Source organism: Microbacterium sp. CGR1, from assembly GCF_051062835.1.
GTDB lineage: Bacteria > Actinomycetota > Actinomycetes > Actinomycetales > Microbacteriaceae > Microbacterium.
This window is the reverse complement of record NZ_JAOTPG010000001.1, coordinates 2,713,734-2,826,041: the sequence shown is the minus strand read 5'-3', so window position 1 is coordinate 2,826,041 and position 112,308 is coordinate 2,713,734. Positions and strand designations below refer to the sequence as shown.

Below are 112,308 nucleotides of genomic sequence, written 5' to 3'. Positions count from 1 at the left end.
CGATCGGGATGCGTTGTTGACCCCGCGCCGGATCGAAGCCCGATGCGGGGTCAGTCACGCACCCGGGGTCAGGAAGGGCGCTCGGCGAGGCCGGAAGGGTCGGCTCCCGAGCGGTCGGCACCCGCACCCGCCCCCGCACCGGCACCCGATTCGGCGTCCGAGGCCTCTATCGCCCCGGCATCCGGGATGATGTCGATCGCCTCGGTCGCGGTCGCGTAGACCTCGGCGAGGCTGTCGTCGACGTCGGCTTCGTCGATCCAGGCGAGGTCGTCTTCGGAGTGGTCGTACTCGACGGGCACGAGGGCGAAGTCGTCGCCGTACTCCTCGAGCCCCGCCATGACGCTGTGGCGCACGGCCATGCGGGCATACCGGTCACGCAGGATCAGCGGATCGCGCCGGAGGTCCTTCATGAACGCGACCATCATGAACGTCATGATCACCGCGAACGGCAGGGCGGCGATGATGGTGACGTTCTGCAGCGACTTGAGTCCGCTGCCCTCTTCGCCGGTGACGAGCAGCACGGCGGCGATGACTCCGACCAGCACACCCCAGACGACCGCGACCCAGCGCGACGGCTCTGGACGCCCCTGCTGCGACAGCGTGCCCATGACGAGCGATGCGGAATCGGCCCCGGTGATGAAGAAGATCGCGATCAGCAGGATCAGCACGATGCTGGTGATCAGCGGGAACGGCAGGTTCTCGAGCACGCCGAAGAGCACTTCCTCGGGCGGATCGACAGTGAGGTTCGCGCCGTCCATCTGCTGCTGGATGGCCGTCGTGCCGAAGATCGCGAACCAGATGAGCGAGATGACGGCGGGCACGACGATGACGACCGACACGAACTGGCGGAGCGTGCGGCCGCGCGAGATCTTGGCGATGAACATGCCGACGAACGGCGACCACGAGATCCACCACGCCCAGTAGAAGATCGTCCAGCTCGACAGGAACATCTGCGCCTCGTCGCCCTGCGAGGCCGAGCGGGCGACCATCTCGGGCAGGTCGCCGAGGAACTGCACGGCGACCGAGGGGATGACGTTGAGGATCAGCAGCGTCGGACCGACGAAGAACACGAAGAACGCGAGCAGCAGGGCCACGACCGCGTTGATGTTCGACAGCGCGCGGATGCCCTTCGAGACACCCGACACGGCGGATGCGATGAAGCACGCGGTGAGCACGGCGATCGCGGCGATGAGCACGCCGTTGCCGAGCTCGCCGATGCCGCTGACGATCTCGACGCCGTGGCCGATCTGCAGCGCGCCGAGGCCGAGCGAGGCCGCCGTGCCGAAGAGCGTGACGATGATCGAGAAGATGTCGATCGTGCGGCCGAGGGGTCCGGTCGTGCGGCCCTCTCCGAGCAGCGGGGCGAAGATCGACGAGATCAGCGGGGTGCGTCCGCGGCGGAATGCGCCGTACGCGATCGCACCACCGACGAGCGCGTAGAACGCCCACGCCTGCGGCCCCCAGTGGTAGAGCACCTGCGCCTGAGCGGTGTGCATCGCGTCGAGCGTGTTGGCCTCGACGGTGCCCGGAGGCGGGTTCTCGAAGAAGGTGAGCGGCTCGGCGGCGCCCCAGAAGACGAGGCCGATGCCCATGCCGGCGGCGAACAGCATCGAGATCCACGAGAACATCGAGAACTCGGGCTCTTCGTCGTCTCGGCCCAGCGGGATGCGTCCGTAGCGGCTGAAGCCGATGAACAGCATGAAGACCAGGATGACGGTGGCGATCGTCGTGAAGAAGAAGCCGAAGTACTCCACGACCCAGGCGAGCACCGTGGAGGTGGTGCCCGAGAGGTTGTCGCCCGCGAACACGCCCCACGCGATGAACGCGACGGTCAGTGCGACGGCGAGGCCGAACACCAGAGGGTCGGTGCGGTAGGTGCGGCCCGTCTCTTCGACCGCGACACCGGGAACGAGCGCCGGATGCACGCCGCGCGGCGGCACGGCGGCGATGTCACGGACGATCTTCTGAGCGGTCTCGGTGGCCTTCGCGGCCTGCCGGACTGCGGCGGTGGTGGTCTTCGGAGCGTCGTTCCTCGGGGGCGTCTTATCGTCCGGAGTGTCCATGAGAACCCATTCTCCCATGCCGGCATACTGCGGCCGGGGTGGGAGGCCCCTCAGCGCTGGCGACGCCCGCCGAAGACCGAGTGCAGCAGGGGCAGCGCCGAGACGCAGAGGAGGGTGATGCCGAGCGGCGGGATCGAGGGCACAAGCAGCGCCCCTCCGACGAGCATCGCGGCGAACAGCACGCCGGATCCGATGCGGCGGGCGATGCCCTCGAGCCGGTCGAGGCGACGCTCGAGGCGGGATGTGTCGAACGTGACGTTGCCGTCGTCGACGCGGGTGATGATCGCGTCGATCCGCTTGGGAAGGCGATAGGTGACGGCGGCGGTCTCCATGGCTTGCTGGGCCATCTCCTGCATGAGGTTGCCGGACTCGTCGCGCAGCAGACGCCCGGCGTAGGGCTCCGCGGCATCCCACACGTTGAAGGTCGGGTCGAGGCTCGAGCACATGCCCGAGGTCAGCGAGACCGCGCGGATCAGCAGCAGCATGTTCTCGGGCAGCTGCAGCGGGAGCGAGCGCACCATGTCGCCGAACTCGTCGGCGAAGTCCGCGAACTCCCGCGGGTCGACCTTGCTGAGCTCGGCGAAGCCCATGCCGCCGAAGCGCGCGAACAGCGCCCGCAGTGCGCGTTCGAGCTCGGCGGTGTCTGCCGAGGGCAGCAGCACGCCGATCTCCTGAGCGGCTGCCACGAGTCCCTTGCTGTCACGACCGGCGACCGCGATGAGCAGCATGCGCAGACCGTCGCGAAGGCTGGCAGGCACCTCGGCCATCATGCCGAAGTCGATGAAGGTGAGCCGGAAGTTGCGACCGGTGGTGGATGCCGCCTCCGGCGTCACGAAGATGTTGCCGGGGTGAGGGTCGGCGTGCACGAAGCTGTGCGTGAACACCTGGTCGAACATGACCTCGGCGAACACGTCGGCGACCTCCGACGGATCGATGCCCGCTGCGCGCAGAGCATCCGTGTCGTTGATCTTGATGGCCGTGACGTCCGACAGCGTGAGCACGCGGCGGGTCGACCGCTCCCAGACGATCTCGGGAGCGTCGACGCGGGCGTCTCCCGCGAAGTTCTCGCGGAACCGCTCGGCGCTGGCCGCCTCATGCAGGTAGTCGATCTCTTCGAGGCTCGTCTGCGCGAACTCCTCGACGAGCCCGGGCGCGTCGACGCGGTCGGCGACGAGGCGCACGCGCGTCAGCCAGCGGGCGACACGGCGGAGCGCGGCGAGGTCGACCGCGACGATCTCGTCGATGCCGGGTCGCTGCACCTTGACGACCACGTTGCCGAGGCCGGTGTCGACGGCATCCTGCGCTGCGAGACGGGCGCGATGCGCCTGACCCAGGGATGCCGCGGCCACCGGCGTCTCGTCGAACCAGGCGTAGGCCTGCTCGAGCGGCATCCCGAGCTCGGCCTCGGCGGCCGCGCGGATGCCGGCGAAGGGCACCGCGGGAACCTCGTCCTGCAGGCCCTCGAGCTCCTTGGTGATCTCGGGCGGCAGCACGTCGAGGCGCGACGACATGAACTGACCGACCTTGATCATGAGGCCGCCGAGCTCGACCGCGAGCACATGGAAGCGCTTCGCGAAGCGCTGCATGCGCGGCGCCCGGGTGCGCTCCGCGACGGAGCTCAGGCCGAACTTGGGCAGGACGAGCTCGAACCACCAGATCTTGAGGAATTCACGCGCCGCGAAGGAGAGGATGCGGCGGTACCGGGCACGATGGGCGCCCTGCGCCGCAGCATCCGTCATGTGTCGTCCCTGGGTCGTGTGCGATCAGTCCTGAGCGAGGATCGAGTACAGCCTACGGCGGGCGTCGTCGAGGATCTCGATCGCCGCCTGCACCTGCTCAGGCGATCCGCTGCGGCCCACCTGCGCGGCTGCCGCTGCGAGGTCGACGCCCGCCTTGGGCAGAGCCGTGAAGCGGGGATCGTTGCGGTGACCGTCCTTCGTCGAGCTCGACTCCCAGGGTGCCGGCGCCTCGGTGGTCTCGGTCGCGACCGCACGGCCGGCCTCGGTGAGCGAGTAGGTCTTGCGACCGTTCTGCTCTTCGGCCTCGATCAGGCCCTCGTCGGCGAGCAGCTGCAGCGTCGGGTAGACCGAGCCTGCGCTCGGCTTCCACGAGCCGCCACTGCGCTCGGCGATCTCATTGATGATCTGGTAGCCGTGCATCGGCTTCTCGGCGAGGAGCGAGAGCACCGCGGCGCGGACGTCGCCCTTGGCCATGCGGGTGCCGCCGGACGGACGCTGCTCGAACGACTTGCGCAGCTGGTCGAGTGCGTCGAAGAGGGTGCCGGCCGGGCCGTTGGATCCGCCGAAGCCGCCGGATCCGAAGATGCCGCCCAGCGGGTTGTCGGTGTTGCCTGCGCCGTTGCCTGCGCCGGTGCCGAAGGGGAATGCGTTGTTCATGATGACCTCCCGGAAGTGGTGAGCGATAGTCAACGATATATCGTTAAGGCTGAGTGGCGGGTGGGAGTTTCGGTTCTGAAGAAACTTCGGCGGATGTGTCGATCGACCTGATGCTCGATCTTCATCCCTCTGTACGCTGACCGTCGAACAGTGAGGAAGAGACCATGCGCTACACACTGCTGTTGCACTACGAAGAGCTCGACGCCGAGACTCTGGGCGCCGACGCGCTCGCAGAAGGACGGGCCGCATTCGCGAGCTACGCCGCCACCCTGCAGTCGGCGGGGGTGCTGATCTCCGCCGAGGTCCTGCAGCCGTCAGCCGTGAGCACCACGGTGCGGGTGCGCGAGGGAGAACTGCAGGTGCAGGACGGCCCGTTCGCCGACACCAAGGAGCAGCTCGGCGGGACGGTCGTGATCGACGTCGCCGATCTCGACGCGGCGATCGGGCTCGCCCGACAGGCGCCTCCCGCATTCTGGGGCACGGTCGAGGTCCGGCCCGGCGCCGTCTTCACCGTCGACGGCGTCTGGATGCCGAACCGATGATCCCCGAGGAGGTCCGAGCCGCCGCCGAGAGCGCGGCGCGGACCTCCTATGGCCGGCTCGTCGCGCTGCTCGCTGCCCGCTCGGGTGACCTCGCACTCGCGGAGGACTCCCTGTCGGGAGCGTTCGAAGAGGCATTACGACGCTGGCCGGATGCCGGTGTGCCCGACAACCCGGAAGGGTGGCTGTTGACCGTGGCCAGGAACAGACTGCGCGACGTGTGGAAGTCGGCTGCGGCGAAAGCATCCGCTCCTCTCGACGAGGAGAGTGCACGCGACGATCCGTTCGCCGAGCACGATCCGCTGGCGATCGGCGACAAGCGGCTCGAGCTGCTGTTCGTATGCGCGCATCCGGCGATCGATCCGGCGGTGCGCGCTCCGCTGATGCTGCAGGCTGTGCTCGGCTTCGAGTCGGCTGACATCGCCCGGGCGTTCGCGGTGCCACCGGCCGCGATGGCGCAGCGGCTGGTGCGGGCGAAGAGGCGCATCAAAGACGCCCGCATCCCGTTCGCGGTTCCCGATCGGCGAGCGATGCCCGAGCGGCTGCCCGCGGTGCTCGAAGCCGTGTACGGGTGCGCCGCGCTGGCGTGGAGAGGAGACAGCGATTCGCTCGCGGGCGAGGCGCAGTATCTCGCCGCGACCCTCGCCGGGCTGCTCGAGGACGAGCCTGAGGCGTGGGGTCTCGCGGCTCTCACGACGCTGACGCTGGCGCGGCGATCGCGGGAGTTCGTGCCGCTGGACGAGCAGGATCCCGGGTCGTGGGATGCCGCACTGATCGCCGAGGGCGAGACGTATCTGCGGCGAGCGCAGCCTGCGGACGCGCCGGGGAGGTTCCAGCTGGAGGCGGCGATCCAGGCGGTGCACTGCGACCGTCGCCGAACGGGCCGCACCGACTGGGAGGCGCTGCGGATGCTGTACTCCGCGCTGCTCGCGGTCGCGCCGACTCTCGGGGCCCGGGTGGCGGCCGCCGTGGTGACGGCGCGCATCGAGGGGCCCGAGTCGGGACTCGACGCGCTTCCGCCCGATGCCGAGGGGTTCCAGCCCTACTGGGCGGCGAAGGCCGAGCTGCTCGCAGAGGCAGGCGCGGATGCGAGGGATGCGTACGCGAGGGCGATCGCACTCGCCGACGATCAGGATGTCGCGGCGTTCCTGCGTTCTCGCGCGGAGGCGCACGAACGCGGCCGCTGACTTCTCCCTGCATGCATTCGCGCCTGAGCGCAAGCCCCGTGCACCGCATAGCTCTCAGTGTTTGACTGCCGTCGATGTCGAATTCGTCTGCCGTTCCGCCCGCGTCCACTTCGATCCGAGTGAGCGTGGTCGTCCCCGTGTTCAAGCCGGGTGCGGCGTTCGACGAACTCATCGCCTCGTTCGACGCCCAGACGCTCGATCGTTCGCGGTTCGAGGTGCTGCTGTGCGACGACGGATCGGGCAAGGAGACCGCGGCGCGATTGGTCGAGGTCGCCCGCGATCGGGACTACCTGCGCGTGGCGTTCCTGCCGCATTCCGGATGGCCGGGCACGCCTCGCAACCACGGCATCGATGAAGCGCGAGGGACCTACATCCAGTTCGTCGACCAGGATGACTGGCTGTACCCCGGTGCGCTCGAGGCGCTGTGCGACTACGCCGACCAGCACGGCTCCGACGTCATCGTGGGCAAGGAGGTCGGGATCGGGCGTCCGCTGCCGACCCGGATCTTCCGTCACGATGTGCCCCAGGCGAAGCTCGGCGAGGATCCGCTGCTCGAGATGCTCACGCCGCACAAGATGTTCCGCACGGCATTCCTGCGCGAGCACCGCATCCGCTTCCCCGAGGGCAAGGTGCGGCTCGAGGATCACCTGTTCGTGATGCGGGCCTACTTCGAGGCGTCGACCATCTCGATCCTCGCGAGCCAGCCCTGTTACGCGTGGGTCAAGCACGCAGGCAGCGCGAGCTCGTCGCGGATCGATCCGGAGTCGTACTTCCCGCACCTCGAGGCCGTGCTCGACCTGGTCGAGCGGTACACCGAGCCCGGGCGACTGCGCGATCGACTGCTGCGGCACTGGTTCCGCGGCAAGATCCTGAAGCGTCTGACGGGCAAGAAGTTCCTCGCGTACCCCGACGAATACCGCGAGCGGCTGCTCGACGTCGTCGGCCCGCTCGCGCAGCGTCGGTTCGGACCGGGGGTCGACGGGGGACTGTCATTCCCGAATCGCATCAGGGCCGCGCTGCTGCGGGCCGACCGCCGTGCGGATCTGGTGACCTTCGCTCGGTTCGAGGTCGAGACGACCTGCCGGGCCGTCGTGACCTCGGCACGATGGTCGCGGGGTGGCGGGCTGTATCTGACGGTTGCCGTGTCGATCACCCGCGAGGGGCAGGATGCTCTCGTCGTCGAACCGGGCACCGGTGTGCTGACCTCGCTCCCCGTGGCGATGGACGGCCTGCCCACCGGCCTGCTCGAAGCGGGGCGCGAGCTGCAGAACGACCGGGTCGAGCTCGTGCTGCGCGACAAGGCCGCGGGAGTCGAGCGCCGCGTGGCACGCGTGAAGCCCCGGAACCTCGGAGCCATCCCGCTCGCGATCGACCCGCTGAAGGTCTTCGGACCCGATGACGAGTCGCGCGGCGCGAGGCTGTTCGTGACCGTCCGGAGGGCCGGATGGACCTTCGACGTTCCCCTCACGGCGGATGCGGCGACGCTCGCCGCCGCCGGACACTCCCCGCTGCTCGCCGGGCGCACCTGCACTCCGGTCGCGGGCCGCGGCGGCGCTGTCGAGTTGCGACGCCAGTGGCCCGGCGGACGGTTGAAGGATCTGGCCGGGCGCGCGGTGCGTCGAGTTCGGGGTGGTTCGCGGAGCGCTTCGCGCACGAAGTGAGCGTGCGGTTCTCGGCGGGCGCGGGCGTGTGTCGACTCTGCTTCAGCGCGGGAGCGTGAGGATTTCCGCCCCGTCTTGTGTGATCGCGATCGTGTGCTCGGTGTGGGCGGTGCGGCAGCCGGTCGCGCTGCGCAGGGTCCAGCCGTCATCGTCGGTGATCAGCTCGTCGGTGTCGGCCATGACCCACGGTTCGAGGGCGAGCAGCAGACCGGGGCGCAGCGTGTAGCCACGACCGGGGCGCCCGTCGTTCGCGATGTGTGGATCCTGGTGCATGCTCGATCCGATGCCGTGGCCGCCGAACTCGAGGTTGATCGGGTACCCCGCGTTGCTGAGCACCGTGCCGATCGCATGCGAGAGGTCGCCGATGCGGGCTCCCGGACGGGCGACGGCGATGGCCGCGGCGAGCGCACGCTCGGTCACGTCGATCATCGCGAGATCCTCCGGCGCCCTGGCGGTTCCGACCACGAAGCTGATCGCGGCATCGGCCGAGATCCCGCGCAGCGTGACCGCGAGGTCGAGCGTGAGCAGGTCGCCGTCGGCGAGGGCATAGTCGTGCGGCATCCCGTGCAGCACCGCGTCGTTGACCGCAGTGCAGACATAGTGGCCGAAAGGTCCGCGGCCGAACGACGGGGCGTAGTCGACGTAGCAGGACTCGGCGCCGGCATCCTCGATCATCTGCTGGGTCCAGCGGTCGAGATCGAGGAGGTTCACGCCGACCCTCGTACGCTCTTTCAGAGACTGCAGGATGCTGCCGACGAGCGCCCCGGCATCCCTCGCCCTGGCCAGTTCGTCGCTGGTGAGGATCTCGATCATGGTGCTCTCCGCATCCGGGTCGCTGTGGTTCCAATAACTATCCCGGTAATACTATCCCGGTATTAGAATCGGCACATGATGGTTCGGATGCCGCTCACCCCCGCCGAGGTCGAACGAGGCGAGCGTCTCGGCGCCCTGCTGCGGCGAGCGCGCGGCGAGCGATCGATGCTGAGCGTCGCTCTCGACGCCGGGGTCTCACCCGAGACGCTGCGCAAGATCGAGTCCGGTCGCGTGGCCACTCCCGCGTTCTCGACGATCGCGGCCATCGCCGGCGTGCTGCACCTCTCGCTGGACTCGGTGTGGGCGGAGATCGAGCCGCCGGCGCGCACGATCGGACGAGTGCAGGTCGCATCCTGAGATGGCGCACGCACTGATCACGGGCAGTTCGCGCGGCATCGGTCGCGCTGTCGCCCAGGCATTCGCGCGCAGAGGCGATCGGGTCGTCGTGCACTACGGCCGGGATCGCGCCGCGGCAGAGGAGACACTCGCCTCGCTCGAGGGCTCGGGACATGCTCTCGCGGGCGGCGACATCGGCGACCCGGTCGAGGCGCAGCGAGTGGTCGACGAGGCTATCGCCGCCCTGGGCTCTCTCGACATCCTGGTGAACAATGCGGCCGTCGCGCCGAGCGCCGCGAACGAGCACCGCGTCGATTCGACGTCGTTCGCCGAATGGCAGGCCGCGTGGTCTTCGATGGTCTCGGTGAACCTGCTCGGTGCGTCGAACGTGACGATGCTGGTGGCGCAGCACATGATCGAGCGCGGCGCCGGTGGAGCGATCGTCAACGTCGGGTCGCGCGGCGCATTCCGCGGCGAGGCCGATCACCCCGCGTACGCCGCGACGAAGGCGGGACTGCAGGCGTTCGGACAATCGATGGCGCTGGTGCTCGCGCCTCATGGCATCTCGGTCACGTCGATCGCGCCGGGAATGGTCGCGACCGAGCGTCAGTCGGCGAAGCTCGAGGGCGAGCAGGGCGACAGCATCCGCGGGCAGAGTCCGTTCGGTCGCGTGGGCACTCCCGAAGAGGTGGCGGATGCCGTCGCCTACCTCACCTCGCCCACTGCCGTATGGGCGTCGGGGACCGTGCTCGACCTCAACGGGGCGTCGTACTTCCGCTGAGCTTCGGCGATTCCTCCTAGCGAGAACTGTCGCGGACGCGTCGAATCGCCGTCTTTGTCGCCGCCGACCCGTGAACCTGGGTGGTCACCTCGAGAGCGAGACGTTTCTGAGCGGCTCGGTCGGGTGCATCCGTCGCGACCGCATCCTCGAACTCCTCGATCTCGGAACGACTGAGGAATGTGAAGATCTTGAGACGCTCGATCACGTCGGAGTCATCCGTGTCGAGCCAGAACCGATAGAACGAATGCGGGCTGCACATGTCAGCGTCCAACCAGATCGCATTGCCCTCGCTCTTGCCGAACTTCGTGCCATCGCTGTTCGTGATCAGCGGTGTGCCGAAAGCGTGCACCGACTTCCCCTCGACCCGACGTATGAGAGCCGTACCGCTCATGAGGTTGCCCCATTGGTCCGCACCACCGGTCTGCAGGACGCACCCGAGCTGCCGATGGAGCTCGAGGAAGTCCAGACCCTGCAGGATCTGATAGCTGAACTCCGTGTAGCTGATCCCCTCGGCGGACGCGAGGCGAGAACTCACTGCGTCCTTCTTCAACATCGTCCCCACGCGATAGTGCGTGCCGATCTCACGAAGGTAGTCGAGCGCCGACAGCGGGGCTGTCCAGGCGAGGTTGTCGACGATGCGGGCGGAGTTGTCGCCTTCGAAACTCAGGTAGCGCTCAAGCTGCGACTTCAGCTTCTCCACCCACTCCGCCACCGTCGCCCGAGAGTGCAAGGTGCGCTCAGCCGTCGGACGAGGATCTCCGATGAGCCCCGTGGAGCCGCCGACCAGTCCCACAGGTCGGTGTCCCGCGAGCTGTAGGCGCCTCATCGTGAGCAGCTGCACGAGGTGCCCGAGATGCAGGCTCGGCGCCGTCGGATCGAACCCGCAGTAGTACACGACCGGCGGCTCCGAGAGCAGAGCCCGTAGTTCCTCCCGATCGGTGGACACATGGATCAGGCCTCGCCAGACGAGCTCATCCCAGACGTTTTCGGGCTCACGCCCCTCACCCGCCATCGACTCAGCACTGCCTCTTGTTCACGCCTCGGTCGCCCCGAGCGATGAAGTTCCGACACGACCTCGACTCGCCCGTCCCGCATCAGACGCAGAAACGACCCCCGGGGGGAGCTCATCACCGACGAGAAAGACGGTGGGCGGCTGCTGCAGGAGTTGCTCGAGCGCCTCGAGCACACTGGCCCGGGTTACCTTCATCAACGACTCACCGACGGTCCATGGATCTTCCCAGGCGCCGTCGGTACAGGCGCGGCGAAGCAGAAACAAGAGCATCCCCCGTGGATCACTCACCCCGAGCAGCAATCGTCCTCGGGAATAGCTCGCTGCGCGTCTGACCTCGTCGTCATGGAGCTCACGCGCAGTGTCCGCGAGTTCTTCTGTGATCACCTCGATGGTCTCGTGCACCCGTTCCGGCTGGACTGCAGCGCGCACATTCAGCGCGCCCGCGTCTCGATAGGTCGAGTGATCCGCACCGACGTAATACGACAACCCACGGTCTTGGCGCAGGCTGCGGAACAAGCGGGAACCCAGACCGCCGCCGAGGGTCGTGTGCAACAACCCGACCGCGTACCGGTTCTCGTTCGAGGCTTCCCAGCCGCGCATTGAATAGGCGATGTGCACCAGCTCGCTGTCGACCTGTTCACCGACCAGCTCGATCTCACCATGCGAACGCATGCCCCCGCGGGCGTGGACCCGTGCGCGTGTTCGGGGGACGCCCGGGATATCTTCTAGGAGCGAGAAAGCCCGATCCTCGTCGTGCTCCGAGAATGTCCCCGCCAACCCGACGACGATGTTGTCCGCATGGAACGCGCCCTCGACGAACCGCACGACCGCAGGGCGTTGGATGCGTGCCACGTCGGCGACGGTCCCCCCGACCGGTCGGGCAAGACCAGTGCCCGCGAACATCACGGCGTGCATCAAATCGTCCACACGGCCGCGGAGATCGGCCGAATTCAATCGCAGCTCTTCGCACACGACGGCTTTCTCGCGCTCGACGTCGTCCTCGCTGAACGTGCTGTTGACCAGCATGTCGAAGAGGACCTCGATCGCAACCGCAGCGTCTTCAGAGGCGCACCGCACGTAGAACGACATCCACTCGCGGCCGGTGAACGCGTTGAAGTCAGCCCCCACCCTGTCCAGGTCTCGCGCCACGTCTGCAGCCGTCGGACGCGTCGTGGTCCCCTTGAATGCGAGATGCTCGAGCAGGTGAGCTATGCCGTTGGTATCGTGCGGGTCATCTCTGGATCCGACGCGCAATGAGACGAAGATCGCGAAACTGGGCGTACCCCGCATCGGGGCACTGATGAGACGCCCTCCGTTGTCGGCGAGGCGCTCGCTAATCTCAACCGGCATCGATCGCTCCTCTCGAGATCAGAGCCACACCCGTGAACACCGCGATGCATGCCAGGGCACCAGCCAGCGGGTAGACGATGGAGAACCCGAGGATCGACGCCAGGCCGAGCGTCCACAGGTAGCTCAGCAGTTGGCTCAGGCTGCTGATGCCCTTCCGGAAGCCGAGAGTCGTCGGACGATCGGCGTCTGTCGTCGACTTCTGCACGACGATGGTGATCCCGCCGATCAGGAGATTTCCGCTGGCACCGATGAGTCCGGCACCGAGAACTCCGAGCCACAGCGCGCCGGAGATGCCGCCGACGACGACAAGTGCGGGACCGAGTCCGGACAGGAGCCCGACGAGCAGCAGATTGAGACGAGGAGAATCGCCCAGCCTCTGCAGGGCCAATCCCCCCAGGATCATCCCGACCCCTGAAGCCAGGAGCAGCGCAGCCAAGGCGACGCTGCCTTCCTTCTGGCCCCTCTCCAGCGCGAATCCGAACAGGAGTGACTGAGACCCTCCGAACGCGGCGAAGAGCGCAGCTTCGACCAGGATGTAGCGTCCCGCCGTCCCGGACATCGCTCTCCGGGCGTTCGCCGCCAGATGGGCCAACGGATGACCTGCTCCGGCAGGTCCTGCATCGCCAGCGCACAAGGTGACCGGCAGAGCAACCACGGTGAGAACCAGCGAAAGCAAGAACGACACGCCATTCGCCGCCACCAGCCACCTCCAATCGACTGTTGCCGCCGCCAGCGCGCCGGCGGCCGGCGTGACAACGCTCAGCAGTGACAGCGCAGCCTGATATCGGCCGTTCACTGTGCTCAAACGCTCCGCGGCGACGAGTTGCGGGACCAGGGATTGGAACGCGATCTGATTCATCAAGACGACCAGAGACAGCGCAGGCACGGCGAGGTAGACGATCGGGGCTCGCTCCGGGCCCGTCACGACGACAGCCACGAACAGCGCGACACACGCGCCGACTGAATCGGCCACGATCAGCGCCCGACGAGCGGACAACCGGGCGACGAAGCCACCGATGAGAGGGCCGAAGATCGCACGACTCAAGGCATCTGCGACGAATCCGCCGAGAGCCAACTGCGTGGAACCGGTCATCGCGAAAAGCCACAGCGGAACGATGGCGGCTTGAAGGCTCGTACCGGCCCAGCTGCACACCTGCGCTATCCAGAAGTACGCCGGCCTGAAGGCACGAGTGGACGTGGTCGTGTCGCTCACGCTTTTCCTCTTTCCAGGAACCACTGGATCTTCGATCTGACGCCACTTCCACCGATTGCGCGCAGGGTGTCGTGCACCTGTTCTGAGAGGTAGCTGCTGCGGATCGGCCACTCGTATGTGGAGATCTCTACGAAGTTGTTCGTCGTCGCGGACGAGGCGGTCTCAAAGGTGACAGTGTCCTGCGAAAGGGTGAGGAACTCAGACGATTCCGGGTCCTGCGAGAGCCACCGTTTCCGAGTCTGCGAGACCGATGCCCGACAGGACACCGCACCGAGGTCATTCACATGGCGCTCGAGGGAATCAGCCACGTACGTTCCAGCGAACCGTTGCAGGTCGCCGACCGCTATCGCCTGCCGACTCTCCACCGGCATCGTGATCGATACGCCATGCCGCCATCCTTCGTTCCAGACAAGCGCCTCCTTCAGCCGCAGTCGGAGACCGAACGCGGGTGAACTCGTGAGCCCATAGAGACTCACGAGGATCCCCCTGGCCGCGAGGCTCCCGCTCGGTTCGTCGAAGCAGAAGGAGATGGACTCGTCCATCTGCTTGGGCACCCATCGCAGGTCTCGTAGATCACTCGACGAAACCGAGCCAGAGACCACGATTTCGTGTTCGAGAGCGTAGGCGCCAGCCCTCCAGTGACTTCTACTGTCGCCCATAAGCGCCAACGCGCACCTCCACGACTGCGTCGGCAGGCAACGACAGCTCCCGGCACACGGCTTGCCTGACCCGTTCGAGCGAGAGCGGCGGCGGGCGGAAATGACCGGATCGATTGTTGATCAACGCTGCATACGGTGCCCCCGCGGAATGGAACACACATATCTCACCCGCACCGAGCACCGGGGCATCCGCCCCCAGAAGCTGGGGATGCCGAACCCGATTGCGGACGCTGTCGGCTTCGGGGAAGAAGAGGTCGGAAGTAGTGAGGGGTGTCGGCTCGATCAGCAGAGAGTCCTCTGTGCTGAGGACGTAGATGAAGTGTGACCCACTGGGAAGGGTCTTCAGCGTCTGACGAGTGAGACGCAGTGGCGAAGAGATCGCATGAGATGGGGGACCCGCTTGCGGCGTCTGGGTGAAGCGCAATTGCCCGCTGATCGGATCGTGCGTCACGAAGTCGACGCCGCGCGCAGATATAGATCCTTCGATAAGGAGATCGACAATCTCAAGTTGCTCATCCACTTCGCGCCGCAGGTCATCCGAGTTCACATATCCGTGTGCAATCAGATCAATCAGCCGCGTATATTCCACAGCAGCGTGCGCCTGGGATGCGACACCGAATTTCGCTATTACATCCTCACGGACTTCCAGATAGTCGGTCATCTATCCCCCTACTTCGATCGGCGGTGCAACGGCGGCGACGGACGGCGGTCCGCCGCCGCCGTCATCAACTCATCCAGCCGACTCGTAGCTCGCGAGCGACTCGAGCGCCTGGCGTCCCGGCTCCGAGTTCTCGAGAGCACTGATCGCGCCGAGCAGGTCGCCGAAGCGGTCGACGGTGGTCATCTCAAGCATGCCGTTCATTGCTACTCCTTTGTGTTCGCATTTCCCGCGTCATGCGGTTCTCAATACCGTAAAAGGAGAAACTCATCAGATGCAATATGCGATCCGGCGGCACCGACTGATCAGCGCGACAATGATCAAAAGATTCCAATATGCGAATATGCCAAAATTCGGGAATTCTGCACCGACGTGGACATTCTGATCATTGCAGACGGACTATCGAAGGCGCGACTATGTCTGCGATCGGCACGCCAGCTCACTCCTCTGGGCATGAGAATGCCAGGGAGCACCTACGACCGCGTCGAGTTCAGGCCCGAAGAACGGAGTCCAACAGTCCCGGGAAGAGCGAGTCGAGCTCGTCGCGGCGGAGCGTCAGCATCCGTCGCCGCCCGTTGGGTTCGTTGCGGATGACGCCCGCTTCGCGCAGCACCTTCATGAAGTGCGACTTGGTCGACTTGGGGAGATTCGGGTCGGTCGCGTGGCACTCGGCCATGTCGAGGGGGCCGTCGACGAGCTGTCGCGCGATGGCCAGGCGCTCGGGGTCACTGAGCGCGAAGAGCACCTCGGTGAGCTGGATCTCGGAACGATCCGGATGCGGAAGGTCGCCTGGCATGGTTCGAGAATAGTTGAACAATCGCCGGAAGGCGAGTACGCTCCGATAGTTCGATGATTCTCGAACTCAACTCGTTCGATGCCTCGGACTCGACCCAGACCCGCGGGAGCACAGATGACCATCACGTCACCGATCGCCACGACGACGGCCGCGCCGATCCGCCGCCCGCGCTTCGGCTTCGCGCTGGCGATCGTCACGCAGATCGCGATGATGATGGGGGCGAGCGCGCCGTCGCCCTTCTACCCGGTGCTCGCGGCCGAGATCGGGTTCGACGCGATCGTGATCAGCGCCGTGTTCGCCGTGTACGCGATCGCTCTGCTGCTCGCGCTGCTCACCGCCGGGTCACTGTCCGACCACGTCGGACGCCGTCCCGTCGCGATCGGCGGACTCCTGCTGCTCGCCGCGAGCATGCTGCTCTTCTGGCATGCCGACAGCGTCGCGACGCTCATGCTCGCGCGCATCCTGCAGGGCGCGGCGAGTGGCGTGCTCATCGCCGCCCTGTCGGCCGCAGCGTTGGACCTCGCTCCCGGGGGACGCTCGCGGGTCGCCGCCCTGTGGAACGCCCTCAGCCCCGGCATCGGCCTCGCCCTCGGCGCGCTGATCTCGGGCATCGCTCTCGACCTGACCGGCCAGCCGCTGCTCGACGTGTTCGCGCCGCTGACCGTCGTCTACATCGTGCTCGCCGCGCTCTTCTTCCTCGCACCCGAGACCGCACCGCTTCGACCGGGAGCACTGGCATCGCTGAGTTTCCGGCTGTCGGTGCCGGCCGGCATCCGCTCGGACTTCTGGCGAGGCGCCCCCGCGATCATCGCCGGGTGGGCGACCGGTGGACTCTTTCTCTCACTCGGCGCGAACATCGTGCGCACCGAGCTCGGCGGGGAAGCGCACGTCTGGCAGGGACTCGCGGTCGCGATGCTCGCGGGAATCGGCGCGATCACGGCATTTATCTTCCGCAACCGGATGCCGCGCACGTCCGTGATCTTCGGCACCGCGGCGCTCGCGACGGGAACCGCCCTGTCGCTCTGGGCCCTCTCGGCGGAGTCGCTCCCCTTCTATCTCGCCGCGACCGCCATCACCGGCATGGGATTCGGCACCGCCTTCTCGGGGGTCGTCGCCTCGCTCGCACCGCGCATCCCCGCGACCGACCGCGCCGACACGTTCGCCGTGATCTACCTGCTCGCCTACCTCGCGTTCGGAGTTCCGGCGGTCGTCGCCGGAACCCTCGTCGGCGTGTTCGGGCTCGGCACCGTCTGCGTCGGATACGGGGTCGCGGTCATCGTGCTCGCGCTCATCGCGCTGGTGCTGCGGGTGCGCCGGGCGGAGTAAAGCGGACTCCGGATGCTGTCGCGACCTACCGCTCCGCGAGCAGCTCCCGCAACCGCGCGGCCTCAGCCTCGGGCATCCCGTACCCGTGCTCGGGCGCGGGATACGACCCGTCGCGCACCTCCTCGGCATACGCCTGAACTCCGGCGACCGACACTCCCCGCACATCGGCATAGCGCTTGACGAACTTGGCGACGCCGCCGGCGTAGATGCCGAGCAGGTCGTGGAAGACGAGCACCTGGCCGTCGGCATCCGCTCCCGCTCCGATGCCGATCAGCGGAATGCGCAGCAGAGGCGCGAGCGCGGCGGTGACCTCCGACGGCACCGCTTCGATCACGAGCACCGAGACTCCGGCATCCTGCAGCGCGAGGGCGTCGTCGATCACGGCGAGGGCGGCGTCGGCGGTGCGTCCCTGGGCGCGGTATCCGCCGAGGGATGTCGCGGTCTGCGGGGTCAGCCCGACATGTCCGACCACGGGGATGCCGGCGTTCACCAGCGCGCGGGCGCGGTCGACCGTCGTGCCGCCGCGCTCGATCTTGATGAGGTCGACGCCCGCCTCCTTGATGAAGCGCTGCGCGGTGGCGAGGGCGAGCTCGTCCGATGCCTCGTACGAGCCGAAGGGCAGGTCGCCGACGAGCAGCGGCTTCTCGAGTCCGCGGCGCACGGCCTTCGTGAGCATGAGCATCTCGTCGATCGTGACGGGCACGGTGCTGTCATAGCCGAGCACGGTCATCGCGGCCGAGTCGCCGACGAGCACCATGTCGACGCCCGCCTCTTCGACGATCTGCGCGCTCGGGAAGTCGTACGCGGTGACCATGACGATCGGCTCGCCGGCCTGCTTCTTCGAGGCCAGATCGCCCAGGGTCAGGCGCTTGGTCGGGGCGGCGTGGGCGCTCATCGGGCTACCCCTCTCAGCAGGTGGTTGTCGATCAGTCGGGCAGCTCCCACACGGGCAGCGACGAGCAGAAGTGCGTCTCGTTCGACGGCCGTCACGGGCTGCAGGCTCTCGGCATCCCGGAGTTCCAGGTACTCGGCCTCGATCCCTGCCTCGGCGAGAACAGCTTGAGCTGCAGACAGGATGCCCTCCCCCGATCGGTGCGCCGCGTCGGCGGCGTCGAGGGCGCGGTTGAGCGCGGTCGCCTGGGCGCGAGCATCCACGTCGAGGTAGACGTTGCGCGAGCTCATGGCGAGTCCGTCGGGTTCGCGCACGATCGGGCAGGCCTCGATGCGCACGTCGAGGTCGAGGTCGCGCACGACCCGGCGGACGACGAGCACCTGCTGCGCATCCTTCTGACCGAAGTAGGCGACGTCGGGCTGCACGATGCCGAACAGCTTGGTGACGACAGTGGCGACGCCGTCGAAGTGGTGGGGTCCGCGGCTCGCGCCGTCGAGCACCTCGGTGATGCCCGCGACGTGGATGTTCGTGGCGAAGCCGTCGGGGTAGATCTCGGCGGGCGCGGGGGCGAACAGGATGTCGACGCCCTCAGACTCGGCGAGCGCAGCGTCGCGGGCCTCGTCGCGCGGATAGGTGCTGAGGTCTTCGTTCGCGGCGAACTGGGTCGGGTTGACGAAGAGAGAGACGACGACGAGTCCGTTCTGCTCACGCGCCGCACGCATGAGCGAGAGGTGCCCCTCGTGGAAGGCGCCCATCGTGGGGACGAGCCCGACGGACTTGCCTGCCGCATTGGCGTCGCGGACCGCGGCTCGCACCTCGGCGATCGTACGGAGGATTCTCATGCCTCGGGCTCCTCGGTGGTGGCGACGTGGTCGGCGGTCGTCTGTGGCGCGCGGCCGGCGACCGCGCGGGTGGCGGTGGCGAGTGCATCGAAGAGGTCTCGGTAGTCGCCGGATGCTGCGCGCTGCCGTGCCACGGTCGCTTCGTCGCCGCGCGCGATCGGCCCGGTGAGAGCGGATGCCGCGCCGGACACCAGCCAGTTCTCGACCGTCTGACGCACGAGTGGTGCGAGGTGGGAGCGATCGACTCGGGCATCCTTCGCGAGGTGTTCGGCCGCATCGAGCACAGTGAGTACGAAGTTCGAGGCGAAGGATGCTGCGGCGTGATACTCCGCACGGTGGGCGTCGTCGACGTGGAACGGGTTCGCCCCCAGCGCCCGCGCGAGCTGCTCGGCCACGTCGAGCGCCTCGGGTGTGCGGCCGTCGATAGCGACGCCGATGCCGTGGAAGACCTCGGCTGATTCCTTGCCTGTGAAGGTCTGCAGCGGGTGGAGGCTGAAGTCGACGTCGGTGAGCGGCGTCGCGCCCGACACGTGGGCGACGAGCCGCGCATGCGGTCGCACGGCGAACGCCACCGCGGGGATGGCGGAGTCCGGAATGCAGAGCAGCGCGATGTCGGCATCCGGAGCCCGGTCTTCGCGGCGGAGCGGGCCGACGACGACGAATCCCGCGGCGCGCAGGGCCCGTGCGAGTACGCCGCCGAGACGGCCGGCGCCGACGATGGCGATGGTCGTTTCAGGGGCGAGAGCAGGGGTGCTGTGCATGTCGATTCCCCGGCCGAGACGGTCGGCGCGGATGGGATGAGTATCCGCCTGAGATGGGGTGCGCGCAAAATCTGGGATCAATGTGCACATCTATATACAACCCGATGCGCGCACAAAGAATACATGCGACAAATTCTGGTTGTCATATTGTTCCTCGATCGTAACCGCTCAGACCAGGGCGCACCGGGCAACTTCGCGCATTGCGGGTGTGACGACGCCGAACTGCTTCGGCGCCGATAGTGACGCGAACCCCTCCATGAGCCGCGCGATCTCCTCGCTCTTGTCACCCACGTCGTCGCCGATCCCGGAGGCGAGGATCATGTCGAATCGATCGCTGCCGAAGATGGAGTCGGTTTGATCGAGAAGGGCGGCTCCGGCGGCGACGTGGCTCACGAGCTCATCGAGATTATGTGCGGTTCCGTCGGCGATCGCGAGAAGAGCGAGCGCCCCCTCGGCATCCCGTCGCGGGAGCGGCATGCCGAAGCGCTCGCGAGTCGACGTACCGATCTTGCCTGCCAGCGCCACCAGTGTGCCTCGCGTGGGCTGGACGAGGTTCTTGGCATACGTCGTCGCCACGACCCGGCCCTTCAGTCGCCGGATCAGTTTCGCGCGACGGGCGAACCTGACGACGACCTCACCCCATTGGTACGGATCGTCCGGCCCACCGTTCCACCCCAACGATCGCGTGAGCCGTTCCACGTCCGAGTCGGAGATCCATCCGGTTACCGGGTCCTGGGCGACGCCCGTTCCTCCGAGGAGCCTCACCAGTCCGGCAAGGGGAGCGACAGCAGTCTCGACCATCGCACGGTCGGGCACACTCTCACGAAGCAGACCGATCGCATCGATGTGCGCGAGCAAAGCCAACCGCCGGGCCGGGGTGAGCCCACTGAGAAGTGTGGCGATTCTCGACGAGCGGCGGATGCGGGGATCGACGTCCCTCATGTCGCGGTCGTCGAAGTAGGGCATGACCACACCGTGTCGGCGCATCAGCTCGCGGTTCACGTCGTCTTCCCGGAATGGCGCCGCCTGCGTCAGCCAATCCCCCTGCGCGGCGGGCGACGTCGTCGATGAGCTTGCCGCGACCAACGGGGCACCCAGCGGCGGGGCATCCACCGTGCGCACGATGACGTCGGGCCGGTGATCGAGCGCGGGCATCGCCATGCGCCATCGGTCGAGGGACTCCGGAACCGGGCGTGGGCGCTCGTAATAGTCGTCCGAATCATCGTCGAACTCGGGGTTCTCGCTGGGCTCCCGCCCGACGCTCAGGAGGTAGGCGTCGACGATCCATTCCATCGGGGCCGTCTGGGGCATGGTGATCGCTCGATCGAACTCTGGATGGTCGGCAGTCGTGAATTCGACGCGCATGAATGAGGTGAAGTGGACAGGGATCTGGATGCTCATTCGAGCGAGGCTATTGAGCCGCCCCGACACCCACGGACCTGAATCCCACGTTCTGTTCAGAACCCCGTTCGGGTGTCGGCTGTGGAGGAGAGGCTTCCGTCATCCCGAGCACCCAGCGACGCGAGGTCGGCCGCTGGACAGGTCAGAACAGAGTTTCTTCGCCCACCTGTGGCAGCGGATCATCAGTAGACAAGATCTGCATGAAGCGATGATTGATGAACAGCCGCTCGCGTCCTGCTTTGATGTCGATCAAGGCCCCGGCGGACACCAGAGAATTCAGCCACCCGGTGGCGGTCGGGCGGGAGACTCCACAACGCTCGATCACATTGCTGATTCTCGAGTACGGGTTCTCGAACAGCACCTCGATCAGGTCCGAGTTGCTCCCTGCGCTCGTGTGCTCCTTGATCTCTGCGCGGATCGTTCGCTGGAGCTCCTGGATGCGATCGATCTTCGACAGAGTGCGCGTCGCCGTTTCCTCGATCCCCCGAAGAACGAAGAGGATCCACTCCTCCCATGCCGCCTCTGCTGTCACCGCTAGCAGCAAGCGGTAGTACTCGTCCTTGTTCTGGATGATGTACCGGGACAGGTAGAGGATCGGCTCACGCAGGAGCTCGGCCGACACGAGTTGCAGGACGTTGAGGATCCGGCCCGTTCTTCCGTTTCCATCGGTGAACGGATGGATTGCCTCAAACTGATAGTGCGCTACTGCCATCACCACGAGCGGGTCAAGATCCGCTTTCGTGTGGATGAAGTCAGCCCAGTTGGCGAGCTTGTCGAGGATCACCGCCTCACCCGACGGAGGCGTGTAGATCGCGCGCCGCGTTTTCGGGTTGCCGATGTACGTGCCCGGCAGCTTGCGGACCCCCATCTCACGACGATGAATGTTCGAGCACACATCGATCGCGGTGTTGATGGAGAGAGGGCGTTCGCGGATCGCGACCATGCCGCCGAACAGCGCGGCACGATAGCGGAGAGTCTCTTTCGTATCGGCGCTCGCGGCGTCGGTTGCCTCCTGCGCGAATCGGAAAAGCTCGTCTGTCGTGGTGACGATGTTCTCGATCTCGGAGCTGGCCTGCGCTTCGAGCAGCGACAGCGAGTTCACGAGCACCATTGGGTTCGGCATCCTCTTCGTTGCCTCGTCCATCGAAGCGAGCGCGGCGCGAGCGCGGATCGCTGCCTTCAAGACTGCGCGTGTCTCGAACTCCGCGCTCGGCGGCAAGAGTGGCAGTTCGTTGAACGGCTCGTCGGCGTTCCAGCTCATGTGTCAAAGATACTCACAAGTGGGAATAACGTTTAAACAATTTCGCGAATTTTTTACACGTCTTCCACTCGTGCCAACCAGCTTGACACGTACTCGATGGGACATCCCCGCATCCGCCGTACCCTTAACTGTTATGCCCCATCCCCGGGCACCTTCTCTGGAGCATCCCCATGTCTGCACCCACGGTCGACGATCGTGCCCGCTATCGGGCGAATCCCACCGTCCTCCAAGCGCTGAAGAGCCCGCGGATGCTGACGCGCGAAGTGCTCGCGGGGCTGGTCGTGGGTCTCGCGCTGATCCCCGAGGCGATCGCGTTCTCGGTGATCGCGGGTGTCGACCCGAAGGTGGGGCTGTTCTCGTCGTTCATCATGGCGGTGTCGATCGCGTTCCTCGGTGGGCGTCCGGCGATGGTGACCGCGGCGACCGGAGCCGTCGCGCTCGTGATCGCACCGGTCGCGCCGACGTATGGGATGGACTACTTCATCGCGACGGTGATCCTCGCGGGTGTCTTCCAGGTGATCCTCGGGGTGCTGGGCGTCGCGAAGCTGATGCGATTCATTCCGCGCAGCGTGATGGTCGGGTTCGTGAACGCGCTGGCGATCTTCGTGTTCAGCTCGCAGTTCCCTCAGCTGATCGATAAGCCGTGGATGGTGTATCCGCTGGTCGCGCTGGGAATCGTCGTCATGATCGTGATGCCGAAGATCACCAAGGTCGTGCCGGCACCGCTCGTGTCGGTGGTCATCGTGACGGCTGTGGTGCTGACGTTCGCGATCACGGTGCCGACGGTCGACGATCAGGGCGAGCTGCCCAGGAGCCTGCCTGAGCTGTTCATCCCGAACGTGCCGCTGACGTGGGAGACGTTCACGATCATCGCACCGTTCGCGCTCGGGGTCGCGCTCGTCGGACTCATGGAGTCGCTGCTCACCGCGAAGCTCGTCGACGAGATCACCGACACCCACTCGAACAAGACGCGTGAGTCGTGGGCTCAGGGCGTGGCGAACATCCTCTCCGGAACCTTCGGAGGCATGGGCGGATGCGCGGTCATCGGCCAGACCATGATCGGCGTCAAGGCCTCGGGCGCCCGCACCCGCATCTCGACGTTCTGCGCCGGCATCTTCCTGTTCCTGCTGGTCGTCGTCTTCGGCGACTTCGTCAGCACGATCCCCATGGCGGCCCTCGTCGCGGTGATGATCATGGTCGCGATCGGAGCCTTCGACTGGCACAGCGTCAAGCCGTCGACCCTCAAGCGGATGCCGAAGAGCGAGACGTTCGTGATGATTTCTACCGTCGTCTTGGTCTTGCTGACGCACAACCTCGCGATCGGCGTTGTCGGCGGGGTGCTGGTCGCGTCGGTGCTGTTCGTGCGGCGGGTCGCGCACTTCGTGTCGGTGTCGCGGACTGTTTCTGCTGCCGCGGATTCCGTGACGTATGTCGTGAACGGGGAGCTGTTCTTCGCGTCGAGCAACGACCTGACGACGCTGTTCTCGTACTCGGACGATCCGGACTCTGTCGTGGTCGATCTCACGGGATCGCACATCTGGGATGCGTCGACCGTCGCCGCGCTGGATGCGATCGAGACGAAGTACACGGCGCTCGGGAAGAGCGTCGAGATTATCGGGATGAACGAGAGCAGTCAGCGGATGCGGGGAAGGCTGAGCGGCGGGTTCGAGTAGCACCTCGGTCGTTGAGCGAGCGAAGCGAGACGAAACGCCCTTGAACCGTCAGCCGATAGCTGTCTGAATCTGCCCGGCGAGCTTCTCGACGACCTTCTTGTTCTTCACGCCGTCCATCAGAGCCGGCGGACGATTGTGGTGCACGTCGAGCGACAGGTGCACGTCAGAGCCGGATGCCGCGGGCGTCGTGATCGCGCGTCCGAGAAGCTCCCAGTTGAACAGTGTCTTCTTGGTCTGGAAGTCGATCGTGGTGCCGTCGGGCGCCTGGCCCAGGATCTTCGCCTTGTTGTCGGCGAGCACCTTCTGAATCGCGGCGGCCGTGGTCGCGGCGTCGGCGTTCGAGTGGAAAGTGGTGGTTGCAGCAGAAGACATCGTGATCCCCCTCAGGTCATGGTGTGCGCTTCACCCTAGCGAAGTGGTGTTCCGGTCTGGCCCGCTTGTCAGCGCAGGACCCCGGCCTGACGCAGGGCGGCGCGAAGGCTTTCCAGTTCAGCGAAATGATGCGTCTGCATGCCCAATGACTGCGCACCAGCGAGCTTGCTGGCGGAGTCGTCGATGAAGAAGACCTCGGCGGATGCGAGCTGCATGGTGTCGAGAACATACTGGAACGCTCGCACGTCAGGCTTCTTCCAGCCGATCTCGGCGGAGTTGAAGACAGCTTCGAAGTGCGGGGCCAGGTTCATGGATGCAATTTCGGCGGGAATGGTGTCGGTGCCGTTGGTGAGGATCGCCGTGCGGATGCCGAGAGCCCGCAGATCGTCGACGAGATCGATGACCTGCTCATCTGCCTGGAACGGCTGGGTTCCCCATGCCTCGGCGACCTCTGCGTTGCCCAGTACGCCGCCGATGCGTTGGACCCACTCACGGCGGGAGATCGTCCCGGTCGTCACCTGGTGGAGGAGTTGCGGGGCGAACGCGATGGCTTCGATCGCCCCGGGGCTGAGGCCGTGCGTGCGTTCGATCGCCGCGACGTTCGCCGGGTCGAAATGACGGACGACGCCATCGAGGTCGAAGAGCACGGCGCGGATGGGAGGCATCGGATCACGATAGCGGGCGCTACGACGAGGAGAGCGCGACGCTTACGCCAAGATCGGAGCATGGAAGCATCGCCAATCCTCGTCTGGACCCTTCAGCAGGAGATCCCCGTTCCGCCCGACGTCTACTCGCTTCTCGTTGAGGCTGAACAGCCGATCACATCGTTCAAGACGTTCCGCGACTCCGCGACGTTCACCACGAAGCGACTGATCGTCCGCGATGCGCAGGGCATCACCGGCAAGAAAGTTGAGATCTACTCCCTGCCCTACAGCGCCATCAACATGTGGTCGTCCGAGAATGCCGGCACCCTCGACTGGAACTCCGAGATCGAGCTTTGGACGCGTGCAGGTCACATCAAGGTCAAACTTTCCAAGGGCGCGGATGTCCGCCGGATCGACAGTCTGATCGCTTGGGCCGTGCTGCAGTCGCACTGACTGAATGACGGCAGGTAGTCGAGTCCCGTCACCTAACCCCGGACGCTAGCGAAGAGGAAGGTTGCTGAGATCGCGGAAGAATTCGACGTGGAGGCCGATCCCGACGACACACAGGATGATGCTGCCTGAGTAGGCGATCCAGTTAGATGCCTCCCGGCCGAGGAGCTCGCGGGAAAAACGAACTTACCCGCCGAGACGGTGCCAGCGCACGCGGCCGTACGACGCTGTGTTCCGACATCGAGCCGTACGTGCGCGAAGATTAGGCGATCGCGTGGCTCGCTAGCCAGCGATACGCAGCTTTCACCCTCTCGAGAAGAGCAGACACTATGAAATTCCTCAAGAAGCCCGTTCCGTTGTGGTCGCACTTCGCGGTGCTTGGGATTGTCGTGCTTGTCCTGGGCGCGCTCATCGCAGGAGTAGCCGCAGGAATTCTCACGCCGTCGTGGTTGGTCTCAGCGGCCGGCTCTCGCGGTGTCGTGAAGAACGAGCAAGTCGTAACGTCCATCGAGAAGGAAGAGCAGACGGTACTGCTCGCGCTGGGCGTGCAAGGTATCTCCGAGGCAAAGGGGATCCCGCCTGCAATCGTTGCCGACTTCCCACTCCTCCAGAAGGCGCGGTTTATGCAGTACAGCATGACTGCGAAGCTCGGACTGGATGCCGTCGAGGTTCGCGCAACGGCAGATCATGAGTTTCTCGTCACGGTTCCCCCGTTCATCTGGATCGGGGCGGACGGTCTGCGAATCGAGCGCGTAATCGGTAGCGACGGCGTACTCAGCGCGTTCACGACGCAACCTAGCGAAGCTGAGCAGTTCAACGCGATTATTGACGAGGAACTAAAGCAGAAGTACCTCGCAGCCAATGAGCCGGCCCTCCGGGACCAGACCGAGTACTACTTCACGAAACTGGCTCAGAGCATCGATCCAGATGCCGTTGTGAGTTTCAAGTTCGCTGAATAGTCTGCTGAGATTTGGAGAGATACATGAACAACGAGACACCGGCTCCCGCGGAGTCGTCGGAAGCTGACGTCGCGAATGCACTCGGCGTCCCTCCTCAGCTCGTAGCGGAGAAGGCGAAGGAACTGGCTCAGGGCGAAGGGTTCCAATCCCAGATCTTCAAGGCGATCGCGGTGCAGCGCCCAGTGGTGGTCGAGTACTTGCGTTCGGTGCGCCGAGACAAGCCTCATGCGTCACCTGCCGATCTTCTGAAAGAACTCGACAGCCGCTACGTGGCGACCGTCACCATCACCAGCAGTGGTGTGGGCGCCTCGGCCGCAATACCCGGCGTCGGCATTCCGATCGCGCTCGGGCTCGGTGTCGCCGATCTCCTCTTCTTCTACGAAACGAGCGCACTGTACGTGCTCGCTGTCGCCGAGCTGCACGGTATCCGAGTCACTGATCCTGAGCGCGCACGACCGCTAGTGCTCGGCATGCTTCTGGGACAGAAATCTCAGAGCGAGGTAAGTAAGTGGGTGCTGACTTCGTTCGGAGCGGGAGGGGTGAGCCAAGCTCGCACGCTCGCCACCGGAGCGGTGAGCAAGACACTGCCGAACGGCTGGGGTGAAGTTCTCACGGAACAACTACCGGACTCCGCATTGGCGCCGCTGACGATCGTCATCGGACGAGAGGCGCTCAAGATGGGCGGAAAGCTTGGGGCGGGCACGCTCGGCAAGGCGATTCCCTTTGGGGTGGGTGCCGTCATCGGCGGCGTCGGTAGCTTCACGTTCGGTCGAGACGTTGTGAAGTCTTCGCGAATGGCCTTCCCCGAGACACCAGATTCCTTTCCCGACTGGCTTGAAGAGTTCGAGAAGCCCGAGCGGAACACCGACCCCTCGCGAGCAGCTCTTGCGCTGGAGGCCGCGGCCGGAAACGTCAAGGACTTCGGTGAGGGCGTCTGGGGCAAGGTGAGCGCAGCAACAGAGGCATTTAGATCAGTGGATCTCGATGGCGACGGGATTCCCGACGAGGCGCGCGCGCTGACTGCTGTCAAGCGCGCCGGAGGCGCATTCGCCGATGGCGCTAACAAGGCGGCGGAGAAGTTTCGGTCTGTCGACCTCGATGGAGACGGTGTCCCCGACGAAGCGCAGGCAATCACGGCGATGAAAGATGCGGGCACCGCGGTGGCCGCGGCGGCCGACAAGGCGCGCGGAAAGCTCGCATCGCTACTGCCCACCAAGCGGAAGCCCGCATCCGACGAAACCGAAGCCCCTGAGTCGTCGTAAGTCGCTTCGCCAGCCAAGGAACTCGACTTCACGTCCACAAGATCACGGCTGTCTGCCGGCCCGACAGCAAGGACCTTCGGCGATCGCATCAACGCCACGCAAGCGCTCAGCGACACCGTGTGCGTAGCCCGCGCAAAGGTCACGGGATGACGATGACCTTGCCCGTGACCCGCCCTTCGGCCGCCTCCGCGTGAAGCGCCTGAAGCTCGGTTAGCGGGATACGGCGAGTAACCTCCAGGGTGAGCACTCCGCTATCGACCAACGAGACGAGCTCGGCCAGCTTCTCCGCATCGCTCCGAACGAACACCACTACAGACCGCACCCCGCGGTCGGCGTCATCCGGCGCCGGCATCCAGGCGGTGGTGCTCACCACGACTCCCCCGTCGCGCACGAGTCGCACCAGGCCGGTGAACTCGTCCGGCTCGATGGGAGCCAGGTTGAGCAGGAGATCGACCTGCTCGGTGACGGCCTCCAGGACGTCGGTCTCGGTGTGATCGATGATCTCGTCGGCACCCGCCGCACGCACGGCATCCACACTTCGCGGGCTGGCCGTCGCGATGACGTACGCGCCCGCACGCTTCGCCAGAGCGATCGCGTACTTGCCGACCACTCCGCCAGCACCGACGATGAGCACTCGCTGACCTGCCTCGAGGCCGCCGTCGTCGAAGAGCGCCTGACGTGCGGTCAGCGCGACCGACGGCAGCGCTGCGGCATCCGCGAGCGGCACGCTGGTCGGTGCCGCAACGAGCGCATCCACCGGGGCGATGACGTACTCCGCTGCTCCGCCGTCGGTCGCCATCGGGAGGAAGGCGACCACCGCGTCACCCACGGCGAAGCCGGCGACTCCGTCGCCCAGTGCTTCGATCGTTCCTGACACGTCGTATCCGGGGATATGCGGGAGCACCACCGGGATCGGCAGGAAGCCTGCACGCATGCCGTTGTCGGCGGCGCTGAACGCGGATGCCGCGACCCGCAGCCGCACCTGACCGGCACCCGGGATGGGCTCGGCGATCTCCTCATACTGCAGGACCTCGGGGCCGCCCACTTCGTGGAACCGTACTGCCCTCATGATGTTTCCTCTCGTCAGATGCTTCGAATTCGAAGCAATACGTCGAACGTAGCACTGCTTCGAATTCGAAGCAACACGTATACTGGATTCATGAGCACACGACCTTCTCAGCTCTCCCCGACGGAGCTCGCGGCCTACTTCGCCTTCACCGAGGTGAGCAGCCTGCTGCGGCATGCGGTCGAGAAGCAGCTGCGCGACGTCGGCAAGCTCAGCTACGTGCAGTTCCAGCTGCTCGCGCGGCTCGGCGACGCTCCGGACGGGTCACAGCGGATGACGGACCTTGCGGATGGGGTGGTCTACAGCCGGAGTGGCCTGACGTATCAGGCGCAGTCGTTGGAAGAGCGCGGACTCGTCACGCGTAGGCCGTCACCGGAGGACGAGCGCAGCACTATCGTCGCGATCACGGACAAAGGGCGGGATGTGTTGGCGAAGGTGTTCCCGGGGCACATCGAGGCCGTGAAGATGCATCTGTTCGAGTCGCTCAGCGCGGAGGATGTAGAGATGCTCGCGCGCGTGATGACGCAGGTCAGCGGGCATCTGCGGGCGGAGCCGCCACGGAGCGCGGCACCACGAAATCGGGCCACGAAGCCCAGCTAACCCAGGGCAGCGCGTCGGCACAGTCCTGTTCCTGCAGTCTTCCCGTCCTGCCCGATGGGCCTGACGCCCCTGGTGATTTCGGCGGGATCGCTGGCGGGGGATTGAGTGGCGCGGGCGGGGTTAGTTCCGTCCACGGTTGTGGAGTACCACGGCGAAGCGTAGCGGCACGCAATTGTTCGGGAGCCGACCAAGACGGCGACGATATCGAAGCTTCTGAACCGGATCATCACCACGGCGCTCATGGCTGCTCGCGCTGATCAAGATAGACAATCCTCCGGCTGCGAAGGTCCCGGCAACGGCGGCTGAGCAACCAGTTGCAGCGGCCGGCACGCTGCAAGGGGACTATCACCGAGGTTCTGGACCGGCCCCCGTTTCAGCTCCAGCTAAGTATGGATACTCTCTGAGAATGCGGGCACCGTCGTCCAGCAGATGCTTGATAGGAACATGCGCACTGAGGAATCCCGTAAAGGTCTCGGTTGTGTCGTTTGCCCATTGGTAGGCGCCGTCGAGAATCGCACTCTTTCCGTCGATTAGTACGGCTTGTGGGCCGCCATACGCGTCGACCTTATCCAGAGCAATGCGCCACAGCGCCATTCCTTCGTGGTGACGCAGCGCTAGCCAGTCGCCGGAACGGTTTCCGACATCAATCCACGCGCGGTATACCGCGATTGCAGCCCGAAGGCGCCAGAGGTGCTCCTGAATCGGCTGATCGGGACGTATCGAGGTTAGAGGCGCGAGCGCCGTGATCACCCCGGCCCCGGCTTGAAGTCGCAGTTCGGTTCGGCGAGCTTCGAGGGCGTGCTGTCGCTCTTGCTCCCGATCCTGAGCAGCGAGCTGTCGCTCTTGCTCGCGATCCTCGGTTGCACTCTTGCGCTCGGATCGTGCCGATCTGATCGCAATCCCTGTGGGAATGAGGATGGCCGCCACGGGAATCAGGATGTTCCCCAATAGCTCCAGCCCGTCGCTACCAAACCATGACCAGAATTCGTCCATGTCGTCATTTTGGCAGGGGATCGGCGCGGTTGGCGGTTAGAATCCAACCGCGCTAATCGCTCATGCCCCTTGTCCAATCTCGAAGCCGATCGCCTCAAGGTGCTGCCGAGCTTTGTACGATTGGAACTCCCGCGTCGAGACACGGAGCGCTGCGGCGAGTGCTTGCTTCACAGGGTATCTCGTTCCTTCAACCTCGATCCAGTAGGTATCGATCTTGGCTGGAGCAACGCCAGCCAACTGACTTTCCACGAGCTCACGGCTCAGCAACCTGTTTACCCCTGCGATAGTGATGGAGACGCCTCCCTCCTCGGATTCTTCCGCGGCGATCGCAGTACCCCAGTCAAAGTCTTGAACGTTCTGGACGAACCACTCCAAGACCTCAACCACCCCGAGGCGCTGCGCTGGGTCTACCAAGACATCGACGGAGAACGACGGACGAGCGTCGATCTTGCGCTCGGGAAGCACCACGCCCGATACCTCGTTCAGACGACGCCGAAGCTCGTCTCGCAAGTCGCGGTCATCGAACGGCGGACGGTTGGAGAGCCACTGGAAGACGACCTCAACACTCCCGGAGCTGTAGATCACAAGCGGCCATATCCCACGTCGTTCTCCGCGAGGCAGCATGAGGAACGCACCGATATCGGTGGAAGTCCCGAAACTCACGGTTCCGCCCAGAGACCGCCAGGCGCTGAGCAAATCAATCACACCGTGCACAGTGTCGGCCGGCGAGCGTTCCGACAGCTGCTGAAGGTACTCCCGCTCTCGCTCTCCGTCATCGTCCGGCTCTCGCGCCAGCACCCCTTCATCGACGCTGAGGCCAATCAACCGGCCTAGCGCTTGAACATCGAGGTATCGATCGGCGGAGGCCCGTTGCTGTTCGTCGAAAGTCACACCTTCTTGCTCGAGCACCTCCTTCGGGTCGTAACCGTGATGCGGGCTATCGGCAGTCCATCGGAAACCCGGCGACACGGTACCTGCAGCCTGAAGCACACGCCATGCTCCATCCACCAGGTTGCTTGCGAGGAAAACGCCGAGCGGCACCGGGTGGGTTCCGACAAGAGCTGCGACCTGACCGTAACTTGTCCATGAGCCTGGCGGGATAGCTGCGATGACGTCGGACACAAGGCCCCATCGAAAACCAGCGTCGGGAACCGCAGCGTCACGAACGGGGCCGGTCCAATGATTGGTTATGAGTTCAGCCAGCCTCGTTCCGCGGCGGAGGATCTCGGTTCTCCCCCAACTCTCGTTCTCCGCGATCTCGGCGTTCAGCGCAATGTTGCTCTTGGCGAGCAACTGTCTCTTCTCTGCGAAAGGCGCGTTGCTGAGCTCCGAGTTGTACCCTGACAACGTCAAGTTGGCGGCGACATGCACGAGAGCCTCATGGAGCTCGTCCGCAGTCGAGTAGTCACCTAGATCCGCTGAAAGTGCGCCTTTCCAGGCAGCCGTTATCGTCTGCGGCATCACGTGCTCGATTGATGCCGCACCCAATGCTGCCGGCTCCTTGCCCGCAATCAGCTTCTCAATCCAGCTCAGGGCCACCTTCTTCTGGTGGCGACGACCGGAGAAGTAGAACGGCTTGCTGACCAGCGCCTCGGATATCTGTCTGTCTGACGCGAAGAACTTGCGTCCCGTGGAGAAGTACACGCGCAGCGATCCGGCAGGATCTTCGTCAGTCATATCTTGCGCGGCACGAAGGAGGATACGCGAAAGGGCGTTGGAGGGCGCATTGACGAAGAGGCGACGCACAAGGAAGGACTCGATCACGTGCAGCGAATCCGCCACTTGTTCGACGCCAATCGCTTCGGCCGCGCGTCGCTCGAGAAGCCGGAGGACAAGCGGGTCCGTTCCGCTGTTACCCCACGCCCGAAGGCGCTGGAGCGCTTCCCTGATTCGCACGTCAGACTCGCGATCGGGCTGGTGAATGGTGGCGAGCAACTGGGCCAGCGCTGCATAGCGCCGCACCTCAACTTCAATCTCGTCGACGCTCATCCGGCTTAGTCGCGCTTCCTGAAGAGCGTAGACATTGTTCAGTTTTGCGTCGGGCGTCGACCACGTGAGGTCGAGCCAGAACAATGATTCCAGCTCCGCGGTCGACAGAATCGACTGCATTGGCAACCACACACTCGAGTAAGTGGCCTCGCCTCGTGGACCTAAGCGCATGAACAGGTAGTTGCGAAGTAGATCGCCCTGTGTGAGCTTCATCCCCGTGTTGTTCAACGATTCGAAGATCCGGTAGACATTGTCTCCGTGGCCAGCCGTGATGGCCACGAACACCAGACCGTCGAGCACCGCGCCTGTGATGCGATCGACGTCGTGTGGGTCGTCCGGGTCATCAATCTCGTGAAGCCGATGACGGAAGTAACGGTAAGTGGCAACCACACCCGAGGCATCTCCAGCGGAGAGGTGCCGGTCGATGATTCCCCGAAAAGCGTCACGATCGGCCTGAGTGGGCAGCAGCTTCAGTCGAGCGTCCCCTTGCTTGAAGCGATCCACGAGGAAGCTCTCGTGGAGACGCGCGAAGCTCGGTGAGTGCTCCCCTTCGGTCTCAGCAACATGATCGCGAATAGCGGCTATGAGCACAGAAAGGGTCGTCAGACGCTGCTGACCGTCGACGACCAGGAACTCATTGCCCCCAGGGCCGACCGCCCCCGTCGCGAGCACCAGCGAACCAGTGAAGTGAGTGGCGGTAGGCTCGCTCTCGCGCTCCTCTGCGAGAGCGACAATGTCGTCCCACAAGCGCGAATGTTGCTTCTCGTGCCAGGCATAGGTGCGCTGGTACAGCGGGACTCGATACTGCTTGGACCCCTCGAGGACCTGCTGCAGTCGGATCTCTTGAACGTGCATGTGTTCACCCCTCCTCGATGAGGATGTCACATGGAGTGAGTTGTTCAGCGATTGAGGAGCGCACCGACCGCTTGGTCGAGTTCTAGTGCCTGCCACGCGCGCAATCGGAGCCACGGGATGACGATGGCCCTGCTCGAGATCGGCCCCTCAGCCGCCTCCGCGTGGAGAGCCGGAAGTTCGGTCAGCGGAATGCGGCGAGTGACCTCCAAAGTGAGCACTCTGCGGTCTGCCAGCGCCACGAGTTCGACAAGCTTCTCCGCGTCGCTCCGCGCGAACACCACCACGCCGCACACCACGTTCGGCATCTGCCGGCGCCGGCAACTCGGATCTGTTGGCGCTAGCTAAGACTTCCCGTTCGTCTCATGTCGGAGCCTTATGCGAGAGTATGGATCGCGAGGGAGCGCGGTTTTCGTTTGATTCCCTACGTTGAGCGGCGAAATGAGAGAAGGATCAGCCGATGGAGGATGCTAAGCCAAGTGATCTGATCGTCGACAACTCTGACGAACACTGGAAAGCACTGGACTATGTCCATGAATGGTGCCAGATTAGCGAGTCGATCGACATCGCCACCGGCCATTTCGAACTTGGCGCGTTCCTCGCGCTCGACGGGGAGTGGCAGAAGGTCGACAAGATCCGGTTGCTGATCGGCGGCGAGACCAGCCGTCAAACGGCTGATGCGATTGCCGCTGCGCTCGACCACTCGATAGAGGTTGAACGGGCCGACGGCGACCCGCTGCTAACCGGAGCCCCGGCGGTCGTGCAGGCTATTCGGGAGGGAAAAATCGAGATCCGCACCTATCGGGATAAGAAGTTTCACGCGAAGGCGTATATCACCCATGGTCGCTTGTCCGTCGTGGGCTCGGCAGCGCTGGTGGGTAGCTCGAACTTCACAAAACCAGGCCTGACACAGAACGTAGAGTTGAACGTGCGCTTCGGTGGCGTGGAGGTTCGCGAACTGCAGACCTGGTATGACGAGCACTGGGAGAACTCGGTGCCGGTCGAGGCCGAACTCCTCAAGGTGCTCGAGCGCAACGTCCGCGAATTCACCTCGTTCGAGGTTTGGATGAAGTCGCTGCAGGCGCTTACTCAGTCGATAGACACTCCGGACCGGGAGTGGGAGACGAGCGAGTCGCGGATCTATCCCACCCTCGCGCCGTACCAACAGGAGGCGTTCCACGGCCTGCTGTCGATGGCGCAAGCGTGGAAAGGCGGATTCCTCACGGACGGTGTGGGGCTCGGCAAGACCTTCGTCGGGTTGATGCTCACCGAATACTATGCGGTGCGCAAGCATCAGAACGTGCTTATCCTGGCGACGAAGACCGCCGAGGATGCGGTCTGGCGCAAGGAGCTGCAGGACCGCCTGCCGTTCCTCAACGGCGAGTTCACGAACGTCCGCATCATGGCGCACACCGACTTTCAGCGGAAGGATGCCGCCGAGCGGATCGTTCGCCTGAAGGATCGCGTCGATGTCATAATCATCGACGAGGCGCACAACTTCCGCAACCACGGCCCCTCGGACTCGCGCTGGTGGAAGGTACAGGAGCTGTGTGAGGGAAAGACCGTGTTCCTGCTCACGGCGACACCGATCAACAACTCACTGCTCGATTTCGCGCACCAGGCCGAGCTCTTCACCGGGATGCAGGAGAACTATTTCTCTTCGCTCGGCATCAGTGGCCTAACCGCCTATCTTTCGGGCGTGGAACGCGCTTTCTTCACGGCCCGCTCCCAGGCGGCGATCAGCGGAGCTCCGGTGGACCTCACCGACTTTGACGACCTACTTCGTCAAGACAAGCTGCTCCAGGCGATCGTGTGGCAGAACACCCGCAAGTACGCGAAAGAGAGCTCGAAAGCGGCGGGTGGCCCGGACGTACTCTTTCCGGAGCAGCAGAAGCCGGAGGTGGTGCCGTACAGCCTGAGCGGGCACTACGGCCGGTTGATGGACGAGATCGAGGCCACATTCCAACGCAGTGCACCGCTCTTCGCCCTACCGATGTACTACCCACTCGCGTTCTCCAGGGACCCTGACGTCGACACCCAAGCACAGAACCGGCAGCAGCAGATCGTCGCACTGATCCGGACGATCTTCCTGAAGCGCTTCGAGAGCAGCATTGCGGCCTTCGCCGGCTCCTGCCTGGACCTGACGACGAAGGTGCTCGACTGGCTGACGATGAACAGCGTCGGCGACAAGGGTGCTGAAAGGCGCCTCCAGGCTTGGATGGGCAACCACGGTGCCCTCCGCCAGCAGGTGCACGATCAGTTCCGCCCAACCCGGGAGTTCGTCGACGTCATCGACACCAGCGATCTCACAACGGAGGAGCTCGACGAGTTGGAGTTCGCCCTGGATCCTGCAGAGTACAAGCTCGACGAGATGCGGAACGCGGCGTTCGATGACCTCGATCAACTCCGCATCTTTCTCGAGCTGTCGGTCGCCGCCGAAGGCGGGGATGACAAATACGACCACCTTCGTGCCTTGCTCGATCCCTCCCACGCTTCGGACGAGCAGCCGATCTTCGATCCGCTGTTCCGCGAGCAGAAGGTGCTCGTTTTCACCGAGTTCGCCGACACGGCGCGCTACCTGCACGAACGTCTAGTCGCCGACGGCGTCACAGACGTCGATCGTTTGGACGGTTCTCGCACCGCCGACCGAGTGACTATGATCGAGCGCTTCGCTCCGGTCTACAATCGGGTCAAAGGGGAGGATCGTCTAAAGCAGGTCCCGCTGCGCGTCTTGATCACGACTGACGTGCTCTCTGAGGGGGTGAACCTCCAGGACGGTACTTTGCTGGTTAACTACGACTTGCACTGGAATCCGGTCCGACTCATCCAGCGCATCGGCCGGGTCGACCGGCGGCGCAGCCAGGGTCAAGAGGATGAGATCACCGGCAGAGTGCAGGCGCGCATCGACGAACGCAAGGAGATCCGTATCAGGAACTTCCTGCCGCCGGATGACATCGAGCGCTTGCTCGCACTGCATGGTCGAGTCGAGGGCAAGATTCTGCTCATCTCGAAGACCCTCGGCATCCCCGGTGGCAAGCTGCTACATGCCGACGACATGTTGGACGATGTCAAGGTACTGCAGGCGTTCAAGGATGAGTACGAAGGCGAGCTGAGTCCGCTGGAGCAGCTGCGCCTGGCATACCAGGAGTTCATCGCCGCCGACCCGGGGCTCGCTGAGCGGATCGAGGCGCTTCCGCGCGGCATCGGCACCAGCAGACCGTCTGGCGTGAAGGGAGTTTTCGCGTGCCGCGAGGTGCCGACGCACGTAAAGACGGAAGAGGGCCCAGGCTACTGGACGCTGGACCGCCCGCAGGTGGTGTGGGTATTGGACCGTGACGGCGAGCAGACCGAGGGTGTTTCCGAGATCGCCGACCTGATCCGAAGCGATGTCGCGACGGTAACGCTCGCGCCTACTGAAGCCGCCGCGCAGGCGCTCCGTGCTGCCGAACGCGAGCAGGCGAAGCGCTACCGCAAGGATGTGCAGCTCCCGCTCGATGCGCCCGCACCGCGGACCGTGGCCTGGATGGAGCTGCGCTAATGTCGACGACAACCGAGTACCTGAAGAAGGCCGGATCATCGCTCCAAGCCTTCACTGAATTGCTGGTTTACGGCCTCAAGTGGCCAATCCCGAACGGGCTGGAGTGGGACGATCTACCGATCAACTGGAGCCCTGCAGAGCTCGACCTCGATCCGCAGAAGGTCGGGACTATCGGCATCCATCAGCTGAACATCGTCACCGATCAGCAGGTCGGCATCCTCGTCCTGCAGTTCAACGGCAAGCGCCTCCCGGTTGCAGCCGTCCGGCGCATCATCGAGCGCTTCCTGAAAACATCGGGCGGTAGGACCCGGAGCGGTCAGCGGCCCGCTTGGGAGGAGGACCGCCTCCTCGTCTTCGCAATCTCACCACAGGACGACTCGATCCATGCGATCGGCGTCGGCCGTGAGGAGGGCCGCCGTGTGCTGCGCTCCCTGTCCTGGTCGACCAGGTCGACGCCGGCTCGGTTGGAGCTGATAGCCGAGCGTGGCGTACCGGAGCTCATCTGGGGCGACCGCGGGCCGGCACTCACGACCGGCCTATCGAGAACCGCCGGTTTCGGGGCATACCGAGGCGCGATCCGGTCCGCCGCGGCGCTTGCGGCACGGATGGCTGAGGTCGCGCGCGAACTACGAGAAGAAGTGCTTGGTCTGCTGGACGTCGAGACCGACGGCGGACCGATGCGCACTCTGCTGGGCGAGTTCCAGGTGCGGCTACTGCCGGATCTCGATCACAAGAAATTCGCGGACGTCTACGCCCAGACAATGGTGTACGGCCTGCTTTCGGCGCGCGTCACGCACCCGGAGCTGTTCGCCGGTGATCGGCCATTGCTCGGAATCCGCTTCTCTAACGAGCTTCTTGACTCGATCTACGCCCGGTTCCGCGAGCAGACCGCAGGCGAGCTCGACGTCGACGAGCTCGGCCTCGGGGAGCTGGCAGGCGAGCTCGCGAAAACCGATATCGAGGAGCTGCTCGCTGACTTCGGCTCGAAGGATCGGAAGATGGACCCGGTCGTATTCCTCTACGAGCAGTTCCTTCAGCAGTACGACAGTCGCCAGCGGATGGATGCGGGTGCTTTCTATACACCGCTGCCGGTCGTCCAGTTCATGACGCGTGCTGTCGACCACATCCTCAAGACCACCTTCCAGCTGCCACTCGGCATTGCCGACCCGGCGACTTGGTCAGACGTATGCCACAACCTCGGCATCGTCCTCCCCGACGACATCGTGCCGGACCGCCCATTCATCTCGATGGTCGACCCAGCGACCGGAACCGGCACGTACCTCATGGAATGGATCCGCGTCGCTCGCCAGGTCTACTTCGCAGCAAATGCCACCGATGAGGGGTGGTCGGCGCACTTCGAGGAGCACGTCGCGCCGGCGATGCACGCCTTCGAGCTGATGCTCGCTCCGTACGCGATCGCGCACCTAAAGTTCGCGGTCGAGGGCCACGCCGCGGGGATCGATGATATCGAGCCGACGATTCTGCTTTCGGACACGCTGCAGCATCCAGCGATCGGCGGGAACACGGGCCTCTGGAGTGATGACGACGAGGACCCGATCGCCGTCGAGGCTGAGCGGGCGGACACGCTGAAGACGCGTGAGCGCTTCACCGTGGTGATCGGTAACCCGCCCTACAATCGCGAGCAGGGTACGGCATCCGGAGAGCAGCGCGGCGGCGGAGTCATCCGCTACGGCTCCGGCCAGATCGAGCCGCTGATCAACGACCTGACAAAGCCGATGACTGACGCGGGGCAGGGCGTACACATCAAGAATCTTTACAACGACTATGTTTACTTCTGGCGCTGGGCCACCTGGAAGGCGACGCAAGACCTCGGAGACGGACCGGGCATCGTTGCGATGATCACCGCGTCGTCTTATCTCAGCGGTAAGTCGATGAGCGGGCTCCGTGCGCATCTCCGCGATGTGTTTGAGGACTTCTATGTAATCGATCTCGGCGGCGAGGGCCGCGGGGCGAACACGGAGGAAAACGTCTTCGATATTCTCACACCGGTCTCGATCGGCATCGGGGTGCGGTCCACGGGCGCCCGCGACACGTCGAAGAGCCGGACTTGCCGGGTGCACTATGTGCGAGTCACCGGCAGCCGGGTCGACAAATTCGACTGGCTGGAGCGAGACTTCGCAGACGTGAATTTCGTAAGCATACGAGGGGCTCACCTCGACTCGCTCGCACCCGCGGCGAGCGGCGACTACGCTGGCTGGCCGAGCCTTGAGGACCTCATGCCGTGGTCGCACAGCGGATCCCAGGTAAAGCGGACGTGGCCGATCAGCCACTCCGCGGAGGTACTGCGACGACGTTGGGAGGAACTGCTTATCGCAACGGACAGGGCATCAGCTATGAAAGTCAGCCGTGACCGCACCCTCGACTCGACTCCGGCCGCTCTCCTGTCGGCCGGGCGGCTTGCCGCGCTCAGCAGCCTAAGGATTGGAGACACCCCAGAATCGATCGAGCCGTACGGGTACCGCAGCTTCGACCGCCAGGTCGTCATCGCGGATGCACGACTTGCGGATTACCCCCGCCCCGAGCTCTGGGCAGTCCGTAGCCCCAAGCAGATCTACTTGACGACGCTTACTTCGACGACACTTGGACGCGGTCCTGTTCTCACGGCCACGCCGTATGTTCCGGACCTGGACCACTTCAAGAATCGGGGCGCGAAAGACATCTTCCCGATGTGGCGGGACACCGATGCAACAGATCCGAACCTTGGCCCGGTCGTGCTCGACCGGCTCAATGAGGTGCTGGGGGATGGGATCGGTCCCGACGAGGCCGTGCAATACCTCTACGGAATCGGCGGCACTGCCGCGTTCAGCGAATGTTTCGCCGAGGAATTGGCGATCGCAGCAGGCCCTGTGCATCTGCCAATTACAAAGGACCGGGCCCTCTTTATCGAGGTTGCCTCGTTGGGAAGAGAGCTTCTCGCGTGGCACACCTGGGGAGAGCGCTACACCGAACACACGATCCGGCTGGGTGCCGCGGCAGAGATCAGGACAATTGCCGGCAAGCCGGAGCGATTCGGCTACGATCCCGCGTCTCAGACTCTTGCGGTCGGCGACGGCGCCATCGCGCCCGTCTCGCCGGAGGTCTGGGACTTCGAGGTGTCCGGCATGAAGCCAGTCCAAAAGTGGCTCGGTTACCGCATGGCAAAACGTCAAGGTCGCGCTTCAAGCCCGCTCGATGCGATTACATACTACGAATGGGACTTCACGGAAGAGCTGCTTCTCGTGATTAGCATCATTCAGCGCACGGTCGACCTCACCCCACGCGCCGCTGAGCTCCTCGCCCGCGTCCTCGCAGGGGACAAGTTCTCCGCCGATGAGCTGAGTTGAGCCGATGATTAAGGAAGCGCGTCTCCTGAAGGAGAAGGCGGTTAACTCGCTGCTGCTGTCGATCGACCATTTCAATCGGGTGACTGATGTTGGACGCCCCGAGGCGGTCCTCATCTTCGCCGATCATTCGTTCGAGATGCTACTGAAAGCGGCGATCCTCGCGAAGGGCGGCAAGATTCGGGAGTCTAGAGAGAAGAACACCATTGGGTTCGACCGATGCGTCCGCAAAGCGCTTTCGGAGCTCAGTTTTATCACCGATGAGCAGGCGCTCGTTCTTCAGACGATCAATGGGCTCAGGGATGCCGCACAGCATCACCTTGTTGAGCTATCCGAAAGCCAGCTCTACTTCCACGCCCAGTCGGGAGTCACCCTGTTCCGCGATCTTCTGCGAGATGTCTTCTCCGAGGAACTTGGCGCGGTGCTTCCGGAGCGTGTTCTCCCGGTTTCGACGGTCGTTCTGTCCGATCCCCTTCACATGTTTTCCACGGAGGTCGAGGTCGTTCGCGAACTATTGGCACCGGGACGTCGTAAGCGTGCTGAGGCAGTTGCAAAACTGCGGGGTATCGCGATAGTTGATAGCGCATTGCGTGGAGACCCGGCGCAGCCCGGGGATGGGGAGCTCCAGCGGCTCGGGAGCCGCCTCGTCTCAGGTGAGAGCTTCTCGGACGTCTTTCCTGGCATCGGTTCTATCAACTTCAGCACGGATGGTAGCGGGCCGCAGATGGGCCTGCGGATCACCAAGAAAGAAGGAGTTCCAGTAACGCTCGTGCCTGAGGGGACAGCAGGATCCTCGGTAGTCGCCGTGCACAAGGTCGATCTCCTTGGCTTTTACAATCTGGGACATGCAGACCTCGCGAAGAAGGTTGGCCTAAATCGCTCCAAGACAACTGCAGCAATTGCCGTGGGCGGCCTAAAGACCGATCCTGACTGCTACAAAGAAGTTGCGGTCGGCAAAGTGCGCTACCAGCGATACTCACAAAAGGCGATCGAGTGCGTCCAGCGGCTTGTCGAACTTAAGGGTGTTGATCAAATCTGGACGGAATATAAGGCGCTTCGTCAGCTCGCCTAGCGCCGCTCGCACGTACATAGCCCCGGCAACATAGCCGGTTCATTCGGCCTCTCGTCTACCTTGCCCCAGACAGAGCGCATTGAGTCCGCGAAGGCTCGACTCGAGACTAGTGTTGAAAAATCGACGCCAGAAGCATATAGCCATTCGGCTTGGTCTCTCCGACGTTGACTCGTTTGGGGAGATAGTCTTTAGCGTCCGATCGACACCTTGGCAATCAGGATCACTCGCGCTCCCGTGTATCCGCCCGCCTGCGCCGCTCGGTAGGCGTCTGCAGGAAGCCCTTAAATCTTGAATCGCTTGGGTGTGGGCTCTACACTGTCCCATAAGTAGACGCACCGTTGCGAAATTCAAGCCTCAAGGAGCTCGACCATGGCCCTCACCGCACACTCCACCATCGGCGACTGGCTGAACGACCCGACCGGCGGGCCACTCATCCGCGCGCTCTTCGAGCAGACGGGCGCCGACCCCGAGCTCCTCACCCCCGTGCTCGGACTGCCGCTGCAGCAGCTCGTCGCGATGAGCCAGGGCGCACTGCCGCAGTCGGTCGTCGACGACTTGGTGCGCGCAGCCAACGGCGGCGAGATCCCCGTGGCCGACGAGTCTGAGGGCTGGACCGAGAAGCCCACCACCGGGCGCTTCGCGGGCAAGACCGTGATCGTCACGGGCGCAGCATCCGGCATCGGCAAAGCCACCGCATCCCGCATCGCCCGCGAAGGCGGACGCGTCATCGCCTCCGACATCGCCGCCGACAAGCTCGACGCCCTGAAGGCCGAACTGCCGGATGCCGACATCACCACCGTCGCCGGCGACCTCACCAAGCAGGACGCGATCGACGCCGTCATCGCCGCCGCGGGAGATCGCATCGACGCCCTCGCGAACGTCGCCGGCATCAACGACGACTTCTCCCCCGCTGGCGAGACGACGGACGCCGTCTGGGACCGCGTCATCGCCATCAACCTCACCGCCCCGTTCAAGCTCATGCGCGCAGTGCTGCCGATCATGGAGAAGGCCGGCCGCGGCTCGATCCTCAACGTCTCCAGCGAAGCTGGTCTGCGCGGCAACTCGTCGGGCAACGCCTACACGGCCAGCAAGCACGGCATCATCGGCGTCACGAAGTCCGCGGCGTTCATGTACGGGCCGAAGGGCATCCGCGTGAACTCGGTCGCTCCGGGCGGCGTCGCCACCGGCATCCCGATGCCCCCGAACATGTCGGAGTACGGCTCCGGCCGCCTGGCCCCGTTCCAGCAGGCGATCCCGACGGTTGCCACCGCCGAGCACCTCGCCGCGTCGATCACGTTCCTGCTGTCGGACGACGCCGTGAACATCAACGGTGCCGTGCTGGCATCCGATGGCGGCTGGTCGGTGCAGTAAGCACCCCGATGACCACGCCCCTGCCGACCCGAACGGCAGGGGCGTTTCACTTGAGGCACGACAAGTCCGTCGAGCGCCAGACCTCCGGACGGGCTAGATCGTCAGATCAAGGGGAAGGTCCGCGATGTCCCGGAGACGCTTGCCAGTGATCAGAGTTTGAAGCGTCTGCTGCGCTTCATCGTTGTCGCTTAGCTTGGTGGCTTCGACGAGCTCCGGCAACGCGAAGTGGTACACCGTATCGAGATCGCCCGTCCCCAAGGCGAGTGAGGCGAGCCTCGATGGGGACGGCTCTCCCGTTACGACAACGATGTGAGGGGCGCGGCCCTTTCTGTTGCGAATGAGGCCAAGTGCCTCGGTTCGCGCATTCTGGGCACGGTCGGAGCGAAGAGTCCACTTGCACGAGATCACCGCGTGGACGATGGCATGGCTCTGGTTGGCCTGGCGGATGGGCGAGTAACGTCCATGCTCGTCATCGACGATTAGGTGATCAGCGTTGATCGCGGAGTCCGGTACTGGAAGACGAACGACGATCACGTCTGGGGAAACGTCGTAGGAGTTGCCGAGCACGCTTGCGAGAATTGGACTCGCCTTAATCTGACGAGCCAGTTCATCGAGGTGACGGTACGGCTCGAACTGAGCGAGCTGATACCCGCTCCTCGACCCGCCGACGTTCTCAACTGCCCAGTTGCCGGGCCTGAGCCCTCCGAGATGCGGCATCGCTCGCGCCACGAAGTTGCGGACGGCCGTTTCGAACTGACTACCTGCGCGTTGGCCGTCGAGCTTCACTCCGCCCATGCCCGCGCCAAGGCTTTGCGCAATTCTTAGGGCGGCTTCGCGGGAGAACCGCTGGCCTGAATCGGCGTTGGACGCAACACCCTTCTCATCGACTACGAGAGTTCGGTTGAGCACCAGCTCCTGATGAAAGTCCGCCCTGGCTTGCGATAGCAGCGCCCGTTGATTCACGATGTTCCCCCGTTGCGTTCTTTCTAAGGCCAAGCTCAGTGAGCCGGTTCAGCTGATCTTGTTGCGCTCCCGAGCGACCACGCTGTGACGCCAGTGATCGGCTTGTCCGGTGAACCCTCGGAACTCGCCCAGCTGATAGCGATCCACTCCTTGATCTTCAACGATCACGAGCTCGAAATCGCGCTGCAGGGCAGCAAGCCGTTGCTGCACTGCCGCCACGCTGCCGTCGTTGTACGCGGCGACGAGCTCGTCGAGGCTGAGAGGCTGCTCGCTTCGAGACAGTGCCCTATAGACGGGATCGTGAAGATCCGTCTGATCGGCAATGTCGGTGCGGGGTTCGCCCTCTCGAAGCAGAGCCGCGCGGATGCTCTCACCGATCGCTTGAGCGACCGGTGGTGGGAATGCGTTGCCAATCTGGCGGTACTGCGAGGTCTTCCGACCCGAGAACGAATAGTTGTCTTCTTCGCGCCAGCCCTGAATGCGCGCCGCCATCTCAATCGTCAGCCTCGGCATAACCTGGCTGGGGGGCAGAGCTTCAGGGCCAGGTGCAGCGTCCGCAACACCGCGGCCATCGACACTGAGTTTCGCCCAGCCCGCTTTCGCACGCGTCGGACCGAGATCGGCCCCACCATGCTTCTTACTTCCTCCGACGAGAGTGGGGCCGATGTCATCAGCAAGTCCGCGCCACTCTTCAGCGTGAGGCCATCCGGCTGAGGCCATGAGCGGGAAGAGCGCGTCGCCAACCGTCGTTCGCGCGCGGCCATCCGGCTCTGGCCAACGGAAGTACTTCATGTCTCCCGCAGACATGGCGATTAGGACGAACCTTGGGCGCAACTGAGGTACACCGAAGTCGGCAGCGTGAAGCAGCTTCCACTCACCGACAAAACCAAAGTCTTCGAGTCGATCGAGTACACGCTGCCGATACGCAGCAAATCGCGGCGCTGACAAGCCACGAACGTTCTCGAGCATCACGGCCCGGGGACGGATCACGGGAATCTGCTCGATCGCCCACGCGAAGAGGTCTCGCTCGTCTGAGGTGCCGAGCTGCTTTCCGGCTGCGGAGAACGGAGGGCATGGAACGCCACCAGCGAGCAACGTCACGTCGGCATAGTCTGCGGGCTCCCAGACCTTCGGGTCCGCCACATCTCCGACAACAACCGGCGCACCAAGGTTCTGCCTAAGTGTGTCGGCTGCTGTCTCGTCCAGCTCGACTGCAACGACGTGTCGAAAACCAGCCTTGTGCAGTCCGAGCGACTGCCCTCCCGCTCCCGCGCAAATCTCCGCGACGGTGAACGCGGGCGGGTCCTGCTCATTCTCAACATGCACACTGTCATCGTACTTTCGACACCCGACATCGGGCCCGCCGCAACACCTCGTCTCTCACAGTTGAGATGTAGAAAACGCGCTGGCTCGCCAGTGAGAGACTGACACCGTGCCTGATCGCCCCGAGATCGTCTGCATCTGCGGCTCCATGCGGTTCGTCGAAGAGATGCGTGTGGTGAGCAGGGAGTTGACGCTCGCTGGCGTCATCGTGCTCATGCCCGCCGAGGTCGGCGCCCCGATCACCACCGAGCAGAAGGCCGCGCTCGGCGTGCTGCACCTGCGCAAGATCGACCTCGCCGATCGAGTGGTCGTCGTGAACCAGGGCGAGCACTTCGGTGAGTCCACGACGCGGGAGATCGACTATGCACGCGCAGCCGGAAAGCCCGTGAGCTCCGTCGGCCCCGCCTGGGGCTCGTCGTAGTCCTCACATCTGCTTCGCCTACCCTGACCCGTATGAAGAAGCTCCCCGCGCTCGCGTCGCTGGCCGTCGGCATCCTCTTGCTTTCTGGATGCTCGCAGGCGTCGACCCTCGCGGCCTGCGGCCAGGTCGCCGCTCAAGCCGTGCAGGTGACCGGTGTGATCGAGAGCGTCAGCTCGCCGACGCCCGAGGCCGCGCAGGCGGCGCTCGATGAGGTCAAGAAGGTCGCCGAGAACATCCGCGGGGTCGACGGACCCGAGGAGTTCGTCACGCTCCGCGACGCGTGGACGACAAGCATCGACGCGTTCGTCGCCGAGGGCGAGAAGGCCATCACCGGAGACGTCACGGGGCTCGATGCCGCGTCGACCGAGATGCGCACGGCGACCGACGCGATGCTCGCCTACTGCACGCCGTAACCGGCGCCCGTCACTCGTCGTCGGGAACGCTCATCGCGATCTCGAAGCTGTCACCGATCACGCGACCTCCGTCGAAGACGGGGTCTTCGTCGAGCGTCTCGAGCACGCGAGGATCGCGCGTGACGGCAGCGGTTCCGCGATCGCGAGCCTCGCGCGACGGCCACGTCGTCACCGTCACCACGACGGATTCCTCAGCACTCGCGCCCGCGAGGTCGGCGATGCTCTTGAGCTCGCCCGATTCGTACGATGCCCCGTCTGCGTGAAAGTCGCCCTGGTCGGCTGACTCGCTCGACTGCCAGTAGTCGACGACACTGATCGCACCGTGATCGCGATAGACCTCCGCCATCCGCTTCGAGAAGTCCAGGTATGCGGCCTTGCGTTCCCTCGGCACCGGCACAACCGTGATGTCAGCGATGACCATTCTCTGCTCCAGCCCTCAGCTTCACGTGTTGATCGCGCGGATATCCGCCGCCGATCCCCTCCACCCTGGCCGGGCGGGGCCTACCGCGCAATGCCTCGCAGCAGCCGCGTCACCGTCTCCTCGACACGCTCGGCGCTCAACGGCTGACCGATGAGCGCGGCGTACGACGCCATGGCGATGAGCTGGTCGGCGATGGCGGCAGCATCCACGTCTTCGCGGATCTCTCCCGCCGACTGTCCGCGCGCGATCCGTTCAGCGACCCACGAGCGGATCGGTGCTGCGAGACGCTCGTTGAGCGCGAGACCGAGTTCGTGGTCGGTGGCCGTCACCGCGATCAGCGCCCGGGCCAGGGCGACGCCCTCGGGCCTCTCCATCCCGGCGGACATCGCGGAGAACCAGGCGTGCAGGTCGGCCCGGATGTCGTCGCTCATCGTGACGGTCGCATCCGCGAGGGGCACCTCTCCCTCGAGCAGCGCCTCGCCGAGGATCGCCGCCTTCGACGGCCACCAGCGGTAGATCGTCTGCTTCGAGACCGCCGCAGACTCCGCGAGTCCCTCGATCGTCACTGCCTCGTAGGTGCCGGCCACGACGGCGGCGCGCATCGCCTCGAGCACGGACTGGCGCGCGGCTTCACTTCGGGGACGGGGCACCTGAACAGGCTACTGGTCGCCGCGTTTCGTCTCGGGGCTGCGCTCCTCGCTCAACGAGCGGGTCGATAGCTGTTCGCGACCGCTCCCGACCTGAACTCGCGGCGGTCGACGAGTACGAGCGTGAGGCGCTCGCTCAGGCCGTCGAGCAGCCTGGGCCCGTGCCCGGCGATGATCGGATGCACGACGAACGTGTACTCATCGATCAGCCCCAGATCGGTGAGCACCAGCGGAAGGGTCACGCCACCGACGAACAGCCCTTCACCGGGTTGTTGCTTGAGCTGCGTCACCGCCTCACCCACATCGCCGCGGATGAGCTCGGCGTTCCAGTCCACGGACTCCAGCGTCCTTGAGACGACGTGCTTCGGCATACCGTCGAGGGCCTCGGCGAACGGGATCTCCCACTCATCCATCCAGTCGGGCCACACTCCCGACTCCGGGCGACGCCACGCGCCCTGCATCATCTCGTAGGTCGTTCGGCCGTAGAGCACGGCATCCGCTCGCTGCATCTCGACGGTCCAGAAGCCCATCAGCTCCTCGTCGGGAGCGACGCCCGCCTCGTGGTGTACACAACCGTCGAGCGTGACGTTGATCGCGTAGCGCAGTGGTCTCATCTCGCCGATCTCCTTCGATGCGGGCGGTGGGGTGTCACCTGATGACGATCAGAGTACGTCCGATCACCCCGACCCGCGAGACAGCTCGAGCCTCACGCGCCGCCAATACGGCTCGAGGACGATGACGAGTACGCCTACGAGCGGTTCTGGATACTCCGCGGCGAACGCCTCCGTCGCTCAGCAATCCGGAGCGACACCGACTCACGAACTGGTCGCAAAACGCCCATGTGGTAGATAAAAGCATACAAATGAGGACACGTGGGTTACTTTGGCAGACTACCGGAAGGAGGCACCGTGAGTGATGCCCGAGCGATGCTCGCTTGTCTGGCCAACGATGAGGTGGCGCGGGTCCTCGCGCACATCGTGCTGCATGGCCAGCCCGGGGATGAGCTTCCCTCCCCCCGAAGACAGAAGGCTGTCGCTTCTTTGCTTCACAGCGGTCTCATCGAGGAACGTGCCGACGGCTTCGCCATCCAGTCAGGGGAAGTCCGGGCAGCACTCGCCGAACTGTCCAACGCTTCGAGAAAACAACGTCGCCGGGCAATCGACCCGCTGGATCGATGCGGATGGCCGGATCAGCCAATACCCGCGGCGCCGAAACGATCGCGTCGGACTTCTACGGAGCATCGGCGAGCGAGCACTCGACACCGATGAACGCATCACGAAGCCGAGATGAACGCCCGCCTGGAGCAATACACCGCAGATGTTCCGACATTGCGGCGGTACCTGGTCGTCCACGGCATCCTCGCCCGCGAACCCGACGGTTCCGCGTACTGGCGGGCCTAGCCGGGAGCTCGTTCCTGTCACCCCACCAACTCCTCCCGCACCCACCCCCGAAATCCGGTCGGGGTCGCCGTCACGACGGTCCGCTTCTGCTCGGGCACGAAGCCGTCACGCAGCCCGGTCGACATCCCGAGCACGGCATCCGCCATCGCCATCGGCATCCCCGCATCGAGCAGTCCATGTCGCATCTCGTCGTCTGCGATGCGCTCGACGGCGACGTCGCGGCGGAGTTCCTGTGTGAGGATCTCGGCTACCTGCGACCAGCTCAGATCCTCCGGCCCGTGCACGACCGAAGCGGAAGTGGTACGTCGTCGAATTCGACCTCGACCGCGAAGACTGGCGGCTGTTCCGGCTGGATCGGATGCAGTCGACTAGCATCCTTGCCGGCGTGCACGCGCACCGAGAGTTCCCGTTCGCGTCGATCGAGGAGTGGCTGTTGAGCGACTTCGGTCGGATCGAGCATCCGTGATCTGACCAGCCTCTGGCCGGGCGTCGCGCACCAACCTAGGCTGACCGGCATGTTGAAGATCGTGTCGATCGTGATCCGCGTGAACGACCTGCCGGCGCTGTCCCGGTTCTGGCAGGCGGCCCTCGACTACATCGAGCGAGACCCGGCGGACGATGACTGGGTCGTGCTGAAACCGCGCGACGCGGATGCTCCCTGCATCGCCCTCGACGCGCATCACTCCGAACGGGTGCTGCCGCCGCGCATCCACCTCGACATCTATGCCGAGGATCAGGCCGCCGAAGTCCGCCGTCTGGCCGAGCTCGGCGCGCGCGAGGTGCACTGGGACAACCTGCCGGACGACGCCGACTACGTGATCATGGAAGACCCCGAGGGCAACAGGTTCTGTGTCGTGGATCGCCCGGATTGGGTGGGGTGGGAAGGGCCTCGGGGCGCGTGAAGGTGGAGCGCAGAGCCCGCCTTCCCGAAACGGAAGGGATGCCGACCCTATAGCCGGACCGGCATCCCTCTCTGCATCTGCAGCGCCGACTACTGCTTCTCGAGGCGCACTGTCATGGTCGTGCCGAGCGCGGTCACCTCGTAAGAGAGCTCGCCGTCGGCATAAGTGAAGGTCTTGGTCGGGTCGCTGGAGGCGAGCATGGCCGAGTCCGTCTTCGATGTGTCGTTGACCGAGTCGAAGGTGAACGACGTCGCGGCATCCTCAGGGACGGTGACGGTGCCAGCCCAGTAGAGCGACTTGGTGTCGGTCGAGTTCCACGAGACCTCGATGGTCTCGCCTGCGATCATTGCACTCTGGAAGCTCTCGGGAGTGTTCGAGTTCGTCTGCTTCCACTCACCCGTGAGGTCGACGGGCTCCGGCGCCTCTTCCACCTCTTCGGGCGCAGCCGACTGGCTGTCAGACTTCGAATCGGCCGATTCGGCGGGGGCGGAGCAGGCCACCGTACCGAACCCGAGCAGGGCGAGAAGGGCGATCGAGGCGGCGGTCTTGGTGGCAGCAGTGTTCATGGAGTCTTTCAGGTGAGTCAGATCAGGCGACGAGAAGTGAACCTAGCAGCGGTTCATCACGTTTCAGATTCGACAGTTGTCGGGCGCGCCGCCGTACCGATATACAGGCAGTGGCGCTCTGGGGGCGCTGGCGATTCGTCGCCTCACAGTCGAGGGGAACTCTTCATGTCTCAGCCGCCTGCCGCCTGGCATCCTGATCCTGAGAATCCGAATCAGCTGCGCTGGTGGGATGGCGTGCGGTGGACCGGCGCGACGGCTCCGTCACCGGCCGCGGCCGTGACAACGCAGTTCGCGCAGCCCGCAGCACCCGACGCATCCGCGCCGGCGAAGCGTCGCACGGGATGGCGCACGGCCGGAATCATCGTCGGCGCGCTCGTCGTCGGCGGGCTGCTCGCGCGGCTGTCTCCGATCGCGATCGTCCTCGTCGCGACCGCCGTGGTCGCAGTGGGACTGATCGTCCTGCTCGCACGCCCGCTGCCCGCCCTCGGACTTCGATCGCGGCCGTCGGGTCTGGTGGCCCTCGGCCTGGCCGCGCTGCTCGTCACCGGCGGCGGCATCGCGAGCGCGAGCACGGGCGGCGTCGAGCCCCCGACCGCATCCAACCCGCAGCCGTTCGCGAGCGTGCCCACAGCGACTCCGAAGCCGAGCCCGACTCCTACGCCGACCCCGACGACCTTCGACACCGTGTCGGAAGAGGTCGTCGTCCCCTTCACGCAGACGACGGCGGACGACCCGCTGAGCCTGCAGGGCTCGAGCGCAGTGACCACGGTCGGGGTGAACGGCATCACGGTGATCACCTACCGCGTGACACTCGTCGACGGTGTCGAGGTCTCTCGCGAGGTCGTCAGCGAGGTCGTCAAGACCGCCCCGGTGAACGAGGTGACCTCGATCGGCAGCAAGGCTCCCGCTCCGGTGGCGGCGCCGGTTCCTCTCGTGCAGCAGGGTGGCGGTGGATGCGACCCGAACTACACCGGCGCATGCGTTCCGATTTCGAGCGACGTGGACTGTGCCGGCGGCAGCGGCAACGGGCCCGCGTATGTGCAGGGCCCGGTCACGATCATCGGCAGCGACATCTACGACCTCGACAACGACGGGGACGGCATCGCCTGCGACTAGCGAGCGGATGCGGGTCGTCTACTCCTCCGCTCCCAAAGCCCGATAGAAGTAGAACGCCCGCTCACCCGAGTCCGGGTCGGTGCCGCTGAATCCGTTCCGTTCGTAGAAGCGCTGTGCCCCGGCATCCGACTCGTCGACGTTGATCTCGATCGCTGCGACTCCGAGCTCGCGGCAGATCTCGACCATCCGCTGAAGGATCGCGCTGCCCACGCCACCGCCGCGGTGCTCGGGCTCGACGTACATCTCGTCGAGCAGCGCGACCGGGCCGTCTGACCACACGTTCGGACGGAGGGTCACCAACGCAACTCCGGTCGCTGGCGAGCCGCCGAGAACGGCGAACGTCGAGGGTTCCGGGAGCAGAGTGCGCAGGCGTTCCGCGAGCACCGCGACGCCGGGCGTCTCGGTGTCGAACTCGGTGTTGAACGCGTGGAGGAGCTCGGCGATGCGCTCGGCATCCGCGACCTGCGCTCGGCGAACCGGTCCCGGGTCGGGGTCAGGCACTGTCGGACTCCGCCTTGCGCGATCCCGCCTCCAGCACGTCTCCGGCCGGCAGCTCCTGGTGCCCGCCGAACTGCAGGCGCATCGCCGACAGCACCTGGTTCGCGAAGTGGTCCTCATCCCGCGAAGCGAAGCGCTCGAACAAGGATGCCGCGAGCACCGGCACGGGCACTCCGACGTCGACAGCGGCCTTGACCGTCCAGCGGCCCTCACCCGAGTCAGACACCCGGCCGGCCAGACCGTCGAGCTTCGGGTTCTCGGCGAGCGCTGCGGCAGTCAGATCGAGCAGCCACGACGAGATGACCGACCCGCGGCGCCACAGCTCGGCGACCTTCGAGGTGTCGATGGGGAACTGGTAGAACTCCGGCTCCTCCAGCGGAGCGATCTCGGCGGAATGCTCGGCCTCGCGCACTCCGGCATCCGCGTTGTGCAGCAGATTGAGCCCCTCGGCGATCGACGCCATGATGCCGTACTCGATGCCGTTGTGCACCATCTTCACGAAGTGCCCCGCACCCGACGGACCGCAGTGCAGATACCCCTGCTCCTCGGCAGTGAGCTCACCGGTGCGACCGGGCGTGCGCTCGATCTCGCCAACTCCTGGGGCGATCGTCTTCAGCACCGGCTCGATGCGCTGAACGGCCTCATCCGGTCCGCCGACCATCAGGCAGTATCCGCGGTCGAGCCCGAAGACGCCGCCGCTCGTGCCGACGTCGACGTAGTGGATACCGCGCTCGCGGAACGCCTTCGCCCGGCGCACGTCGTCGCGGTAGTTCGAGTTGCCGCCGTCGATCAGGATGTCGCCCTCGTCGAGCACCTCCGCGACCTGATCGGCGACCATGCCCGTGAGGGAGGCGGGCACCATCATCCACACGGCCCGCGGCGCCTCGAGCTTCGACGCCAGGTCGGCCATGCTGTCGGCACCGGTGGCCCCCTCGGCGACCAGCGCCTGCACGGCATCCGCATTGACGTCATAGACCACGCACTCGTGCCCCGCCCGCATGAGGCGGCGCACGATGTTGGCACCCATCCGGCCGAGTCCGATCATCGCCAGCTGCATGAGAATCCCTTCGTCCCCGCCCCCGGTGAGCCGAGTCGGGGCAATCCTGGCACGGTCGGGGTGGGTGCTCAATGGTGTGGCGGCGGCGTGTGCTCTCGTGCGGGGTCGGTCGTGCATGCGCGACGTCGGTTTCGGATGCCGAAGTCGCCCCGCACGCATCGCGGTGCGCTGCGCACGCACCCCGCGACCGACCTGACGGCATACGCCGGCATCCCGATACCCTGGGACCGTTGATCGCGCGGGGGAGCTGCGCGACCTGACGACCGGAGACCTGATGCCCTCACCGCGCTTTCGCGCCTTCGCCGCATTCGCCCTCGCAGCCCTCGGCGCCGCAGCGCTCGCGAGTTGCACCGCGTCCGCCGACACCAGCGGGAACGGGCCGACCGAGGCGAGTGTCGCCGTGCTCGACGAGTTCTTCGCCCACCTCGAGAACGGCGAGTCCACCGATGCTGCGGCGATGACGAGCATCGACTTCCCCGCCGAGTTCATCGACGAGGACTTCTACGCGGCATCCGCTGCCCTGCCGTCTGACGCGAAAGTCGTCGATGTCAAGGGCAGCGACGAGCACACCGTCACGGCGATCGTCGAGTACGTGCTCGATGATCCCGATCAGCCGATGACGGCGACCTTCAAGGTCAAGAACACCGATGGCGAGCGCCTGATCTCCTGGAGCGACGAACGGCTCGCCGTGATCAACGTCGGCTCCCCGGGGCGACTCGTGCTCAACGGCGAGATGGAGTACCCCATGAGCGCCGATGCGGAGCTGGCGTTCCTGCTGCCCGCGCTCTACGAGTTCACCTATGACGACCCCACCGGCATCACCCAGCTCGACCCCGACGGCACGAACGAGTTCACCGTCGCGTGGCCGATGGACGATCAGCCCTCCGACGCCGACCTTCCCGACCGCGTGAACGTGAGCACCGCGAACGTGTCTGTGGTCGCCTACGTCGAAGCAGACGTGACCGATGCCGTCGACGCGCAGATCGACGAGCTCATGGCCGCCTGCGTCGCCGAACGTCTCGCCGGCCCGTCGTGCCCCGCCTCGGTGGTGGAGTACGACAGACCGCTGGTCGATCCGTCGACCGTGGAGTGGCTACGCGAACCCGGCTACGGCGTCAGCGGCACCGATGGGGTGGTGGAGTACTCGAAGGGATTCACTCTCCGCGCCGACGGCGACTCGTACCCGACTCCCGCCGTGTACGAGGGCACCGTGACCCGGGATGCCGCCGGTGTGGTGACCTTCACCCGGAAGTGAGACGGGGCGACGGCGCGACGGGCCCGGTGCCGCCACCGGATGAAAGACTTTCCCTATGACATCCGGCCCGTTCGACCAAATCACTCAAGACGACCTGCGGCACGCGGGCAGCCTGAAATGGACGACGTTCCCCGACATGATCGGCGCTTTCGTCGCCGAGATGGACTTCGGACTCGCCCCGGCCGTCACCACCGCCGTGAAGGATGCCCTCGACCTGGGCGTCACCGGCTACCTGCCCGAGAAGCTCGCGAAGGACCTCTCGGCGGCGACGGCCCGCTGGTACTCGGACTCGTACGGATGGGAGATCGCCCCCGAGCGGGTTCACCACGTGCCCGATGTGATCGCCGCGTTCGAGCTGGCGATCGACCACTTCACCACTCCCGGCTCGGCCATCATCGTGCCGACGCCCGCGTACATGCCGTTCCTCCTGGTGCCGCCGATGCGAGGCCGCCGGGTCATCGAGGTGCCGAGCATCGAGGTCGACGGGCGCTGGGTCATGGACCTGGATGCCGTCGCGCAGGCGTTCCGCGACGGCGGCGAGATGCTGGTGCTCTGCAACCCGCACAACCCCCTCGGCACGGTCGCGACTCGGGATGAGCTGCTCGCCATCGAGTCGGTCGTGACGGATGCGGGCGGGCGCGTGTTCGCCGATGAGATCCACGCGCCGATCATCTACGCCCCGGCCCGGCACATCCCCTACGCGTCGGTGTCGGATGCGGCCGCAGCCCACACGTTCACCGCGACCTCCGCCTCGAAGGCCTGGAACCTCGCGGGACTGAAGTGCGCGCAGGTGATCCTCTCGAACGACGCGGATGCCGAGCTCTGGGAGCGCCTGGGATTCTGGCCCGGCCACGGCACCTCGACCCTCGGCGTCATCGCGAACACCGCGGCCTACACGGCTGGCGGCGAGTGGCTCGACGAGGTGGTCGAGTACCTCGACGGCAACCGGCGGATGCTGGCGCAGCTCGTCGACGAGAAGCTCCCCGGCGTGCGGATGATCGTGCCCGAGGGCAGCTACATCGCGCTGCTCGACTTCCGCGAGACCGGGCTGACGGGGGACCTCGGCGAATGGTTCCGTGAGAACGCGGGAGTCGCGATGACCGACGGCGCCGCGTGTGGTGAGGCCGCCATCGGGTACACGCGCTTCGTGTTCGCGCTGCCGCGACCGGTGATGGTCGAGGCGGTCGAGCGGATCGCCGCGGCGCTCACCGAGCGGGTCTCGGTCTCGAGTTAGCCGCCGCTCGGCACCTTGCTTGCCGGTCGGCGCCTACGCGCGGCTTCGTGCGGGGGCAGTTGCGCACCCGAAACGGCTGTTTCGGGTGCGAAATCGACCACGCACGCGAGCGGTCCCGAACACGAGGACGAATGTCGGAGGCTGCGCGCATGATGGCAGCACGTTCGACAGCCAAACTTCTACTACTTCTACTAGTTCGAGCGTAGAATCGGGGGATGGCCACGGTGACGAAGACCGAACTGAACCAGCAGACTGCGAAAGTCCTGGCTCGTGTCGCCGCGGGTGAGCGCCTCACCATCACTGATCGAGGCCGCCCGATCGCCGAGCTGACGCCCCCGACGCAGAACCCCTGGGAGAGGCTGGTGTCGTCAGGTCGCGTCTCTCTGCCGACGAAGACCGGCGCGCTCAACACCCCCGCGACGACCAGCGACCGCACGACCCGCGAGATCCTCGACGACCTCCGGAGCGATCGCCTGTGATCTACCTCGACACCTCGGCAGCCGCCAAAGCACTCATCGAGGAGGACGGGAGCGATGCGGTGCGTCAGGCTTTCACCGACGGCGTGCCGTTCGTCTCATCGCGCCTGCTGGCGGTGGAACTGCACGCCGTGGCCGACCGCCGCTCGGTCAGTTCCGAAGCCGCGCAGGAGCTCCTCGACCGCGTCGCACTGGTGTCGCTCGCCGACGACACCCTCACGCGAGCCGTCGACCTGCACAGCGGGCTGCGCACACTCGACGCACTGCACCTCGCGACGGCGGTCGAGATCGGGGACGCGCTCACCAGCATCCTCACCTTCGATGTCGAGTTCGCCGCGGCGGCGACTCGACTCGGCATCCCGGCATCTTCTCGGGTCTGAGCCCGACCCCGGGGAGGTGGATCAGCGACGGCGAACGGCATCCCCCATCGCGGCGAACGCCTCGCGCAGGATCGGCCGCGGAGTCGCGAACACTACCCGCACGAAGTTCTCGTATCCGTGCCCGAGCAGCGCGCCCTCAGTGAGCACGACGCCCGCGTGCTCGCGGAAGAACGCGGCGGGCGGCCCTTCGATCTCGAGGGCTGTCGTGTCGATCCAGCCGATGTACGTCGCCTCCGGTGCGCGATACACCGCACCGGGCAGGTGTTGAGCGACGAGCGAACCGATGAGCGCACGCGAGTCGGAGAGGTAGGAGAGCACCCCGTCGAGCCACGGCTTGCCCTCGCGATACGCCGCTGTCGAGGCCACCACTCCGAGCGTCGCGGCGCCGTGCTGCACCGAGAACCCGAAGCGGCGATAGAGCTCCTGGTCGGCATCGTTCGACGTGATCAGCTGCGCTGTCTTGAGCCCGGGGATGTTCCACGCCTTCGACGCGCTCGTGCCGGTGACGGTGTGCGCGGCGGCGGCTTCTGACAGAGACGCGTAGGGGATGAAGGGGCGGCCATCGAAGCGCAGCGGCGCGTGGATCTCGTCCGCGAACACCCGCCCCCCGTGCCGCTCGACGATCTCAGCGAGCGCCTCGAGCTCGGAGCGCTCGACCACGGTTCCGGTCGGGTTGTGCGGGTTGCAGAGCACGAGGGTGCGGGCACCCGCGGCGAACGCCTCGTCGATGCGCTGCAGGTCGTGGTGCCAGCGGCCGTCGACTTCGACGCCGGGGACCTCGATCACCGGATGCCCGATCGCGGGAAGATATGTCAGGAACGGCATATATGCCGGAGTCGGCACGATCACAGGCGACCCGGCAGGCGCGTACTCTTCGACCGCGACGCGCAGAGCGGCCATGACGTCCGACACCGGATGCACGCGCTCGGGGTCGACATCCCACCCGTACTCGCCACGCATCCACTCGGCCGTCGCCTCGCCCAACCGAGCGGCCAGCGGCGGCGACAGATATCCGAGGTTCTCCTCGTCGATCGCGCGGTGCATGGCCTCGGCGATCACCGGCGCGACGCCGAAATCCATCTCCGCGACCCAGGCTCCGATGTGCCCGGGGTGCAGGCTCCACTTGCGGCTCTCCGGCCGATCGAGGTCGAACCTCGTGCGGGAGTCGAAGGTGTGCGGGTCGGTGTGCGCGCGGTCGTCAGTCATGGCGTGCGGCTCTCAGCCGGCAATCCGACATCGAACGGCGGCATCCACAGGGGCCGCGCGGCGAGCACCCGCGCCTCGGGACGCGAACGGCGCCCACGGGGTGGTGGTCTGGATCTCGGACACGGCAACTCCTTCGCGGCGACTCACCGCGGCATTCACGGCTGGAGGCTCCAGCCTAAAGACGCCTGCTGCAGTCTCGCGATTCGCGTTTCAGTGAGTGACGTCGGAAGCGGGGTCGCACCGCACCCGGGAGCGGTGGCTGTCAGGAGGCGGAAGTGAACGCGGATGCCGTGCGCATCAGCGCCGCGTTGTCCGGCGCGCTCCGCCCGTCGGGCAGTGTGAGCGTGTCTTCGAGCCCGATGCGGGAGTCGAGCCGCAGCTCGGCTGCCAGAGTGAGGGCAGGCCAGGCCGAACGCTCCTCGCCATGAAGAAGGATCGGCATGCTCGGCTCGTCGAGACGGACATGCGCGATCAGCCCCTCGGCATGACGCCGCACCACCTCGGCGGCCTCGTCGGGCAGCTCGATCAGCACCCGCGTGCACTCCGCGCGTGACGGCGATGTGCTCCACGCCTCGAGACCGGTCGCGTCCCAGATGCCCGCCTCGACGCCGACGCCTCGGCTCAGCAGCGATGCGGCCACACGATCGGCGCCCGTCTCGTGCCAGTTCACGGATGCGTAGTCGGGGAGCTCGGTCCACGCGGCGATGGCGGCCACCCGCTTCTCGACGTCGGGCTCGGTCCACGCTCCGGTGGTGACGCCGACCGGCACACCCGGGCACGACGATCGCAGCGCGCGCAACCAGCGTGCGACATCATCGGCATCCAGGGTGTCGCGGCCCTCGGCATCCTTCGGGTGCACGTGGATCTCCTGCGCTCCGGCCGCGACCGCTCTCGCCGCATCCGCGGCGGCGAGCGTCGCGTCTGCGCTCAACCCCGGATGCTCGGTCACATCGCGCGCACCGTTGAGGCACACCTGCACCAGCATCCGTCGTTCTGTTTCTTCGGGCACCGCGCCCATCAGTTCATGAGGTCGCGGGGATGCCAGTCGTAGAGGTTGCCCCTGTCGGACGGGCCCTCTTCGGTGCGCACGGCGTGCTCGACCTGACGTGCCGCGGCCGCTCCGCGTCCGGCCCGGACCGCTTCGTCTTCCGTCTCGAAGCTCGACCCCAATGTGCGGGATTCGCCCTCGATGCGGTTGAACCAGATCCCGTCACGTTGGAACGTCTCGATGTCGCCTGCGGCCATGCCTGAAATCCTTTCGATCTCCCTCATTCATATCCGCTGCGTCCCCCACGAAAGAGCCCCTTGACAGCTTTCGCCCGCTCCGCATCCACCGTTTCGCTCTCGCGTCAACCCCGATGATCCCGCCGGCGAACAGCGATACGGTCGTGTGATGCATGACCCGGATGCACCCGAGGAGCGAGCCATGGCGCTGGAAGTGATGTCGCCGACGGCGGCACTGCTCGATGGACGATATGTACTGCACGACCGCGTCGGCAAGGGCGGCATGGCGACCGTCTACCGCGCCGAGGATTCCCATCTCGGACGCACCGTCGCGATCAAGATGATCCACGAGGGTGAAGGCCCCGTGGCGTCGATCGAGCGCGCACACACCGAGAAGGCGCTGCTGGCGTCGCTGAGCCACCCATCGCTGGTGACGTTGCACGACGCTCAGCTCGTGCCCGGTCGGCCGCAGTACCTGGTGATGGAGTTCGTCGACGGGCCGACCCTGGCCGAGCGCATGGCAGCCGGTCCTCTCCCTCCCCGCGACGTGGCCCGCATCGCCCGCGACCTCGCCGAAGGTCTGACCGCCGTGCACGGCGCCGGGATCGTGCACCGCGACATCAAACCGTCGAACGTGCTCCTCGCACGCGGGCGCGCCGGCCGCCCGGTGGCCGCGAAGCTCGCCGACTTCGGCATCGCCTGCTCGATCGAGGACACGAGGCTGACGACACCGGGAATCGTGCTCGGCACACTCACTTACATGGCGCCCGAGCAGCTGCGCGATCTCGACCCCGGTTTTCCGGTCGACATCTTCGCACTCGGCCTCGTGCTGCTGGAGGCCCTCACCGATGAGCCCGGGTATCCGTCGCTCGCATCGGGCCGCGCCGCCGCGATCGCACGCCTCGCGGAGCCGCCGAGGATCTCTGAGACCGTGCCGACGGAGTGGCGCGACCTGCTGACCCGCGTGACGCGGCTCGAGCCCGAAGAGCGCCCGACCGCGACCGAGGTGGCCCGAGCCGCCCGCAGCCTGCTGCGCGGGTACGCCGCGAACAGCGACGGAGTGGCCGTCGCTGCCGCGGCTGCCGCCATCGTCGCCGGCGCCGGAAGTCCACCTGCAGAAGAGGCGACGGCCGCGATGCCGGAGTCGGATGCTGCGGCAGCGACAATCGCAGCTGCGACTCCGTCGAGACCGGCGAACCAGGCATCCATCCCCGCGAACCCGGCATTCACCGGCGCGAGCTCGGCATCCACCGATGCGACGGCTGTGCTCCCGGCAGCCGACGTCGCCGGCGCGCGACCGAGCACAGGCTCCCGCAACCGCGCGCGCAACCGCGTGATCGCCGGAGCCGCCGGTTTGGCTGCGACCGGAGCGCTCGTGGTCGGACTCGCCGCATTCACGACACCGGCGACAGACATCGGTCGCACCGCGTCGGGCGCCGTCGTCCGCACGGCGTCCGTTCCCGCCGACACCGCACCGGCCGACACGACCGTCGATGCGGTCACCGATACGGCGACCCCGGGCAACAGCGGTAACTCCGGAAACTCCGGCAAGGGCGACAAGGCCGACAAGGCCGACAAGGCCGACAAGGCCGACAAGGCCGACAAGGCCGACAAGGCCGACAAGGCCGACAAGGCCGACAAGTCGAACGGCAACTCCGGCAAGAACTGACCCGGGTCGCGCGTCACGATTCAGCAGGGTCGTGTTGGATCGTGCTCGAACCCGCGGTTCGCGCCGATCCCCTTCATCGCTGCTGAATCGTGACCGCCAACCGGATCAGCCCGCGTAGGCGGCCCGCACGTCGAGCACCCAGGTCACGCCGAAGCGGTCGGTGAGCATCCCGAACCCGGGCGACCACGCCGACGCGGCGAGCGGCTCGACGATCGAGGCGCCGTCTGCGAGAGCGTCCCAGTATCCGGTGAGCTCGTCGAGCGAGTCGGCGCGCAGCGACTGGAAGAAGGAGCGGTCGGTGATCGTCATCCCGTTCTCCCGCGCGGTGGTGCCCGCGGTCGCGTCAGAGTCATCCGCACCGGGGATGTCGTATGCCATCAGCCGGAAGCCCTCGGCGTTCTCGACCTGCCCGAACACGATCTTGTCGGCGCCGGGGACCCCGGCCGGCATCCCGAAGTCGCCGTAGGTCGCGAGCGTGACCTCACCGCCGAACACGGTTCCGTAGAACTCGAGCGCCTGCCGAGCGGTGCCGCGGAAGTTGAGGTGGGTGGTGGTTGCGATGGTCATGATGTCTCCTCGAATGATGCGCGGCGGAGTGCCGTCATGAACAACATTCACAGCAGAAGCGGACAGTTTCAGTCCTCTACCTGACGCAGAATGAATGTCATGACCGGCAGCTCCTCGCGCATGCTCACCCTGCTCTCGCTGCTGCAGACGCAGCGCGACTGGCCGGGACAGGTGCTCGCCGACCGCCTCGACGTGACGCCCCGAACCGTGCGCCGAGATGTCGACCGGCTGCGCGAGCTCGGGTACCGGATCAGCGCGATCAAGGGCCCGGACGGCGGATACCGGCTGGCCGCGGGCTCCGAGCTTCCCCCTCTTCTGTTCGACGACGAGCAGGCCGTCGCGATCGCGGTCGCCTTGCAGAGCGTGCCCGCCACCGGGATCGACATCGACGAGGGCGCCGCTCGTGCGCTCGCCACCGTGCGCCAGGTGATGCCGTCACGCCTGCGCCACCGGGTCGACGGCATCCGCTTCACCGGCGTCGAGAACGAGACCCGGGTCGATCCCGCGGTGCTCGAGGCCGTCAGCGCCGCGGTGCGCGACCGGCACGTGCTGCGCTTCGACTACGGCGACCACGACCGCCCGGCCCGGCGCACCGAGCCGCACGCCGTCGTCGCCCGCGAAGGACGCTGGTACCTGCTCGCATGGGATCGCGAGGCCGACGACTGGCGCACCTTCCGCCTCGATCGGATGACCCCGCGCATCCCGACCGGCCCCGCCTTCACGCCGCGCGAGTTGCCCGCCGCCGACGCGCAGACCTACCTCGCGGCGCGGGCGAAGGGGTCGGATGCCGGCGACCGCTGGCCCTGCATCGGCGAACTCGTGCTCGAGGTGCCCGCCCGCGAGGTCGCGCACTGGATCGGACGCGACGGCAGCGTCGAGCCGATCGACGAGAACTCGTGCCGCGTCAGGGTCGGATCCTGGTCGTGGACCGGCATCCTCGCCTCGATCGCGCGCTTCGACGCCCCGTTCCACGTCGTCGGACCGTCCGAGCTGCGCGACGCCGCGACCGCCCTCTCGCGACGCCTGTCCGACGCGGGCGAGGTCCGCTGATCTGTCAGCCCTGACCGCATCCGCGACCTCGCACCCCGAGTCGCCGAGTGCTCAGAGATCGATCTGCGTACGCCGCGCCGCCCCCGCCCCGCGGTGCGCCGTCACCTCGATCTCGGCCTTGTACTCGCCCGCGAGCGGGCTGCGCGTCATGGTGAGCGCCGGGTCGATGCCGCGGAACACTTCGCCGAGCACCTCGATCGCCTCGTCCTGATCGGACGCATCGGGAACGAAGACCTGGATCCGGACGACATCGGAGAGCGACGAATCAACGGCGGCGAGCGCCCGCGCGACGGTGCCGATCGCGAGACGCAGCTGCTCTGCAGCCGTGTCCGGCAGGGTCCTCGTCTCGTAGTCGATGCCGGCGGTGTTCGAGACGAAGATCCAGTCGCCGATCGCGACGGCCCGCGAGTAGCTCGCGAGGGTCTCGAACTTGCTTCCGCTCTTCACACTGGTGATCATCAAGGGTTCCGTCCTTCGTGTCAGTGGCCCTGGAGGACCGGATAGTCGTCTGCGAGGACGAGATCGTCAGCGCGCGCCTGAGCACGGCGCCGGTGGTGACCGAGCGTGAACAGAGGGTGCTGCAGCGCACTCGACCCGCTCTCGGCGAGTTGCGCCAGCACGCGCCCGTAGGCGGGCGAGAACTTGAAGCCGTTGCCGGAGAACCCGGCTCCGATGACGATCCGGCCCGACTCGGAGACGTCGAGGATCGGGACATGATCAGCCGTCGTCGACTCCGGGTGGATGGACGACCGGACCACCTCGGGCAGGATGCCGGGGAACATCCGGGTGGCGATCGCCGTGCAGCTCCGCAGTTCCGCACGCGACAGTTCGCGGGGGTCCGTGTCGGGGTCCTCGATCGTGTCGATGCGCGTCGTGGGGGCGATCTTGACCGAGTAGCCGTCGAGCGTGGGGACGCCGAAGGCATGGTCGCCGTCCAGGTCCCGCATCCAGCACGGGAAGCGGTCAGGGGTGAACTGGCTGATGTCCTCCGGCATGAACCACGTGAGCGGGATGGCGATCGCGCTCACCAGATCGCGCAGCTCCGGCACGATCCTCGTCGTCCACGCACCGGTCGTCACGATCACCTTCTGCGCGTGGACGATCCCCTCGGATGTCGAGATCACGACACCGCTGTCGCCCTCATCGATGCCGAGCACCGGGGTGTTGTACAGGATCTCCGCCCCCCGCCTGATCGCGGCCCGCTGCGCGGTCGCCACCGCCAGCTCCGAGCGCAACCCGCCGCCGAGCACGTCCATGATCCCGATGTCGCCATCCTCGACGGTGAACTGCGGATACTCCCGGCGGAGCTCCGCCGCATCGAGGAACCGGTGCGGCAGATCGCCCTCCACGATCGATCGCTGCGTGGACTCGAGGAACGGATGTCCCTCCGGCGCGACCGCGAGGACGCCGGTCTTCAGCAGCAGCTGGCGGCCGGTCTCACGCTCCAGCTCGGTCCACAGCGCCCTGGCCTCGAGAGCAGCTGCCGTGTAGAGCGCGCCTTCCTTGTTCGCCGCACGGAACAGACGCGACTCACCGGCGAACGCTGCATGGCCGTGCGCCGGTCCGTACTGCTCGATGCCCAGCACCGACAGCCCCGTCGATTTCGCGAGGTGCCACAGCGCCATCGATCCCATGGAGCCTGCACCCACCACCGCGACGTCGACGGTCCGGATGACCTCTGCCGCACTCATGCGAGAGCCGGCTCGGTCCACAGGTTCAGCTTCTGGCCGATGCCGCGCTCCAGGGCGTTGCGGTACACCTTCGTCCCCCACGCGACGTCCTCCACCGGCATCCCGCCGACCGACATGATGACGATCTCGTCGTCGCTCTGCCGACCGGGCCGCTTTCCGGAGACGACATCGCCGATGTCGACGAGCTCGTCACGGGAGAGCTCCCCGGCCTTCACGAGATCCATCCACTTCTGCCCGACCATCGGAATGTGCTCGAACGACGGCTTCGGGAACTCCTCGTACCAGGTCTCGTACAACCCGTACGCATCGACGACCTTCGTGATGTCGCTGTCCAGCAGGGAGTCGTCGGTGTTGCACAGCGACGGCATCGCGAAGAACGCCCCGGGCGTGATCCACTCCCGCTGGATCGTGGGGTAGTTCTCCGAGCCGCCGGCACCGGTGCCCGTGGTGCAGAAGCTCACCAGGTCGCTGCCCCGGACGACGTCCTCGATCGAGTCGACGACCTCGATCGTGGTGATCGTCGGGAACTCCTCGCGCACCCATTCCTGGAAGCGTTCGAGGCTCTCCGACCCTCGCCCCTTGATCTTCAGCGTGTCGATCAGCGGGCACGCATCCATGAAGGCCAGGAGCACCGTGCGTGCCATGACGCCGGGCCCGGCGATCCCCGCGACGCGCGAGTCCTTGCGGGCGAAGTGCCGCGCACCGACCCCCGGCACGGCGCCGGTCCGGTATGCCGACAGCAGGTTCGCCGACATGAACGCGAGTGGTGCCCCGGTGTCGGTGTCGTTGAGCGTGAACATGAGGATCGACCGCGGCAGACCCTTCTCGCGGTTGGCGATGTTGGATCCGTACCACTTGACGCCGGTCGTCTGGAAGTCTCCGCCGAGGTACGCCGGCATCGCCATGAACCGTCGGTCCTCAGTGGGCACCGGCATGTTCGGGAACGGCGACGTCTCGGGGAAAGTCATCATCGCGCCGTGCGAATCGTTGCTCTCACCGGTCATGCGGTAGTCGCCCGCGGCGAACAGCGCGAACATCTCCTCCATGGTGTCGACGCACTGGTGCATATCGGTCACTCCGGCCGCGATCATGTCGGCTTCGGAGAGATAGAGGAAATCCACGTGGGGCAGGGGCATGACGGTCCTTGTCGTCGAGGGGGTGGGGGAGAGTGTGTCGGTCGCGCTCATGGTGCGCCTCAGCCGGCGATGGCGTCGGTGAGCTTGGCGTATGCCGCGGGCCTGCGGGCTCTGATCCACGCGGCCTGGGCGTACCCGATCAGGGGGAAGACGATCACCAGCCCGAGCAGACTCCAGCTGACCGCGCCGAACACGGGCGCGCCTGTGGCATCCGCATCGCCGACCATGATCGGGAAGTAGACGACGATCATGACCACGGAGAGCACCAGGCCGATGAAACCGAGCACGGGGGCGATCACGGTGTTCCAGATCCTCCGGTCCTTGCGTGTCCTCGCGAAGTAGACGATGACCGCGATCGAGGTGACCGCCATCAGGAGGGCGATGGCCACGGTCGCGACCCCGGCGAACCAGGTGAAGACCTGCAGCACCGGGTCGAGCTGCAGAACGGCGAACAGCGCGACGAGGACGACCGCGGTGATGCTCTGCACGAGCGAGGACACGTGCGGCGACATGTGCTTCGGGTGCACGGCGCCCACCCGGTCGGGCAGCACGCCGGCGCCTGCCATGGAGTACTGGTAACGGGCGACGACGTTGTGGAACGACAGCACGCAGGCGAACATCGCGGTGATGAGGAGGATGTTCGTGATGATCTCGCCGGTGGCGCCGAGGTACGCCGACATCGTGCGGAGGATGAGCGTTCCCGGGTCGGCCGCGGCCTCCTCCAGGATGTTCGAAGGCCCCCACGCCATGACGAGGCCCCATGAGGCGAGGGTGTAGAACACACCGACGCCGATCACGGCCATATAGGTGGCGCGGGGGATCGTGCGGTCGGGATCGCGCGCCTCGCTGCGGAAGACGGCGGTCGCCTCGAATCCGATGAAGGCGGCGATCGCCATCATGAGGCCGACGCCGGGGGAACCGCTCGCGACGTTCTTCGGCTCGAACGGTGCGAGGCTCAGCCCTTCGGGGCCGCCGGAGATCACGACCGCCGCGACGAGAAGAAGGACGATTCCGACCTCGGCGCAGAGCAGGACGCCGAGCACCTTGCTGGACAGATCGATGTGGCGATAGCCGAGGAACCCGACGAGTGCGACGACGGCGATCGAGTACAGCCACCATGGGAGCGTGATGCCGAACCCTTCGAAGGTGAAGCTCAGCACGTAGCCCATGTACCCGTACACGGACACCTGGATCGTCGTATACGTGAGCATCGCGATCCAGGCGGAGGCGAGGCCGGTCGAGCGTCCGAGGCCGTATCCGACGTAGGTGAAGAACGCCCCGGGGTTGGGGACGTGCTTGGCCATCGCCGAGACGCCGACGGCGAAGAGCACGAGAACGACGGCGCTGATCGCATACAGCGCCGGGAACCCCGACCCGTTGCCGAGCAGGATGCCGAGCGGGGCCGACCCGCCGATGACAGTCAGGGGCGAGGCGGCGGCGACGACCATGAAGACGATCGCCGTCGCACCGAGCGATCCCGACAAGACCTTCTTCGGGGAAGTCTCGGTGGCGCTGGGCTGAATCTGGACCATGTGCAAACCCTTCTGAGAGAAGCGGAGTGGAGCGGTTCCCCCACCCTGCCGCGGCGGGATTTCCCGCCCGTCTCGGCGGAGTGACGTCTGCGGTCGCCGCGAACGGGACACTCGAATACGGGCTGTCTCATTCGGGCGAGATCTGCGCGAAACACGACTGAAGCGTCCCTGCAACCGATCGCTCGTAGCCTCTTCCCATCGCGCAGCAGCGTTCATCGCGCAACAGGCGGAGGCCCCATGTCTGCACTCGACGAGGCGATCGAACGCCCGGAGGCCGTTCGATCGTTCGCCGCCCGCTCACCGCTGCACGGACTCGACAGGCACACCGTGGGTTTCGCCGACGTCCTCGCGCAGTCGGTCGCCGCCATCGCCCCGGCTGCGGCGTCGGCCATGGCCGTGCTGATGGTCGCGGATCTGGCCGGCGGAGCGACAGTTCTCGTGATGGCCCTCGCGACGATCATCACGTTCCTGGTCGCTCGGACGATCAACCAGTTCACGCGGCGGTTCGCCGCCAGCGGCTCGCTCTACACCTATGCCGCCCGGGGACTCGGCACGACCGCCGGGCTCGCGACGGGCGCGGCGATCGTCGTCGGGTACGCCTTCATCTCGGTCTTCGCGCTCCTGGGCGGTGCGCACTACGCGACGATGCTCGTGACCAGGCTGTGGCCGCAGCTCCCCGCGACCCCGATCGCTCTCGGCGCTCTGGTCATCGAGGCAGCGGTGCTCGCGATCGTCCTCGTGCGGGGCATCCGTCTCTCATCCCGGGTCGCTCTCGTCGTCGAACTCGTCTCCGTCGCGCTGATCCTGCTCCTTCTGATCGTGCTCCTCGTGCAGATCGGACCGATCCATCCGGCGGCGATCTTCTCGCCCGACGATGTATCGGTGGCGGGCGTCGCCGGGGGCGCAGTGCTCGCGATCACAGCGTTCGTCGGTTTCGAGAGCTCGGCGACGCTCGGCGTCGAAGCGCGCTCGCCCCTGAAGAACATCCCCCGCGCCATCGTGTGGAGCGTCGGCGTGGCCGGCGTCTTCTACCTCATAGCCGGCTACACGCAGATCGCAGGGGCGGACGCGATCGGGGGGACGACTTCTGTCGCGCTCCTCGATGAGCTGGCGTCGCGTTTCGGTCTCTCCGCCTGGGCCGCCGTCGCGGACGTCGGCATCGCCACCTCGGGCCTGGCCTGCGCCATCGCATCGACGACCGCCCTCACCCGCATTGTGTTCGCACTCGCCCGCGACGGTGTCCTCCCCGCCCGGCTCGGCCGCACGCACGGACGCCACCGCACTCCGATCGGCGCGGTCGTCGTCGCGGTCCCGCCGATCGTCCTCGCACCGATCGTGATCGTCGCGGCCGGCGTGTCACCGTGGGACGCCATGAAGGCCGTCCTGCTGATCTCGGCAGCGGGCTACATCGTCGCCTACGTGCTGGTCTGCATCGCCGCTCCCCTGTTCCTGCGCCGTATCGGGGAGGTCACCGTCGGTTCCGTCATCGCCGCCGTCAGCGCGGCGGCGGCGCTTGCGGCATGCCTGACGGTCTATCTCGTCGCGGAGGCGGCCGCGGGAAACCCCGGGGTCTTGTTCGCGCTCGGCTTCGCCCTGATCGCGGCGGTGCTGATCCGGTGGCGACGGCGCTCGCCCATGGGTGAGGTCGGACGCTACGACGAGCCGGTCGCCGCTCACGTGCTCGGCGGTGTGGCGCGCAGTGGCAGCGCAGGCGACGGCAGCGCGGGCGACGGCAGCAGCAGCGCAAACGGGGGCGAACCGGGGGACGCCGACGGATGACGGGCGGTGACGGGGTATCGATCTCGGCCCGCCAGCCCACCGCCATCCACAGTGCGCTGTCGATGCTCGAAGCCGTCGCGGCAATGGGAGCCGGCGTCACCGCGCGGCAACTCGCCGAGCATCTGGGGATGCCGCGCGCGACGACCTATCGCCTGCTCAATCTGCTGGTGCAGGACGAATACCTCGTTCGGACACCGGATCTCACCGGTTTCGCCCTGGGCACGAAAGTGGCGTTGCTGGCTGGCAGCATCGCCGTCGAGCGCGTCCCCCGTGCCGCACGCGACGTCCTCGAGCGCACCAGGGCGAGTGCGCGGGGTGGCATCCACCTCGTCCTCTACCGCGACGGCAGAGTCGTCATCGCCGATGAGGACCCCGACTTTCCCCTCTCGAACCGGCTGGGCCTGCAGCACGAGCCCACCCGATACGCGCTGGGTCTGCTGCCACTCGTCGTGCGAGGGGAAGTCGTCCGCGGGGAGCACGTCGCCGACGACCTCGCCACCGAGCTCCGCGAGCAGGGCGTGATCCGCGCTCGCGACGGCCAGCGGGGGTGTCTGGTCGCGCCGATCACCGACGCCTCCGGCGCGCTTGCCGGAGCACTGTCCTACTCGGGTCCGCGCAGATACATCGACGAGTCCGATTCGATCGCCGTCTCCGTCATCGCGGCTGCACGGGAGCTCGGGCCGCTCCTGACGTAGACGCGAGCAGCGGATGCCGGCACCCGTCGCCCCGACGCACGAGTCCGGGCCCACGGCATCCCCCGGTAGACTGGCCATGCCCCGCCGGCCCCTCATCTAGGAGTGCGCGTGACCACCGCCCCTGCACCTGCCCACAAGCACGTCCCCGACTCCGTCGAGAACGCCACCGCGACTCCGGAGAAGGAGCAGCCGTACGCAGCGCTGGGCCTCAAGGACGACGAGTACGCCCGCATCAAGGAGATCCTGGGCCGCCGCCCGACCTCCGGCGAGCTGGCCATGTACTCCGTCATGTGGTCGGAGCACTGCTCGTACAAGTCGTCGAAGAACTACCTGCGCCGCTTCGGCCAGAAGGTCTCCGACGAGATGAAGGAGCGCCTGATGGTGGGCATGGGCCAGAACGCGGGCGTCATCGACGTCGGCGAGGGCTGGGCCGTCACCTTCAAGGCCGAGTCGCACAACCACCCCTCGTTCATCGAGCCTTTCCAGGGCGCCGCGACCGGCGTCGGCGGCATCGTCCGCGACATCATCTCGATGGGCGCACGCCCGGTCGCCGTCATGGACGCCCTGCGCTTCGGCGCGATCGACCACCCCGACACCGCCCGCGTCGTGCACGGTGTGACCAGCGGCATCAGCTTCTACGGCAACTGCCTGGGCCTTCCGAACATCGGCGGCGAGACGGTCTTCGACTCCGTCTACCAGGCCAACCCCCTCGTCAACGCGCTCGCGGTCGGCGTGCTCCGCCACGAAGACCTCAAGCTCGCCAACGCCACCGGCGTCGGCAACAAGGTCGTGCTCTTCGGCGCCCGCACGGGTGGCGACGGCATCGGCGGCGCCAGCATCCTTGCTTCCGACTCCTTCGATTCCACGGGCCCGACCAAGCGCCCCGCGGTGCAGGTGGGAGACCCGTTCGCCGAGAAGGTGCTCATCGAGTGCTGCCTCGAGCTCTACCGCGACGAGCTCGTCGAGGCGATCCAAGACCTCGGTGCCGCCGGAATCTCGTGCGCGACCAGCGAGCTCGCGGCCAACGGCAACAGCGGTATGAAGGTCTCGCTCGACAACGTGCTGCTGCGCGACCCGTCGCTCACGGCTGAGGAGATCCTCATGTCGGAGTCGCAGGAGCGCATGATGGCGATCGTCGCCCCCGAGAAGCTCGACGCGTTCCTCGCGGTCGTCAAGAAGTGGGACGTCGAGACGTCGGTGCTCGGCGAGGTCACCGGAGACGGCCGCCTCATCATCGACTGGCAGGGCGAGCGCATCGTCGACGTCGATCCCTCGACCGTCGCGGTCGACGGCCCGGTCTACGACCGCCCGGTCGCGTACCCGACGTGGATCGACGCGCTGCAGGCGGATGCCGCCGAGAACCTGCCCCGCTCGAACGACCCGGAGGTGCTGCGCGAGCAGTTCCTCGACCTGGTCGCCTCGCCGAACCTCGCCGACACCCGCTGGATCACCAACCAGTACGACTACTACGTGCTCGGCAACACGGCCCTCTCGTTCCCCGACGACGCCGGCATGATCCGCGTCGACGAGGAGTCGGGTCTCGGCTTCGCGATCTCGACCGACGCCAACGGCCGCTACTGCCAGCTCGACCCGTATGCCGGTGCGCAGCTGGCCCTCGCCGAGGCGTACCGAAACGTCGCCGTCACCGGCGCCGTGCCGACCGCGATCACCGACTGCTTGAACTTCGGCTCTCCCGAGAACCCCGAGGTCATGTGGCAGTTCGGGCAGACCGTCGACGGCCTCGCCGACGGATGCTACGAGCTCGGCACCCCTGTCACCGGCGGCAACGTCTCGTTCTACAACCAGACCGGCGACGTGCCGATCCACCCGACCCCGCTCGTCGGCGTGCTCGGAATCATCGACGACGTCTCGCGCCGCATCCCCTCGGGATGGCAGGACGAAGGCCAGAACATCTACCTGCTCGGCACCACCTCGACCGAGCTCTCAGGCTCGGCGTGGGCCGAGACCGTGCACCAGCACCTCGGCGGATTGCCGCCGAAGGTCGACCTCGCGGGCGAGAAGCGCCTCGCAGGTCTGCTCGGCGCTGCCCGCGACGAGTGGCTGATCTCGTCGGCGCACGACGTGTCGGAGGGTGGCCTCGCGCAGGCTCTCGCCGAGGGCGTCTCGCGCTTCGGCGTCGGCGCGCGCGTCTGGCTCAACGAGATCATCGAGAGCAACGGTGTGGATGCCGCATCCGCCCTGTTCTCCGAGTCGACCGGTCGCGTCATCGTGACCGTTCCTCGTGAAGACGACGTCAAGTTCCGTGGGCTCTGCGAAGGCCGCGACTACCCCGTGATGCGCATCGGCGTGACCGACAGCGAGGGCGCAAAGCTCGAGGTGCAGGACGTCTTCACTGTTCCGATCGCCGAGATCCGCGAGCGCTCGCAGGCCACCCTGCCCGCTGCCTTCGGCCCGACGGTCGCGGAGCCGGTCAGCGCATGAGTGAGCTCAGCCGGCCCGACGACGACTACGGCGACCTCGGCGAGAAGCGCAACCGTCGCCTCCGCATCGTCGCCTGGACGGTGATCATCGCTCTGATCCTCGGTGGCGGTGGCGCGACCGTCCTCACGCTGATCCTCGGCTGACGCCCCTCGTCTGAGGTCGTCCCTCGTCTGCCCCCCCCGACCCGGGCACAACTTCGGAGCGCGCGGGCGACACTCCAGCACAACGGACCGGTGCGGCGGCGTGTCAGATCTCAGGTCCGAATCTGTGCCCGGTCGGCCTCACGGCATCCGCTTCTGCACCGACATCCCTGATCTGGGTTTCTTCACAGACCCCGGAGTTCGGCATCGGAATGTAGGTCCCCCCGCGAAGGATCCGAGGCATCACAGATCCAAGGGGGATGCCATGACCGAAGCCAAACTCGACCTCATCGCGAAACTGCTCGCCAAGGCCGAGAGCACGACGCCCGAAGAGGCCGAGGCTCTGACCGAGCATGCCGAGCGCCTGATCATGAAGTACGGGATCGAGCAGGCGCAGATCGACGAGAGACGCGGGCGACTCGGGCAACCGCAGGAGCAGATCGTCACCGAGCGGATGCTGTTCCGCGGCGTCTATGCGAAGGACCTCCGCGAGATCGGCATCGGCGTGGCCATGGCGTTCGAGACCGTGCGGCCCCTCGTCGGGGAGTTCCCGCCCGTGTCCGCGCTGTATCTGGTCGGGCACGAATCCGACGTCCGCCAGGCGCAGACGCTGACCGCGAGCCTCGAGGTGCAGGCCATGGTCGCGATGCGCGACTGGTGGCTCACGCACCGAGACCTGTACGCCAGGCACCGCGAGGGCGAGAGAAGACGGGCGCGCAGCGGATTCCTCCGTGGGTTCGCAGTGGGCGTCATGAACCGCATCGCGGAGAGCCGCCGCGTCGTCGTCCACGAGAGCACCGCAGGTACCGATCTCGTGCTCGTCTCGCGGCGGCGCCGGGTCGATGCTGCGGTCGACGAGATGGCGACCAGAGCCGCACGACCGAGGCGAGGGGCGGATGCCGCGTCGTTCGCGTACGGGCATCGATCAGGCCTCGACGCTCAGACCGGCGGCCAGACCGCGGTGGCGCGGTGAGCCCGAGGACTAGCGCGAGAAGAAGAAGCGGGTCAGCTGCACGATCGACTCCGGGTCGTGGTGCTCGCGCCCCAGCGACTCGACGATGATCGCTCCGAGGATGGCCCTCCCGAGCTGCTCGACAGGGGCGTCCTCGGCGAGCTGTCCGTCGCGGATGCCACCGCGGATGCGTTCGGTGAGGTACTTCTCGACGCCGAGGCTGTCTCCGAGGTGAGCGCCGACGCCCGCATCCTCGGTGGCAGCGGCGACCAGTGATCGCAGCAGCGCTCCGCCCTCGGGCGCCTCGAGGATCGAGAGCACACTGCGCAGCCAGGTCTCGACGTCGGCGGCGAGGTCTCCGGTGTCGGGCACGACGAAGTCGACGGGGATGAGGCGACCCTCGGCGAGGCACTCGCCGATCAACGCACCCCGCGACGGCCACCACCGGTAGATGGTCTGCTTGCCGACGCCGGCTTCCTTCGCGATGCCCTCGATCGTGAGGCGGTCGTAGCCCTGGTTATGGAACAGGCGAGAGGTCGCGTCGAGGATCGCTTCACGGGCAGCCGTGCTGCGCACAGGTCCGCTTCGATGCTCGTTCACCACACGTTCAGGATAACCACAGAACACTAGACGAGACGCCCCGTATGATCTATTCGTCTAAGGAGATCGTTTTGGCATCACTGCTCTACCGTCTGGGTTCTCTCGCTGCGCGCAAGGCGTGGACGGTGATCGTCTCGTGGGTCATCATCCTCGGCCTCGGTGTCGGCGCGTTCCTCACGCTCGGCGGCACACTGAGCAACAGCTTCGACATCCCCGGCACCGCCTCGGGTGCGGTGACCGACCAGCTCGCCGAGAAGCTGCCGGACACCGCCGGCGGCACCGGCACGGTGGTCTACCAGACGACCGACGGCTCGGCCTTCACCGAGCAGCAGAAGCAGGAGATCTCCGCACTCGCGAAGAGCGCCGAGGACCTCGACGGTGTCGCATCGGTGGTCGATCCGTTCGACGCCCAGCAGCAGCAGGCCGTGCAGGCGCAGGACCTCGCCGACGGCAAGGACCAGATCGAAGGCGGCCGCGCCCAGCTGGATGCCGGTCAGGCACAGCTCGACGACGGACGCACCCAGCTCGATGCGGGCCTCGAACAGCTCACGACCGCTCGATCGCAGGCTGAGGCTGGCGGTGCTCCTTCCGCGCAGCTCGCCGCTCTCGACGCGCAGATCGCCGCGCTCAACGCCCAGCTCGCCGAACTCGACACCCAGCAGAAGACGATCGACGAGTCGCGCGCCGAACTCGACACCAACGCCGAGAAGGTCGATCTCGGATCCACGCTCCTCGATCTCGCGAACGGCATCGGCGTCGTGTCCGACGACGGCTCGACCGCCATCGTCAACGTCTCGTTCGAAGACCCCCGCCTCGAGCTCTCCGAAGAGGTCAAGGAAGGCACGATCGAGCACTTCGAGTCCTCCCCGATCGACGGCGTCGAGGTCGACTTCGGCACCGACATCGCGCAGGGCGTGCCCGAGATCTTCGGTGTCGGTGAGGCGATCGGCCTCGCATTCGCCGCGATCGTCCTGATCGTCATGCTCGGATCGCTCATCGGCGCCGCGCTGCCGATCGTGACGGCCGTCGTCGGCGTGGGTGTCGGTGTGACCGCATCCCTCGCCTTCTCGGGCGTCGTCGACATGGCATCCGTCACCCCGGTGCTCGGTGTGATGCTCGGCCTCGCCGTCGGCATCGACTACTCCCTCTTCATCGTCAACCGACACCGCAAGCAGCTGCTCAACGGTGTCCCCGTGCGCGAATCGATCGGGCTCGCCACCGGCACCTCGGGCACGGCAGTCGTGTTCGCCGGCACCACCGTGATCGTCGCGCTGCTCGCGCTCAACGTGACAGGCGTGCCGTTCCTCGGGCTCATGGGAACCGTCGGCGCGGTCTGCGTCGCGGTCGCGGTGCTCGTCGCGATCACGCTCGCCCCCGCTATTCTCGGGCTCGTCGGCACCCGCCTGCTCAGCGGCAAGGCCCGCGCCACGATCGGCCAGCCGCACGCCGCAGGCAAGCCCATCAAGCGCATGTCGACGCTGCGCGCGATCGTCACCGTGCTCGTCAGCGTGATCGCCCTGCTGATCGTCGCGATCCCCTCGATGTCGATGCGCCTCGGCCTGCCCGACGGCGCGAGCGAGCCCTCGGACTCGACCAGCTACCGCGCGTTCCACATCGTCGACGAGCAGTTCGGCGAAGGCGCGAACGGGCCGCTGCTGGTCACGGCCACTCTCGACGACGCGGTGAGCGACGACGACCTCCTCGCCACCCAGGTCGAGGTCGCCCAGAAGATCGCCGATCAGGATGACGTCGTCGCTGTCGCCCCGATCGCGACGTCCGACGACAACACGCTGCTCGCGTTCCAGGTGCTGCCGGCCGAAGGCCCGAACAGCGCGTCGACAGAGAAGCTCGTGCAGGACATCCGCGCCCTGCCGCAGCTCGACGGCGGCATCACGCTCGGCGTGGCCGGACAGGCAGCGACCAACATCGACATCTCCGAGGCGCTGGCGGGCGTCCTGCCCCTCTACCTCGTGGTCGTGGTCGGGCTCTCGCTGCTCATCATGATCGTCGTGTTCCGCTCTCTGCTCGTGCCGATCATCGCCACCGGCGGGTTCGTGCTCTCGCTGTTCGCGACCTACGGCCTGATCGTGGCCGTGTTCCAGTGGGGCTGGGGTGCAGATCTCATCGGGTTGGACAGCCCGGGTCCGATCCTGAGCTTCCTGCCGGTGATCCTCGTCGGCATCCTGTTCGGATTGGCCATGGACTACCAGCTCTTCCTCGCCTCGGGAATGCGCGAGGCGTACGTGCACGGAGCATCCGCGCGCGATGCCGTCGCCCAGGGCTTCCGCGCCGGCCGCTCGGTCGTCATCGCCGCAGCCCTCATCATGGTGTCGGTGTTCGGCGGGTTCATCTTCTCGGAGTCGACCATCATCCGCTCGATCGGCTTCGGCCTCGCCTTCGGTGTGCTGCTCGACGCCTTCGTCGTGCGGATGCTGCTCATGCCGGCGCTCATGCACCTGCTCGGCAGGTCGGCCTGGTGGCTGCCGCGGTGGCTCGATCGCATCCTCCCCAACGTCGACATGGAAGGTGCAGCGCTCGAGCGCGACCACCCCGGCGTGCGGACGGACACGGTCCACGTCGTGCCGGCCGCGGAGACCGCACCCGAGCGCCGCTGACGGCCCGGGTCGGCGCGCGCTGCCGGTCAGGCCACGCGCTCTGAAGGAGATCTCCCCCTGCATCGCGGGCACCCCTACCGTGCACGGGCGCGCGTCGGTAGCCTCGGCGAGCAAGGAGGCACCATGACCATCGCACCCATCGACGTCGCCCTCGACGCGAATATCGAGGGCCACCTGATCGGCTCGCCCGTGAGCATCATCCGCGAGTTCACCTCAGCGGTCGGAAGCGGACCGCGGCTGCACCGGCATCCCTATGTCGAGACCTTCGTGATCCACCGAGGCCGCGCACTCTTCACCGTGGGCGACGAGCAGGTCGTCGGCGCCGGAGGTCAGGTACTGGTCGTGCCGGCACTCGTCGACCACCGCTTCGAGGTGCTCGACGGCGGCACCTACGAGGCCACCCACATCCATGCCAGCGACCGGTTCATCACGGAGTGGCTCGAGTAGCCGCTCGCGCCCGCTGACCTTCCGGTTGGCTGGTCGATTCGCTCGCCACCCGGAGATCCACCAGCCGACTGAACCAGCGGGAGTCCGCACGGATGCATGCCCAGATGTGCGGATAACGGACCCCGGGGTGCGGGTCAGGCCACCATTCCGCGCCAGATCACGTCGACCGCGGCGTGCAGCCGCGCGGCCACCGCAGGGTCATCCATCCGGTCACCGCGCACGACGATCTGGTAGTACGCAGTGCCGGCGATCGCGTCGAAGCACGCCTCGACATCGAGATCCGCCCTCAGCTGTCCGCGCGCGACCCCGGCGCGCAGCGCGTTCAACAGCGGCACCCGCCGCCGCGACACATGCGACTGCCAGTACGCCTTCTGCAGGGCGCGGTCCGACATGACGAGACGGATGCGCTGCCGGAATCGCTCCTCCGAATACCCCGACACGGCAAGAGCGACGCCGTTGCCACCGAGTCCGAACCCGTCGACCAACGCCTCGCGCAGATCGACGCCTTCCGCATACTCGGGCGGGATCGTGCGACCCACGTCGAGGGCCGCCGCGATCAGCGTCGTGAGCGACGGCCACCGCCGATACAGCGCAGCGCGGCTCACACCGCTCCGAGCGACGACGCGACTCACGGTCACCTCCTCACCGGCATCGATGATCTCGAGCGTCGCGGCGACGATCTGGCCGTCCATGTCCTCATCACGCGGGCGACCGGGACGGCGGCGAACCGCTGCCCCGGCATCTCGCTCCACAGTCGTCACGCGCCGAGCGCCCGCTCGCGGAGCCGCGCAACGGTCGCGTCCGACAGTCCGGCTGCGCGAAGCGGCGCGAGCGCATCACCGTGCTGCTCGCGGAGCGTGTCGAGCAGCGTGCGCATCGACACCTCCATCGACCCCTCGAGCAGAGACGACGTCGACGCGGCAGCGGAGGCGTCGAATCCGAGCGCCTTCCACATCGCGCCCATCACGGGAGCTGTGCGCTGCATGATCGCGACCATGTTGCCGCCGGTGAGGGCGTAGTCGGCGACGATGTCGTCATCCGCCGCACCGAGTGCGAGCAGCAGCATCGCCGCGACCACACCGGTGCGGTCGCGCCCGGCGGCGCAGTGGAATGCCGCCGTCCCCGGGGTGTGGGCGATCACGTTCAACGCCGTCACGAGCTGGGGCGCAGCCACCTCGACCATGCGCAGGTACATCTGCCCCATCGCATCGTGGCTGAGTTCGGTGGTTCCCTCGCCCATCGAACGCCCGACATCGGCGATCAGCGGGAGGTGGTGGTACGCCACGGGGTAGTCGGCGAGCGGGCCCCGGCCGGTCACCGACACCTCCAGCGGCGAGCGCAGATCGATGATCGCGGTGAGCCCGGCGGCGACGAGCTCGGACGCGATCTCACTCGTGACGTACGCGAGGTCGTCGGTGCGGATCGCGAGGCCCTCGCGCAGCACTCCCCCGTCGATCGGGATTCCGCCGAGGTCGCGCAGGTTGACGGGGGCGCTGAGCACCAGGTCGATGTCGGCGATGGTCATGTGATTCTCCTTCGGATGAGGGCGCTGCCCTGGTCGATCGCCGTGACGAGCACGATGATGCAGATGATGATGGCGCTGAGGTGGCCGTAGTCGTACATCCGCATGGCGGTGGTCAGCTCGAGGCCGATGCCGCCGGCGCCGACGAGGCCGAGGATGGTCGCGCCGCGCACGTTGCCCTCGAACAGCAGCAGTGTGTACGAGGTCAGCAGGGGTGCGGCCTGCGGCAGGATGCCGTACTGGATGACCTGTCTCTTCGACGCGCCGACCGCTTCCATCGCGACGACGGGGCCGCGATCGACCTGCTCCATGGCTTCAGCGAATATCTTGCCGATCGACCCGATGGATCCGAGCGTCATGGCCAGGATGCCGGCGAACGGACCGAGTCCGACGGCCGAGACGAACATGAGCGCGAAGACCAGGTCGGGCACCGAGCGGATGATGTTCATCACCCACCTCGTCGGGTAGTAGACCCACTTCGGCGCGATGTTCGACGAGGCCCCGAAGGCGGCGAGCAGCGACAGCACGGCCCCGAGCACGGTGCCGACGACCGCCATCTGGAATGTCTCGAGCAGGAGCGCGAGGATCGTGCCGATCTTCGAGAAGTCCGGCGGGAACAGGCGCGACAAGAACTCGCCCATGTTGACCGCGCCGTCGCCCAGCTTGATGAAGTTGAACTCGGCGCCGTTGAACGACCAGATGAGCAGCAGGGCGGCGATCGGCAGACCGATCAGGAACCGAGCGCGCGGGATGCGGAAGGCACGCTCGAGGCGAGACCGCTCGGCCGCATCGAGAGCGGGGCGCGTGTGCTGCCGGTCGGTCCTGGTACCCGACCCGGTCGAACGGGGATCAGTGGTGAGCGTCATCGTCGTGCTCCTCGTCGTCGTAGAGCGGCGCGAGGGCCGCGGCATCCAGCTGCGACGTGGCGCCGGCGACCAGCATCCGTCCGTGCCGGAGGCCGATGATGCGGTCGCTGTGCGCGAGCGCCAGCGGCAGAACGTGCAGGCTGACGAGCACGGGGATGCCGTCTTCGGTGGCGATCTCGCGCAGGAGTTCGAGCACCGAGTCCGCGAGCTTCGGGTCGAGCGAGGCGACCGGCTCGTCGGCCAGGATCACCTGCGGCTGCTGCATGAGTGCGCGGGCGATCGCGACGCGCTGCTGCTGACCGCCCGAGAGCGAGCGGGCGGGGACGCCCGCCTTGTGGGCGATTCCCACCCGGTCGAGCAGTTCGAGTGCGCGGCGACGGTGCGCGCTCGAGAAGCCGCCGATCATGTTGATCGGCCCTGCGCCGTGCAGCGCACCCGCGAGCACGTTGGTCAGCACGCTGAGTCGGGGGATCAGGTTGAACTGCTGGAACACCTGCCCGACATCCGACCGCAGCGTGCGCAGCTCGCCGCGAGCGAGGTTGGTGACGTCGTGGCCGGCGACCCGCACCGACCCCGCCGAGATCGGCGCGAAACCGGTGAGGCTGCGCATCAGCGTCGACTTGCCGGAGCCGGAGGCGCCGAGCAGGGCGACCATCTCGCCCGGGAACAGGTCGAGATCGACGCCGTCGAGCACCCTGGTCGTGTCGTACGCGACGCTGAGGTCGCGCACGGTCACGAGCGGGAGGGCCTGACGCAGCTCGGCGGTGGGGGTGCGGGTGGTGGATGCCGCGGCACCCGCTCCCGTCAGCGCAGGACTCGTCACTTGAGGTCCTTGAGCTCGACGCCCGCGACCGCAGCGATCTCGGCGAAGGAGGCAAACGACGATCCGTCGGGGTCGACGGTCTGCTCGGCGGCGGCGAACGCTCCGTAGGCTCCGAGGCGCTCGGCGTTCTCGGGCGAGAAGACCTCGGCGATGCCCTCCTGGATGACCTTGCGGGTGTCGGCGTCGAGCGACTGGCGTCCGAGCACGGCCCCCTGGATGTCCATCGCCGGGCTCTCCCCGACGGCACGCCACTCGCCATCGGCGAACGGGAACATCGGGGCGCCGAGCTCGGTCAGCATGACGGCGGTGCAGGCGGCATCCACCTGTCCCTGCTGGAGCGCGGCGAAGCTGCCCTCGTGTCCGCCGGCGAAGATCGCCTCGTAGTCGGTGCCCTGTTCGAGACCGGCCTCGTGCAGCATGTACACCGGCATGAAGTAGCCGGAGCTCGAGGCCTGGTCGGCGAACGCGACGGTCTTGCCCTCGAGGTCCTCGACGGTCTCGATCGGCGAGTCGTTCAGGACGACGCAGGTCGAGACGGGCTTGCCGTCGCCCTGGAACGCGACCAACGCGTCGACCTCGCCCGTGTTGACGGCGAGGGCCGACGGGAAGCCGCTCATGATGCCGATGTCGACGTGGTCGGCGCGGATCGCCTCGACGACGCTCAGATAGTCGGGCACATCGGTGATCTCGACGTCGCGGCCGGTGGCCGCCTCGAGGAGTTCGGCGAAGACCTCGATCGGGTTCTCGGCGGTGGGATCCTCGCCGACCGGGATCGTCGCGATCGTGATCGGAGCACTCGGGTCGGCGGGTGCCGCTTCGGCGGACGGGCTCTGGCAGCCGGTCAGGGCGAGGGCGGCGACGCCGAGGAGGCCGACGGCGGGCAGGGTGAGGCGGCGCATGATGACCTTTCGGGAGGAGACGTTCCCGAATTCCGAGAACATGGGTATTCCAACTCGCGAAGGTGACAGGCAATTACGAGACCGCCGTACTCGAAACCGAACGCTGGATGAACGGCTGGTGACGGCGGGCGGGGCGGATGTCCGACCTGCGGCCTAGAGTGTGCGGATGACGACGGATGCGCGCTCTCGCCTCGCGCTGCTGCGCGCCGAAGCGGCGGCCCGGGTCGCATCGACGGCGGCGACCCTCCTCGAGCTGACGCACGACCGCGAGGGATCGAACGACGACGACGAGCACGATCCCGAGGGCGTCACACTCTCATCGGAGTGGTCGCGGTTGACGGGGCTCGCCGAAGCGGCGGCATCCGAGCTTCAGCAGGTCGACGACGCGATCACACGCCTGGATGCCGGCACCTACGGCATCTGCGCGAACTGCGGTCGACCGATTCCCGAGGCGCGCCTCGAAGTGCGCCCGTTCGCCACGCACTGCGTCGCCTGTGCCGAGAAGCTCGGCCGCTGATCGGGAGCGCTCGGACACCGGGCGAGCAGGCGGGCGCCGACCCGAAGGGTCGGCCGCGCCCATCCGCTCGCCCCTCGCGTCACCAGAGGAAGGTGACCCCGACCGCCAGCACGGCGCCGATCACGGCGACCGGCCACCAGAGCCAGGCACGACGGCGCGGCAGGAACGGGAGAGGCGAACGCCAGGCACGGAGCACGAGCACTCCGATCGCGGCGATCACCGGGGCGAGAGCGATGCCCCACAGCCACCCGCCGACCGCGAACCAGGGCCCGCTGTGCCAGAGCAGCAGCAGTCCGAACGTCGCCCAGATCAGGTCGCTGACCGACGGCAGCAACGCCCGCACCCGGAACGAGCGGATCAGCGCGATCAGGCCGAGAAGCAACGCGAGTCCGAAGACTCCCCACGCGACCGCCGCGGTCGTGGCGTCGACCGCGGGGATCGGAACACCGGATGCGTACGACATCGCGATGTAGTCCGCGGGGGCGATCGTATTCGACAGAGCGATGAAGGCCGTGCCTGCATCCCGGTCGAGCGTGAGCATGGTGCGGAAGCCCGCGGTGCCGCCGTTGTGCCACGTCTGCAGGCCTTCACCCGAGAAGGATGCCGAGGTGATCCATCCCCAGCCGATCTCGGCGCCTTCGCCCATCGGCGCGGTGGGGTCGAGCGCCGCGGCTCCGGGCGCCGTGCCGTCGAGGTTCGCCTGTGCCCAGAGCGCGAGGTCTGCCGCCGTTGTGAAGGTCGACGACCCCGCCGGCAGGTATCCCTCTCCCCACCACCGCGGCGCCGGAACGCCGTTGATCAGGAAGCCGGGCACGGCATCGGCCGGAACCTCGTCGGCGGATGCCGCGACGACCGTGTCGTCCATGCCGAGCGGACCCGTGATGCGCTCCTCGAGCAGGGTCGCGTAGTCACCGGCATCCGCCGCCTCGACGAGCGCGGTGCCCAGCAGCGAGACGGCGAAGTTCGAGTAGAGCGAGCCCTGGTCGGGGTCGACCGGCGCCACCGCGGCGTCGGCGATCAGCTGCTCGGTCGTGGTGGTCGCGTAGGCGTTCTCATTGAGCAGCACGCCGCCGACCGCGGCCTCGGCGGCCGTGGCTCCGAGACCGGGCAGACCCGACGAGTGCTGCGACAGCGATGCGAGTGTCACGTCGCCGGCTGCGGTGCCCTCGAGTTCGGGCAGGTGCTGGGCGAGAGTGTCGTCCGCGGCGACCTCACCGCGGTCGATCGCCTCAGCGAACAGCGCTCCGGTGAAGGTCTTCGTGATGGATCCGAGTTCGAACACCGTGCCGGAGGTCGGCGCTCCCGGGTTGCCGGGATCGGCATCGCCGAGACCGGCGAAGACCGCGCCGTCCGGACCGATCTCGGCGACCGAGAGAGAGCGGAAGCTGTCGAGACTGCCGGGGAGAGAGCGGATGCGGTCAGCGAGGCCCGGATCCCCCGCCGTCGAGGCGCTCACGGTCTGGTGCTGCGGGCCGATCGCGGCACCCACGGCGACGCCCACGACGGCTGCGGCGCCGATCACGGCGAGGATCGCACGGGTGGGGCGGCGGCCCGGTGTCTCCGGTCCGCTCGCGCGGACCTCGGGGTCGATCGATGTCGGGGACGTCGAGGGGGTTGTCACGGTGGGCTCCTCAGCTCGAAGCGATCATGGTCAGGACGAGAAGGGGCACGACGCGCGCCGCGGGCACCTCGTAGTATCCGCGGCGGGGCGAGACGAGCCAGCCCGCGGCGACGAGCTGACGCAGGTGGTGGTACAGCTGGCCGGACGATGCGAGATGCTCGAGCTGCAGCAGCTCGGCCGTGGTGTGCGCACCGCGCATGACCTGACGGACGAGCTCGATTCGGGCGGGGTGACCGAGCGCCTCGAGGGGGCGCGCGAGATCACTCCAGTCCTCCGACAGCAGGCCGTCGGCCATGAGGCCGTACTGCCAGCGGATGGGGCCTGCGGCCGTGTCGACCGCACCCGCCATCATCACCGCGCCCGGCGCGCGACGGCCGAGCTCGTTCACGAACCAGAGCGGGTCGTCGGAGCCGGCCGTCGCGGCTTCCGGAGCATCTGCGGTCGCCGTCTCGACGACGGATCCTGCCGCTCCCCCATCAGCCGTGTCCGCGGCGAGCTCAGCAGCCGGTTCGGCCAGAGCGGAGAGCCGCGCCACCTCCTGCTCGAGATCGGCCAATCGGCGCTCGATCGCACTCGCAGTATCCCGTTCCATGACTCGAACCTATCAAAAGTTCGTAATTACGGAAAAGCAGCTCTACAAGATCTTGGAGCACGCAGAACACCACGGTCTCCGGAAGCGACCTCTCGCCCGGCCGTCGACAGGGCGCGCGCAGGCGCACCAGACGAAGGCCGGTCAGGCGAGGACGGTCGGCCAGGAGGCCGCGCGGATGCCGTGCCAGAGCCGAGACAGCCGGGCCGCCATGTCGATCGAGGGGTCGAGCAGCCACTGCACCTGCAGCCCGTCCGCCGCGGCGATGACCAGATCGGCGACGTACGCGACATCGACATCCGGCCCCATCAGCTCGGCCGCCTGCTCCTGCTCGACGGCCTCGACCATGAGGGTGCGCACCCAGGCGAAGCGCTGCTCGAAGAACGCTCGCGCGGGGTGCCCCTCGAGGGTCGCCTCAGCCGAGTACTCGACGTACAGACGGACGAGTCCGGGCACGCTGGCGTTGTGCGCGATGACATCCAGGAAGCCCTGGAACCCGTGCTGGGGCGAGTAGAACCGCTCGTGGTCGCGCTCGTCGCGCGCCCGGAGGACTTCGAGGAAGAGCTCTTCGCGGGTGCTGAAGTAGTGCATCAGCCCCGGCTGAGTGAGTCCGACACGTGCGGCGATCTCACGGTTCGATGCCTTGCGGGTTCCCAGTTCGGCGACGACATCGAGCGCGACGGCGAGGATCTCGGCACGCTTCGCCGCGCCCTTCGCGTACTGCCCCCGTCGTGTCATCACGTCATTCTAAGAGAGTCCGATGAAGGGCCGAACAGGACAGTGGAGATCGGATGCGCCCCCCGAGGCGACCGATCTCCACTCCCCTCCCCCGCTACTTCACGCTCTTGATCGGGAAGATCACCGCGGCGCCTATCAGGGCCGCGACCGCGCAGACCGTGAACCAGACCGTGTAGTCGGCACCGCTGGCGCCGCCGGTCGCCGCCAGGACGAACCCGCCGATCAGGGGAGCGACCGTCTGCGGCAGTGCGTTTGCGATGTTGAAGACGCCCAGGTCCTTGCCCGAATCATCCGGGTTCGGCAGCACGTCGACGACCAGGGCGAGGTCCACCCCGACATAGATGCCGTACGCCGCGCCGAGCAGCAGTTCGAGGATGTAGTACGACGGGACGTCCTGGATGAAGATCAGCGCGAACGTGCCGGCGGCGAAGAGCGCAGTCGACGTCCACACGAAGATCTTGCGCCTGCCGATCCTGTCCGAGATCTTGCCCGCGATCCACGCCGTGACCACGAGGGCTGCGGTGTACACGAGTGTCGTGTTCGCGATCAGGAGGCCGATCTCCTCTTCAGGAACACCGAGATGGAAGCCCATGTAGGCGAAGCGGAAGGTGGTGAACCCGAAGCTCGCGAACGTGATGAGGAACCGCGACCACCACGCGAGTGCGAAGTCCGGGTGTGCGACCGGGCTGACCCAGATCGTCTGGATGATCTCGCGGAAGCTGATCCGCGGCGGCTTGACGGGGAGCACCCTGTCGGGCAGCACGATCGCGAAGACGACCATGGCGATGATCGCCAGGATCGCGGGGATCACGAACACGATGAAGAGGCTGAACGAGAACCAGCCCGCGACGTAGACACCGCCGACGATGCCGAGGTTCTGTGCGATGCCGAGGCCCGCAGTGATCGATCCGCGTTGGAACTTGGGCACCTGGTCGGCGATCGTCGCGACGAACGGCGCGAGCGTCATGTTCGCACCCAGCTGCGCGATCGCCCAGCCGATCGTGGCGACGAGCAGGCTCGGACCGGTCGCCATGAAGACGAAGCCGATCGTCATGATGACGGTGCCGAGGACGATCCAGATCCGGCGTCGCCCCCATCGACTCGTCGTGCGGTCGGAGACCCGGCCGAACACCACGTTCGCGACGGTGGCGAAGAAAGCGCCCACTCCGCCGAGGATCGCGGATGCGGTGTTGAAGCCTGCGGCACCGTCAGCGATCGCCCCCGCGTTCTGCAGGTCTGTGATCTTCAGACCGATGCCGACGACTGCCGGCCCGAGCAGAGCGACGAAGAAGATGAACTGGGCGATGATCAGCCAGGCGACATAGCCCTTCTTCGCCGGCTCCGTCGGCTCCGTGAACCAGTGATGTTCGCGGGCGACTGCCGTCGCCGTCGTCATTCCCGACGGCGTACCCGCTGCGGAACCGCTCATGCCTGCCTCCTTCGGCCGGTGGGAGTCGGAAGGCATCGCCACACTGCGAAATGCCGGAGTTTCGCTCCCGTGGCTGAAAACCTAGACCGTTCAGGTTTTCAGTGCAAGAGGTTTCTTCGCAGATGCCGACGGCGCCTTGTGGAACAAAACCTTAGCGATTAAAGTTTTGAGATCGAGCGGATGCCGCACACCCGATGCGGTCCGATCCGGCTCAACGGCGAGAGGGAATCCCATGACCGAGCCCACCGGCGCACGCGCCCACGACCTCACCCTCGAAGAGAAGGCGGCTCTCACCAGCGGCGCCGACTTCTGGACGACCAAGAGCAACGACCGTGTCGGCATCCCCTCTCTCATGCTCACCGACGGACCCCATGGCCTGCGCAAGCAGGGCGGCGACACCGACCACCTGGGCCTCGCCGGCAGCATCCCGGCGACCTGCTTCCCGCCCGCGGTCGGGCTCTCCGCCAGCTTCGATCCCGAACTCGCCGAACGCGTCGGCGTGGCGCTCGGCGTCGAATCGGCGATCGAGGACGTCGCGGTGATCCTCGGCCCCGGCATCAACATCAAGCGCTCGCCCCTCTGCGGCCGCAACTTCGAGTACATGTCGGAAGACCCGATCGTCTCGGGCGCGATGGGAGCCGGGCTCGTGCGCGGCATCCAGTCGAAGGGCGTCGGCTCGTCGCTCAAGCACTTCGCCGCCAACAACCAGGAGACCGATCGACTGCGGGTCTCGAGCGACGTCGACCCGCGCACGCTGCGCGAGATCTACCTGCGCGGATTCCAGCGGGTCGTCGAAGACGCCCAGCCCTGGACGATCATGTGCTCGTACAACCGGATCAACGGCGTCTACGCGTCTGAGGACCCGTGGCTGCTCTCGACCGTCCTCCGTGACGAGTGGGGCTTCGAGGGCATAGTCGTCTCGGACTGGGGCGCGGTCAACAGCCGCGTCGCCGGCGTGATCGCGGGCATGGACCTCGAGATGCCGGGCAGCAGCGGACGGACGGATGCCGAGATCGTCGCCGCCGTGCAGGACGGCAGCCTCGACGAGGCAGCCCTCGACACCGTCGTCGACCGCCTCATCGACCTGGCGCGCAAGGCGCAGTCACGGCCTGCGGCATCCGGCCCGCTCGACGTCGACGCCCACCACGCGCTGGCTCGCGAAGTCGCCGGACGCTCGATCGTCCTGCTGCGCAACGAAGGCGGCATCCTGCCCCTGCAGTCGTCGGCGAACCTCGCCGTGATCGGCGAGTTCGCGCGCACGCCTCGGTTCCAGGGCGCCGGCTCGTCGCAGATCAACCCGACCCGCGTCGACACCGCTCTCGACGAGATCCGCACACTCAGCGACGGAGAGGTCGCCTTCGCCGCCGGCTACACGATCGGCGCCGACGCGGATGCCGACGCGGCGGCCCTCCGCGATGAGGCCATCGCCGCCGCATCCGCCGCCGATGTGGCTGTCGTGTTCCTGGGCGTTCCTGCCCATGAGGAGTCCGAGGGCTTCGACCGCGAGCACATCGACCTGCCGGCCACGCAGCTCGAACTCCTGGATGCGGTGCTGACCGCCAACCCGAACGTCGTCGTCGTGCTCTCGAACGGCGGGGTCGTGGCCCTGCCGTTCGCCGACCGGGTGCCGGCGATCGTCGAGGCGTGGCTGCTCGGCCAGGCAGGAGGTGGCGGAACCGCAGACGTGCTGTTCGGCGTCGTGAACCCCTCGGGCCGGCTCGCCGAGACCATCCCGCTGCGCATCGAGGACACCCCCGCCTTCGGCAGCTTCCCGGGGGAGCACGGCCACTCGATCTACGGCGAAGGCCTGCTGGTCGGATACCGCTGGTACGACGCACGGCACCTGCCCGTCGCGTTCCCGTTCGGTCACGGCCTCTCGTACACGACTTTCTCGTACGGCGAGGCGACGGCATCCGTCATCGACTCGGGCGACGTCGTCGTCACCGTGCCGGTCACGAACACCGGAGCCGTCGCTGGCCGCGAGGTCGTGCAGGCGTACACGAGCCTTGCCGGATCGTCGGTGCAGCGCGCGCCGCGCGAGCTCAAGGCCTTCGCGTCGGTGCTGATCGAGCCCGGTGAGACCGTCCAGGTCGAGCTGCGTCTTCGCCGTTCGGAACTGGCGTACTGGGACACCCGCGTCGACCGCTGGATCGTCGAGAGCGGCGAGTACGTCATCGATCTCGGGTCGTCGAGCCGTGATCTGCACACGCGCACGACCGTGGAGGTCAGCGGCGACGAGGTCGTCCTACCGGTCAGTCTCGGCTCCTCCTTCGACGAGCTGCTCGTCGACCCGGTGGTCGGTGCGGAGTTCGCGGCGGTCATCGACGAGAAGTTCGGCGCGGAGGGCGGCGAGATGCTCAAGATGCTCGGCAACTTCCCGGTCGGCCGTCTCGACGGATTCCCGCTGCCGCGCGCCGAGCTCGTCGCCCTCGTGGAGCGCGCGCAGCGCGGCTGAGGCGGATCGGGCGCAGCCCCGGCATCCGAAGCTGTGCCCCGGCCGGGAACCCGCGACGGCGTCGAGCCCGAGAAGTAGGCTGTGAGCATCATGGAACCCTTCTGGAGCTGGCTCGGCACTGTGCCCTGGTGGATCATCTTCCCCATCATGGGCGTCGCCGGCGGCGCGGCGAAGGCGTGGGAGCGCAATGCGAAGCGCCGCCATGAGCGGCGCCTCGAGACACTGCGACTCAAGGCCGAGATCAAGACCGCTCAGCTCGAAGCCCGCGGAGGCCACGCGCGGCGGATCGGCCCGGCGGTCGTCGACACCCGAGCATCCGTCGCCCCGAACGCCCTGCTCGAGCGCCTGTTCGCCGAGCACGACGAGATCACAGCGCGGTGGCTCGACTACGAGCTCGATGTCGCGAAGCTCATCGCCTTCCCCGCCATGAGCGACGGACGCCAGCCTCTGGTCGCCGCGTTCCTGCGGGCGAAGAAGACGGCGGATGCTCTGCGGCCGGTGTCGGCTGAGGCGACCGTGACCGAGCAGCAGGTCTCGGAGTACCTCGACGCGGTGGGCGCGTATGCCGTCGCGTTCGAGATCGCCGAGAAGGATGCCCGGCGCCTGCGCGACTCGACCTTCACCGAACCCGAGCGCAAGCGCCTCGACCGCGCGCAGCAGCTGCTCAAGGTCGCCGTCGACGAATCGGCCACGCAGGCCGAGCGCAACATCGCGTACAAGCGTGTGCGCGACGAGCTCGAGGGACTCATCCTGCTGAGCGATGAGGCCGTGCAGGTGCTCGAGAAGCAGGTCGCGCGCGAGCTCCCCGCACATCCGTCGGCCGCGCAGGCCACACCTTCCGCGGCCCCTTCGACGATCCCTGCGACGGCACCTGCAACGGAGCCGGCACCGGAGCCCGCGGCTGCGCCGGAGCCCGAGAGGATCTCCCTGCCCACCTCGATGAACGCCCCCGCCCCCGCGACCGGAACAGGGGCGCCCGCACCCCTGCGCACGAGCACCGAGGACGACGGGAAGAACCCGCGATGATCACGAGATTCGAAGAGCTCGACTGGCAGGAGACTCCGATCGGCGAGCTGATGCTGCGCCGACGCACCGAGCCCGCGGTCGGCCAGGAGATCTATGAGGTCAAGCTCGGCGACGAGTACCTGATGTCGAGCCTGTTCACGGTGGCGGAGGAAGAGCTCTCGAATCTCGGCCTCGCCGCTGTCGACGGCGACGATCTCTCGGTCCTGGTCGGGGGTCTCGGCCTCGGATACACGGCGGTCGCCGCGCTGCGCGACGACCGCGTGGCGTCTCTCACCGTGGTCGATCGACTCGGCGCTGTGATCGGCTGGCACCGACGGCTTCTGCTGCCGGTGTCGGCTGAGCTCGTCGACGACCCCCGCACGACCCTGGTCGAAGACGACTTCTTCGCCCTGGTGCGGGCAGCGCCCCCTGAAGACCACAGCGGATACTCGGCGATCCTGCTCGATGTCGACCACTCGCCGCGTCACCAGCTCGACCCGACTCACGCCGATCTGTACACCGCGGCAGGCCTGCGCTCACTCGACCGGCACCTCGCCGCCGGCGGTGTCTTCGCACTGTGGTCGGATGATCCGCCCGATGACGACTTCATGGGCGTGATGCACGCCGTGTTCGACGATGCCGTCGCCCACGTCGTCGACTTCGAGAACGCGGTCACCGGTGGGACGTCGTCGAACACCGTGTACGTCGCCCGCAGCCGCAGGGCGGCCGAACCGACTGCCGGCCACCCGCCGGAGTCCGCATCGTGACGCCGAAGACGGTCGTCCTCACCGGAGCATCCGACGGCATCGGCGCGGCATCCGCTCGCCAGCTCGCGGCATCCGGGCATCGTCTGATCCTGGTCGGACGCTCGGTCGAGAAGACGCGCGCCGTCGCCGCAGACACCGGTGCCGAATGGTTCACGGCCGACTTCGCCCGACTCGATGACGTGCGTGAGCTCGCGACGAAGATCGCGGGCGCCGTGGGCGACGGCGGCATCGACGTGCTCGCGAACAACGCGGGTGGCATCTTCGGCGACCGGACGCCGACGGTCGACGGCTTCGAGAAGACGCTGCAGGTCAACCACCTGGCGCCGTTCCTGCTGACGAACCTGCTTCTGTCGCAGCTGCGCACCGGCCACGCGGCGATCGTCAACACGTCGAGCGTCGCTCACCGCCTGTTCGGGCGCATCGACATCGACGACCTCGACAACAGCAAGGACTTCAGCGCCAACCGGGCCTACGGCGATGCGAAGCTCGCGAACGTGCTGTTCACGAAGAGCCTGCATGCGAAGTTCCATGACGAAGGTCTGACCTCGGTCGCGTTCCACCCCGGCACGGTGCAGACGAACTTCGCCTCGGATTCGAGCACCGTCATGCGGTTCGTCTATCGCACCCCGCTCAAGCACCTGCTGCTCATCAGCAGCGAGAAGGGCGGCAGCACCCTGAGCTGGTTCATCGAGGGAACGCCGGATGAGACCTGGATCTCGGGCGAGTACTACGACGAACGGGTGCTGACCCGACGGGTCAACCCGAGGATCGAGGATGCCGCACTGGCCGAGGCGCTGTGGCAGAAGAGCGCCGCGCTCGTCGGCATCGACGCCTGACCGCATTCGAACCGCATGGATCTCACGTCCAGCATGCAGGGGTATGCTGGCACATCGGGTCACGTGACCCTTTCAGAGCGCGAGAGGCGGTGATGGCGATGTCCGGTGATAGTTGCGACGCCGCCTTCGTTGCGTCGCGTCTGACTGCATCCGTGCGTTGAGCTTCGGCTCCGTACCTGCACGTCCTGCTCCGCAGCCGTCGGTGGCGTCTTCCGCCCCCTGATGAATTCTGCGCACGCCCTCTCTGATCCGGCGTGCGCCTGCGAGAACGGAGCCCACCATGGCCCTCATCGACAACGGCGTGTACGTCCACGGACGTCGCGTGGAGACCCCGAAGAACCTGGACGAGACCTTCCGGTCGCTCGACGCCCACGGCGGCATCGCGTGGATCGGCCTCTACCGGCCGAGCCCGCAGGAGGTCACCTCGGTCGCGCGCGAGTTCGACCTGCATCCGCTCGCGGTCGAAGACGCGCTCTCGGGGCACCAGCGCTCGAAGGTCGAGCGCTATGGCGACACGCTCTTCGCCGTGCTGCGCCCCGCCCGTTACCGCGACGAGCAGGAGTCGATCGAGTTCGGCGAGCTGCACCTGTTCGTCGGACCCGACTTCGTCGTCACGATCCGGCACGCCGAGTCGCCCGACCTCGCAGGCGTGCGCCGCCGCATGGAGGCGCACCCCGAGCTGCTCGCGATGGGCCCGGAGGCGGTCTTCTACGCGATCCTCGATGAGGTCGTCGACGGCTACGAGCCGATCGTCACCGGTCTGCTCAACGACATCGACGAGATCGAGGACCAGCTCTTCGGCGACAGCGACGACGACGCCCTCTCGCGGCGCATCTACGAGCTCTCGCGCGAGGTCATCAACTTCCAGCGGGCGGTGCACCCGCTCGCCGGGATGCTGGAATGGCTGCGCCGCGGATCGGAGAAGTACCGGATCGACGAGGAGCTGCAGCGGTCGCTCCGCGATGTGCTCGACCACGTCATCCGCGTGAACGAGCGGGTCGACTCGTTCCGCGCGATCCTCGAGAACGCCCTCACTGTGCACTCCGCCCTCGTCGCACGGCGGCAGACCGAGGCGGGGCTCGCTCAGAACGACGAGATCAAGCGGATCTCGTCGTGGGCGGCGATCATCTTCGCCCCGACGCTCGTCGGCACCGTCTACGGCATGAACTTCGACGTCATGCCCGAGCTGCACTGGGTGCACGGGTACCCGATGGCGATCGGCGCGATGGCCGCGTTCGCGGCCGCCCTCTACGGGGTGTTCAAGTACAAGAAGTGGCTGTAGGCCGGGCAGGCTCAGCGATCGCGCACCTCGACGCTGGCGACCTCGAGGTCGTCGTCGAGCTGCACGAGGATCCGGGAGTCCGGGAACTGCTTCGGCGCGTCGAAGGCGATCAGCACGGCGTCGGCGAACACCACGGCGGAGGTGGCCTCGAGGTCGTCGCGCAGGTCGGTCTGCTCGATCACCGGCTCGTCGTCGACCGCTTCGTCGATGTCGTCGGCGACCTCGTCGATCACCGCACGCCATCGCGTCTCCGTCACCGACAGGATGCGGGTGATCGCCGCGAGCAGCGCGTCGACGTCGAGGGTCTCCTCGTCGTCCTCGAGCTCGGGGTCGACGTTGACGGTGACGACCGCGCCGGCGGCGTCGATGGTCGCCCGGCCGTAGACGAGGCCGTTCTCGGCGACCGGATCATCGAGCAGGCCGCTGTCGACGATGCGGGCGAGGAGGTCATCGAGCAGAGGGGAAGCCATGAGACCAGTCTTCCACTGACGCCGCCGCTAGTCTTTAGGGCGTGCCGAATGCCGAATCCCCCGCCTCCGCCGCATCCGATCTCCGCCGTCTCGCCGATCTGCTCGCAGGCGCAGAACCGCTGAACTGGGTCATCACCGGCGGACTCGATCACCCACGGGCTCGTGCACACGCAGGGAGGCCGGAGCTACGCCGAGCACCTGCACGAGCTGATCCGCGGCGAGCTGGGACGCACCCGCGATGCCGTCATCAACACGGCGATCAGCGGCCACCGCATCACCGACATCCTGGATGACTGGGACCGACGGGTCGCGACGTGGACCCCCGATGTGCTCACGCTGATGATCGGCACCAACGACATGGCGACGGGGCCGGGGCAGGTCACCGTCGAGGCTGCGGAGTTCGGCGCATCGCTGCGCGAATTCGTCACTCGCGCACGCGCGGCGGGCGCGATCGTCGTGCTGCAGACACCGCCGTCGATCGACATCCCCAATGCGCCGGGCCGCGAGCGGATCGTCGCCTTCGCGGATGCCGTGCGCGACGTCGCCGCATCGGACGACGTGATCCTCGTCGACCAGCACGCGCGCTTCAGCGACCTCGGCAACGGCGGAGTGCCGTGGGGGATGATGAACGATCCGTTCCACCCGAACGCCGCAGGTCACGCCGCGCTCGCCCTCGAACTCGCGAACGCCCTCGACCTCTGCCCCCAGCCCGACCGCGACCGCACGCTGCCGCTGCTCGAGGCGCGGGTGATGGCGGCGCGCCTGAACGGCTAGTCGCCGCATCCTTCGCCCGGGCCCGTCCCGCAGCGAGGTTTCGGATGCAGAAGCGACCCCGCACCGAGGGGCCAGCCGCACTACGCTGCCGCACCACGCACCCGTGCCCCTGCGACGCGCGCATCGACTCACTCGCCCTGACCGGGTGATGCCGGCGCGCAAAGACCCCCCGCACGTCAGTACGGCGAGCCGTCGCGCCACCGCCCCGCTCCGGTCGCAGTTCGTGCCCTCGAACGCGGCCCCACACGGCACAAAGTGGAACGGAACGGGGTGCGACAACAGCGATGCGGTAGGAAGTGCGACCGGGAACGCCGCCACCGGAAGCCATCCGAGAAAGTTCAGTATTCGGTGTTGCTAAGTACCGGTACTCAGTGTTACTTTGTACCAGTACCCAGCAACACTGAGTACCGAACCAACCGGAAGAAGGTCCCGATGGGCAAACAGATGACCGAGATGCTCAAGGGCACTCTGGAGGGCATCGTCCTGGCCCTCCTCGCCGAGCAGCCGGCCTACGGCTACGAGATCACGACCCGCATGCGCGACCACGGATTCACCGACATCGCCGAGGGCACGATTTACGCGCTCCTCGTGCGCGTCGAGCAGAAGAAGCTCGTCGACGTCGAGAAGGTCCCGAGCGAGAAGGGACCGCCCCGCAAGGTGTACTCCCTCAACCCGGCGGGCACGCAGGAGCTCGAGGAGTTCTGGAAGACCTGGAGCTTCCTCGCGCAGCGCATCGAACGACTCAACACGAACACCACCGAGACGAACACCACCACCGACACGAACACCAAGGAGAACTGACATGGCCGCCAAGTGGATCGAAGCGCTCACCGGATCGCTCGAGCAGAAGAAGCAGTACCGCGATGCGAAGAAGCGCATCGACGCCCTCCCCGAGCCGTACCGCACGGTCGCGAACGCCCAGCACCGCTACACGATGTACTACGGGGGCATCACCGACGGCGACATCCTCGTGCAGATCTTCCTCGACCTCGCCGACCTGTGGGAGCGCGCCGCCATCGACGGCACCCCGATCGACGACATCGTCGGAGACGACGCGGTCTCGTTCGCCGAGACCTATGCCGAGGCCTACGGCGGAACCCACTGGATCGACAAGGAACGCGCCCGCCTGAACGCGGCGGTCGACGACGCGAAGAAGAAGGAGTCCCGATCATGAACGCACCCGCCATCGCCGTCCGCGGCATCGAGAAGTCCTACAAGGACCTCCACGTGCTGCGGGGCGTCGATTTCGAGGTCGAGAAGGGGTCGATCTTCGCCCTGCTCGGCTCGAACGGCGCCGGCAAGACCACGATCGTCCGCATCCTCTCCACGCTGCTGACCTCGGATGCCGGCACCGCCGCCGTGCAGGGAATCGACGTCGCCGCCGACCCGGTCGCCGTGCGGCAGCGCATCAGCCTCACCGGTCAGTTCGCCGCGGTCGACGAGATCCTCACCGGTCGTGAGAACCTCGTGCTGGTCGCGAAACTGCGGCATCTGCCGGAGCCGGGCATCATCGCCGACGACCTGCTCACCCGCTTCCGGCTGACGGATGCCGGCGGCCGCAAGGTCGGCACGTACTCGGGAGGCATGCGCCGCCGACTCGACATCGCCATGAGCCTCGTCGGACACCCCGAGGTCATCTACCTCGACGAGCCGACCACGGGCCTCGACCCCGAAGCCCGCATCGAGGTGTGGAACGTGGTCAAGGAACTCGCGAACACCGGCACGACCGTGCTGCTCACCACGCAGTACCTCGACGAGGCCGAGCAACTGGCCGACCGCATCGCGATCCTCCACGAGGGTCGGATCATCGCCAACGGCACGCTCGCAGAACTCAAGCGCCTGCTGCCGGCCGCCAAAGTCGAGTACGTCGAGAAGCAGCCCACCCTCGAAGAGATCTTCCTCACCCTCGTCGGCACCACGTCGACCGCAGAATCCGGAAAGGACGACGCAGCATGAGCACGCACATCGTCGCCGACACGGCGACACTCACCGGCCGCTCGATGCGGCACATCTTTCGCAGCACCGACACCATCATCACCACGGCGGTCACCCCGATCGCACTGATGCTGCTGTTCGTGTTCGTCTTCGGAGGGGCGCTCAAGCAGAGCATCGGCTCCGAGAACTACGTCAACTACCTGCTCCCCGGCATCCTGCTGATCGCGGTGGCGTCCGGCATCGCCTACACGGCGTACCGCCTGTTCAACGATCTGCAGAGCGGCATCTTCGAGCGTTTCCACTCCATGCCGATCGCCCGATCGAGCGTGCTGTGGGCGCACGTGCTCACCTCGCTCGTCGCGAACGGCATCACCCTGGCGATCATCTTCGCCGTCGGATTCCTGCTGGGGTTCCGCACCGGAGCAGGGCCCCTCGCCTGGCTCGCCGTCATCGGCATCCTGCTGCTGTTCACCCTGGCCCTCACCTGGCTGGCGATCATCGCGGGCCTGAGCGCCAAGACGATCGACGGGGCGACCGCGTTCTCGTATCCGCTGATCTTCCTGCCGTTCATCAGTTCGGCCTTCGTGCCGACCGACACGATGCCGGGTCCGGTGCAGTGGTTCGCCGAGAACCAGCCGGTCACGTCGATCGTGAACACCATCCAGGCGCTGTTCGCCGAGAAGCCCGTCGGCACCGACATCTGGGTCGCTCTCGCCTGGTGCGTCGGCATCCTGATCGTCGGCTACGTCTTCGCGATCATCGCCTACCGCAAGAAGGTCAGTTGAACGTCTGCAGTGAGACGGAACGCTCCGTCCGGGCTCCGCGCCCGGCCGGGGCGTTTCGCCGCGCTCGGCGGACCTCGAGCAGGACTGCACCCGCGATGGCGAGGCCGATCAGCAGGCTTCCGGCGAGGGTGAAGCCGTGCGAGCCGGTTCCTCCCGCGGCCGGCAGCACGAAGGCTGGCACGTCGCGCACCGAGATCGTGTTCGCCGCCACCGTGACCTGCGGACTCGACTGCCCCGCCGCGATCGACAGCACGCCGGTCGCCGACACCACGACCTTGACGGGCTCGGCGAGCAGCGCGAACCCCTCCGGCGCCTTCGTCTCTTCGAGCCAGTAGGTGCCAGGGCGCACGCCGGCCGCGGTGAAGGTGCCGGTCTCAGCCCCCGCGACCATCCCCGGCACGACCGCGACCCCCGGAGCCCCCGCGACATCGGTCAGTAGCCGGAACCCCGATCCGTCCATGCGCACCCAATCGCCGTTCGAGTCCTCTCCTATCTTCTCGATCAGGATCGAGACCAGGATCTCGCGGGTGGTCGCGTTCGCCGGGTCGGTGTCGGTGATCCGGCCTCCTCCAGATGCCGGCTGCCCGGATGCGGTCGCGGTGTTCGTGTGCAGGGTGCTGCCCGTCGTCGGCGCGGCGCGGGTTGCGGTGAAGACCGCCACCTCTCCCGGATCGAGTGTGCCGTCCCAGACCCCGACCGGGACGATTCCTGCCGCGGCGATGACGTTGTCGGTGAGCTGCACCGCGGTCAGCGGCACGTTGCCGGTGTTCTTCACCCGGAACTCGAACGTCAGCGTCGACCCCGCGTCGACGAGCACGCCGGGAGCGATGTTCGCGTCATCTCCGTTCACGAGCTTGACGACCTCGATCCCCGGCGTCGCCGCGGCGACGGTCAGGATGTAGTCCTCGACCTCTCCGGACTGCGCGATCCCGCGAGGGTCCACCACTTCGGATGCCGTGAACGCCGTCCGCAGTCGCAGGTACGTGTCACCGACCACCGCCGCCCCCGGCACCGTCCAGGTCAAAGTCACCGAGGTCGCACCCGCGATGAACACCGCCTGCACCCGCTCGGTGGCGTCGAAGACGCCGTTCCTGTTGACGTCGATCCACCCGGCGACCGTCCCGGGAAGCGTCGTGCCCGTCAGCGGAATCGTGAGCGAGTACGGCATCCCTCTGATCGCGCTCGGGGCGCGCACGCCGTCGCCGATCGCGTCATCCGTGTCGAGGGACGCGGTGACGCTGGACTTCGGTGACAGTGTCGGCTTCGCGGTGGCGTCGGCATCCGATGTGATGCCCGCTCCGAGATGCAGCGGACCCTGCACGTGAACTGCGGCCTGAGCCGCGTCGTAGCTGCTGGGTGCATCTCCCATGTCCTCGTGGAGGCGGATGGACAGGCGGAAGAGGTCGGCGAGACGCGTGCCGAGGTCGGCGGTGTTGTATCCGCTCGCCCAGCCGTCGGCGACCGGGGCCCGTTGGATGTGCGTGCCGATGCTGAACGTCACCGTCTGGAAGGTGCCCTTCAGCGCCACGGATCCGCACCCTGCGAGCGAGGTGCTCGTCATGGTGCGTCCGCCGAGCTCGGCAGCATCCGGCAGGATCGTGTCGCACCGGGAGCTGCTCGACTTCACCGCGGTGGTGAGGCTGGTGCCCGTCATGCTGAAGTTCTGGGCGCCGGAGATCGGCGAGAAGGTCACGCCGGGGGTTGTGATGTCGAGCTGGATGTCGATCCACCCGGCGGCCGTCTTGTCACCCTCCGCGTTCGTACCGACGGTGAGGCCGTTGCCGCTGATGATGTTGCAGTAGGTCTCCGACGTGTTGCGCACCTCCGCACACTGCGCATAGCCGCCGAGCCCCGAGATGTCGAGGATGGGGTCGGTGACCGCGCGGTTGAAGGTGACGGTGAGAGTCCCGTTGCCGGGGCAGTACCCCGTGAAGTTCAGGTTTCCGCACATGCCCGCGTATGCCTCGAGCCCCACCGTCGGGGTCGTTGCGGGGTCGAGTCCCGGCGCGAACATGGCAGAGGTCGCGCCGTATGCCGAGTGCGGAGTGGTCGCGAGGAACTGCACACCGGCTGACCCGTACTGCGTGGTCGCCTGAGTGAGCGACAGCGTCGCCGTGACCCCACCCCGGTAGTTCATGGTCGACGTCGTCGCGGTGCGGGTGACGCTCACCGCATCCTCGACCGCCTCAGCCGGCTCCTGCGTGGTCGGCAGGCCGCCGGCGAGGAGGATCACGCCGATCAGCGCCACCCCGACAAGAGTTCGGATGCGACGTCGCCGCGGTGCTGCTGCTGTCATCAGGTCCTCAATCGACGAGACGCATTCGCGGGGAGATCCACGATCCGATGTCGGATCTGGGAAAGGTCATTCGACCCCGGCGACGCATGTGGGATGGGCGGGCGAAGATTCGGCCCACACACAGGACAAGGAGGCTGGTCGTTCGTGATGCGTCGTCGAGGTGCTGTTTCGGTACATCAATACATCAGCGAGCGGATGCCGCACCCGCACTGCAGACGCCGCGGACACAGCGATGGGCGGAGGATCCGCATCGGATCCTCCGCCCATCGGAGGGTAGTGCGCCCCGCATCACGGGGCGAGCAGAGTCAGGTCAGCTGACGACCCAGTCGAACTCGTCGCCGTGCTCCTCGAGCCATGCGTCGATGGCATCCGCTTCCTTGCCCTCGCCGTACTCGTTCACGACCAGGTCCTCGAGCGAGCCGTACTGCTCGTCGTCGAGCTTGATCTTCTCGATCAGCTCCGCGGCCTCGGGGAACTCCTCGGCGAAGCCCTTGGTGCCCAGGAAGTGCAGAGCCTCGGACTCGCCCATGGCGCCCTTGGGGTCTTCGAGGTCCTTCAGCGGGAAGGCGTCGTTGGCCCAGAACGGACGCCACAGCGTGACGACGATGTCCTCCTGCTTGTCGGTCGCGGACTTCAGCTCGGTGAGCATCGCCGCGGTCGACGAGGTGACGAGCTCGTACTCGCTGTCGAGGCCGTACTCGGGCATCATCTTCTGGGTCTGCGCGGTGAGACCGGCGCCCGGCTCGATGCCGAAGATCTTGCCGTCGAACTCGGAGCCCTTGCCCGCGAGGTCCTCGATCGAGTTCAACTCGGAGTACTCCGGAACCGCGATGGTCAGCTTCGCGTTGTCGTAGTACGCACCGAGGTCTTCGATGTCGTCGCCGTAGGTGTTCATGTACTCGGCGTGAGTCAGCTCGGGCCAGGCCGACGGGTAGATGTCGACGTCACCCTGGGCGAGGCCGGTGTACAGCGGGCCCGCCTCGGTCAGCGTCTTCATCTCGACGGTGTAGCCGATCTTCTCGAGCTGGTCCTGCAGCAGGTACGCCGTGCTGAGTCCGTCGGTCCACGAGGGCAGGAAGCCCAGCGTGATCGTGCCCTTGTCGCCCGATCCGGTGTCTCCACCGCCGGTGCCACCGCCGGTGCCGCCCATGCCGTCGCCGCTGCATCCGGCGAGGGTCAGAGTCGCTGCGGCTCCGATGGCCGCGATCGTCAGGAACTTCTTCTTCATGTGTGTGTCTCTCTCGTTCCGTATATATGGGTGCTGTGTTGCTGTGATGCGTTGTACTGCTGTGTTGCTGTTCTCTTGCGGAGGGATGAGTCAGTGCACGCCGCCGCCGACGGCGGTGCGACGCGGGGAGGCCTTCTCGCGCTCGGCCGCGTCTGCGGCTGCCTTCGAGTCGGCCGCCTCGGCCGACACGGAAGCGGATGCTGACGCCGTCGACTCCGCCTCAGCGGATGCCGCCTCGAGGCGCTTCTGCGTCCGACGACGCGCGAGCATGCCCAGCAGCGACGATCGGTTGCTGCCGAGGTCGCCCAGGGCCGCGGTGACGCGGTCGAGGAAGACGGCAATGAGCACGACGCCCAATCCCGCCTCGACGCCCTTGGCGATGTTGATGGTCGAGATCGCCTCGACGACGATCTTTCCGAGGCCGTCTGCGCCCGCCATTCCGGCGATGACCGCCATCGACAGGGCAAGCATGATGACCTGGTTGACGCCGGCGAGGATCGTCGGCATCGCGAGCGGAAGCTGGATGCCGCGCAGGATCTGACCCGGCTTCGCGCCGAATGCCTGACCGGCCTCGACGGTCTCGGAGTCGACTCCGCGGATGCCGAGCTCGGTCAGTCGCACGCCCGGAGGCAGCGCGAAGATCACGGTCGCGACGAGGCCGGGCACGACACCGATGCTGAAGAACACGATCGCCGGGATCAGGTAGACGAACGCCGGCATGGTCTGCATGAAGTCGAGCACGGGCTTGAGCACCGCGCGCACGGTGGCGTTTCGGGCAGACCAGATGCCGAGCGGCACGGCGATCAGCACGGCGATCACCGCGGCGACGAGCACGAGGGCGAGCGTCTGCATCGCCGGAACCCAGAGGCCCATGGCCACGATGAGGCCGAACGAGATGATCGTGCCGATCGCGAGCTGCCAGGAGCGCACGAGCCACGCGATGAACGCGGCGATCAGGATGATGACGACGAAGTGCGGGCTGAGCAGGGCGCGGGTGAGACCGTCGACGAGGAAGCTGACCACGAACGAGATGACGTCGAGCAGCCCGTCGAGGTTTGTCTTGATCCAGTCGACTCCTGTGGCCACCCAGCTGCCGAGGGGAATGCGGAAACCATCCATCAGCGCACCTCCTCTGTCGTTCCGGCGACCGGCTGCGCGTCAGCCGTCCATCCGTCATCGAGCACTGCGTCGATCTCGGCCTGCGGCATCGGGAGAAGCGGCAGGGTGAGCTCGCCGGTGGCTCCGGGTCCCGGACCCAGGGCTGCGAGCAGGGTGATGCGCGGGATCACCCCGACGAGGCGCCCCTCGGCATCGACCACTGCCAGCGGCAGCGGCGACTCGACCGAAGGGATGAAGAGGTTCATCAGGACCTCGTCCTTGCTGACGCTCTGCGGCACGGGCTTGATGATCGACTTGAGAGTCGACACCCCCTGGCGCACGAGCTTGACGGCATCCCGGTCGGTGACGATTCCCAGCAGCTTGCGGTCGCGACCGGTCACGTACGTAGCCGACATGAACGCGTCGCGCATCTGGCGGAGCGCCGTGCGCGGGCCGGCGGTCTCGGCGACGACCGGACGAGGACGCTCCATGACGTTCGCGGCGGTGAGCACGCGGGCGCGGTCGACGTCCTGCACGAACTGCTCCACGTAGTCGTTGGCCGGGTCCGTGAGGATGTCCTCCGGCGTGCCGATCTGCACGATGCGGCCATCGCGCATCACGGCGATGCGGTCGCCGAGGAACATGGCCTCGTTGAGGTCGTGGGTGATGAAGACGATCGTCTTCTGCAGCTTCTCCTGCAGCTCGAGCAGCTGCTCCTGCATCTCGCGACGGATCAGCGGATCGAGGGCGCTGAACGCCTCGTCCATGAGCAGGATGTCGGAGTCGGCAGCCAACGCACGGGCGATGCCCACGCGCTGCTGCATGCCGCCGGAGAGCTCGGACGGAAGCTTGTCGGCCTGGCCCTCGAGACCCACCAGGGCGAGGATCTCTTCGGCCTTCTTCAGGCGGTCGTCCTTGCCTACGCCCTTGAGTTCGAGCGGGTAGGCGACGTTCGCGGCGACCGTGCGGTGCGGCAGCAGAGCGAAGTGCTGGAACACCATCGAGATGCGGTCGCGACGGATCTCCCGCAGACGCGACGACGGGATGCCCGTGATGGGGTCGCCATTCACGACGACGGATCCGTCGCTCGCCTCGTGCAGCCCGTTGAGCATACGGATGATGGTGGACTTGCCGGAGCCGGAGAGCCCCATGATCACGAAGATCTCACCCCGGTTGACCGTGAAACTGGCGTCGATGACGGCGGCGGTTCCTGAGTCGCTGACTGCGGATCTGCTCTCACCGGCCTTCAGTCGACGGACGGCACTGCTCGGATTCTTCCCGAACACCTTGTACAGATTGCGCGCTTCTAGAGCGATTTCGGACACGTTTCCCCTGCGGCTCGCCTTCGGGTGGCTGAGCCTGCTTCGGTTACGCCCGGGTGATCCTCCCGGCCGTTTCGACATGGTGCTGTGGCGGCGCGGACGGCGGATTTCGGATCCACCGCGATAGAGCATCGACCGTACGTCCACGCCTCTTCGCAGCACAGCACATTCGAAAGAAGGACGTGGTCGCGGACTGGTCTTCGGGCCGTCAGGCCCACCAACCAACGTAACGAAATGGCCGGTCAGGGGCAAATCCTTGGATTGCACCGGTATTCGGTTCCGTCGGCTGACCGGGGGATTGTGCGGGTTTCGGCCATGGTCGCGAGGCCGGGCGTGGCGCGGGCATCTCGGGTGGGGGATCAGCGGCGGATGCTGCGCGTCACCGTGAACTTCGGAGTGCGCCCGAGCTGCTCGGTGGCGCCGACGAGGCGCGTGAGTTCGGCGCGATATCCGAGCGACGAGTTGAAGACCGTGAAGAGCTCGCCGCCGGGACGGAGGATGCGGGCGGCCGCCTCGAACAGACGCGTCGCCGCCCCGGTGTGCACGCTGCTGCCGAGGTGGAAGGGCGGATTGAGCAGCACGACGTCGGCGCTGGCGTCGGCGAGCTCGGATGCGGCGTCGTCGTGCGTGACCGTGACCCGGTCGGCGACACCGTTCGCGGCCATGGTCGCGCGGGCCGAGGCCACGGCTGCGGCCGACCGGTCGGTGGCGATGACGCGCGCATCGGGGTGCGCGAGGGCGTAGAACGCGGCGAGCGCGCCGGTTCCGCAGCCCAGATCGACGACGATGGGGGTCGCGCTCGGCGGTCCTCCGCCGAGGCCGAGCACCTCGAGCAGCACCCGAGTGCCGATGTCGAGCTTGGCACCCGCGAACGCGCCGCCGTGGGCGGCCAGGGTCAGCCCGTCATGCTGTGCCATCACCGGGAAGGGCAGCTCAGCGGATACCGTCCGCGGCTCACTCGCGACGACCAGGCGGGACTTCCGTTCGGCCCGCTGCGCCTGGACCTGCGCGAAACCGTGTCCGAGCACCTCGTTCTGCGCGATGGTCATGTGCTTCACGCGGCCACCGGCGACGAGCACGACGTCGGGCGCGGCCCAGCGCGCCACGGCGTCCGTGATCTCCTCGAGCTCGGCGAGCGCCTTGGGCAGCTGCAGCAGCACGAGTCGCGCCCCGTCGAGCAGGGTCGCATCGAGCTCGTGCGACGAGAATCCGGCGAGCTCGAGCTCTTCGGCATTGCGTGCGAGCGCGCGCCGTCCCGTCGCGAGATCCTGGTGCACACGCACTCCGTCGAGGCCGGCAGAGGTCAGCGCCAGCGTGATCGCCCCGTACTCGTCGTCGATCACGGCGATCTCGCGCCCGTCGATCCCGAGCGACAGGGCGCGCTCGACGAGCAGCAGGTCGGTCGCGTCGTGTGCCTGCAGATTGTCGGCCTCGACATCGGGCCAGCGGCGCAGGCGACTGTAGGGGAGGTCCACGCCTCAAGACTACGAGCGGCGCCTCTTGACCGAGACTGAACAAGCGTTTAATGTGCTGTACATGCGTTCAGCTTCTGACGATCTCACCGCACGTGCCCGCATCCGCGACGCCGCGATCGGCGCCTTCGCCCGCGACGGATTCGACGCGACCAGCATGCGGACGATCGCCGCGCAGGCCGGCGTCAGCGCCGCGCTGATCGTGCACCATTTCGGCGACAAGAATGCACTCCGCACCGAGTGCGACGAACACGTGGTCAGCGTCTTCATCGACGAGGAGCACGACCTCATCGAGGCGCCGACCGGCGACCGCATCCGTGCCGCCCTTCACGATCTCGACCGCTACGGCACGTACGTCGACTACCTCTCGCGCATGCTCGTCGACGGCTCGCCCGCAGCAGACCGGCTGTTCGACAGCTTCCTGGAGAGCACCCGCAGCATGCTCGCCGAGCAGAGCAAGGCGGGGATGCTCGAGTCCCTGAGCGACCCCGAGATGACCACACTGCTCGTGACGCTGATGGGCCTCGGACCCGTCGTGATGCGCAGTCAGATCGCGCGCGCGCTGGGCACCGACCAGTTGAGCCCCGCAGGGCTGCTCCGCCTGACGCTGCCCACGCTCGAGCTGCTCACGCACGGCATCTACTCGACGACCGCGCTGCTCGACAGCGCCCGCGACGCACTCACGCCACAGGAAAACGCCTCGGAAGGAGACGAATCATGACCGACACGATCGAGATCGACCGTCTGCACAAGCGCTACGGCAGCCGCATCGCGCTGCACGAGCTCGACCTGCACGTGCGACCAGGCACGGTCTTCGGGCTCATCGGCCCGAACGGCGCCGGAAAGACGACCACGCTGCGCACACTGGTCGACATCATCCGACCGTCGTCGGGCAGCGTACGGATCCTCGGCGAAGACCCCCGTCACGGCGGTGCGGCACTGCGTCGACGCATCGGGTACGTGCCCGGCGAGCTTCACCTCGAAGGGCGATCGAGCGGCCACCGGATGCTCTCTTTCTACGCCCAGGTCTCGGGCAGCCGCGACGCGGCCGCCACCCTGCGCACCGGCCGCGATCTCGCCGATCGCCTCGGCCTCGACCTCTCGCGGCCCGTGCGCACGCTGTCGAAGGGCAACAAGCAGAAGGTCGGACTCATCCAGGCCTTCATGCATCGACCCGAGCTGCTGATCCTCGACGAACCCACCAGCGGCCTCGACCCCCTGGTGCAGCGCGAGTTCCTGCAGATGGTGCGCGAGGCGAAGGATGCGGGGCAGACCGTGCTGCTGAGCTCGCACGTGCTCAGCGAGATCCAGCAGACGGCCGACGAGGTCGCGGTGCTCGCGAACGGCCGGGTGGTCGCCGACGGCGACGTCGCCTCCCTGCGTCTGGGCTCGATCCGACGGGTGCGAGTCGAGCTCGCGACAGCGGATGCCGCGGCAGCCCGCGCCATCTTCGACCGAGTCCCGGGTCTCAGCGGCATCGACGCGAGCGACGCCGACGGCATCGTGCAGCTGTCCGGCACGATCGACGGCGCGATCGACCCGTTCATCAAGGCGCTCGCCCCGTTCGAGGTGCGCGATCTGACGGTCGAGGAGCCCGACCTCGAAGAGTCCGTGCTGCGGTTGTACGGGGAGTCGGCGGCATCCGCGAAGCTCCAGTCCCACGCCGGGACAGACGCCACCGCCTCGCCGACCCGGAGATCGCGACGCGACAGAAATGACCGACGCGACGGCAACGGCGGCTCACACGGCTCCGACGAGGAGGCCGGGCGATGAACGGCATCCTTCCGGTGTTCCGGCGCAATCTGCGCGAGTCGTGGCGGAGCCTCCTCGGGTGGACGGTCGGCCTCGCCGCCGTGCTGTTCCTGTATCTGCCGCTGTATCCGAGCATCGGGGGCAACGGGCAGATGCAGGACATCATCGATGCCCTTCCGAAGCAGCTCGTCGAGACCATCGGATACGACCAGATCTCCAGCGGCGCCGGGTACACGCAGAGCACGTTCTACGGGCTGATGGGCTTTCTGCTGCTCACGATCGCCGCGGTGCTCTGGGGGTCGGCGGCGATCGCCGGGGCGGAGGAGAGCGGACGAGCCGAGCTCGACCTCGCGCACGGCATCGGACGCGGTCAGTACGCGCTCGAGTCCGCGCTCGCCGTGCTCGTCCGCCTGCTCTGGCTCGGCGCGTTCTCGAGCGTCGTCGTCTGGGCGCTGAACGATTCCGCCGACCTCGGCCTCGAGGGCTGGCGCATCGTCGGCGCAGGCGCTGCGCTCACCGGACTCGCGTTCCTCACGGCATCCGCGGCTCTCCTCGCGGGAGCTGCGACGGGGCGCAGGATCTGGGCGACCGGGGTCGGGGCGGGAATCGCTGTGGTCGGGTACATCCTGCAGGCGCTCGCCAAGCAGTCGAAAGATCTCGACTGGCTGAACGCGCTCTCGCCCTACGCGTGGGTCTACCGGCAGTCGCCGCTCGCCGAGGGAGTCGATCCCGGCGGCCTCGCGCTCACCTGGGGCCTCGCGATCGCCTTCGTCGTCGCGTCGGCCCTCGCGTTCCGCGCCCGCGACCTGCGCGGCTGACGTCTCGGACGGGAGGGGCGGATGCCGCGGCGTCCGCCCCTCTTCGGTGTGCCTGTTGACAGGATCAAGGTTCAGTGGTTACCTAGTCGAGTAACTAACCCACTAACCACAGCGGAGGACTCGTGATCGAAGAAGGCAAGCCGCTCTTCCTCCAGATCGCCGAGCAGATCGAGGACTCGATCCTCGACGGCTCACTCCCGGAGGAATCACAGGCGCCCTCGACCAACGAGCTCGCCGGCTTCTACCGGATCAACCCCGCGACGGCTGCGAAGGGAGTCGCCATGCTCACCGACAAGGGAGTGCTGTACAAGCGCCGCGGCATCGGGATGTTCGTCGCCGCCGGGGCGAAGGATCTGCTCCTCGGCGAGCGCCGCGCCGCATTCGCCGACCGCTACATCGACCCGCTCCTCGCCGAGGCCCGCACGCTCGGGCTCGGCGCGGAGGACCTCGCCTCACTGCTCCGCGAACGGGCAGCGCAGGCAACACCGACAGCACAACCAGACCACACAGAAGGGAAGACCACCGCATGACCGCCGTCATCGAGGTCCAGAACCTCACCAAGCACTATAAGGAGAAGAACGCGCTCGACGACGTGTCGCTCAGCCTCGAGGGCGGCGCGATCTACGGACTCCTCGGCCGCAACGGCGCAGGCAAGACGACGCTCATGTCGATCCTCACCGCGCAGAACTTCGAGTCGTCCGGCACCGTGCGCGTCTTCGGCGAGCACCCGTACGAGAACGCGCGGGTCCTGAACCGGATCTGCTTCGTCCGCGAGAGCCAGAAGTATCCGGATGACGCCTACCCGCGTCACGCGTTCAAGGCGGCGAGCCTGTTCTTCCACAACTGGAACCAGGAACTGGCCGACGAGCTGATCGAGCAGTTCCAGCTGCCGATGAAGCAGACCATCAAGAAGCTCTCCCGCGGCCAGCTCTCGGCCGTCGGTGTGATCATCGGTCTCGCCTCCCGCGCCGAGCTCACCTTCTTCGACGAGCCGTACCTGGGTCTCGATGCGGTCGCCAGGCAGATCTTCTACGACCGCCTGCTCGAGGACTACGCCGAGCATCCGCGCACGATCGTGCTCTCGTCGCACCTGATCGACGAGGTCTCGAACCTCATCGAGAAGGTCATCGTGATCGACAACGGCAAGATCCTGCTCAACGAGGACACGGATGCCGTGCGCGACCGCGCCGTCACCGTGGTCGGCGATGCCGCCAAGGTCGATGCGTGGGCCTCCGGCCGCGAGGTCCTGCACCGCGAGGCGCTCGGCCGCGTGGCATCCGTCACCGTGCTCGGCGCGCTGTCCGCTGCCGAGCGCGCCGAGGTCACCGCATCCGATCTCGATCTCGCTCCTGTCTCACTGCAGCAGCTGATCGTCCGGCTCACCCAGAGGGCCGAGGCGGACTCCGCCACGAGAGGTTCCGATGTGAAGGAAGGGGTGCGCTGATGCGTCGCACACTCAACGTCATCCGGCTGCAGCTGATCAACCGCCAGACGTTCATCTGGGTGCCGCTGATCGTCCTCGGCTCGGCGACCGTGCTCTCGATCCTCATCTACGCGATGATCCCCGTCGACACCCCGAAGTACGGCGGTGGCGGCCAGGCGCCGCTCTGGTACTTCTTCGCCATCGGCATCTCGGCCATGACACTCACCTTCCCGTTCTCGCAGGCGATGAGCATCACCCGACGGGACTTCTTCTTCGGCACTCTGCTCACGGCCATCCTCGGCAGCGCGTTCATGGGCGTGCTGTTCCTGATCGGCGGCGCCATCGAGACGCTGACGAACGGGTACGGCGTCAACGGCTACGTGTTCTACCTGCCGTGGCTGTGGGAGGCCGGTCCGCTCGGTGCGTTCATCGTCTACTTCACCCTCGCGCTGTTCCTGTTCGTCGTCGGCTTCACCGGCGCGACGATCTACAAGAGCTGGGGGCCGACAGTGCTCACCATCGTCGGCGTCGGCCTCGCGCTGATCCTCGTGGGTCTCGCGTTCCTCGCGACCAGGCTCGACCTCTGGGTGCAGGTGTGGACCGGCATCCTCGATGCGGGTGCACTCGGACTCGCACTCTGGGGTCTCGTCGCCACCGTGGTGCTCGTCGGCGTCTCGTTCCTCGCGTTCCGCCGCGCGATTCCCTGATCCGGAGGGTCCTCGACGCCGGTCGCTCCTCTCCGGGCGGCCGGCGTCGTCGCGTCCCCGCGCGTTACCCGCCGCACGCACAGGACGCAACCCGGTGCGAGCACGGAGGCGCACCGGATAGCGTCGCCTGCGGGGAGGATGACGAAAGGATGCCGTGAGCACCATCACCACGCGACTTCGAGCGCGCCGCTCGGGGGCCGCGCTCGAGATCCGCGAAGCCGTGCATCCCGCTCGTCTCCTGCTCGTGGCGAAGACCACGCTCGCCGTCGGTCTGGCCTGGACGATCGCGCCGCACATGCCGGGCATCACCGACGAGTACCCCTACTACGCGCCGCTCGGCGCGCTTGTCAGCATGTACCCGACCCTCATGGGGTCGCTGCGTTCGGGATTGCAGACGCTGCTGGGTCTCGCCACCGGCATCGGGCTCGCCCTGCTCGTCGTGATGACGGTCGGCCCGACGTGGTGGACGATCCCCGCCGTGGTCGGGGTCGGCATGCTCATATCCGGCACCGGGTGGTTCGGCGCCGCCCGCGAGTACGTGCCGGTCGCCGCACTCTTCGTGCTGATCATCGGCGGCCAGAACGCCGACGACTACTCACTCGGGTATCTGGTGCAGATGGCGGTCGGCGTCGCCATCGGCCTCCTCGTCAACGTGGTGATCGCGCCCGCGCCGCTGACGCTCGCCGCGGCCGCACGGGTCGACGCGTTCCGTGAGCAGCTGAGCACGCACCTGCACGACATCGGCTCCGCCGTCTCGGAATCCTGGCCGCCCGCGCACGAGCAGTGGGCGAACGATGCGGCGTCGCTGGCCGACACGACCTCGGCCCTGCGAGAGGCGCTGGCCGACGCGGACGACAGCCGGCGCGGCAACGTCAGGGCGCGCGGCCGACGGGGCGAGACGCAGCACATCCATGCCGATCTGACGCGCCTCGATCGGGTCGCCCACCTCATCCGCGACATCTCCGATGAGATCGCCGACACCATCTGGGATCGGCCGGGCGCGATCGCGCTCGATCCCGCCCTGCCCGAGCCGCTGTCGGCCGCGTGCCATGCCGTCGCCGAGGTCATCGGTCAGGAGGATCCGCTGACCGCCGCAGACCACCGCGCCAGGGCCGAGGCGGCGCGGGCGATCCGCCTGCTGCTCGAGACGGTCGACGACCGCACCATAGACGTGCGCCGCTCGATGGGACCCGGCGTGCTCGCGGCCATGCATCTGCGCCGCATCCTGATCCTCAGCGGTCACCGCGAGGAGGACGAGGCGGATGGCTCCGATCCGGAGCCCGCAGGAGAGTAGCCGTCAGATCGTGTCGTCGGCGGCGAGGATGTCGATCTGCCATGAGCGCCCGGCCGGGTCGTCCTTGTCGTGGGCGTCGACCGCCTCGGTGACGACCTCCTGCACGCGCTCCATCACGGCTTCGAACTCGGCCTCGGTGAGGCGCACCATGCGCTGCGAGAAGTGGGCGCGCACCTCGGTCGCACGGCCCGAGAGGTATTCGGGAGTCCAGGCGATCACGCGGCTCAGCATGTCCTGATGGTCGTCGGCGACCGAGCGGACCATGGCGGTGCCCAGAGCTTCGTCCGGCACCGGATGCTCGGGCCCGCCGACATTGAACGATCCCCTGCGCGACTTCCAGACGCGGTCGCGGCGGTCCCTGGCATGCTCGGGGGCCTCTTCGATGAGTCCCGCATCGGCCAGGACCCGCAGGTGGAAGCTCGCGCTGTTGGCCGGCACGTCGAGGTCGGCGGCGACGTCGGCCGCACGCAGGTGCTCGCGACGGGAGAACAGACGGATCATCTGACGACGCAGCGGATGCGCGTATGCCTTCAGCATCGCCGACGTCATCCAGACCTGGTCCGCGTCTCTCTTCGCCTCCTCCATACCGAGAGTGTATCCGCACCGGAAGTTGCGCAATAAGTATTGCGCAACTGTTCTTGCGCAATTACGGTGAGTACCATGACGACCGTGACCGAGCCCCACCGTCTGTGGCGCAACACCCGATACCTGACCTGGCTCGTGAGCGACACGAGCAAGGGACTCGCGGCCGCCCTGTTCGCCTTCGCGATCCCCCTGCTCGCGCTCATCGTCACGAACGACCCCGCGCAGGCCGGCATCATCGGCGGTGCAGGCATGGTCGCCCGGCTCCTGCTCACGCTCGCCGGCGGCATCCTCGCCGATCGCCATCGGCGCATCCTCCTGATGCTGATCGGCTCGCTCATCGGCATCCTGCTCGCGGGGGCCTTCACCCTGCTGGCGCTCGGTGGCGCACTGACGTTCGCCACGCTCCTCATCGCCGACGTGCTGCTGGCCGCGCGCAGCGGCCTGTTCGACGTCGCCGGCGAGAGTGCGATCAAGGAGATCGTGCCCGACGACGCCATGGGCCGCGCGCAGGCCGCGAACCAGGGGCGCGATGCCGCTATCCAGCTCGCCGGCGGCCCCCTCGGCGGCCTGCTGCTCGGCGTCGGCGGCTGGCTCGTCGGAGCAGTCATGACCCTCTGCCACGCGGTCGCCACAGTGACGGCATGGATGCTGCAGCGCGAGATGCGCCGCGCCGGGATCCTCGACACGGGCGCGGATGCCGTCGCTGCGGGCACCGAAACGGAAGACGCCCGCGCGAAGACCAGCGCGTGGGCCGAGCTGCGCGAGGGTTTCACCTGGCTGCTCTCACGCCCCGATCTGGGCGGTGTGCTGCTCATCATCACGGTCATCAATCTGGGTTTCAATGCCGCGATCACGACCACGATCTACGCGCTGCAGCAGGACGGCTACTCCGAACTCCTCATCGGCTCTCTCAGCGCGGCCGTCGGCGCCGTCATGCTCGTGGGGGCGATCGTCGCGCCGACGCTCGTCCCCCGCATCCGCGCCGGTGTGATCGCGATCAGCGGGCTCTCGGTCGTGGCGATCGGCACGATCGTGCTCTCGATGGTCACCGAACCGTGGGCGATCGTGGTCGTGCTCGGAGCCTCGGTGCTGCTTCTTCCCGCGCTCAACGCAGGGATGATGGGCTACTTTATGGTCGCGACGCCGACGCAGCTGCTCGGCAGGGCGAACAGCGCGGCCGGCGTTCTCGGCATGGGTGCTCTGCCGCTCGCACCGCTGATCGCCGGCTTCGGACTCACCTGGATCGGCCGCGAATGGACGATCCTCGTCTGCGCGGCCCTCTGCATCGTCGCGGTCGCGCTCGCCCTGGGCAACCGCGCACTGCGAGCCCTGCCGATCGAGTCGCGCTGGGCCGAGCACGCGAAGCAGTACGAGAACGCCTGAGCCGCATTCCCCGTGATGTCCTGGTCTCCGCTCGGGGGCGGCCGCAGACGTGGGATGCTCCGACGCCGTCACAAGATCCCGGTGAGCACGCCCCCATCGGCACGGAGAGCCGCGCCGTTCGTCGCCGATGACAGCGGGCTCGACAGATATGCGACCAGGCTCGCGATCTCGGTCGGATCGATGAACCTCTCCAGCAGGGTCGTGTGGTTCCGGCCGATGATCGCATCCCTCATCACCTCCGCGGGGAGAGACTGAGCCTCGGCCACGGCTGCGACCGATGCGGCCACACCATCCGAGAACGTGGGACCGCCGAGCACGGTGTTGACCGTGACTGCGGTGCCTCGGGTGAGCTTCGCCAGGCCGTTCCCCAGCGCGATCATCGCCGCTTTCGTCATGCCGTAGTGCACCATGCCTGCGGGCACGTTGACCCCGGATTCGCTGCTGATGAAGATGATGCGCCCCGAACGCCGGGCGAGCATTCCGCCGAGCACCGCCCGCGACAGTCGCACGCCGCTCATGACGTTGACATCGAAGTACCGCGCCCAGTCCTCGTCGCTGATCGATGCGAAGTCGGCGAGACCGAAGAGCCCGACATTGTTCACGAGGATGTCCACATCGCCCAGTGCGTCCGTGAGCCGCGTCACCTCGCCGGCATCCGAGAAGTCGGCCGCGAGTCCCGAGACCCGAGCCCCCGGCTGCTCGCGGCGCAGACGCTCGACCGCCGCGTCGACGCGTTCTGCGGTGCGCCCGTTGAGCGTCACCTCCGCACCCTCTGCGGCGAGCTGGGCCGCGATGGCGTATCCGATGCCCTGGGTAGAGCCGCTGACGAACGCCTTCTCGTCATGCAGTCGCAGATCCATGACCACTCCTCCTCGCGCCGCCCTAGCGACGCATTCACTTGCTTGAGCAAGTAACTGTACAGGGATTGACTTGACTGAGCAAGTGACGACCGACCAGATGAAGTAGTGTCATGACATGCCTGAGCACTCGATCGACGATCCACTGAGCGCGGACGAGCTGGAGATCTGGGCGTCCGTCGCCACGTTGCTCGAGCGCCTCCCGACCGCTCTCGACGCCCAGCTGCAGCGAGACAGCGGGCTCACCCATTTCGAGCACGGCATCCTGTTCGCCCTCGACTCCGCGCCCGATCGATCACTGCGCCTCAGCGTCCTCGCGAGCTATGCCAGCTGCACCCTCTCGCGGCTCTCCCGCGCCGTATCTCGCCTGGAGGCGAAAGGGTGGGTCCGCCGCGAGACCGACTCCACCGACGGGCGGTTCACACTCGGCATCCTCACACCGAGCGGGCACGACAAGGTCGTCGAGTCCACTCCCGCGCATCACTCGCTGGTGAGGCGGATGATCTTCGACAGCCTGACGGTCGCGCAGACGCGCCAGCTCCACGTGATCAGTCAGAGGATCTCCACCGCGATCGGGCCGGACGAGGCGTGGAAGCCACCGATCCCCGAGCACCCCTGAGGCATGTCGGTGTCGGATGTCGGTGAGGATGCGTAGGATCGGCGGCACCGACACCCCTACTTTGAGGAGACGACGATGTCAGCCCTGGAGATCAGCGAGAAGGCTCTTCCTTACGTACGCCTGGCCACCCTGACCGAGAAGGTCGACACGCAGCCAGAGGTGGCCGCGGTCGTCGGGCCGCTGTTCGACCGGGTCGCCGATGCGCTGCTGGCATCAGGGGCGACCCCCGGCCTGCCGATCGCCGAGTACGACATGGACAGGCACGGCGTGCGCATCACCGTCGGCTTCACCTACGACGGACCCGCGATCGACGGCCTCGGGATCGTCGAGCTGCCGGCCGTGGAGTCGGCATTCACCGCCACCCACCACGGATCCATGGCGACGATCGACGACAGCTGGGGCGCGGTGAACGCCGCGATCACAGAGCGGGGCGCCACGGCTGTCGGACCCTGCCGCGAGGTCTACCTGCAGTCGGAATCCGAAGATCAGGCCGACTGGATCACCGAGCTGCAGCAGCCGGTCTCAGCGAGCTGAACCGGGCGAGCGGTCGGCAGGATTTGGCGGATACCAGCTTCTACCTCTTGCCGTCCACCCGAAGAAGGGCGACCCCTTCCCGGGGTACTCGCTTCTACTGCCCGACAACCAAGAGACGGACGCAACGATCAGATCGTTCCCGTTCATGTATCGGCCCACCTCCACGCTTGACTTGTCAGCGGCAGCCCTCAAAGCACTTACAGATGCGGGAGTGTGTGAAATTCGACTCCGAAGATGCGGCTAGACAAGCGATCGCAGTAACCGAGGCATAGTTCCACCCGCTCTAGAAGCCCTTCCGTATGTCAGGATCCTGGCTCGCATGCCCCAGGTGCCCCGCCATTGCGCGGCATCAATGCAGGCAGACTGAGTGTCGTGATGAAGACGATCTATCTCGACCAGATGAAGTGGATCGACCTCGCGCGCGCTGAGACCAGACACGCGCAGGGCGCGCAGTACATCCCGGCACTCGAGGCCTTCAAGAAGGCCGTGGACGACGGCCGCGCATCCTTCCCTCTCAGCGTCGCTCACTACATCGAGACTGGCAAATCTCAAGACTCCAGCCGCCGTGTCAACCTCACCAAGACCATGATGCGCCTGGCCGGCATGGATCGCATCGCCCCGCCCCACGTCGTCGTTCCGTGGGAGGTCCGCAAAGCACTGA

General features: G+C 66.8%; 111 protein-coding genes and 2 pseudogenes (1 of these 113 cut by a window edge). 56 read left to right on the top strand and 57 right to left on the bottom strand.

Annotation, left to right across the window (positions count from 1 at the left end; genetic code table 11):
* Positions 1–68: 68 nt before the first annotated feature.
* From OD997_RS14010 to OD997_RS14000, 3 genes are read right to left on the bottom strand one after another with little or no spacing between them, the layout of a single operon-like run.
* Positions 69–2,063, bottom strand: coding sequence for a BCCT family transporter (locus OD997_RS14010; protein ID WP_434332119.1), 1,995 nt, complete (start codon positions 2,061–2,063; stop codon positions 69–71).
* A 50-nt stretch (positions 2,064–2,113) separates the two neighbouring features.
* Positions 2,114–3,802 (bottom strand): ABC1 kinase family protein, encoded by a 1,689-nt coding sequence (locus OD997_RS14005; protein WP_434332118.1) that lies wholly within the window; start codon positions 3,800–3,802, stop codon positions 2,114–2,116.
* Positions 3,803–3,826: 24 nt separating this feature from the next.
* Positions 3,827–4,459 carry a PadR family transcriptional regulator gene (locus OD997_RS14000; RefSeq protein WP_434332117.1) on the bottom strand — a complete coding sequence of 211 codons (633 nt, stop codon included), beginning with the start codon at positions 4,457–4,459 and terminating at the stop codon, positions 3,827–3,829.
* 164 nt (positions 4,460–4,623) lie between these two features.
* On the opposite strand from OD997_RS14000, the gene OD997_RS13995 reads away from it, so the two are divergent.
* The 3 genes from OD997_RS13995 (at position 4,624) to OD997_RS13985 (ending at position 7,846) form a co-directional block, all read left to right on the top strand.
* Complete coding sequence (locus OD997_RS13995; protein WP_434332116.1) at positions 4,624–5,001, top strand: YciI family protein; 378 nt, start codon at positions 4,624–4,626, stop codon at positions 4,999–5,001.
* The gene (locus OD997_RS13990) at positions 4,998–6,185 is read left to right on the top strand and encodes an RNA polymerase sigma factor (RefSeq protein WP_434332115.1); all 1,188 of its coding nucleotides are present in this window, start codon (positions 4,998–5,000) and stop codon (positions 6,183–6,185) included. The genes OD997_RS13995 and OD997_RS13990 overlap by 4 nt, the downstream gene beginning before the upstream one ends.
* A 119-nt stretch (positions 6,186–6,304) precedes the next feature.
* Positions 6,305–7,846 (top strand): glycosyltransferase family 2 protein, encoded by a 1,542-nt coding sequence (locus OD997_RS13985; RefSeq protein ID WP_434332114.1) that lies wholly within the window; start codon positions 6,305–6,307, stop codon positions 7,844–7,846.
* Between the two features lie 42 nt (positions 7,847–7,888).
* Here the strand turns inward: OD997_RS13985 and map are convergent, their stop codons facing one another.
* A complete protein-coding gene (map, locus tag OD997_RS13980; protein WP_434332113.1) occupies positions 7,889–8,659 on the bottom strand; it encodes a type I methionyl aminopeptidase in 771 nt (256 codons plus the stop codon).
* Positions 8,660–8,737: 78 nt separating this feature from the next.
* On the opposite strand from map, the gene OD997_RS13975 reads away from it, so the two are divergent.
* Positions 8,738–9,016 (top strand): helix-turn-helix domain-containing protein, encoded by a 279-nt coding sequence (locus OD997_RS13975; RefSeq protein ID WP_434332383.1) that lies wholly within the window; start codon positions 8,738–8,740, stop codon positions 9,014–9,016.
* A gap of 1 nt (position 9,017) precedes the next feature.
* Positions 9,018–9,776 carry an SDR family NAD(P)-dependent oxidoreductase gene (locus OD997_RS13970; RefSeq protein WP_434332112.1) on the top strand — a complete coding sequence of 253 codons (759 nt, stop codon included), beginning with the start codon at positions 9,018–9,020 and terminating at the stop codon, positions 9,774–9,776.
* A 43-nt stretch (positions 9,777–9,819) separates the two neighbouring features.
* On the opposite strand, the pseudogene tyrS reads toward OD997_RS13970, so the two are convergent.
* From tyrS to OD997_RS13935, 7 genes and pseudogenes are all read right to left on the bottom strand, one after another.
* Positions 9,820–10,788, bottom strand: a pseudogene (gene tyrS, locus OD997_RS13965) (tyrosine--tRNA ligase); the annotation flags it as partial.
* Between the two features lie 21 nt (positions 10,789–10,809).
* Positions 10,810–12,078, bottom strand: a complete 1,269-nt coding sequence (locus OD997_RS13960; RefSeq protein ID WP_434332111.1) for a M16 family metallopeptidase — start codon at positions 12,076–12,078, stop codon at positions 10,810–10,812.
* A gap of 49 nt (positions 12,079–12,127) precedes the next feature.
* On the bottom strand, positions 12,128–13,462 hold the full coding sequence (locus OD997_RS13955; protein ID WP_434332110.1) for an MFS transporter: 1,335 nt from the start codon (positions 13,460–13,462) through the stop codon (positions 12,128–12,130).
* Positions 13,348–13,905 carry a hypothetical protein gene (locus OD997_RS13950; protein ID WP_434332109.1) on the bottom strand — a complete coding sequence of 186 codons (558 nt, stop codon included), beginning with the start codon at positions 13,903–13,905 and terminating at the stop codon, positions 13,348–13,350. The genes OD997_RS13955 and OD997_RS13950 overlap by 115 nt, the downstream gene beginning before the upstream one ends.
* Before the next feature lie 91 nt (positions 13,906–13,996).
* Positions 13,997–14,671, bottom strand: a complete 675-nt coding sequence (locus OD997_RS13945) for a hypothetical protein (RefSeq protein ID WP_434332108.1) — start codon at positions 14,669–14,671, stop codon at positions 13,997–13,999.
* A 69-nt stretch (positions 14,672–14,740) separates the two neighbouring features.
* On the bottom strand, positions 14,741–14,872 hold the full coding sequence (locus tag OD997_RS13940) for a hypothetical protein (protein ID WP_434332107.1): 132 nt from the start codon (positions 14,870–14,872) through the stop codon (positions 14,741–14,743).
* A 286-nt stretch (positions 14,873–15,158) separates the two neighbouring features.
* Positions 15,159–15,464 carry an ArsR/SmtB family transcription factor gene (locus OD997_RS13935; protein WP_434332106.1) on the bottom strand — a complete coding sequence of 102 codons (306 nt, stop codon included), beginning with the start codon at positions 15,462–15,464 and terminating at the stop codon, positions 15,159–15,161.
* A gap of 114 nt (positions 15,465–15,578) precedes the next feature.
* Here OD997_RS13935 and OD997_RS13930 point away from each other — a divergent pair, with 114 nt between their 5' ends.
* Positions 15,579–16,790: an MFS transporter gene (locus tag OD997_RS13930; RefSeq protein ID WP_434332105.1), complete on the top strand. Its 1,212-nt coding sequence runs from the start codon at positions 15,579–15,581 to the stop codon at positions 16,788–16,790.
* 25 nt (positions 16,791–16,815) lie between these two features.
* On the opposite strand, the gene panB is transcribed toward OD997_RS13930, so the two are convergent.
* The 5 genes from panB to OD997_RS13905 form a co-directional block, all read right to left on the bottom strand.
* Positions 16,816–17,685: a 3-methyl-2-oxobutanoate hydroxymethyltransferase gene (gene panB / locus OD997_RS13925; RefSeq protein WP_434332104.1), complete on the bottom strand. Its 870-nt coding sequence runs from the start codon at positions 17,683–17,685 to the stop codon at positions 16,816–16,818.
* On the bottom strand, positions 17,682–18,524 hold the full coding sequence (gene panC / locus OD997_RS13920; RefSeq protein ID WP_434332103.1) for a pantoate--beta-alanine ligase: 843 nt from the start codon (positions 18,522–18,524) through the stop codon (positions 17,682–17,684). Before panC ends, panB begins: the two co-directional genes overlap by 4 nt.
* The gene (locus OD997_RS13915) at positions 18,521–19,285 is read right to left on the bottom strand and encodes a Rossmann-like and DUF2520 domain-containing protein (protein WP_434332102.1); all 765 of its coding nucleotides are present in this window, start codon (positions 19,283–19,285) and stop codon (positions 18,521–18,523) included. The genes panC and OD997_RS13915 overlap by 4 nt, the downstream gene beginning before the upstream one ends.
* Before the next feature lie 168 nt (positions 19,286–19,453).
* Positions 19,454–20,686, bottom strand: a complete 1,233-nt coding sequence (locus OD997_RS13910; protein WP_434332101.1) for a hypothetical protein — start codon at positions 20,684–20,686, stop codon at positions 19,454–19,456.
* A gap of 142 nt (positions 20,687–20,828) precedes the next feature.
* A complete protein-coding gene (locus OD997_RS13905) occupies positions 20,829–21,947 on the bottom strand; it encodes a Fic family protein (RefSeq protein WP_434332100.1) in 1,119 nt (372 codons plus the stop codon).
* Positions 21,948–22,117: 170 nt separating this feature from the next.
* Here OD997_RS13905 and OD997_RS13900 point away from each other — a divergent pair, with 170 nt between their 5' ends.
* The gene (locus tag OD997_RS13900; RefSeq protein ID WP_434332099.1) at positions 22,118–23,620 is read left to right on the top strand and encodes a SulP family inorganic anion transporter; all 1,503 of its coding nucleotides are present in this window, start codon (positions 22,118–22,120) and stop codon (positions 23,618–23,620) included.
* Between the two features lie 48 nt (positions 23,621–23,668).
* On the opposite strand, the gene OD997_RS13895 is transcribed toward OD997_RS13900, so the two are convergent.
* Entirely contained in the window at positions 23,669–23,992 is a 324-nt protein-coding gene (locus tag OD997_RS13895; RefSeq protein ID WP_434332098.1) for a hypothetical protein, read from the bottom strand.
* 68 nt (positions 23,993–24,060) lie between these two features.
* Entirely contained in the window at positions 24,061–24,657 is a 597-nt protein-coding gene (locus OD997_RS13890; RefSeq protein ID WP_434332097.1) for an HAD family hydrolase, read from the bottom strand.
* 60 nt (positions 24,658–24,717) lie between these two features.
* On the opposite strand from OD997_RS13890, the gene OD997_RS13885 reads away from it, so the two are divergent.
* The 3 genes from OD997_RS13885 to OD997_RS13875 all read left to right on the top strand — a co-directional run bounded on the left by OD997_RS13885 (position 24,718) and on the right by OD997_RS13875 (position 27,307).
* Positions 24,718–25,089 (top strand): PH domain-containing protein, encoded by a 372-nt coding sequence (locus OD997_RS13885; RefSeq protein ID WP_434332096.1) that lies wholly within the window; start codon positions 24,718–24,720, stop codon positions 25,087–25,089.
* 326 nt (positions 25,090–25,415) lie between these two features.
* Complete coding sequence (locus OD997_RS13880; RefSeq protein WP_434332095.1) at positions 25,416–26,045, top strand: hypothetical protein; 630 nt, start codon at positions 25,416–25,418, stop codon at positions 26,043–26,045.
* Positions 26,046–26,068: 23 nt separating this feature from the next.
* A complete protein-coding gene (locus OD997_RS13875; RefSeq protein WP_434332094.1) occupies positions 26,069–27,307 on the top strand; it encodes a hypothetical protein in 1,239 nt (412 codons plus the stop codon).
* Positions 27,308–27,446: 139 nt separating this feature from the next.
* On the opposite strand, the gene OD997_RS13870 is transcribed toward OD997_RS13875, so the two are convergent.
* On the bottom strand, positions 27,447–28,376 hold the full coding sequence (locus OD997_RS13870) for an NADP-dependent oxidoreductase (protein WP_434332093.1): 930 nt from the start codon (positions 28,374–28,376) through the stop codon (positions 27,447–27,449).
* A 90-nt stretch (positions 28,377–28,466) separates the two neighbouring features.
* Between OD997_RS13870 and OD997_RS13865 the strand changes: the two genes are divergently transcribed.
* The gene (locus tag OD997_RS13865) at positions 28,467–28,973 is read left to right on the top strand and encodes a MarR family winged helix-turn-helix transcriptional regulator (protein WP_434332092.1); all 507 of its coding nucleotides are present in this window, start codon (positions 28,467–28,469) and stop codon (positions 28,971–28,973) included.
* 345 nt (positions 28,974–29,318) lie between these two features.
* On the opposite strand, the gene OD997_RS13860 is transcribed toward OD997_RS13865, so the two are convergent.
* From OD997_RS13860 to OD997_RS13850, 3 genes are read right to left on the bottom strand one after another with little or no spacing between them, the layout of a single operon-like run.
* Positions 29,319–29,966: a hypothetical protein gene (locus OD997_RS13860; protein WP_434332091.1), complete on the bottom strand. Its 648-nt coding sequence runs from the start codon at positions 29,964–29,966 to the stop codon at positions 29,319–29,321.
* A 60-nt stretch (positions 29,967–30,026) separates the two neighbouring features.
* Entirely contained in the window at positions 30,027–32,810 is a 2,784-nt protein-coding gene (locus OD997_RS13855; protein WP_434332090.1) for a GmrSD restriction endonuclease domain-containing protein, read from the bottom strand.
* Between the two features lie 44 nt (positions 32,811–32,854).
* Positions 32,855–33,115: a hypothetical protein gene (locus OD997_RS13850; RefSeq protein ID WP_434332089.1), complete on the bottom strand. Its 261-nt coding sequence runs from the start codon at positions 33,113–33,115 to the stop codon at positions 32,855–32,857.
* Between the two features lie 152 nt (positions 33,116–33,267).
* On the opposite strand from OD997_RS13850, the gene OD997_RS13845 reads away from it, so the two are divergent.
* From OD997_RS13845 to OD997_RS13830, 4 genes are all read left to right on the top strand, one after another.
* Positions 33,268–36,345 carry a helicase-related protein gene (locus tag OD997_RS13845; protein WP_434332088.1) on the top strand — a complete coding sequence of 1,026 codons (3,078 nt, stop codon included), beginning with the start codon at positions 33,268–33,270 and terminating at the stop codon, positions 36,343–36,345.
* Positions 36,345–39,689, top strand: coding sequence for a type ISP restriction/modification enzyme (locus OD997_RS13840; RefSeq protein ID WP_434332087.1), 3,345 nt, complete (start codon positions 36,345–36,347; stop codon positions 39,687–39,689). Before OD997_RS13845 ends, OD997_RS13840 begins: the two co-directional genes overlap by 1 nt.
* Positions 39,690–39,693: 4 nt before the next feature.
* Complete coding sequence (locus OD997_RS13835) at positions 39,694–40,758, top strand: DUF3644 domain-containing protein (RefSeq protein WP_434332086.1); 1,065 nt, start codon at positions 39,694–39,696, stop codon at positions 40,756–40,758.
* Between the two features lie 369 nt (positions 40,759–41,127).
* Complete coding sequence (locus tag OD997_RS13830) at positions 41,128–42,129, top strand: SDR family NAD(P)-dependent oxidoreductase (protein WP_434332085.1); 1,002 nt, start codon at positions 41,128–41,130, stop codon at positions 42,127–42,129.
* 93 nt (positions 42,130–42,222) lie between these two features.
* On the opposite strand, the gene OD997_RS13825 is transcribed toward OD997_RS13830, so the two are convergent.
* Both OD997_RS13825 and OD997_RS13820 read right to left on the bottom strand, forming a co-directional pair.
* Complete coding sequence (locus tag OD997_RS13825; RefSeq protein ID WP_434332084.1) at positions 42,223–43,092, bottom strand: NgoMIV family type II restriction endonuclease; 870 nt, start codon at positions 43,090–43,092, stop codon at positions 42,223–42,225.
* A gap of 48 nt (positions 43,093–43,140) precedes the next feature.
* Complete coding sequence (locus tag OD997_RS13820; RefSeq protein WP_434332083.1) at positions 43,141–44,418, bottom strand: DNA cytosine methyltransferase; 1,278 nt, start codon at positions 44,416–44,418, stop codon at positions 43,141–43,143.
* Positions 44,419–44,524: 106 nt separating this feature from the next.
* Here OD997_RS13820 and OD997_RS13815 point away from each other — a divergent pair, with 106 nt between their 5' ends.
* Positions 44,525–44,836 (top strand): hypothetical protein, encoded by a 312-nt coding sequence (locus OD997_RS13815; protein WP_434332082.1) that lies wholly within the window; start codon positions 44,525–44,527, stop codon positions 44,834–44,836.
* Positions 44,837–44,868: 32 nt separating this feature from the next.
* The gene (locus OD997_RS13810) at positions 44,869–45,249 is read left to right on the top strand and encodes a hypothetical protein (protein ID WP_434332081.1); all 381 of its coding nucleotides are present in this window, start codon (positions 44,869–44,871) and stop codon (positions 45,247–45,249) included.
* A gap of 10 nt (positions 45,250–45,259) precedes the next feature.
* Here the strand turns inward: OD997_RS13810 and OD997_RS13805 are convergent, their stop codons facing one another.
* From OD997_RS13805 to OD997_RS13795, 3 genes are all read right to left on the bottom strand, one after another.
* Positions 45,260–45,670, bottom strand: a complete 411-nt coding sequence (locus tag OD997_RS13805) for a DUF1428 domain-containing protein (RefSeq protein WP_434332080.1) — start codon at positions 45,668–45,670, stop codon at positions 45,260–45,262.
* Between the two features lie 80 nt (positions 45,671–45,750).
* Entirely contained in the window at positions 45,751–46,320 is a 570-nt protein-coding gene (locus OD997_RS13800; protein ID WP_434332079.1) for a TetR/AcrR family transcriptional regulator, read from the bottom strand.
* A 50-nt stretch (positions 46,321–46,370) separates the two neighbouring features.
* Positions 46,371–46,931: a dihydrofolate reductase family protein gene (locus tag OD997_RS13795; protein WP_434332078.1), complete on the bottom strand. Its 561-nt coding sequence runs from the start codon at positions 46,929–46,931 to the stop codon at positions 46,371–46,373.
* 672 nt (positions 46,932–47,603) lie between these two features.
* Between OD997_RS13795 and OD997_RS13790 the strand changes: the two genes are divergently transcribed.
* Entirely contained in the window at positions 47,604–47,717 is a 114-nt protein-coding gene (locus OD997_RS13790; protein ID WP_434332077.1) for a DUF2087 domain-containing protein, read from the top strand.
* Positions 47,718–47,734: 17 nt separating this feature from the next.
* Here OD997_RS13790 and OD997_RS13785 read toward each other — a convergent pair whose 3' ends face one another.
* Entirely contained in the window at positions 47,735–48,001 is a 267-nt protein-coding gene (locus OD997_RS13785; RefSeq protein WP_434332076.1) for a hypothetical protein, read from the bottom strand.
* A 17-nt stretch (positions 48,002–48,018) separates the two neighbouring features.
* Here OD997_RS13785 and OD997_RS13780 point away from each other — a divergent pair.
* A pseudogene (locus OD997_RS13780) lies at positions 48,019–48,183 on the top strand (WYL domain-containing protein); the annotation flags it as partial.
* A gap of 49 nt (positions 48,184–48,232) precedes the next feature.
* A complete protein-coding gene (locus OD997_RS13775; protein ID WP_434332075.1) occupies positions 48,233–48,619 on the top strand; it encodes a VOC family protein in 387 nt (128 codons plus the stop codon).
* Positions 48,620–48,708: 89 nt separating this feature from the next.
* Here OD997_RS13775 and OD997_RS13770 read toward each other — a convergent pair whose 3' ends face one another.
* Entirely contained in the window at positions 48,709–49,185 is a 477-nt protein-coding gene (locus OD997_RS13770; RefSeq protein WP_434332074.1) for a hypothetical protein, read from the bottom strand.
* Positions 49,186–49,350: 165 nt separating this feature from the next.
* On the opposite strand from OD997_RS13770, the gene OD997_RS13765 reads away from it, so the two are divergent.
* A complete protein-coding gene (locus OD997_RS13765) occupies positions 49,351–50,301 on the top strand; it encodes a G5 domain-containing protein (RefSeq protein WP_434332073.1) in 951 nt (316 codons plus the stop codon).
* Positions 50,302–50,319: 18 nt separating this feature from the next.
* Here the strand turns inward: OD997_RS13765 and OD997_RS13760 are convergent, their stop codons facing one another.
* Together OD997_RS13760 and gnd are read right to left on the bottom strand one after the other, a co-directional pair.
* Positions 50,320–50,802, bottom strand: coding sequence for a GNAT family N-acetyltransferase (locus OD997_RS13760; protein WP_434332072.1), 483 nt, complete (start codon positions 50,800–50,802; stop codon positions 50,320–50,322).
* The gene (gene gnd / locus OD997_RS13755) at positions 50,795–51,856 is read right to left on the bottom strand and encodes a phosphogluconate dehydrogenase (NAD(+)-dependent, decarboxylating) (protein ID WP_434332071.1); all 1,062 of its coding nucleotides are present in this window, start codon (positions 51,854–51,856) and stop codon (positions 50,795–50,797) included. Before gnd ends, OD997_RS13760 begins: the two co-directional genes overlap by 8 nt.
* Before the next feature lie 274 nt (positions 51,857–52,130).
* Between gnd and OD997_RS13750 the strand changes: the two genes are divergently transcribed.
* The 4 genes from OD997_RS13750 to OD997_RS13735 all read left to right on the top strand — a co-directional run bounded on the left by OD997_RS13750 (position 52,131) and on the right by OD997_RS13735 (position 55,201).
* On the top strand, positions 52,131–53,111 hold the full coding sequence (locus tag OD997_RS13750) for a hypothetical protein (RefSeq protein WP_056510954.1): 981 nt from the start codon (positions 52,131–52,133) through the stop codon (positions 53,109–53,111).
* Between the two features lie 55 nt (positions 53,112–53,166).
* Complete coding sequence (locus OD997_RS13745) at positions 53,167–54,345, top strand: MalY/PatB family protein (RefSeq protein WP_434332070.1); 1,179 nt, start codon at positions 53,167–53,169, stop codon at positions 54,343–54,345.
* A 215-nt stretch (positions 54,346–54,560) separates the two neighbouring features.
* Positions 54,561–54,824, top strand: a complete 264-nt coding sequence (locus tag OD997_RS13740; RefSeq protein ID WP_434332069.1) for a type II toxin-antitoxin system Phd/YefM family antitoxin — start codon at positions 54,561–54,563, stop codon at positions 54,822–54,824.
* The gene (locus tag OD997_RS13735) at positions 54,821–55,201 is read left to right on the top strand and encodes a type II toxin-antitoxin system VapC family toxin (protein WP_434332068.1); all 381 of its coding nucleotides are present in this window, start codon (positions 54,821–54,823) and stop codon (positions 55,199–55,201) included. The genes OD997_RS13740 and OD997_RS13735 overlap by 4 nt, the downstream gene beginning before the upstream one ends.
* 21 nt (positions 55,202–55,222) lie before the next feature.
* Here the strand turns inward: OD997_RS13735 and OD997_RS13730 are convergent, their stop codons facing one another.
* The 3 genes from OD997_RS13730 to OD997_RS13720 all read right to left on the bottom strand — a co-directional run bounded on the left by OD997_RS13730 (position 55,223) and on the right by OD997_RS13720 (position 57,652).
* Positions 55,223–56,407 carry a MalY/PatB family protein gene (locus OD997_RS13730; protein ID WP_434332067.1) on the bottom strand — a complete coding sequence of 395 codons (1,185 nt, stop codon included), beginning with the start codon at positions 56,405–56,407 and terminating at the stop codon, positions 55,223–55,225.
* 262 nt (positions 56,408–56,669) lie between these two features.
* Complete coding sequence (locus OD997_RS13725; protein WP_434332066.1) at positions 56,670–57,416, bottom strand: 3-keto-5-aminohexanoate cleavage protein; 747 nt, start codon at positions 57,414–57,416, stop codon at positions 56,670–56,672.
* An 8-nt stretch (positions 57,417–57,424) separates the two neighbouring features.
* Complete coding sequence (locus tag OD997_RS13720) at positions 57,425–57,652, bottom strand: DUF2188 domain-containing protein (protein WP_434332065.1); 228 nt, start codon at positions 57,650–57,652, stop codon at positions 57,425–57,427.
* Between the two features lie 181 nt (positions 57,653–57,833).
* On the opposite strand from OD997_RS13720, the gene OD997_RS13715 reads away from it, so the two are divergent.
* Positions 57,834–59,300 (top strand): serine/threonine-protein kinase, encoded by a 1,467-nt coding sequence (locus OD997_RS13715; RefSeq protein ID WP_434332064.1) that lies wholly within the window; start codon positions 57,834–57,836, stop codon positions 59,298–59,300.
* 105 nt (positions 59,301–59,405) lie between these two features.
* Here OD997_RS13715 and OD997_RS13710 read toward each other — a convergent pair whose 3' ends face one another.
* Positions 59,406–59,867 (bottom strand): VOC family protein, encoded by a 462-nt coding sequence (locus OD997_RS13710; protein WP_056510976.1) that lies wholly within the window; start codon positions 59,865–59,867, stop codon positions 59,406–59,408.
* 99 nt (positions 59,868–59,966) lie between these two features.
* Between OD997_RS13710 and OD997_RS13705 the strand changes: the two genes are divergently transcribed.
* On the top strand, positions 59,967–60,917 hold the full coding sequence (locus tag OD997_RS13705; RefSeq protein ID WP_434332063.1) for a helix-turn-helix transcriptional regulator: 951 nt from the start codon (positions 59,967–59,969) through the stop codon (positions 60,915–60,917).
* 51 nt (positions 60,918–60,968) lie between these two features.
* On the opposite strand, the gene OD997_RS13700 is transcribed toward OD997_RS13705, so the two are convergent.
* The 4 genes from OD997_RS13700 to OD997_RS13685 are packed head-to-tail and all read right to left on the bottom strand — an operon-like array spanning position 60,969 to position 65,276.
* Complete coding sequence (locus tag OD997_RS13700; RefSeq protein ID WP_434332062.1) at positions 60,969–61,376, bottom strand: RidA family protein; 408 nt, start codon at positions 61,374–61,376, stop codon at positions 60,969–60,971.
* Between the two features lie 20 nt (positions 61,377–61,396).
* Positions 61,397–62,608 carry an N-methyl-L-tryptophan oxidase gene (gene solA / locus OD997_RS13695; RefSeq protein WP_434332061.1) on the bottom strand — a complete coding sequence of 404 codons (1,212 nt, stop codon included), beginning with the start codon at positions 62,606–62,608 and terminating at the stop codon, positions 61,397–61,399.
* Positions 62,605–63,795: a tyramine oxidase subunit B gene (locus OD997_RS13690; RefSeq protein WP_434332060.1), complete on the bottom strand. Its 1,191-nt coding sequence runs from the start codon at positions 63,793–63,795 to the stop codon at positions 62,605–62,607. Before OD997_RS13690 ends, solA begins: the two co-directional genes overlap by 4 nt.
* A gap of 8 nt (positions 63,796–63,803) precedes the next feature.
* Positions 63,804–65,276 (bottom strand): APC family permease, encoded by a 1,473-nt coding sequence (locus OD997_RS13685; protein WP_434332059.1) that lies wholly within the window; start codon positions 65,274–65,276, stop codon positions 63,804–63,806.
* A 237-nt stretch (positions 65,277–65,513) separates the two neighbouring features.
* Between OD997_RS13685 and OD997_RS13680 the strand changes: the two genes are divergently transcribed.
* From OD997_RS13680 to OD997_RS13660, 5 genes are all read left to right on the top strand, one after another.
* Positions 65,514–67,055 carry an APC family permease gene (locus tag OD997_RS13680; protein WP_434332058.1) on the top strand — a complete coding sequence of 514 codons (1,542 nt, stop codon included), beginning with the start codon at positions 65,514–65,516 and terminating at the stop codon, positions 67,053–67,055.
* Positions 67,052–67,750 (top strand): helix-turn-helix domain-containing protein, encoded by a 699-nt coding sequence (locus OD997_RS13675; RefSeq protein ID WP_434332057.1) that lies wholly within the window; start codon positions 67,052–67,054, stop codon positions 67,748–67,750. Before OD997_RS13680 ends, OD997_RS13675 begins: the two co-directional genes overlap by 4 nt.
* Positions 67,751–67,858: 108 nt before the next feature.
* Complete coding sequence (gene purL, locus OD997_RS13670) at positions 67,859–70,192, top strand: phosphoribosylformylglycinamidine synthase subunit PurL (protein ID WP_434332056.1); 2,334 nt, start codon at positions 67,859–67,861, stop codon at positions 70,190–70,192.
* The gene (locus OD997_RS13665; protein ID WP_434332055.1) at positions 70,189–70,335 is read left to right on the top strand and encodes a hypothetical protein; all 147 of its coding nucleotides are present in this window, start codon (positions 70,189–70,191) and stop codon (positions 70,333–70,335) included. The genes purL and OD997_RS13665 overlap by 4 nt, the downstream gene beginning before the upstream one ends.
* Positions 70,336–70,597: 262 nt before the next feature.
* Positions 70,598–71,305, top strand: a complete 708-nt coding sequence (locus OD997_RS13660) for a DUF2786 domain-containing protein (protein ID WP_434332054.1) — start codon at positions 70,598–70,600, stop codon at positions 71,303–71,305.
* A 9-nt stretch (positions 71,306–71,314) separates the two neighbouring features.
* On the opposite strand, the gene OD997_RS13655 is transcribed toward OD997_RS13660, so the two are convergent.
* A complete protein-coding gene (locus OD997_RS13655; RefSeq protein ID WP_341956099.1) occupies positions 71,315–71,884 on the bottom strand; it encodes a TetR/AcrR family transcriptional regulator in 570 nt (189 codons plus the stop codon).
* Between the two features lie 71 nt (positions 71,885–71,955).
* Between OD997_RS13655 and OD997_RS13650 the strand changes: the two genes are divergently transcribed.
* Positions 71,956–74,499, top strand: coding sequence for an MMPL family transporter (locus OD997_RS13650; protein WP_434332053.1), 2,544 nt, complete (start codon positions 71,956–71,958; stop codon positions 74,497–74,499).
* A gap of 123 nt (positions 74,500–74,622) precedes the next feature.
* Entirely contained in the window at positions 74,623–74,946 is a 324-nt protein-coding gene (locus OD997_RS13645; protein WP_434332052.1) for a cupin domain-containing protein, read from the top strand.
* A gap of 134 nt (positions 74,947–75,080) precedes the next feature.
* Here the strand turns inward: OD997_RS13645 and OD997_RS13640 are convergent, their stop codons facing one another.
* From OD997_RS13640 to phnD, 5 genes are all read right to left on the bottom strand, one after another.
* On the bottom strand, positions 75,081–75,638 hold the full coding sequence (locus tag OD997_RS13640; RefSeq protein WP_434332051.1) for a TetR/AcrR family transcriptional regulator C-terminal ligand-binding domain-containing protein: 558 nt from the start codon (positions 75,636–75,638) through the stop codon (positions 75,081–75,083).
* A 65-nt stretch (positions 75,639–75,703) separates the two neighbouring features.
* Positions 75,704–76,471 carry a tyrosine-protein phosphatase gene (locus OD997_RS13635; RefSeq protein WP_434332050.1) on the bottom strand — a complete coding sequence of 256 codons (768 nt, stop codon included), beginning with the start codon at positions 76,469–76,471 and terminating at the stop codon, positions 75,704–75,706.
* The gene (gene phnE / locus OD997_RS13630; RefSeq protein WP_434332049.1) at positions 76,468–77,334 is read right to left on the bottom strand and encodes a phosphonate ABC transporter, permease protein PhnE; all 867 of its coding nucleotides are present in this window, start codon (positions 77,332–77,334) and stop codon (positions 76,468–76,470) included. The genes OD997_RS13635 and phnE overlap by 4 nt, the downstream gene beginning before the upstream one ends.
* A complete protein-coding gene (locus OD997_RS13625; RefSeq protein WP_434332048.1) occupies positions 77,318–78,157 on the bottom strand; it encodes a phosphonate ABC transporter ATP-binding protein in 840 nt (279 codons plus the stop codon). Before OD997_RS13625 ends, phnE begins: the two co-directional genes overlap by 17 nt.
* Positions 78,154–79,056: a phosphate/phosphite/phosphonate ABC transporter substrate-binding protein gene (phnD, locus tag OD997_RS13620; protein WP_434332047.1), complete on the bottom strand. Its 903-nt coding sequence runs from the start codon at positions 79,054–79,056 to the stop codon at positions 78,154–78,156. The genes OD997_RS13625 and phnD overlap by 4 nt, the downstream gene beginning before the upstream one ends.
* 166 nt (positions 79,057–79,222) lie before the next feature.
* Here phnD and OD997_RS13615 point away from each other — a divergent pair, with 166 nt between their 5' ends.
* On the top strand, positions 79,223–79,573 hold the full coding sequence (locus OD997_RS13615) for a TraR/DksA family transcriptional regulator (RefSeq protein ID WP_434332046.1): 351 nt from the start codon (positions 79,223–79,225) through the stop codon (positions 79,571–79,573).
* A 79-nt stretch (positions 79,574–79,652) separates the two neighbouring features.
* On the opposite strand, the gene OD997_RS13610 is transcribed toward OD997_RS13615, so the two are convergent.
* The 4 genes from OD997_RS13610 to OD997_RS13595 form a co-directional block, all read right to left on the bottom strand.
* Positions 79,653–81,194 carry a serine hydrolase domain-containing protein gene (locus OD997_RS13610; protein WP_434332045.1) on the bottom strand — a complete coding sequence of 514 codons (1,542 nt, stop codon included), beginning with the start codon at positions 81,192–81,194 and terminating at the stop codon, positions 79,653–79,655.
* Positions 81,195–81,204: 10 nt separating this feature from the next.
* Entirely contained in the window at positions 81,205–81,786 is a 582-nt protein-coding gene (locus OD997_RS13605; protein WP_434332044.1) for an ArsR/SmtB family transcription factor, read from the bottom strand.
* Between the two features lie 141 nt (positions 81,787–81,927).
* Entirely contained in the window at positions 81,928–82,521 is a 594-nt protein-coding gene (locus OD997_RS13600; RefSeq protein WP_434332043.1) for a TetR/AcrR family transcriptional regulator, read from the bottom strand.
* A 94-nt stretch (positions 82,522–82,615) separates the two neighbouring features.
* Positions 82,616–83,950: an MFS transporter gene (locus OD997_RS13595; RefSeq protein ID WP_434332042.1), complete on the bottom strand. Its 1,335-nt coding sequence runs from the start codon at positions 83,948–83,950 to the stop codon at positions 82,616–82,618.
* A 232-nt stretch (positions 83,951–84,182) separates the two neighbouring features.
* Here OD997_RS13595 and OD997_RS13590 point away from each other — a divergent pair, with 232 nt between their 5' ends.
* The 5 genes from OD997_RS13590 (at position 84,183) to OD997_RS13570 (ending at position 90,295) form a co-directional block, all read left to right on the top strand.
* Positions 84,183–86,405 carry a glycoside hydrolase family 3 C-terminal domain-containing protein gene (locus OD997_RS13590; RefSeq protein WP_434332041.1) on the top strand — a complete coding sequence of 741 codons (2,223 nt, stop codon included), beginning with the start codon at positions 84,183–84,185 and terminating at the stop codon, positions 86,403–86,405.
* 90 nt (positions 86,406–86,495) lie between these two features.
* Positions 86,496–87,431 (top strand): hypothetical protein, encoded by a 936-nt coding sequence (locus OD997_RS13585; protein ID WP_434332382.1) that lies wholly within the window; start codon positions 86,496–86,498, stop codon positions 87,429–87,431.
* A complete protein-coding gene (locus tag OD997_RS13580) occupies positions 87,428–88,177 on the top strand; it encodes a spermidine synthase (RefSeq protein ID WP_434332040.1) in 750 nt (249 codons plus the stop codon). The genes OD997_RS13585 and OD997_RS13580 overlap by 4 nt, the downstream gene beginning before the upstream one ends.
* The gene (locus tag OD997_RS13575; RefSeq protein WP_434332039.1) at positions 88,174–89,013 is read left to right on the top strand and encodes an SDR family NAD(P)-dependent oxidoreductase; all 840 of its coding nucleotides are present in this window, start codon (positions 88,174–88,176) and stop codon (positions 89,011–89,013) included. The genes OD997_RS13580 and OD997_RS13575 overlap by 4 nt, the downstream gene beginning before the upstream one ends.
* A gap of 280 nt (positions 89,014–89,293) precedes the next feature.
* On the top strand, positions 89,294–90,295 hold the full coding sequence (locus OD997_RS13570; protein WP_434332038.1) for a magnesium and cobalt transport protein CorA: 1,002 nt from the start codon (positions 89,294–89,296) through the stop codon (positions 90,293–90,295).
* Positions 90,296–90,306: 11 nt separating this feature from the next.
* Here the strand turns inward: OD997_RS13570 and OD997_RS13565 are convergent, their stop codons facing one another.
* A complete protein-coding gene (locus tag OD997_RS13565; RefSeq protein WP_434332037.1) occupies positions 90,307–90,765 on the bottom strand; it encodes a cytochrome C5 in 459 nt (152 codons plus the stop codon).
* Between the two features lie 162 nt (positions 90,766–90,927).
* On the opposite strand from OD997_RS13565, the gene OD997_RS13560 reads away from it, so the two are divergent.
* The 5 genes from OD997_RS13560 to OD997_RS13540 all read left to right on the top strand — a co-directional run bounded on the left by OD997_RS13560 (position 90,928) and on the right by OD997_RS13540 (position 94,259).
* Entirely contained in the window at positions 90,928–91,539 is a 612-nt protein-coding gene (locus OD997_RS13560; RefSeq protein ID WP_434332036.1) for an SGNH/GDSL hydrolase family protein, read from the top strand.
* Between the two features lie 432 nt (positions 91,540–91,971).
* On the top strand, positions 91,972–92,340 hold the full coding sequence (locus OD997_RS13555) for a PadR family transcriptional regulator (protein ID WP_434332035.1): 369 nt from the start codon (positions 91,972–91,974) through the stop codon (positions 92,338–92,340).
* A 1-nt stretch (position 92,341) separates the two neighbouring features.
* Positions 92,342–92,713, top strand: a complete 372-nt coding sequence (locus OD997_RS13550) for a DUF1048 domain-containing protein (RefSeq protein WP_167947276.1) — start codon at positions 92,342–92,344, stop codon at positions 92,711–92,713.
* Positions 92,710–93,495: an ABC transporter ATP-binding protein gene (locus OD997_RS13545; RefSeq protein ID WP_434332034.1), complete on the top strand. Its 786-nt coding sequence runs from the start codon at positions 92,710–92,712 to the stop codon at positions 93,493–93,495. Before OD997_RS13550 ends, OD997_RS13545 begins: the two co-directional genes overlap by 4 nt.
* Positions 93,492–94,259: an ABC transporter permease gene (locus OD997_RS13540; protein WP_056310651.1), complete on the top strand. Its 768-nt coding sequence runs from the start codon at positions 93,492–93,494 to the stop codon at positions 94,257–94,259. The genes OD997_RS13545 and OD997_RS13540 overlap by 4 nt, the downstream gene beginning before the upstream one ends.
* Here OD997_RS13540 and OD997_RS13535 read toward each other — a convergent pair.
* From OD997_RS13535 to OD997_RS13515, 5 genes are all read right to left on the bottom strand, one after another.
* A complete protein-coding gene (locus OD997_RS13535) occupies positions 94,252–96,555 on the bottom strand; it encodes a GEVED domain-containing protein (RefSeq protein ID WP_434332033.1) in 2,304 nt (767 codons plus the stop codon). The genes OD997_RS13540 and OD997_RS13535 overlap by 8 nt on opposite strands.
* Positions 96,556–96,865: 310 nt before the next feature.
* The gene (locus OD997_RS13530) at positions 96,866–97,783 is read right to left on the bottom strand and encodes a glycine betaine ABC transporter substrate-binding protein (protein ID WP_434332032.1); all 918 of its coding nucleotides are present in this window, start codon (positions 97,781–97,783) and stop codon (positions 96,866–96,868) included.
* 90 nt (positions 97,784–97,873) lie between these two features.
* Positions 97,874–98,902, bottom strand: coding sequence for an ABC transporter permease (locus OD997_RS13525; RefSeq protein ID WP_434332031.1), 1,029 nt, complete (start codon positions 98,900–98,902; stop codon positions 97,874–97,876).
* Positions 98,902–100,206, bottom strand: a complete 1,305-nt coding sequence (locus OD997_RS13520) for a quaternary amine ABC transporter ATP-binding protein (RefSeq protein ID WP_434332030.1) — start codon at positions 100,204–100,206, stop codon at positions 98,902–98,904. The genes OD997_RS13525 and OD997_RS13520 overlap by 1 nt, the downstream gene beginning before the upstream one ends.
* A 356-nt stretch (positions 100,207–100,562) precedes the next feature.
* Positions 100,563–101,678 carry a class I SAM-dependent methyltransferase gene (locus tag OD997_RS13515; protein ID WP_434332029.1) on the bottom strand — a complete coding sequence of 372 codons (1,116 nt, stop codon included), beginning with the start codon at positions 101,676–101,678 and terminating at the stop codon, positions 100,563–100,565.
* A gap of 61 nt (positions 101,679–101,739) precedes the next feature.
* Between OD997_RS13515 and OD997_RS13510 the strand changes: the two genes are divergently transcribed.
* The 7 genes from OD997_RS13510 (at position 101,740) to OD997_RS13480 (ending at position 107,669) form a co-directional block, all read left to right on the top strand.
* Positions 101,740–102,396 carry a TetR/AcrR family transcriptional regulator gene (locus OD997_RS13510; RefSeq protein ID WP_434332028.1) on the top strand — a complete coding sequence of 219 codons (657 nt, stop codon included), beginning with the start codon at positions 101,740–101,742 and terminating at the stop codon, positions 102,394–102,396.
* Entirely contained in the window at positions 102,393–103,448 is a 1,056-nt protein-coding gene (locus tag OD997_RS13505; protein ID WP_434332027.1) for an ABC transporter ATP-binding protein, read from the top strand. The genes OD997_RS13510 and OD997_RS13505 overlap by 4 nt, the downstream gene beginning before the upstream one ends.
* Positions 103,445–104,245 (top strand): ABC transporter permease subunit, encoded by an 801-nt coding sequence (locus OD997_RS13500; protein ID WP_434332026.1) that lies wholly within the window; start codon positions 103,445–103,447, stop codon positions 104,243–104,245. Before OD997_RS13505 ends, OD997_RS13500 begins: the two co-directional genes overlap by 4 nt.
* 122 nt (positions 104,246–104,367) lie before the next feature.
* Positions 104,368–104,775, top strand: coding sequence for a GntR family transcriptional regulator (locus tag OD997_RS13495; protein WP_434332025.1), 408 nt, complete (start codon positions 104,368–104,370; stop codon positions 104,773–104,775).
* Entirely contained in the window at positions 104,772–105,689 is a 918-nt protein-coding gene (locus OD997_RS13490) for an ABC transporter ATP-binding protein (RefSeq protein WP_434332024.1), read from the top strand. Before OD997_RS13495 ends, OD997_RS13490 begins: the two co-directional genes overlap by 4 nt.
* The gene (locus OD997_RS13485; protein WP_434332023.1) at positions 105,689–106,375 is read left to right on the top strand and encodes a hypothetical protein; all 687 of its coding nucleotides are present in this window, start codon (positions 105,689–105,691) and stop codon (positions 106,373–106,375) included. The genes OD997_RS13490 and OD997_RS13485 overlap by 1 nt, the downstream gene beginning before the upstream one ends.
* Positions 106,376–106,529: 154 nt before the next feature.
* A complete protein-coding gene (locus OD997_RS13480; protein WP_434332022.1) occupies positions 106,530–107,669 on the top strand; it encodes an FUSC family protein in 1,140 nt (379 codons plus the stop codon).
* 3 nt (positions 107,670–107,672) lie between these two features.
* Here OD997_RS13480 and OD997_RS13475 read toward each other — a convergent pair whose 3' ends face one another.
* Positions 107,673–108,254 (bottom strand): helix-turn-helix domain-containing protein, encoded by a 582-nt coding sequence (locus tag OD997_RS13475; protein ID WP_434332021.1) that lies wholly within the window; start codon positions 108,252–108,254, stop codon positions 107,673–107,675.
* Between the two features lie 75 nt (positions 108,255–108,329).
* Between OD997_RS13475 and OD997_RS13470 the strand changes: the two genes are divergently transcribed.
* Entirely contained in the window at positions 108,330–109,637 is a 1,308-nt protein-coding gene (locus tag OD997_RS13470) for an MFS transporter (RefSeq protein ID WP_434332020.1), read from the top strand.
* A gap of 68 nt (positions 109,638–109,705) precedes the next feature.
* Here OD997_RS13470 and OD997_RS13465 read toward each other — a convergent pair whose 3' ends face one another.
* On the bottom strand, positions 109,706–110,497 hold the full coding sequence (locus OD997_RS13465; protein WP_434332019.1) for an SDR family NAD(P)-dependent oxidoreductase: 792 nt from the start codon (positions 110,495–110,497) through the stop codon (positions 109,706–109,708).
* Between the two features lie 115 nt (positions 110,498–110,612).
* Here OD997_RS13465 and OD997_RS13460 point away from each other — a divergent pair, with 115 nt between their 5' ends.
* The 3 genes from OD997_RS13460 to OD997_RS13450 form a co-directional block, all read left to right on the top strand.
* On the top strand, positions 110,613–111,113 hold the full coding sequence (locus OD997_RS13460; RefSeq protein ID WP_434332018.1) for a MarR family winged helix-turn-helix transcriptional regulator: 501 nt from the start codon (positions 110,613–110,615) through the stop codon (positions 111,111–111,113).
* 75 nt (positions 111,114–111,188) lie between these two features.
* Positions 111,189–111,647: a GyrI-like domain-containing protein gene (locus OD997_RS13455; protein ID WP_434332017.1), complete on the top strand. Its 459-nt coding sequence runs from the start codon at positions 111,189–111,191 to the stop codon at positions 111,645–111,647.
* A 372-nt stretch (positions 111,648–112,019) separates the two neighbouring features.
* Positions 112,020–112,308 carry the start of a hypothetical protein gene (locus OD997_RS13450; protein WP_434332016.1) on the top strand. 695 nt of this gene lie beyond the right edge of the window, so the window shows 289 of its 984 coding nt (coding positions 1–289); its start codon is at positions 112,020–112,022; the stop codon falls past the right edge of the window.

What these genes read in the sequence shown, in the direction of transcription:
- OD997_RS13680 (WP_434332058.1), top strand. Translation starts at nt 65,514, where the DNA reads ATGTCTGCACTCGACGAGGCGATCGAACGCCCGGAGGCCGTTCGATCG.
- OD997_RS13475 (WP_434332021.1), bottom strand. Translation starts at nt 108,254, where the DNA reads ATGGAGGAGGCGAAGAGAGACGCGGACCAGGTCTGGATGACGTCGGCG.
- OD997_RS13995 (WP_434332116.1), top strand. Translation starts at nt 4,624, where the DNA reads ATGCGCTACACACTGCTGTTGCACTACGAAGAGCTCGACGCCGAGACT.
- OD997_RS14010 (WP_434332119.1), bottom strand. Translation starts at nt 2,063, where the DNA reads ATGGACACTCCGGACGATAAGACGCCCCCGAGGAACGACGCTCCGAAG.
- OD997_RS13535 (WP_434332033.1), bottom strand. Translation starts at nt 96,555, where the DNA reads ATGACAGCAGCAGCACCGCGGCGACGTCGCATCCGAACTCTTGTCGGG.
- OD997_RS13940 (WP_434332107.1), bottom strand. Translation starts at nt 14,872, where the DNA reads ATGAACGGCATGCTTGAGATGACCACCGTCGACCGCTTCGGCGACCTG.
- OD997_RS13810 (WP_434332081.1), top strand. Translation starts at nt 44,869, where the DNA reads ATGAAGAAGCTCCCCGCGCTCGCGTCGCTGGCCGTCGGCATCCTCTTG.
- OD997_RS13835 (WP_434332086.1), top strand. Translation starts at nt 39,694, where the DNA reads ATGATTAAGGAAGCGCGTCTCCTGAAGGAGAAGGCGGTTAACTCGCTG.
- OD997_RS13580 (WP_434332040.1), top strand. Translation starts at nt 87,428, where the DNA reads ATGATCACGAGATTCGAAGAGCTCGACTGGCAGGAGACTCCGATCGGC.
- OD997_RS13850 (WP_434332089.1), bottom strand. Translation starts at nt 33,115, where the DNA reads ATGCCGAACGTGGTGTGCGGCGTGGTGGTGTTCGCGCGGAGCGACGCG.
- OD997_RS13545 (WP_434332034.1), top strand. Translation starts at nt 92,710, where the DNA reads ATGAACGCACCCGCCATCGCCGTCCGCGGCATCGAGAAGTCCTACAAG.
- OD997_RS13690 (WP_434332060.1), bottom strand. Translation starts at nt 63,795, where the DNA reads ATGAGCGCGACCGACACACTCTCCCCCACCCCCTCGACGACAAGGACC.
- OD997_RS13600 (WP_434332043.1), bottom strand. Translation starts at nt 82,521, where the DNA reads ATGACACGACGGGGGCAGTACGCGAAGGGCGCGGCGAAGCGTGCCGAG.
- phnE (WP_434332049.1), bottom strand. Translation starts at nt 77,334, where the DNA reads ATGACGCTCACCACTGATCCCCGTTCGACCGGGTCGGGTACCAGGACC.
- OD997_RS13805 (WP_434332080.1), bottom strand. Translation starts at nt 45,670, where the DNA reads ATGGTCATCGCTGACATCACGGTTGTGCCGGTGCCGAGGGAACGCAAG.
- OD997_RS13795 (WP_434332078.1), bottom strand. Translation starts at nt 46,931, where the DNA reads ATGAGACCACTGCGCTACGCGATCAACGTCACGCTCGACGGTTGTGTA.
- OD997_RS13975 (WP_434332383.1), top strand. Translation starts at nt 8,738, where the DNA reads ATGGTTCGGATGCCGCTCACCCCCGCCGAGGTCGAACGAGGCGAGCGT.
- OD997_RS13740 (WP_434332069.1), top strand. Translation starts at nt 54,561, where the DNA reads ATGGCCACGGTGACGAAGACCGAACTGAACCAGCAGACTGCGAAAGTC.
- OD997_RS13465 (WP_434332019.1), bottom strand. Translation starts at nt 110,497, where the DNA reads ATGGATCTGCGACTGCATGACGAGAAGGCGTTCGTCAGCGGCTCTACC.
- OD997_RS13530 (WP_434332032.1), bottom strand. Translation starts at nt 97,783, where the DNA reads ATGAAGAAGAAGTTCCTGACGATCGCGGCCATCGGAGCCGCAGCGACT.
- OD997_RS13585 (WP_434332382.1), top strand. Translation starts at nt 86,496, where the DNA reads ATGGAACCCTTCTGGAGCTGGCTCGGCACTGTGCCCTGGTGGATCATC.
- OD997_RS13685 (WP_434332059.1), bottom strand. Translation starts at nt 65,276, where the DNA reads ATGGTCCAGATTCAGCCCAGCGCCACCGAGACTTCCCCGAAGAAGGTC.
- OD997_RS13705 (WP_434332063.1), top strand. Translation starts at nt 59,967, where the DNA reads ATGACCGGCAGCTCCTCGCGCATGCTCACCCTGCTCTCGCTGCTGCAG.
- OD997_RS13460 (WP_434332018.1), top strand. Translation starts at nt 110,613, where the DNA reads ATGCCTGAGCACTCGATCGACGATCCACTGAGCGCGGACGAGCTGGAG.
- map (WP_434332113.1), bottom strand. Translation starts at nt 8,659, where the DNA reads ATGATCGAGATCCTCACCAGCGACGAACTGGCCAGGGCGAGGGATGCC.
- OD997_RS13525 (WP_434332031.1), bottom strand. Translation starts at nt 98,902, where the DNA reads ATGGATGGTTTCCGCATTCCCCTCGGCAGCTGGGTGGCCACAGGAGTC.
- OD997_RS13485 (WP_434332023.1), top strand. Translation starts at nt 105,689, where the DNA reads ATGCGTCGCACACTCAACGTCATCCGGCTGCAGCTGATCAACCGCCAG.
- OD997_RS13970 (WP_434332112.1), top strand. Translation starts at nt 9,018, where the DNA reads ATGGCGCACGCACTGATCACGGGCAGTTCGCGCGGCATCGGTCGCGCT.
- solA (WP_434332061.1), bottom strand. Translation starts at nt 62,608, where the DNA reads ATGAGTGCGGCAGAGGTCATCCGGACCGTCGACGTCGCGGTGGTGGGT.
- OD997_RS13890 (WP_434332097.1), bottom strand. Translation starts at nt 24,657, where the DNA reads ATGCCTCCCATCCGCGCCGTGCTCTTCGACCTCGATGGCGTCGTCCGT.
- panB (WP_434332104.1), bottom strand. Translation starts at nt 17,685, where the DNA reads ATGAGCGCCCACGCCGCCCCGACCAAGCGCCTGACCCTGGGCGATCTG.
- OD997_RS13540 (WP_056310651.1), top strand. Translation starts at nt 93,492, where the DNA reads ATGAGCACGCACATCGTCGCCGACACGGCGACACTCACCGGCCGCTCG.
- OD997_RS13640 (WP_434332051.1), bottom strand. Translation starts at nt 75,638, where the DNA reads ATGGACGGCCAGATCGTCGCCGCGACGCTCGAGATCATCGATGCCGGT.
- OD997_RS13860 (WP_434332091.1), bottom strand. Translation starts at nt 29,966, where the DNA reads ATGGACGAATTCTGGTCATGGTTTGGTAGCGACGGGCTGGAGCTATTG.
- OD997_RS13930 (WP_434332105.1), top strand. Translation starts at nt 15,579, where the DNA reads ATGACCATCACGTCACCGATCGCCACGACGACGGCCGCGCCGATCCGC.
- OD997_RS13710 (WP_056510976.1), bottom strand. Translation starts at nt 59,867, where the DNA reads ATGACCATCGCAACCACCACCCACCTCAACTTCCGCGGCACCGCTCGG.
- OD997_RS13490 (WP_434332024.1), top strand. Translation starts at nt 104,772, where the DNA reads ATGACCGCCGTCATCGAGGTCCAGAACCTCACCAAGCACTATAAGGAG.
- OD997_RS13900 (WP_434332099.1), top strand. Translation starts at nt 22,118, where the DNA reads ATGTCTGCACCCACGGTCGACGATCGTGCCCGCTATCGGGCGAATCCC.
- OD997_RS13700 (WP_434332062.1), bottom strand. Translation starts at nt 61,376, where the DNA reads ATGATCACCAGTGTGAAGAGCGGAAGCAAGTTCGAGACCCTCGCGAGC.
- OD997_RS13885 (WP_434332096.1), top strand. Translation starts at nt 24,718, where the DNA reads ATGGAAGCATCGCCAATCCTCGTCTGGACCCTTCAGCAGGAGATCCCC.
- OD997_RS13500 (WP_434332026.1), top strand. Translation starts at nt 103,445, where the DNA reads ATGAACGGCATCCTTCCGGTGTTCCGGCGCAATCTGCGCGAGTCGTGG.
- OD997_RS13875 (WP_434332094.1), top strand. Translation starts at nt 26,069, where the DNA reads ATGAACAACGAGACACCGGCTCCCGCGGAGTCGTCGGAAGCTGACGTC.
- OD997_RS13730 (WP_434332067.1), bottom strand. Translation starts at nt 56,407, where the DNA reads ATGACTGACGACCGCGCGCACACCGACCCGCACACCTTCGACTCCCGC.
- OD997_RS13845 (WP_434332088.1), top strand. Translation starts at nt 33,268, where the DNA reads ATGGAGGATGCTAAGCCAAGTGATCTGATCGTCGACAACTCTGACGAA.
- OD997_RS13675 (WP_434332057.1), top strand. Translation starts at nt 67,052, where the DNA reads ATGACGGGCGGTGACGGGGTATCGATCTCGGCCCGCCAGCCCACCGCC.
- OD997_RS13880 (WP_434332095.1), top strand. Translation starts at nt 25,416, where the DNA reads ATGAAATTCCTCAAGAAGCCCGTTCCGTTGTGGTCGCACTTCGCGGTG.
- OD997_RS13945 (WP_434332108.1), bottom strand. Translation starts at nt 14,671, where the DNA reads ATGACCGACTATCTGGAAGTCCGTGAGGATGTAATAGCGAAATTCGGT.
- OD997_RS13865 (WP_434332092.1), top strand. Translation starts at nt 28,467, where the DNA reads ATGAGCACACGACCTTCTCAGCTCTCCCCGACGGAGCTCGCGGCCTAC.
- phnD (WP_434332047.1), bottom strand. Translation starts at nt 79,056, where the DNA reads ATGCGCCGCCTCACCCTGCCCGCCGTCGGCCTCCTCGGCGTCGCCGCC.
- OD997_RS13830 (WP_434332085.1), top strand. Translation starts at nt 41,128, where the DNA reads ATGGCCCTCACCGCACACTCCACCATCGGCGACTGGCTGAACGACCCG.
- OD997_RS13765 (WP_434332073.1), top strand. Translation starts at nt 49,351, where the DNA reads ATGTCTCAGCCGCCTGCCGCCTGGCATCCTGATCCTGAGAATCCGAAT.
- OD997_RS13635 (WP_434332050.1), bottom strand. Translation starts at nt 76,471, where the DNA reads ATGACCATCGCCGACATCGACCTGGTGCTCAGCGCCCCCGTCAACCTG.
- OD997_RS13645 (WP_434332052.1), top strand. Translation starts at nt 74,623, where the DNA reads ATGACCATCGCACCCATCGACGTCGCCCTCGACGCGAATATCGAGGGC.
- OD997_RS13665 (WP_434332055.1), top strand. Translation starts at nt 70,189, where the DNA reads ATGAGTGAGCTCAGCCGGCCCGACGACGACTACGGCGACCTCGGCGAG.
- OD997_RS13775 (WP_434332075.1), top strand. Translation starts at nt 48,233, where the DNA reads ATGTTGAAGATCGTGTCGATCGTGATCCGCGTGAACGACCTGCCGGCG.
- OD997_RS13720 (WP_434332065.1), bottom strand. Translation starts at nt 57,652, where the DNA reads ATGGCCGCAGGCGACATCGAGACGTTCCAACGTGACGGGATCTGGTTC.
- OD997_RS13990 (WP_434332115.1), top strand. Translation starts at nt 4,998, where the DNA reads ATGATCCCCGAGGAGGTCCGAGCCGCCGCCGAGAGCGCGGCGCGGACC.
- OD997_RS13595 (WP_434332042.1), bottom strand. Translation starts at nt 83,950, where the DNA reads ATGAGCGGTTCCGCAGCGGGTACGCCGTCGGGAATGACGACGGCGACG.
- OD997_RS13455 (WP_434332017.1), top strand. Translation starts at nt 111,189, where the DNA reads ATGTCAGCCCTGGAGATCAGCGAGAAGGCTCTTCCTTACGTACGCCTG.
- OD997_RS13790 (WP_434332077.1), top strand. Translation starts at nt 47,604, where the DNA reads ATGAACGCCCGCCTGGAGCAATACACCGCAGATGTTCCGACATTGCGG.
- OD997_RS13660 (WP_434332054.1), top strand. Translation starts at nt 70,598, where the DNA reads ATGACCGAAGCCAAACTCGACCTCATCGCGAAACTGCTCGCCAAGGCC.
- OD997_RS13750 (WP_056510954.1), top strand. Translation starts at nt 52,131, where the DNA reads ATGCCCTCACCGCGCTTTCGCGCCTTCGCCGCATTCGCCCTCGCAGCC.
- OD997_RS13910 (WP_434332101.1), bottom strand. Translation starts at nt 20,686, where the DNA reads ATGAGCATCCAGATCCCTGTCCACTTCACCTCATTCATGCGCGTCGAA.
- OD997_RS13855 (WP_434332090.1), bottom strand. Translation starts at nt 32,810, where the DNA reads ATGCACGTTCAAGAGATCCGACTGCAGCAGGTCCTCGAGGGGTCCAAG.
- gnd (WP_434332071.1), bottom strand. Translation starts at nt 51,856, where the DNA reads ATGCAGCTGGCGATGATCGGACTCGGCCGGATGGGTGCCAACATCGTG.
- OD997_RS13555 (WP_434332035.1), top strand. Translation starts at nt 91,972, where the DNA reads ATGGGCAAACAGATGACCGAGATGCTCAAGGGCACTCTGGAGGGCATC.
- OD997_RS13590 (WP_434332041.1), top strand. Translation starts at nt 84,183, where the DNA reads ATGACCGAGCCCACCGGCGCACGCGCCCACGACCTCACCCTCGAAGAG.
- OD997_RS13745 (WP_434332070.1), top strand. Translation starts at nt 53,167, where the DNA reads ATGACATCCGGCCCGTTCGACCAAATCACTCAAGACGACCTGCGGCAC.
- OD997_RS13565 (WP_434332037.1), bottom strand. Translation starts at nt 90,765, where the DNA reads ATGGCTTCCCCTCTGCTCGATGACCTCCTCGCCCGCATCGTCGACAGC.
- OD997_RS14005 (WP_434332118.1), bottom strand. Translation starts at nt 3,802, where the DNA reads ATGACGGATGCTGCGGCGCAGGGCGCCCATCGTGCCCGGTACCGCCGC.
- panC (WP_434332103.1), bottom strand. Translation starts at nt 18,524, where the DNA reads ATGAGAATCCTCCGTACGATCGCCGAGGTGCGAGCCGCGGTCCGCGAC.
- OD997_RS13510 (WP_434332028.1), top strand. Translation starts at nt 101,740, where the DNA reads ATGCGTTCAGCTTCTGACGATCTCACCGCACGTGCCCGCATCCGCGAC.
- OD997_RS13905 (WP_434332100.1), bottom strand. Translation starts at nt 21,947, where the DNA reads ATGAGCTGGAACGCCGACGAGCCGTTCAACGAACTGCCACTCTTGCCG.
- OD997_RS13470 (WP_434332020.1), top strand. Translation starts at nt 108,330, where the DNA reads ATGACGACCGTGACCGAGCCCCACCGTCTGTGGCGCAACACCCGATAC.
- OD997_RS13505 (WP_434332027.1), top strand. Translation starts at nt 102,393, where the DNA reads ATGACCGACACGATCGAGATCGACCGTCTGCACAAGCGCTACGGCAGC.
- OD997_RS13935 (WP_434332106.1), bottom strand. Translation starts at nt 15,464, where the DNA reads ATGCCAGGCGACCTTCCGCATCCGGATCGTTCCGAGATCCAGCTCACC.
- OD997_RS13870 (WP_434332093.1), bottom strand. Translation starts at nt 28,376, where the DNA reads ATGAGGGCAGTACGGTTCCACGAAGTGGGCGGCCCCGAGGTCCTGCAG.
- OD997_RS13895 (WP_434332098.1), bottom strand. Translation starts at nt 23,992, where the DNA reads ATGTCTTCTGCTGCAACCACCACTTTCCACTCGAACGCCGACGCCGCG.
- OD997_RS13960 (WP_434332111.1), bottom strand. Translation starts at nt 12,078, where the DNA reads ATGCGGGGTACGCCCAGTTTCGCGATCTTCGTCTCATTGCGCGTCGGA.
- OD997_RS13605 (WP_434332044.1), bottom strand. Translation starts at nt 81,786, where the DNA reads ATGGAACGGGATACTGCGAGTGCGATCGAGCGCCGATTGGCCGATCTC.
- OD997_RS13570 (WP_434332038.1), top strand. Translation starts at nt 89,294, where the DNA reads ATGGCCCTCATCGACAACGGCGTGTACGTCCACGGACGTCGCGTGGAG.
- OD997_RS13550 (WP_167947276.1), top strand. Translation starts at nt 92,342, where the DNA reads ATGGCCGCCAAGTGGATCGAAGCGCTCACCGGATCGCTCGAGCAGAAG.
- OD997_RS13715 (WP_434332064.1), top strand. Translation starts at nt 57,834, where the DNA reads ATGGCGCTGGAAGTGATGTCGCCGACGGCGGCACTGCTCGATGGACGA.
- OD997_RS13770 (WP_434332074.1), bottom strand. Translation starts at nt 49,185, where the DNA reads ATGAACACTGCTGCCACCAAGACCGCCGCCTCGATCGCCCTTCTCGCC.
- OD997_RS13915 (WP_434332102.1), bottom strand. Translation starts at nt 19,285, where the DNA reads ATGCACAGCACCCCTGCTCTCGCCCCTGAAACGACCATCGCCATCGTC.
- OD997_RS14000 (WP_434332117.1), bottom strand. Translation starts at nt 4,459, where the DNA reads ATGAACAACGCATTCCCCTTCGGCACCGGCGCAGGCAACGGCGCAGGC.
- OD997_RS13840 (WP_434332087.1), top strand. Translation starts at nt 36,345, where the DNA reads ATGTCGACGACAACCGAGTACCTGAAGAAGGCCGGATCATCGCTCCAA.
- OD997_RS13615 (WP_434332046.1), top strand. Translation starts at nt 79,223, where the DNA reads ATGACGACGGATGCGCGCTCTCGCCTCGCGCTGCTGCGCGCCGAAGCG.